The 115,343-nt window shown below is 72.4% G+C and carries 92 protein-coding genes (1 of these 92 running past the window's edge); 51 read left to right on the top strand and 41 right to left on the bottom strand.

The features are described 5' to 3' along the window. Positions 1-1,791 (bottom strand): DUF6541 family protein (locus CC117_RS02360; RefSeq protein ID WP_116287673.1); only part of this gene is annotated, 1,791 nt, incomplete at its 3' end. Between the two features lie 481 nt (positions 1,792-2,272). Here CC117_RS02360 and CC117_RS02365 point away from each other — a divergent pair. After that, positions 2,273-2,749, top strand: a complete 477-nt coding sequence (locus CC117_RS02365; protein ID WP_071082084.1) for an HIT family protein — start codon at positions 2,273-2,275, stop codon at positions 2,747-2,749. Between the two features lie 12 nt (positions 2,750-2,761). On the opposite strand, the gene CC117_RS02370 is transcribed toward CC117_RS02365, so the two are convergent. The 7 genes from CC117_RS02370 to CC117_RS02400 form a co-directional block, all read right to left on the bottom strand. After that, a complete protein-coding gene (locus CC117_RS02370; protein ID WP_071082260.1) occupies positions 2,762-3,130 on the bottom strand; it encodes an RNA-binding S4 domain-containing protein in 369 nt (122 codons plus the stop codon). Between the two features lie 60 nt (positions 3,131-3,190). Next, entirely contained in the window at positions 3,191-4,918 is a 1,728-nt protein-coding gene (locus tag CC117_RS02375; RefSeq protein WP_241829758.1) for a DHA2 family efflux MFS transporter permease subunit, read from the bottom strand. Between the two features lie 158 nt (positions 4,919-5,076). Further along, positions 5,077-5,898: an SDR family oxidoreductase gene (locus CC117_RS02380; RefSeq protein WP_071082085.1), complete on the bottom strand. Its 822-nt coding sequence runs from the start codon at positions 5,896-5,898 to the stop codon at positions 5,077-5,079. Positions 5,899-6,022: 124 nt separating this feature from the next. Continuing rightward, entirely contained in the window at positions 6,023-7,537 is a 1,515-nt protein-coding gene (lysS, locus tag CC117_RS02385) for a lysine--tRNA ligase (RefSeq protein WP_071082086.1), read from the bottom strand. A 150-nt stretch (positions 7,538-7,687) separates the two neighbouring features. Beyond that, complete coding sequence (locus tag CC117_RS02390; RefSeq protein ID WP_071082087.1) at positions 7,688-9,637, bottom strand: ABC transporter ATP-binding protein; 1,950 nt, start codon at positions 9,635-9,637, stop codon at positions 7,688-7,690. Next, positions 9,634-11,370 (bottom strand): ABC transporter ATP-binding protein, encoded by a 1,737-nt coding sequence (locus tag CC117_RS02395; protein ID WP_071082262.1) that lies wholly within the window; start codon positions 11,368-11,370, stop codon positions 9,634-9,636. The genes CC117_RS02390 and CC117_RS02395 overlap by 4 nt, the downstream gene beginning before the upstream one ends. 280 nt (positions 11,371-11,650) lie before the next feature. Then, positions 11,651-12,118, bottom strand: coding sequence for a hypothetical protein (locus CC117_RS02400; RefSeq protein WP_018639243.1), 468 nt, complete (start codon positions 12,116-12,118; stop codon positions 11,651-11,653). Between the two features lie 404 nt (positions 12,119-12,522). Here CC117_RS02400 and CC117_RS37810 point away from each other — a divergent pair, with 404 nt between their 5' ends. The 4 genes from CC117_RS37810 to CC117_RS02415 all read left to right on the top strand — a co-directional run bounded on the left by CC117_RS37810 (position 12,523) and on the right by CC117_RS02415 (position 17,381). Then, complete coding sequence (locus tag CC117_RS37810) at positions 12,523-12,669, top strand: hypothetical protein (RefSeq protein WP_018639240.1); 147 nt, start codon at positions 12,523-12,525, stop codon at positions 12,667-12,669. A 171-nt stretch (positions 12,670-12,840) separates the two neighbouring features. After that, complete coding sequence (locus tag CC117_RS02405; RefSeq protein ID WP_071082263.1) at positions 12,841-13,986, top strand: acyl-CoA dehydrogenase family protein; 1,146 nt, start codon at positions 12,841-12,843, stop codon at positions 13,984-13,986. Between the two features lie 244 nt (positions 13,987-14,230). Next, positions 14,231-15,421 carry a serine hydrolase domain-containing protein gene (locus tag CC117_RS02410; protein ID WP_071082088.1) on the top strand — a complete coding sequence of 397 codons (1,191 nt, stop codon included), beginning with the start codon at positions 14,231-14,233 and terminating at the stop codon, positions 15,419-15,421. 946 nt (positions 15,422-16,367) lie between these two features. Further along, positions 16,368-17,381 (top strand): hypothetical protein, encoded by a 1,014-nt coding sequence (locus CC117_RS02415; protein ID WP_241829759.1) that lies wholly within the window; start codon positions 16,368-16,370, stop codon positions 17,379-17,381. A 38-nt stretch (positions 17,382-17,419) separates the two neighbouring features. Here the strand turns inward: CC117_RS02415 and CC117_RS02420 are convergent, their stop codons facing one another. The 3 genes from CC117_RS02420 to CC117_RS02430 all read right to left on the bottom strand — a co-directional run bounded on the left by CC117_RS02420 (position 17,420) and on the right by CC117_RS02430 (position 21,718). Further along, positions 17,420-17,917, bottom strand: a complete 498-nt coding sequence (locus tag CC117_RS02420) for a methylated-DNA--[protein]-cysteine S-methyltransferase (RefSeq protein ID WP_071082090.1) — start codon at positions 17,915-17,917, stop codon at positions 17,420-17,422. Then, on the bottom strand, positions 17,914-19,443 hold the full coding sequence (locus tag CC117_RS02425; protein ID WP_407673460.1) for an AlkA N-terminal domain-containing protein: 1,530 nt from the start codon (positions 19,441-19,443) through the stop codon (positions 17,914-17,916). The genes CC117_RS02420 and CC117_RS02425 overlap by 4 nt, the downstream gene beginning before the upstream one ends. A gap of 142 nt (positions 19,444-19,585) precedes the next feature. Continuing rightward, positions 19,586-21,718 (bottom strand): putative bifunctional diguanylate cyclase/phosphodiesterase, encoded by a 2,133-nt coding sequence (locus CC117_RS02430; RefSeq protein WP_071082092.1) that lies wholly within the window; start codon positions 21,716-21,718, stop codon positions 19,586-19,588. Between the two features lie 641 nt (positions 21,719-22,359). On the opposite strand from CC117_RS02430, the gene CC117_RS02435 reads away from it, so the two are divergent. The 5 genes from CC117_RS02435 (at position 22,360) to CC117_RS02455 (ending at position 29,809) form a co-directional block, all read left to right on the top strand. Further along, a complete protein-coding gene (locus CC117_RS02435) occupies positions 22,360-22,740 on the top strand; it encodes a YccF domain-containing protein (protein ID WP_071082093.1) in 381 nt (126 codons plus the stop codon). 301 nt (positions 22,741-23,041) lie between these two features. Continuing rightward, a complete protein-coding gene (locus CC117_RS02440) occupies positions 23,042-25,612 on the top strand; it encodes a substrate-binding domain-containing protein (protein ID WP_241829760.1) in 2,571 nt (856 codons plus the stop codon). Between the two features lie 190 nt (positions 25,613-25,802). Then, the gene (locus CC117_RS02445) at positions 25,803-27,194 is read left to right on the top strand and encodes a cystathionine beta-synthase (protein ID WP_071082095.1); all 1,392 of its coding nucleotides are present in this window, start codon (positions 25,803-25,805) and stop codon (positions 27,192-27,194) included. Positions 27,195-27,276: 82 nt separating this feature from the next. Next, complete coding sequence (locus tag CC117_RS02450) at positions 27,277-28,434, top strand: cystathionine gamma-synthase (protein ID WP_071082096.1); 1,158 nt, start codon at positions 27,277-27,279, stop codon at positions 28,432-28,434. Positions 28,435-28,813: 379 nt separating this feature from the next. Then, positions 28,814-29,809 carry a hypothetical protein gene (locus CC117_RS02455; protein ID WP_071082097.1) on the top strand — a complete coding sequence of 332 codons (996 nt, stop codon included), beginning with the start codon at positions 28,814-28,816 and terminating at the stop codon, positions 29,807-29,809. Between the two features lie 701 nt (positions 29,810-30,510). Here CC117_RS02455 and CC117_RS38510 read toward each other — a convergent pair. Then, complete coding sequence (locus CC117_RS38510; protein WP_241829761.1) at positions 30,511-31,341, bottom strand: LuxR C-terminal-related transcriptional regulator; 831 nt, start codon at positions 31,339-31,341, stop codon at positions 30,511-30,513. Between CC117_RS38510 and CC117_RS02465 the strand changes: the two genes are divergently transcribed. Then, positions 31,312-31,605 carry a hypothetical protein gene (locus tag CC117_RS02465; protein ID WP_071082098.1) on the top strand — a complete coding sequence of 98 codons (294 nt, stop codon included), beginning with the start codon at positions 31,312-31,314 and terminating at the stop codon, positions 31,603-31,605. The genes CC117_RS38510 and CC117_RS02465 overlap by 30 nt on opposite strands. A 608-nt stretch (positions 31,606-32,213) precedes the next feature. Beyond that, positions 32,214-33,884, top strand: coding sequence for an MMPL family transporter (locus CC117_RS40855; protein WP_198541698.1), 1,671 nt, complete (start codon positions 32,214-32,216; stop codon positions 33,882-33,884). 380 nt (positions 33,885-34,264) lie between these two features. On the opposite strand, the gene CC117_RS02485 is transcribed toward CC117_RS40855, so the two are convergent. The 3 genes from CC117_RS02485 to CC117_RS02495 are packed head-to-tail and all read right to left on the bottom strand — an operon-like array spanning position 34,265 to position 37,282. Next, positions 34,265-34,816 carry a serine O-acetyltransferase gene (locus CC117_RS02485; protein ID WP_116287676.1) on the bottom strand — a complete coding sequence of 184 codons (552 nt, stop codon included), beginning with the start codon at positions 34,814-34,816 and terminating at the stop codon, positions 34,265-34,267. Next, positions 34,806-35,042 (bottom strand): acyl carrier protein, encoded by a 237-nt coding sequence (locus CC117_RS02490; protein ID WP_071082105.1) that lies wholly within the window; start codon positions 35,040-35,042, stop codon positions 34,806-34,808. The genes CC117_RS02485 and CC117_RS02490 overlap by 11 nt, the downstream gene beginning before the upstream one ends. Next, complete coding sequence (locus CC117_RS02495; protein WP_071082107.1) at positions 35,042-37,282, bottom strand: HAD-IIIC family phosphatase; 2,241 nt, start codon at positions 37,280-37,282, stop codon at positions 35,042-35,044. Before CC117_RS02495 ends, CC117_RS02490 begins: the two co-directional genes overlap by 1 nt. A gap of 617 nt (positions 37,283-37,899) precedes the next feature. Between CC117_RS02495 and CC117_RS02500 the strand changes: the two genes are divergently transcribed. Together CC117_RS02500 and CC117_RS02505 are read left to right on the top strand one after the other, a co-directional pair. Next, positions 37,900-38,457 carry a flavin reductase family protein gene (locus CC117_RS02500; RefSeq protein ID WP_084131356.1) on the top strand — a complete coding sequence of 186 codons (558 nt, stop codon included), beginning with the start codon at positions 37,900-37,902 and terminating at the stop codon, positions 38,455-38,457. A gap of 46 nt (positions 38,458-38,503) precedes the next feature. After that, a complete protein-coding gene (locus tag CC117_RS02505; protein ID WP_071082108.1) occupies positions 38,504-39,052 on the top strand; it encodes an NADPH-dependent FMN reductase in 549 nt (182 codons plus the stop codon). A gap of 62 nt (positions 39,053-39,114) precedes the next feature. Here the strand turns inward: CC117_RS02505 and CC117_RS02510 are convergent, their stop codons facing one another. Beyond that, on the bottom strand, positions 39,115-40,026 hold the full coding sequence (locus CC117_RS02510; protein WP_071082109.1) for a hypothetical protein: 912 nt from the start codon (positions 40,024-40,026) through the stop codon (positions 39,115-39,117). A 372-nt stretch (positions 40,027-40,398) separates the two neighbouring features. On the opposite strand from CC117_RS02510, the gene CC117_RS40030 reads away from it, so the two are divergent. Continuing rightward, complete coding sequence (locus CC117_RS40030) at positions 40,399-41,307, top strand: hypothetical protein (RefSeq protein WP_198541699.1); 909 nt, start codon at positions 40,399-40,401, stop codon at positions 41,305-41,307. Between the two features lie 772 nt (positions 41,308-42,079). Here CC117_RS40030 and CC117_RS02520 read toward each other — a convergent pair. Both CC117_RS02520 and CC117_RS33995 read right to left on the bottom strand, forming a co-directional pair. After that, positions 42,080-43,759 (bottom strand): acyl-CoA dehydrogenase family protein, encoded by a 1,680-nt coding sequence (locus CC117_RS02520; protein ID WP_071082111.1) that lies wholly within the window; start codon positions 43,757-43,759, stop codon positions 42,080-42,082. A 163-nt stretch (positions 43,760-43,922) separates the two neighbouring features. Continuing rightward, the gene (locus tag CC117_RS33995; RefSeq protein WP_256385341.1) at positions 43,923-44,813 is read right to left on the bottom strand and encodes a TetR family transcriptional regulator; all 891 of its coding nucleotides are present in this window, start codon (positions 44,811-44,813) and stop codon (positions 43,923-43,925) included. 1,256 nt (positions 44,814-46,069) lie between these two features. Between CC117_RS33995 and CC117_RS02535 the strand changes: the two genes are divergently transcribed. The 3 genes from CC117_RS02535 to CC117_RS02545 all read left to right on the top strand — a co-directional run bounded on the left by CC117_RS02535 (position 46,070) and on the right by CC117_RS02545 (position 51,741). After that, on the top strand, positions 46,070-50,383 hold the full coding sequence (locus CC117_RS02535; RefSeq protein WP_241829764.1) for a diguanylate cyclase domain-containing protein: 4,314 nt from the start codon (positions 46,070-46,072) through the stop codon (positions 50,381-50,383). A gap of 183 nt (positions 50,384-50,566) precedes the next feature. Further along, positions 50,567-50,947 (top strand): response regulator, encoded by a 381-nt coding sequence (locus tag CC117_RS02540; protein ID WP_018639195.1) that lies wholly within the window; start codon positions 50,567-50,569, stop codon positions 50,945-50,947. Then, a complete protein-coding gene (locus CC117_RS02545; protein ID WP_071082112.1) occupies positions 50,944-51,741 on the top strand; it encodes a sensor histidine kinase in 798 nt (265 codons plus the stop codon). The genes CC117_RS02540 and CC117_RS02545 overlap by 4 nt, the downstream gene beginning before the upstream one ends. Positions 51,742-51,801: 60 nt before the next feature. Here CC117_RS02545 and CC117_RS02550 read toward each other — a convergent pair whose 3' ends face one another. After that, positions 51,802-53,826 (bottom strand): hybrid sensor histidine kinase/response regulator, encoded by a 2,025-nt coding sequence (locus CC117_RS02550; protein ID WP_071082267.1) that lies wholly within the window; start codon positions 53,824-53,826, stop codon positions 51,802-51,804. Between the two features lie 136 nt (positions 53,827-53,962). Continuing rightward, complete coding sequence (locus tag CC117_RS02555; RefSeq protein ID WP_241829765.1) at positions 53,963-55,123, bottom strand: phosphatase PAP2 family protein; 1,161 nt, start codon at positions 55,121-55,123, stop codon at positions 53,963-53,965. Positions 55,124-55,718: 595 nt separating this feature from the next. Between CC117_RS02555 and CC117_RS02560 the strand changes: the two genes are divergently transcribed. Both CC117_RS02560 and CC117_RS02565 read left to right on the top strand, forming a co-directional pair. Continuing rightward, the gene (locus tag CC117_RS02560; RefSeq protein ID WP_241829766.1) at positions 55,719-57,287 is read left to right on the top strand and encodes a response regulator; all 1,569 of its coding nucleotides are present in this window, start codon (positions 55,719-55,721) and stop codon (positions 57,285-57,287) included. 174 nt (positions 57,288-57,461) lie between these two features. Further along, positions 57,462-58,277: an SDR family oxidoreductase gene (locus tag CC117_RS02565; RefSeq protein ID WP_071082115.1), complete on the top strand. Its 816-nt coding sequence runs from the start codon at positions 57,462-57,464 to the stop codon at positions 58,275-58,277. A gap of 71 nt (positions 58,278-58,348) precedes the next feature. On the opposite strand, the gene CC117_RS02570 is transcribed toward CC117_RS02565, so the two are convergent. Then, positions 58,349-58,768, bottom strand: a complete 420-nt coding sequence (locus tag CC117_RS02570; protein ID WP_241829768.1) for a hypothetical protein — start codon at positions 58,766-58,768, stop codon at positions 58,349-58,351. Positions 58,769-59,165: 397 nt separating this feature from the next. Between CC117_RS02570 and CC117_RS02575 the strand changes: the two genes are divergently transcribed. Further along, the gene (locus CC117_RS02575; protein ID WP_071082118.1) at positions 59,166-59,927 is read left to right on the top strand and encodes an SDR family NAD(P)-dependent oxidoreductase; all 762 of its coding nucleotides are present in this window, start codon (positions 59,166-59,168) and stop codon (positions 59,925-59,927) included. A gap of 26 nt (positions 59,928-59,953) precedes the next feature. Here CC117_RS02575 and CC117_RS02580 read toward each other — a convergent pair whose 3' ends face one another. Further along, entirely contained in the window at positions 59,954-60,835 is an 882-nt protein-coding gene (locus CC117_RS02580) for a TIGR03854 family LLM class F420-dependent oxidoreductase (protein ID WP_071082120.1), read from the bottom strand. 155 nt (positions 60,836-60,990) lie between these two features. On the opposite strand from CC117_RS02580, the gene CC117_RS02585 reads away from it, so the two are divergent. The 15 genes from CC117_RS02585 (at position 60,991) to CC117_RS02650 (ending at position 74,796) form a co-directional block, all read left to right on the top strand. Then, the gene (locus tag CC117_RS02585; protein WP_071082121.1) at positions 60,991-61,179 is read left to right on the top strand and encodes a hypothetical protein; all 189 of its coding nucleotides are present in this window, start codon (positions 60,991-60,993) and stop codon (positions 61,177-61,179) included. Continuing rightward, the gene (locus tag CC117_RS02590; RefSeq protein ID WP_071082122.1) at positions 61,176-61,655 is read left to right on the top strand and encodes a hypothetical protein; all 480 of its coding nucleotides are present in this window, start codon (positions 61,176-61,178) and stop codon (positions 61,653-61,655) included. The genes CC117_RS02585 and CC117_RS02590 overlap by 4 nt, the downstream gene beginning before the upstream one ends. A gap of 157 nt (positions 61,656-61,812) precedes the next feature. Beyond that, positions 61,813-63,699, top strand: coding sequence for a hypothetical protein (locus CC117_RS02595; protein ID WP_071082123.1), 1,887 nt, complete (start codon positions 61,813-61,815; stop codon positions 63,697-63,699). An 87-nt stretch (positions 63,700-63,786) separates the two neighbouring features. Next, positions 63,787-65,937, top strand: a complete 2,151-nt coding sequence (locus CC117_RS02600; protein WP_071082124.1) for a serine/threonine-protein kinase — start codon at positions 63,787-63,789, stop codon at positions 65,935-65,937. Between the two features lie 249 nt (positions 65,938-66,186). Further along, positions 66,187-66,825, top strand: a complete 639-nt coding sequence (gene sigK, locus CC117_RS02605) for an ECF RNA polymerase sigma factor SigK (RefSeq protein ID WP_071082125.1) — start codon at positions 66,187-66,189, stop codon at positions 66,823-66,825. After that, positions 66,822-67,544: an anti-sigma factor gene (locus tag CC117_RS02610; RefSeq protein ID WP_071082126.1), complete on the top strand. Its 723-nt coding sequence runs from the start codon at positions 66,822-66,824 to the stop codon at positions 67,542-67,544. The genes sigK and CC117_RS02610 overlap by 4 nt, the downstream gene beginning before the upstream one ends. 83 nt (positions 67,545-67,627) lie before the next feature. Next, on the top strand, positions 67,628-68,446 hold the full coding sequence (locus tag CC117_RS02615) for a class I SAM-dependent methyltransferase (protein WP_071082127.1): 819 nt from the start codon (positions 67,628-67,630) through the stop codon (positions 68,444-68,446). A 132-nt stretch (positions 68,447-68,578) separates the two neighbouring features. Continuing rightward, positions 68,579-69,562 carry a DnaJ domain-containing protein gene (locus CC117_RS02620; RefSeq protein ID WP_241829769.1) on the top strand — a complete coding sequence of 328 codons (984 nt, stop codon included), beginning with the start codon at positions 68,579-68,581 and terminating at the stop codon, positions 69,560-69,562. A gap of 184 nt (positions 69,563-69,746) precedes the next feature. Continuing rightward, a complete protein-coding gene (locus CC117_RS37820; protein WP_198541700.1) occupies positions 69,747-69,893 on the top strand; it encodes a hypothetical protein in 147 nt (48 codons plus the stop codon). Between the two features lie 317 nt (positions 69,894-70,210). Then, positions 70,211-70,705 carry an OmpA family protein gene (locus CC117_RS02625; RefSeq protein WP_241829770.1) on the top strand — a complete coding sequence of 165 codons (495 nt, stop codon included), beginning with the start codon at positions 70,211-70,213 and terminating at the stop codon, positions 70,703-70,705. Positions 70,706-70,710: 5 nt separating this feature from the next. Then, complete coding sequence (locus tag CC117_RS02630; protein ID WP_071082270.1) at positions 70,711-71,574, top strand: hypothetical protein; 864 nt, start codon at positions 70,711-70,713, stop codon at positions 71,572-71,574. Between the two features lie 313 nt (positions 71,575-71,887). Next, the gene (locus CC117_RS02635; RefSeq protein WP_071082130.1) at positions 71,888-72,373 is read left to right on the top strand and encodes a hypothetical protein; all 486 of its coding nucleotides are present in this window, start codon (positions 71,888-71,890) and stop codon (positions 72,371-72,373) included. Between the two features lie 84 nt (positions 72,374-72,457). Next, on the top strand, positions 72,458-73,537 hold the full coding sequence (locus tag CC117_RS02640; RefSeq protein WP_071082132.1) for a hypothetical protein: 1,080 nt from the start codon (positions 72,458-72,460) through the stop codon (positions 73,535-73,537). Between the two features lie 128 nt (positions 73,538-73,665). Next, complete coding sequence (locus CC117_RS02645) at positions 73,666-74,040, top strand: DUF2203 domain-containing protein (protein ID WP_018639156.1); 375 nt, start codon at positions 73,666-73,668, stop codon at positions 74,038-74,040. A 69-nt stretch (positions 74,041-74,109) separates the two neighbouring features. After that, positions 74,110-74,796, top strand: coding sequence for a hypothetical protein (locus tag CC117_RS02650; RefSeq protein WP_071082134.1), 687 nt, complete (start codon positions 74,110-74,112; stop codon positions 74,794-74,796). Here CC117_RS02650 and CC117_RS02655 read toward each other — a convergent pair. The 7 genes from CC117_RS02655 to CC117_RS02685 form a co-directional block, all read right to left on the bottom strand. Then, positions 74,762-76,681: an acetate--CoA ligase gene (locus CC117_RS02655; protein WP_071082135.1), complete on the bottom strand. Its 1,920-nt coding sequence runs from the start codon at positions 76,679-76,681 to the stop codon at positions 74,762-74,764. The genes CC117_RS02650 and CC117_RS02655 overlap by 35 nt on opposite strands. An 87-nt stretch (positions 76,682-76,768) precedes the next feature. Continuing rightward, complete coding sequence (locus CC117_RS02660; protein ID WP_241829771.1) at positions 76,769-77,560, bottom strand: SDR family NAD(P)-dependent oxidoreductase; 792 nt, start codon at positions 77,558-77,560, stop codon at positions 76,769-76,771. A gap of 318 nt (positions 77,561-77,878) precedes the next feature. Then, the gene (locus CC117_RS02665; RefSeq protein ID WP_071082136.1) at positions 77,879-78,550 is read right to left on the bottom strand and encodes an esterase/lipase family protein; all 672 of its coding nucleotides are present in this window, start codon (positions 78,548-78,550) and stop codon (positions 77,879-77,881) included. Positions 78,551-78,667: 117 nt separating this feature from the next. Beyond that, complete coding sequence (locus tag CC117_RS02670; RefSeq protein WP_071082137.1) at positions 78,668-79,432, bottom strand: SDR family oxidoreductase; 765 nt, start codon at positions 79,430-79,432, stop codon at positions 78,668-78,670. 108 nt (positions 79,433-79,540) lie between these two features. Continuing rightward, positions 79,541-80,734, bottom strand: coding sequence for a branched-chain amino acid ABC transporter substrate-binding protein (locus tag CC117_RS02675; RefSeq protein ID WP_071082138.1), 1,194 nt, complete (start codon positions 80,732-80,734; stop codon positions 79,541-79,543). Between the two features lie 135 nt (positions 80,735-80,869). Then, positions 80,870-82,279: a CoA transferase gene (locus CC117_RS02680; RefSeq protein WP_071082139.1), complete on the bottom strand. Its 1,410-nt coding sequence runs from the start codon at positions 82,277-82,279 to the stop codon at positions 80,870-80,872. Positions 82,280-82,452: 173 nt separating this feature from the next. Then, complete coding sequence (locus CC117_RS02685; protein WP_071082141.1) at positions 82,453-83,568, bottom strand: asparaginase; 1,116 nt, start codon at positions 83,566-83,568, stop codon at positions 82,453-82,455. A gap of 243 nt (positions 83,569-83,811) precedes the next feature. Here CC117_RS02685 and CC117_RS02690 point away from each other — a divergent pair, with 243 nt between their 5' ends. Beyond that, the gene (locus CC117_RS02690) at positions 83,812-85,005 is read left to right on the top strand and encodes a thiolase family protein (protein ID WP_071082143.1); all 1,194 of its coding nucleotides are present in this window, start codon (positions 83,812-83,814) and stop codon (positions 85,003-85,005) included. A gap of 91 nt (positions 85,006-85,096) precedes the next feature. Beyond that, positions 85,097-85,324 carry an FmdB family zinc ribbon protein gene (locus tag CC117_RS02695; RefSeq protein WP_084131392.1) on the top strand — a complete coding sequence of 76 codons (228 nt, stop codon included), beginning with the start codon at positions 85,097-85,099 and terminating at the stop codon, positions 85,322-85,324. 57 nt (positions 85,325-85,381) lie between these two features. Here CC117_RS02695 and CC117_RS34000 read toward each other — a convergent pair whose 3' ends face one another. The 6 genes from CC117_RS34000 to CC117_RS02725 form a co-directional block, all read right to left on the bottom strand. After that, the gene (locus tag CC117_RS34000) at positions 85,382-85,675 is read right to left on the bottom strand and encodes a hypothetical protein (RefSeq protein ID WP_198541701.1); all 294 of its coding nucleotides are present in this window, start codon (positions 85,673-85,675) and stop codon (positions 85,382-85,384) included. A gap of 19 nt (positions 85,676-85,694) precedes the next feature. After that, a complete protein-coding gene (locus tag CC117_RS02705; protein WP_198541702.1) occupies positions 85,695-86,381 on the bottom strand; it encodes a hypothetical protein in 687 nt (228 codons plus the stop codon). 154 nt (positions 86,382-86,535) lie between these two features. After that, entirely contained in the window at positions 86,536-86,961 is a 426-nt protein-coding gene (locus tag CC117_RS02710) for a DUF2795 domain-containing protein (protein ID WP_071082273.1), read from the bottom strand. 282 nt (positions 86,962-87,243) lie between these two features. Then, positions 87,244-87,798 (bottom strand): hemerythrin domain-containing protein, encoded by a 555-nt coding sequence (locus tag CC117_RS02715; protein ID WP_071082147.1) that lies wholly within the window; start codon positions 87,796-87,798, stop codon positions 87,244-87,246. 99 nt (positions 87,799-87,897) lie between these two features. Beyond that, positions 87,898-88,629: a metallophosphoesterase family protein gene (locus tag CC117_RS02720; RefSeq protein WP_071082149.1), complete on the bottom strand. Its 732-nt coding sequence runs from the start codon at positions 88,627-88,629 to the stop codon at positions 87,898-87,900. Continuing rightward, positions 88,626-89,654: a nucleotidyltransferase family protein gene (locus CC117_RS02725; protein ID WP_071082151.1), complete on the bottom strand. Its 1,029-nt coding sequence runs from the start codon at positions 89,652-89,654 to the stop codon at positions 88,626-88,628. The genes CC117_RS02720 and CC117_RS02725 overlap by 4 nt, the downstream gene beginning before the upstream one ends. Positions 89,655-90,529: 875 nt before the next feature. Between CC117_RS02725 and CC117_RS02730 the strand changes: the two genes are divergently transcribed. The 3 genes from CC117_RS02730 (at position 90,530) to CC117_RS02740 (ending at position 93,331) form a co-directional block, all read left to right on the top strand. Beyond that, positions 90,530-91,075 carry a MarR family winged helix-turn-helix transcriptional regulator gene (locus CC117_RS02730; protein ID WP_018639131.1) on the top strand — a complete coding sequence of 182 codons (546 nt, stop codon included), beginning with the start codon at positions 90,530-90,532 and terminating at the stop codon, positions 91,073-91,075. 336 nt (positions 91,076-91,411) lie between these two features. Further along, complete coding sequence (locus CC117_RS02735) at positions 91,412-92,644, top strand: CapA family protein (protein ID WP_241829772.1); 1,233 nt, start codon at positions 91,412-91,414, stop codon at positions 92,642-92,644. 174 nt (positions 92,645-92,818) lie between these two features. Further along, positions 92,819-93,331 carry a DoxX family protein gene (locus CC117_RS02740; RefSeq protein ID WP_071082154.1) on the top strand — a complete coding sequence of 171 codons (513 nt, stop codon included), beginning with the start codon at positions 92,819-92,821 and terminating at the stop codon, positions 93,329-93,331. 199 nt (positions 93,332-93,530) lie between these two features. Here CC117_RS02740 and CC117_RS02745 read toward each other — a convergent pair whose 3' ends face one another. Further along, the gene (locus CC117_RS02745) at positions 93,531-93,782 is read right to left on the bottom strand and encodes a DUF6158 family protein (RefSeq protein WP_071082156.1); all 252 of its coding nucleotides are present in this window, start codon (positions 93,780-93,782) and stop codon (positions 93,531-93,533) included. A gap of 630 nt (positions 93,783-94,412) precedes the next feature. On the opposite strand from CC117_RS02745, the gene CC117_RS02750 reads away from it, so the two are divergent. Then, entirely contained in the window at positions 94,413-96,761 is a 2,349-nt protein-coding gene (locus tag CC117_RS02750) for an Hsp70 family protein (RefSeq protein ID WP_071082274.1), read from the top strand. 187 nt (positions 96,762-96,948) lie between these two features. Further along, positions 96,949-97,443: a large conductance mechanosensitive channel protein MscL gene (mscL, locus tag CC117_RS02755; RefSeq protein WP_198541703.1), complete on the top strand. Its 495-nt coding sequence runs from the start codon at positions 96,949-96,951 to the stop codon at positions 97,441-97,443. Positions 97,444-97,486: 43 nt separating this feature from the next. On the opposite strand, the gene CC117_RS38525 is transcribed toward mscL, so the two are convergent. Beyond that, positions 97,487-97,834, bottom strand: coding sequence for a hypothetical protein (locus tag CC117_RS38525; RefSeq protein WP_241829773.1), 348 nt, complete (start codon positions 97,832-97,834; stop codon positions 97,487-97,489). Here CC117_RS38525 and CC117_RS38530 point away from each other — a divergent pair. The 4 genes from CC117_RS38530 to CC117_RS02775 all read left to right on the top strand — a co-directional run bounded on the left by CC117_RS38530 (position 97,833) and on the right by CC117_RS02775 (position 103,373). Next, on the top strand, positions 97,833-98,018 hold the full coding sequence (locus CC117_RS38530) for a hypothetical protein (protein WP_241829774.1): 186 nt from the start codon (positions 97,833-97,835) through the stop codon (positions 98,016-98,018). The two genes, CC117_RS38525 and CC117_RS38530, sit on opposite strands and share 2 nt — an antisense overlap. A gap of 392 nt (positions 98,019-98,410) precedes the next feature. Next, positions 98,411-99,145 carry an ABC transporter ATP-binding protein gene (locus CC117_RS02765; protein ID WP_407673456.1) on the top strand — a complete coding sequence of 245 codons (735 nt, stop codon included), beginning with the start codon at positions 98,411-98,413 and terminating at the stop codon, positions 99,143-99,145. Next, the gene (locus CC117_RS02770; protein WP_071082159.1) at positions 99,142-100,788 is read left to right on the top strand and encodes a sensor histidine kinase; all 1,647 of its coding nucleotides are present in this window, start codon (positions 99,142-99,144) and stop codon (positions 100,786-100,788) included. The genes CC117_RS02765 and CC117_RS02770 overlap by 4 nt, the downstream gene beginning before the upstream one ends. Continuing rightward, on the top strand, positions 100,785-103,373 hold the full coding sequence (locus CC117_RS02775; protein WP_241829775.1) for an ABC transporter permease: 2,589 nt from the start codon (positions 100,785-100,787) through the stop codon (positions 103,371-103,373). The genes CC117_RS02770 and CC117_RS02775 overlap by 4 nt, the downstream gene beginning before the upstream one ends. Before the next feature lie 67 nt (positions 103,374-103,440). Here the strand turns inward: CC117_RS02775 and CC117_RS02780 are convergent, their stop codons facing one another. From CC117_RS02780 to CC117_RS02790, 3 genes are all read right to left on the bottom strand, one after another. Then, complete coding sequence (locus CC117_RS02780) at positions 103,441-103,842, bottom strand: response regulator (protein ID WP_071082160.1); 402 nt, start codon at positions 103,840-103,842, stop codon at positions 103,441-103,443. A gap of 51 nt (positions 103,843-103,893) precedes the next feature. Then, a complete protein-coding gene (locus tag CC117_RS02785) occupies positions 103,894-104,601 on the bottom strand; it encodes a response regulator transcription factor (RefSeq protein ID WP_071082161.1) in 708 nt (235 codons plus the stop codon). Between the two features lie 71 nt (positions 104,602-104,672). After that, on the bottom strand, positions 104,673-105,785 hold the full coding sequence (locus CC117_RS02790) for a hypothetical protein (protein ID WP_131802997.1): 1,113 nt from the start codon (positions 105,783-105,785) through the stop codon (positions 104,673-104,675). 216 nt (positions 105,786-106,001) lie between these two features. On the opposite strand from CC117_RS02790, the gene CC117_RS02795 reads away from it, so the two are divergent. The 4 genes from CC117_RS02795 (at position 106,002) to CC117_RS02810 (ending at position 112,792) form a co-directional block, all read left to right on the top strand. Next, entirely contained in the window at positions 106,002-106,697 is a 696-nt protein-coding gene (locus CC117_RS02795; RefSeq protein ID WP_071082163.1) for a response regulator transcription factor, read from the top strand. 188 nt (positions 106,698-106,885) lie between these two features. Then, positions 106,886-108,625 (top strand): sensor histidine kinase, encoded by a 1,740-nt coding sequence (locus tag CC117_RS02800; protein WP_456320342.1) that lies wholly within the window; start codon positions 106,886-106,888, stop codon positions 108,623-108,625. 52 nt (positions 108,626-108,677) lie between these two features. Beyond that, positions 108,678-111,020, top strand: a complete 2,343-nt coding sequence (locus tag CC117_RS02805) for an ArnT family glycosyltransferase (RefSeq protein ID WP_071082277.1) — start codon at positions 108,678-108,680, stop codon at positions 111,018-111,020. 446 nt (positions 111,021-111,466) lie between these two features. Beyond that, a complete protein-coding gene (locus tag CC117_RS02810) occupies positions 111,467-112,792 on the top strand; it encodes a bifunctional glycosyltransferase family 2/GtrA family protein (RefSeq protein WP_071082278.1) in 1,326 nt (441 codons plus the stop codon). Between the two features lie 63 nt (positions 112,793-112,855). Here the strand turns inward: CC117_RS02810 and CC117_RS02815 are convergent, their stop codons facing one another. Then, positions 112,856-115,343, bottom strand: the 3' portion of a protein-coding gene (locus tag CC117_RS02815) for a pyruvate carboxylase (RefSeq protein ID WP_071082164.1). Its footprint extends 902 nt past the window's final position; 2,488 of the gene's 3,390 nt are visible here — the last part of the coding sequence; the start codon falls outside the window, past its right edge; its stop codon occupies positions 112,856-112,858.

Genomic DNA, 115,343 nt, shown 5'->3' on the forward strand with positions numbered 1-115,343 from the left:
CGGCGGCGGCGGCGGCGGCGGCGGCGGCGGCTGGAGGGTTACCTGGATCTCGATGCGGGTGCCGATGACCTGCCGCAGCGGCTCGAACGTACCGCGGAAGCTTCCGGGGGCGGCAGGGTCCCACACCTCGCCCGGACGCAGCCGGTAGATCGTGYGGCCGGGCATGCGATCGGGCAGCTCGGCGGTGCGGGGGCCGATGTCCGCCGCGTACACGACCGGCCCGTCAAGATCAGGGGAGTTTCGCAGCGTGTGGTAAGGGATCTGCGCGTAGTGGCTCGGTACCGGCGGCGACACGACGATCACGGCGGGCCCGTCCAGCTGGTCGGGGATCATCGATTCCAGGAACGCATTGCCCGCGTTGACCCCCTGCTGGACGTCGATCCGGGCGGGCAGGGTGGGCAGGGTGATCGCGACGAGCCCGACCCCGGCCGCGACGGCGAGGCCCGGTCGGGCGATCCGCGTCGGCACGCGCGCCAGGACGCTCCAGAGCCATCGCGCACCGTCGGCGGCGAGGATGACGACCGGAGTGAACGCCGCCAGGTGGTAGTGCGGGCCGAGCCCGTTACGCAGGCCCGGCATCGCGAAGGCCGACCCCCACCAGAAGGCGTAGCCCAGCAGTACCACGCCGGTCGTGGCCAACAACATGATCCGTTCGGGCCGGCGCCGAGGCGCGAACAGGCCGACGGCAGCGAGCACGATCAGGCCCAGACCGCCGAAGAACCAGCTCGGGGCGGCTGCGAGGGTGTCGCCGAGGGCATCGAGGGCCAACCGCCGAGTGAACATGAAGCTCGCTTCGGACGGCAGGATGCGACGCGGTCCGAAACCGAAACGGTCCAGCGGATCCGACGCGGACAACGGCATGCGCAGCGGCGACCCCGTGACGTGCCAGCAGTACGCCAGGAAGACCGCGACCATCGGCAGCGCGCCGAGCACCGCCCAGAGCGCCCGGCGCGGCAGGATCCGCAGCTCCCGCCGGGCCCGCACCACCGCCAGGACCGCTACGGGAAGGACCACGAGCACGGCGTCGAACGGACGGATCAGCAGCGCGAACCCCGCCGCGGCCCCGCCCAGGAACAGGGCGGACCGCGCGCCCGTGCGGAGACCGCGCAGCAGTTCGGCACTGGCGAACACGAGTGTCGCGGCGCACGCCGCGTACGCGAGAGGCAGCGCGGTGTGCAGGATCACCAGCGGTGACAGTGCGACCCCCGCAGCCGCGGTGAGTGCGGTACGCACCTCGCCGAACAGCTCCCGGGCCAGCCGGTACGTCCCGGCGACCCACGCCGCCGCCATCGCAGCGGGCGCGACCACCATGGTCCCGAACAGCGCCTGGGAGAGCGCGAGCGCCGCGGGCCAGCCAGGCAGGTACTTGGTGAACACCCGGCCGTCGTGCACGCCGGTGAGCCAGGGCCGGAAGAACGGCTCGACCGAGGAGGCGTCCAGGGTCAGCCGGCCCTGGAGCAGCATCCGCGCCTGCAGCACGTACGCGGCCTCGTCCGCGTCCCCCGTTCCGTCCCGCAACAGCGTCTTCTGCAGCGCCAGGCTCACCGCGAAGGAGCACAGCGCAAACAGCGTGACCACGACGGCCGGTGAGCGCACTGCTCCCGCGATGAGCAGGATGCGCGACTCCCGCGGCCTCCGAAGCGCCTCCGACACCCGCGGCACGGCCGGGATGGGCGGCATCCGCGGCCTACCGGTGCGCCCGACCGCGGGGTCGGTGACCGCGCCGTCGGTGGCGAGGGGGCCGGTGGCCTGCTCGTCGACCGTCGTGTCGACGGACCCGTCGACGGTCATCGGCCGCCGTCTGCGCTGACGGTCCTCGTCATGAACGCGTCATGAACAGGCGTCGAACATCTTCGATCAGGTTCATGCTCAGCCCCATCCCACGCCGGCGCGCGGATTCGTCCACGACGATTGATCGTGTACCGAATGCTCCGTATGCAGCACCTGGAATGATAGAAACCCATTGACCGGTTCCGGCGGGCGGGGCCGGGAAGACCCACTTCAGCGCTGTGAGCTGGGCACATACCGGTGACAGGAGCCACCCGGCGTGATAACGGCCAGACGGCGCACCGCGGACATGAGCACAATCTCCGGGAGGGACCGCCGCAGCCGCTCCTCCGGTCCGGGGCGGCCCGCCACCGCTGCGGCGCAGGCGGCGGTGCTTCCGGCCGCAGCGCATGCCTTCGGCTCCGCTTCCACCAGCGACGGAAATCCCGGCTTCTCCGTCATGGATTCATCCCGGCGGCCATCCCCGCGGTTCTATCGTTGTCGCATGGTCACCCGTGACGAGAACGGCTCGGACGGCTGCTATTCCTGCGAGCAGAATGCCGCCCTCGCCGGCCTGCCGACCCGCGAGCGGATTCACGTCAGTGGCGGCTGGCGGGTGGCACACGCGATCCGCTGCGCGATGCCCGGCTGGCTGGTTCTCGTCGCCCGCCGGCACATCACCACGATTGCCGAGCTCGACGATGCGGAGGCCGCCGAACTCGGCCCCCTGTGCCAGCGGCTGAGCCGGACGCTCGTCGAGGTCACCGGGTGTGCCCGGACCTATGTCGCGGCGTTCTCCGAGGCGGCGGGATTCACACATCTTCATGTGCACGTCATCCCCCGGGCCGGCGACCTGCCCGCCGACCAGCTGGGGCCGGCCGTCTTCAGCTGTCTGCGCCGCCCGCCGGCGGAATGGGTTTCCCCGGAGGTGATGGACAGCCTGTCCCGTTCCCTGGCGAGCAGGCTCGCGCCCGCGCTGTAGACCGGCGGCGCCTCAGCGTTCGCGCAGGCGTTCGATCGCCCGGCGGTCCCGCTTGGTCGGACGCCCGGTACCGCGGTCGCGAACCGCGATCATCGGCGGGCGCTCCGGACGCGGCGGACTGTTGTCGAGGTAGCACTCGGCTGCCAGCTCGGCACCCACCCGCTTGGTGATCACTTTGGTCACCACGACGACACGCTCGTAGCCGTCCTGGCRGATGCGGACCTCGTCCCCGGGCCRCACCCCGCGCGCCGGTTTCACCCGCTCGCCGTTCAACCGGACATGGCCGCCGCGGCAGGCGTCGCCGGCCTGCGTCCGTGTCTTGACGAGACGGACCGACCAGATCCAGATGTCGACCCGTGTGGTGCCCTCCAGTGACGGCATGCCCACGATGCTACGAAGCCCGCGGCCCACGCCCACGCCCACGGGCGCGCCCGCGTTCGGTCACCGGTCCGGCGCCGTGGCCGGTTCGGCCGGGCCGACCTCGACATCCACCTGTCCGCCGGCCGGCCGGATGTGGGCTCGCCCGCCGCCGCGGGGCAGCGATGTCAGGGCGACGACCAGCGCAGCCGCCATCAGACCGACCGGCACGCCCAGAGTGTTCCGGAACGCTTCGGCGAGCTGTGCCGCGGTGTCCGCAGCACCGGCACCCGCCGTGCCGCCACCAGCCTGGCCGGGGTCCCCCACGTCGAGCGGCCCGGCGGCCTCACCGCCGCCGATCAGGGAACCGAGGCCCCGTGTCGCGAGGCCCGAGGCGAGCACCACCGACGTCAGTGCGGTGCCGATCGAGACACTCACCTGGTTGGTGATGGTCAGCAGGGTGCTCCCGGACGGCGCGTCCCGGTCGTCCAGGTGGCGCAGCGCCGTCGTGATGGTCGGCATGATCGTCGAACCCGCGCCGATGCCCATGACGGACAGGGCGACGACGAGCTGCCAGTACGGGGTGTCCGCGTCGAGCAGGAGCAGCACGGTGAACAGTCCGCAGGTCGCCAGTGCGATACCGAAGCCGACGATGCGCGCCGGCGGGACCCGGTCGACCAGCCGGCTCGCCACCTGCAGGGAGATGCCGGTCGCCAGTGCCTGCGGGATGCCGAGCATGCCGGTCGCCGCCGGGCTCAGCCCGCGCGCGGCCTGCAGGTAGAGGGGCAGTACCAGCATCGAACCGAAGTAGGCCGCCGCGAACAGCGCCAGTGTCAGAGCGCTCGACCCGACGGCTTGCCGGCGCAGCAGCGTGATCCGGACCAGCGGGGCCGGCACGCGCGCCGCGCGAACGGCGAACCCGGCCACCAGCGCGATGCCGGCGAGGGCGGGAACGAGGACCACCGCGGAGGCCACCGTTCCCTGTCGCCCGCTCTCGGCCAGCCCGTAGACGAACAGCGCCAGCCCAGGCGCGATGAGCCCCAGCCCGAACAGATCAAGCCGCTCGCGTGGGCTGCCGGTATCCGCGGATCCGGCGGCACTCGCAGAAGTGGCGGCACTCGCGGGCGCGGCGGTGAACGGGCGCAGTGCGCGGGCCGCGAGCAGGAGGGCGAGGATGCCGACAGGCAGGTTCACCAGGAAGATCCACCGCCAGGAGAACTCGACGAGCGAGCCCCCGAGCGTCGGCCCGATCACGGGGCCGACCAGGACCGGCAGGCCCAGCAGGCCCATCGCGCGGCCGCGGCGCTCGGGCGGGGTCGCCCGCAGGACGATCATCATCGCGACCGGCTGGACCAGCCCGCCGCCGATCCCCTGCAGGACCCGGAACGCAATGAGCGACCCGACGTCCCAGGCCAGGCCGCACAGCGCCGAGCCCAGTACGAAGGCGGCCAGCGCAGCGGTGTAGATCCGGCGGGCGCCGAACCGCCCCACCAGCCAGGCGCTGGTCGGGACGGTGACGGCCAGGGCCAGTGTGTAAGCGGTCGACACCCACTGGATCACCGGGAGTGTTGCGTCAAGGTCCTCCGCCAACGTCCGGATCGCGACGTTGATGATCGTGATGTCCAGGACGACGAGCAGCCCGCCGAGCACCAGCACCGTGAACACGAGGCCGGTCGGGACCGCGCCGGCACCGGACGTCACCGGCGGGGTCGGTGACGTCGCCGAGGCCCGCGGGGCTGACGGGGCTGACGGGGCTGACGCGGCTGGTCGTCTGTCGTCGGTGTCCGGTTCCTCGCCTGATCGCAGGGCCACGTCTCGATCCCCTCCCGCGGGGCCCTCGGCCATGGGAGCCCGAGCCCGGTTCGACATCCACCGCGACTCAGGCTGCTCCCTCAACTGCGGTTCAGGTCAACGGCGACGTCGGTGGCGGTCGGCGCGCGGGTTCGGCCGGGGACCGGGGCCGCGGTGCCTCAGCCGGTCGGCAGCAGGCGACGGACGGCGGCGACGGTCCCGCCGTCGACGAGGATGTCGGTGCCACTCACATAACTGGCATCCTGGCCGAGCAGGAACGCCGCGGCGGCGGCGATGTCGTCCGGGGTGCCGAGGCGCTTCGCCGCGGACATCGCCACCATCGCCCGCATCTGCTCCCCCGACTCTCCGGACAGCTCGCCCTGGCCCATCGGGGTGGAGATGACCCCCGGGCTGATCGAGTTGATCCGCGCACCGCGCTCGCCCCAGACGGCCGCCGCGGCCTGCACCCGCACGATGTTGGCCCGCTTCGCCCGGGCGTAGGCGACGCCCGGTGAGCCGAGGGCGTCGGGGGCGAGGAACGGCAGGTCCAGCAACTCGTCCGTGGGTGCCGTGGCGGCGGCGGACTCCTGCTCCGGGGTCAGGCCCGCCAGGTACCCCGACATACTGGCGATGACGACTCCCGCCCCGCCGGGTGCGATCACCCGGGCGAACTCGTCGAGTACCAGTGCGACGCCGAGCAGGTCCACCCGCAGGATCGCCTCGGTCGAGGCCTGCGTGGGTGAGAGCCCCGCAGTGTGTGCGACCTGGGTGACCCGGCCGAGGCCGGCTGCGGTGTCAGCGAGAGCGGCCACCGACTCGCGGCTGGAGACGTCGACCACCTGGGTGGCGACGTCCTGCCCCTCCCCGCGCAGGACGTCGGCGACACCGAGCGCGGCGTCGCTGACATCGGCCAGCAGGAGCTTGCGGCCACTGCCGATCCGCCGGGCGATCGCCCGCCCCATACCGCCCACGCCGATGACGACGACAACGTCCTTATCCACCTGAGACCTCACTCTTCAACCGCTGCTCGCGGAGGTGTATCGAGACGGCTACTCGCCGCGCGATCGTCGGCCGGATGTCAGCCGAATGATCCGCGGGCGAACTGCGTCTGCCGACAGTCGGTTCTCAGACCGCCCCGAGTTCATCGCCGCCGCCGATGTCGCGCGCGCCGGTTTCGCCCGCGGCCGCGTCGCCGGCAGCGGTGTCGCCGGCAGCGGTGTCGGCCTGCTGCCCGCGACGCGAGTCGCGCATCAGCGGGAACAGGACGACCTCGCGCAGGGTCGGCGCGTCGGTGAGCAGCGCGATGAGCCGGTCAATGCCGATACCGAGGCCGGACATCGGCGGCATGCCGTACTCCATCGCCTCGATGAAGTCCTCCTCGAGCATCATCGTCTCGTCGTCGCCGGCAGCCCGCAGCTCGGCCTGCTCCTCCAGCCGCCGGCGCTGCTCGACCGGGTCGACCAGCTCGGAGTAGGCCTTCACCAGCTCCCAGCCGTTCACCACGACCTGGAACATGTCGAGGCGGGACGGGTCGGCGTCGCTGCGCCGCGCCAGCGGCACCAGCTCCGCCGGGTGGTGCACCAGGAAGCACGGCTGGACGAGGTGCGGGCGCACGGTCTTCTTGTAGAGCAGATCCACGAGTCCCGCGTAGGAGGCGGCGTCATCGACCTCCAGCCCGAGCTCGGCGATCCGGGCCCGCAGCGTCGGCAGGTCACGGACGACCGTCAGGTCGATGCCGCTGTGCCGGGCGACCTCGGCGCGGTAGTCGAGCTCCGGCCAGTCGGCGCCGAAGTCGAGCTTCACCCCGTCGTAGGTGACGGTGCGGCTGCCGAACACGTCGTCGAGGACGGCCAGCACCATCTCCCGGACGAACCGCATGTTGTCGCGGTAGTCCCAGTAGGCCGCGTACCACTCGAGCATCGTGAACTCCTGCAGGTGCGAGGGATCCATTCCCTCGTTGCGGAAGTTCCGGCCGAGCTCGTAGACGCGGTCCAGCGAGCCCACGACGACTCGCTTGAGGAACGTCTCCGGCGAGATGCGCAGGTAGAAGTCCTCACCGAGGGCGTTGTGGTGGGTGACGAACGGGCGGGCGGCCGCGCCGGACGCGGCTTCCTGCAGCATCGGTGTCTCGACTTCGAGGAAGTCGTTGTCGTCGAGGAAGCGGCGGATGCGGGAGATGGCGCGGGCGCGGGTGCGGAAGCGCTCGCGGGAGTCGTTGTTGACCAGCAGGTCGAGGTAGCGCCGGCGCAGCCGGGACTCGACGTTGGACAGCCCCTGCCACTTGTCGGGCAGGGCCCGCACCGTGCGGTTGAGCACGACGAGCTCGGAGGCGCCGACGGTCTTCTCCCCGCGGCGGGTGGTGTAGACCCTGCCGGTGACACCGACGAAGTCACCGATCTTGACCGCGCGGGCCCACTCCTGGAACGTCTCGACACCCAGCTCGTCGCGGGACAGCGAGACCTGCACCCGACCGGCGCGATCCTGGATGTGGCCGAAGACCAGCCCACCCATCCGCCGCCACAGCACGACGCGGCCGGCGAGGCGGACGACCACCCCGTCCTCGGCGGCGCCGGCGGCGGTGGTCACCGAGTCGGTGTCATACCCGGAGCGGGGACCCGCCGTGGACTCGTCCGTCGCCATGCACAACACCCTTTTGCGAGAGGTTCCCCGCCCGGCGACACCCGGGCGTCTTCACGGCCCGGCGCGCGCGGGAGCGCCGACGGCTCGCACACCCAAGCCTACTGGCCGCCCTGGTCCGCCCGATCTCCCGCGCCGGCCGGCCGAGCGGTGTCAGCCGGCTTCTGCCACGGCCTGTGCGAACTGGGCGCGGTAGAGGCGGGCGTAGGCACCGTCCGCGGCAAGCAGGCTGACGTGGTCGCCCTGCTCGACGATGGCCCCGTCCTCCATGACGAGGATGGTGTCGGCGTCGCGGATGGTGGACAGCCGGTGCGCGATCACGAAGGCGGTTCGGCCGTGCCGCAGGCCGGACATCGCCCGCTGGATCAGCACCTCTGTCCGGGTGTCGACGGAACTCGTCGCCTCGTCCAGGACGAGGATGAGCGGCTCGGCGAGGAACGCGCGCGCAATGGTGATGAGCTGCTTCTCACCGCCGCTGACGCCGACGCCCTCGTCGTCGAGCACGGTGTCGTAGCCGTCGGGCAGGGTGCGCACGAACCGGTCGACGTGCGCGGCGCGGGCCGCGTCGACGATCTGCTCGCGGGTGGCCCCCTCCGCGCCGTAGGCGATGTTCTCCGCGATCGTCCCGCCGAACAGCCAGGTGTCCTGGAGGACCATGCCGATGGAGGAGCGCAGCTCCGCCCGGGACATCTCGGCGATGTCGGCGCCGTCCAGCGTGATCCGCCCGCCGGTGATGTCGTAGAAGCGCATCAGCAGGTTGATCAGTGTGGTCTTGCCGGCGCCGGTGGGCCCGACGATCGCGACGGTGTGGCCCGGTTCGGCGACCAGCGACAGGTCGTCGATGAGCGGCGTGTCCGGTTCGTAGCGGAAGGCCACGTGCTCGAAGGCGACCCGGCCGCGGGCCTCCCCGGGCCGGGCGGGCACCAGCGGGTCGGGATCCTGCTCGGCGGCGTCCAGCAGCTCGAAGACCCGTTCCGCCGACGCGACCCCCGACTGCAGCATGTTCGCCATGCTGGCCAGTTGCGTCAGCGGCTGGCTGAACTGCCGCGAGTACTGGATGAAGGCCTGGACGTCGCCGATGGACAGCGATCCGGAGGCCACCCGCAGACCACCTACGACGGCCACCAGCACGTAGTTCAGGTTCCCGATGAACATCATCGCCGGCTGCATGAGGCCCGAGATGGACTGCGCCCGCCAGCTCGCCTCGTAGAGGCGCTCGTTGTACTCCCGGAACGTCTCGGCGGCTTCCTCCTGCCGGCCGAAGGCACGCACCAGCGCGTGCCCGGTGTACATCTCCTCGATGTGACCGTTCAGTGCCCCGGTCGTCTTCCACTGGCCGACGAACTGCGGCTGGGCGATCCGGCCGATCCGGGTGGTGACGACGAGCGACACCGGCACCGTCACGACGGCGATCAACGCCAGCAGCGGGGAGATCCAGACCATCATCGCCAGCACGCCGATGATGGTCAGGACGGAGACGACGATCTGCGAGAGGCTCTGCTGCAGGCACTGCCCCAGGTTGTCGATGTCGTTGGTGACCCGGCTGAGCACCTCCCCCCGCTGGCCGCGGTCGAAGTACCGCAGCGGCAGCCGGGTGATCTTCGCCTGGACGTCGTCACGCAGGTCGTTGAGCATGCGCTGCAGCGCCCGGTTCGTCAGCCGGGCCTGCAACACCCCGAACACCCCGGCCACCAGGTAGACGATCAGCACGAGGAGCAGCACCCGGCCGATCGCGTCGAAGTCCATCCCCGTGCCGGGGGTGACATCCGCGGAGGCCAGCAGGTCGGCCTGGGTGTCGTGACCCTCCGCCCGCAGCCGCGCGATCGCCTCCGCCTTGGACGTCCCCGCGGGCAGGCGCGAGCCGATCAGACCGGCGACCACCAGGTCGGTGGCGTGCCCGAGCAGCCGCGGGCCGGTGACGGTGAGGGCGATGCTGATGACGGCGAGCGCGATGGCGGGCAGCAGCAACACGCGCTGCCTGYTCAGCAGCCCGAGCAGGCGCCGGATCGAGACCTGGAAGTCGCTGGCCTTCTCCCCGCCGGCGCTGAAGAAGCGGCCGGGGCCGGGCATCGGGCGTGCGCCGCCCGCCGGTGGGCGCGTCATGCCGCTGCCTCCTCCTCGGTGAGCTGTGAGAAGACGATCTCACGATAGGTCGCGTTCTCCGCCAGGAGCTCGTGATGGGTGCCAGCACCGACGATCCGGCCCTCGTCCAGGACGATGATCTGGTCGGCGTCGCGGATCGTCGCCACCCGCTGGGCGACGATGACCTTGGTCGCCGCCGCGGTGTCGCGGGCCAGCGCGGCCCGCAGCCGGGCGTCGGTGGCGTAGTCCAGCGCCGAGAAGGAGTCGTCGAACAGGTAGATCTCCGGGCGCCGGACCAGCGCCCGCGCGATCGCGAGACGCTGGCGCTGCCCGCCGGAGACATTCGTGCCGCCCTGGGAGACCGGGGTGTCCAGGCCGTCCGGCATGGCCGCCACGAACTCCCGGGCCTGCGCGATGTCGAGCGCCCACCAGAGTTCGTCGTCGGTCGCCTCCGGGTTGCCGTAGCGCAGGTTCGACGCGATCGTCCCGGTGAACAGGTACGGCTTCTGTGGCACGAGAGCGACTGTCTCGGCGAGCAGCTTCGGGTCGAGGTCGCGGACGTCCACGCCGTCGATCAGCACCGAGCCCTCGGAGACGTCCGACAGCCTGGGGACGAGGCCGAGCAGGGTCGACTTGCCGCTGCCGGTGCTGCCGATGACCGCCACGGTCTGCCCCGGCGCGACCCGCAGGCCGATCTCGCGCAGCACCGGCTCCTCCGCGCCCGGATAGCGGAAGCCGACGTCGCGCAGCTCCAGCTCACCGCGCCGGGCCAACGTCAGCACCGGCTCGGCCGGCGGGCGCAGCGTCGACTCCGTGGACAGCACCTCCTGGATGCGCTCCGCGCACACCTCGGCCCGCGGGATCACCGCGAACATGAAGGTGGCCATCATCAGCGACATCAGGATCTGCATCAGGTAGCTGAGGAAGGCGGTCAGCGCCCCGATCTCCATGCCACCGCTGTCGATGCGGTAGGCGCCGAACCAGATGACGGCGATGCTGGAGATGTTCACCACCGTCAGCACCAGCGGGAACAGCAGCGCCATCAGACGCCCCATCCGCAGCGAGATGTCGGTGAGGTCGGCGTTCGCCGTGACGAACCGGCGCTTCTCGTGGCTGTCCCGCACAAAGGCCCGGATCACGCGCAGTCCACTGATCTGCTCACGCAGGATGCGGTTGACCTCGTCGAGGCGCTCCTGCATACCGCGGCCCAACGGCTGCATCCRCCGGATGATCAATACGATCATCCCGGCCAGGATCGGGACGATCCCGACCAGGAGGAGGGAGAGCGTCGCATCCTGGTGCACCGCCAGCGCGATGCCACCCAGGCACATGATCGGCGCCGAGATCATCATCGTGAACGACATCAGCAGCATCATCTGGACCTGCTGGACGTCGTTCGTGGCCCGGGTGATGAGCGACGGCGAGCCGAACCGGCCGATCTCCCGGGCGGAGAAGGACTGCACCCGCGCGAACACGGAGGCACGGATGTCGCGCCCGACCCCCATCGCGGTGCGCGCGCCGAAGAACACCGCGCCGGCCGAGCAGACGGCCTGCAGGAGCGTGACCGCGAGCATCACCCCGCCGAGGCGGACGATGTAGCCCGTGTCGCCGGGCACGACCCCCTTGTCGATGATGTCGGCGTTCAGCGTCGGCAGGTAGAGCATGCCCAGCGTGGCGGTGAACTGCAGCACCACCAGCAGGGAGACCGCCCTGGTATAGGGCGCGAGATGGCTCCTCAGTAGTCTGACAAGCATGTGATCTCCGTCGGCGGGTCGGCCGGTCATCGGTCATCGGGTCGCCGGGTCGTCCCGGGCTGCGGCAGGCCGATACGGAGAGTACGACTGAATCCGCCGCTCGGGTGCGCCTGGTGGATTGGCGGATACGAGCAGAACGCGGATACGCGCAGAACACAGACCGGCCCCGGTGCCCGCGCCCAGGCCTCCGAGGAGACACGGGCACCGGGAACACGGGGCCGGAATGCGTCAACGCACCATGCTCGCCGACGCGGTCGCGTCGCGGCCACAGCCGCGACGCTCAGCGGCGCTCGAGCACCCAGGAAACCGCCACGGCCACGGCCAGCACCACACCGACGATCAGCAGGCCGCCGATGATGTAGAAGCCCACCGTCTTCACCAGCGCGACGAAGACCGGTAGCGCGGCGGCGAGCAGAAAGATCCCGCGGCTGCGCACCGGGGCGTTGAGCATCGTGCTGAACTTGCGCGGCCAGCTTTCCCGCCGCACGTTGAGATCGTCGAGCATCGCCGGGATCACCCGGATCGTGGACCACGTCAGCACGACGAACGCGATCGCCAGACCCCACCCGTACAGGAAGCCGAACCCGCGCCCGAACGCGTCGAACGAGGCACCGGCCCCGACCACGGTGATCACCAGCGGGATGTACCAACCGGTCGTACGGTCCTGCCTCGCCTGGCCGGCGAACCGGCGGGCCTGGGCGAACCGCTCTCCCTGCCAACCACGGTCACCCGGGTTCATGTTGACCATCGACCTTCCTCCCTCGACGGCCCCCAGTCCGTCCTGCCCCGCCTGATCCCCCCACGACCCGCGACCCCAGGTCATCGCGGACCGTGCGCCCCCGGTTGCAGGGACGCACCCCCGCATCGTCCTTCAGGACGGCCCGCGACCGAGGCCGGTTCCGCCACCTTCGGACGAACCCGCGAGCACCTGGCTCGATTGTCCGGCTTCCGGCGACCTACCCGCATCTCAGTATCTCGGATACACACCAACAACCGGAGAACATCGGCAGACCATCACAATCCCGCGCGAGGCAGCGGCCCAGGGTRCACGGACACAAGAGGACACAACGTGGCATCGCGCGCCCGCTCGGCTTCCGCGTCCGGGAGACGGTAGGGAAGACCGGATCGGGGATGGTCTGAAGGGACACTGCCATGAACCGTTCCACCCGCCCGGTCCGCCGCATCGCGGTGACGATCGTCGCCACCGCGACTCTGGGCCTGCTCACCACCGCTGCCGGCTGTCAGCCCGGCGAACCGTGCCCCTACCCACCCAGCAACACCCACCGCAAGGACTGCTGATCCACCGATCGGCCCACGCGTCCTGGCTCCGTTCCGGCGGGCCCGTCACGGGCCGCCGAATCGCGGTACAAAACTACTGCGGTCTCACGTTCCGACATGGACACCGGATCGCCGCGGACTCCGGTACGCCCGGAGGCCGCGGCGGTCGCCGCCGACGCACCGGAGGTCACGATGCCCGCCGAACGCCAGCTCCCGTCATCGGAGGCGAAGGAGCTGGTCGAGCTCGCCGCGACGATCTGCGACCGCGAGCTGGCGCCCATCGTCGCCGAGTACGAGGCCGAGAGCCGGTTCCCGCGCAAGGAGTTCACGGTGCTCGGCCAGGCCGGCCTGCTGAGCCTGCCCTACCCGGAGCGCTTCGGCGGCGGTGAGCAGCCCTACGAGGTGTACCTCCAGGTCCTGGAGGAGATCTCGTACCGGTGGTCGGCCGTGGCGGTCGGCGTCAGCGTCCACGCGCTGTCCTGCTACCCGCTGGCGACCTTCGGCACCCCGGCGCAGCAGGAGGAGCTGCTGCCCCGGCTGCTGTCCGGCGACCTRCTGGGTGCCTACTGCCTCTCCGAGGCGCACGCGGGCTCGGACCCGGCGGCGATGCGGGTGACGGCGACCCCCACCGACAACGGCTACGTGCTCAACGGCACGAAGGCCTGGGTCACCCATGGCGGGGCCGCCGACTTCTACACCGTGTTCGCGCGGACGTCCCAGGACACCCGTGGTGGTATCTCCTGTTTCCTCGTCGACGCGGACAACCCCGCCATCCGGTTCCACCCGCCGGAGAAGAAGATGGGGCTGACCGCCTCCCCCACCACCCAGATCAGCTTTGACGACACGCCGGTGCCGGCGTCGCGGCTGGTCGGCGAGCGCGGGCAGGGGCTGTCGATCGCGCTCTCGGCGCTCGACTCCGGGCGGCTCGGCATCGCCGCCACCGCTGTCGGGCTCGCCCAGCGGGCCCTCGACGACGCGGTCGCCTACGCGAAGGAACGGCAGGCGTTCGGCAAGTCGATCATCGATCACCAGGGCCTCGGGTTCCTGCTCGCCGACATGGCCGCGGCCGTCGAGTCGGCGCGCGCCACCACCCTCGCCGCCGCCCGGCGCCGCGACGCCGGCCTGCCCTACGGGCGCGCCGCGTCGATCGCCAAGCTCGTCGCGACGGACGCGGCGATGAAGGTGACCGAGGATGCCGTCCAGGTCCTCGGCGGCGCCGGCTACACGAAGGACTTCCCGGTCGAGCGGTACATGCGCGAAGCCAAGGTCATGCAGATCTTCGAGGGCACCAACCAGATCCAGCGCCTCGTCATCAGCCGCCACCTCGCCAGGTCCTGACCACCGCGCGGCCGGGGTTGCGCGGCGTGTCCGCGCAGTCGGGAACCCGCGCAGCCGGGGGCCCGCGCAGCCGGAGTCCGCGCCACCGGGGGCCGCCCGGCCAGGGCCCGCGACCGCGGAGCACAACCCCGGAGGACAACCAGGGCACCCAGGGCCCGCCTTGCGGCTTTTGGTTTTCCGGGCCGGATGAGTAGGGATACGGTCACACCTCGTTTCCGTAGCTCCGGCCCGAACGAGGTTCCCGATGCGACGACCGTCCCGGCTCGCCTGCTGTCTCACGCTGACAGCAACCGCCTTACTTGTTGCCGCCGGTTGTTCCGGCGGCGGGGGCACGTCCGGCGAGAACGCCGCCACGCCCCCGACGGGCGCGACGCCGTCCCAGGCCGCCACGGCGCAGTCCTCCGTACCCGGTGATACCTGGGAGACGGTGGACCCGCGGTCGGTCGGCTTCGACCCGGCCGAGCTGGAGAAGATCGCCACCACCGCGGAGCAGGGCAAGTCGACGTGCCTCCTGGTCTCCCGCGACGGGAAGATCGCCGGCGAGTGGTACTTCCGCGGGGCCACCGCCGAGACCCCAGCGGCGGTCTACTCGGTGACCAAGTCGCTGATGTCCACCCTGGTGGGAATCGCCCAGGACGACGGTGACCTGAGCCTGGACGACTCCGCGTCCACCTGGGTCGCCCCGTGGAAGGGCACCCCGGCCGAGGCTGTGACCGTTCGCGACCTGGTCAGCAATGACTCGGGGCGGCGGTGGAGCGTCGGGATCGACTACGACGAGCTGATCAGGGCCCAGGACAAGACCGCCTTCGCTGTCGGGCTCCCCCAGGACAGGAGGCCCGGAGAGGTCTGGGCCTACAACAACTCGGCCGTGCAGACGCTGGAAGAGGTCCTGCGCGGCTCCACCGGTCAGGAAGTCATCGACTTCGCCCGCGAGCGGGTCTTCGCGCCGATCGGCATGAACGACAGCACGATGACGACCGACGCCGCCGGCAACACCCTCGCCTTCATGGGTCTGCAGTCGACCTGCCGGGACCTCGCCCGGTTCGGCTACCTGATGCTGCGTGACGGCGACTGGGCCRGCGACCAGATCGTCTCGAGCGACTGGGTCACCGCGGCGACCGGACCGTCGTCCACGGAAATGAACGCGGCCTACGGATATCTGTGGTGGCTTAACCACGAGGGTGTCCTGGCGCAGCCGCTGGCCGCCTCCGACATTTCCGCGGCGGCCGATCCGGCGACCCGACAGGGCCGCCTGGTGCCCGGTGCGCCGGATGACATGTTCTGGGCGATCGGGCTCGGAAACCAGATCGTGCAGATCGATCCCGGCTCGGGAACCGTCGTCGTCCGCCTGGGTACCCCGGAGAGCCGGCCGCAGCCGCCGACATTCGGCGCGGCGGAGGCAAGCCGGGTCGTTATCGACGCGCTCGTCGACTGATACCCCACAGCCCGCCGCCCCCTGCCCGGAGAAGGGCGCTCCCGGGTTCAAGAGCAGTGTATCCAAAAACCAGAATTTGATTACTGATCCAGCGAAATCAGATCATGCCATCCGACGGAACGGCGTGTCGATCAACTGCCGACCCGGATCAGGAACCCTCCAGGACGGGCCGGGAAGCCGTCCGGGAACCAGCCGTGGACGTTCGGACGCCGGCCCGGGAACCCGCCCGCAACTAGTTCACGCCTGGTCTCCGGGCGCCCCTGGCAGGGACAGGACATGCCCGGGGCGGCCCAAAGCTTGTTGCGACAGAACGGGCTCCGTTCGCCCCCGCTTCGGACACCCGGCAACGCCCCAGGTGACCCTTGAAGCCCCTCGAACCAGCCCGAAGTCCCAGCTGTCGCGTCAGCACGCGATTGAGACGAAATTGCGACTACACTGCCTCGTCGGAGCCGCGAAGATCGGCGCGAAGATGTCCGATTGATCCGGTTGTGCGTGCTTGCCGCGCATCCCGGCACCCAGTTTTCTGAGCCTGCGGCACCCACCCGGTACCCACTCGCCGCTCGCACCCAGGGAAAGGGGAATGCAGATGCGAGAACGCGTACGGCGCGACACGGCCAGGAGCCGTTCGTCACGGCGCGCGAACGAGATCGACCCGGCGGCGGCTAACCAGTCCGACCGGAACCAGAAGGGACCACACTTCACCCGCCACGATCGTTCACCCGACAACGAATCTGCCGGCCAGATTCGGCGCGTCGACCCATCACGGGCACACGCCACGTATCATGCGCAACAATCAGAAGGGGCAGCCGGCGATCGCACTGGCGCCACCGTCCCGCCGTCCGGCGCCCCGAGGGCACGCGGACGATCGAAGCAGAGAGAGGATCCACGCCGTGCCGCGAACGCGTCCTTCGGCCAGGCTGGCAGTGCACGCCCGGACGGTGTGTGGGTGACCCTCGCGGGAGCCCGCCCCAAAGGGCCGCGCGCCGATCTCGGTGATGGCCCGCAGAAAGTCCTGCTCACTCGCTTAAACGAGCTGAACAACCCCTACCGGGTCAGTTACGAAATGGTGGCTCGGGAGCTGTGGAGCAAGAGCGAGCCCACAAAGGTCCAACGCTCGCGGACGCGTGATCTGAGCCGGCAGTTCCGCGGCGAGAAGGCGATCGAATGGCGCGTCATCGAGGTCTACCTCCAGCTGCTTTTCGCCGCCGCCGACCCGGAGCTGCCCCAGCAGCTGGAACAGTTGCGCCTGATGCATGTCGAGGCCTTCGGTGCCACGGTCGACCCGGACGGGCAGCCGGCCCCCGAGACCGATGAACCGACGATCGACGCGGCTTACGTCGCCGAGCTGTCACGGCAGTTGGACGAGGCTCGGACAAGGGCCGCCTTCGCGACCGCGCTGCTGGTCATCGTCCAGGCGGAGAACACAGCTCTCCGCGGCCGGAGCAGGTCCTTCGACTGGTTCGGGCCCGCGGGCGAGCAACAGACTCCGAACCGGTCGCGCCGCCGCGGGACCGCCGGGGCCGCCGGGACCGCGGACGCCACCAGGGCTGCCGGAGCCCAGGAGGCTGCCAGAGCCGCCGGCGGCCACCAGCCCGGCACCGGCGGTTCGGCCAGCCCTTCGGAGCCGTCGGCGAACTCGCCGATCGACCCGATCACCGCTCCCATAGCGCGCCGCCAGGCGTACCGCGCGGCCCAGCGTCGACGATCGGGCTTCCCCGCCGGCGGCGGCGGCGAGCCGTTGCCGGCGCCGGTGCGGCTGCCGACGCACACCACGGCACCGGCGGTCCCGGCGCAGGTGCCGGGCCCGGCCGCGGGGTACTCACTCGCGGCGCTCACCCGCTACCGCGCCGTCCCGGCGGCACCGCGCCGGGCGCCCGGCGCCGAGGCGGCACCGTCCGACGACCTCGGGCTCGACATTCTGGTCGGGAGGGAGAAGCGCCGCCGTGGCGGGCCGCGCTGAGCCCACCCGCGGGGCCCCCGGCCGCGGGTGGCCCCGGCTCACAGCAGCGAGACGCCCGCTGCCCGTTGTTCGAGCGCCAGCAGCCGGCTCTTGCGGTGCAGACCGCCGCCGTAGCCGGTGAGGCTGCCGTTCGCGCCGATCACGCGGTGGCAGGGGACGACGATCCCGATCGGGTTCCGGCCGTTGGCCAGCCCGACGGCGCGCGACGCACTCGGCTGGCCGATCCGCCGCGCCAGTTCCCCATACGAGATTGTCACCGCGTAGGGGATCTCGCGCAGCGCCGCCCAGACCCGCCGCTGGAAGTCCGTGCCGGCCGGCCGCAGCGGCAGGTCGAAGGCCGTCCGACCCCCGCCGAAGTACTCGTCGAGCTGGCGGGCCGCCTCACCGAAGGCCGTGTCGTCGCGGTCGCCGAACCAGGCCGGGTCGGGCAGGTGACGTCCGCCGGCCATGAACAGGCCGACGATCTCGCCGTCCCTCGCCACCAGGGTGAGCGGGTCGACCGGACTGTCGATGACGGTGTGCGTGTGACGGGTCACTGCTCTTCCTCTCCTCGCACGTTGCCCTGCAGTGCCCACAGGTGCTGGACGGCGTACGCCCGCCAGGGCCGCCAGGCCTCGGCACGGGCGAGCAGCGCGCCGCGGCCGATGGGCAGCCCGAGGCGTGCCGCACCCCGCCGGACACCCAGATCCTCGACGGGAAAGGCGTCCGGGTCGCCGAGGGCCCGCATGGCGATGGTCTCGATCGTCCACGGGCCGATTCCGGGCAGGTCCGCCAGGGCTGCCCTGCTTCGCGCCCAGTCACCGCCTGCGCCGAGCTCGATCTCACCGGCGGTGAGGGTCACGACCAGCGCGGTCAAGGTCCGTCGCCGCGCCGCCGGTATGGCGGGGACCTGGGCGTCCGCGGTGAGCCGGGCGAGATCGATGGTCCTCGGCCACAGGTGGGTGAGTCCCCCGTCCGGGTCATGGATCGGCTGGCCGGCGGCCTGGACCAGTCGGGCGGCGAGCCGGCGGGCCGCGGCGATCGACACCTGCTGCCCGAGCACCGCGCGCATCGCGAACTCGGCCGCGTCGACGGTGCGCGGCACCCGCCGGCCCGGGGCACGGACGATCAGCGGAGCCAGCGCGGCGTCGCCGGCGAGCTGGCTGTCGATCGCCTCGGGGTCGGCGTCCAGGTCGAGGAGGCGACGGCAGCGGGCGATGACCGGGCCGAGATCCCGCATGTCGGTGAGGGAGAGTCGACAGGCGATCTGGTCCGGCAGCGGCCGCAGCGCGACGATCGCGTACCCGTGCGGCGTACGCAGTGATCGGCGGTAGGCGCCGTCGCGCCATTCCTCCACACCCGGGACGGCCGTCGCGACGAGATGCCCGAACAGTTCGGCGGGATGCAGTGGCCCGCGGAACGGCAGGCGCACCGTCAGCGAGGACATCGCCGGAGCGGACGACCTCGCCGCGGTGGTGGGCGCCACCGCCATGGTGGGCGCGGTGGCCGAGGTGGCCATGGCGGACGACCGCAGGTCACCGGGAGCGGTCGCGAAGACCTCGCGCACCGTCCCGTTGAAGGCTCTGATGCTGCCGAAGCCGGCGGCTGTCGCGACGTCACCCATGCTCATGGTCGTGGTTTCGAGCAGGAGCCGGGCGGTCTGCGCGCGTTGCGCACGGGCGAGCGCGAGCGGGCCGGCGCCGAGTTCGGCCAGCAGCTGGCGCTCGACCTGCCGGATGCTGTACCCGAGCTGGACGGCCAGCCCGGGGACGCCGTCGCGGTCGACGACGCCGTCCGCGATGAGCCGAACGGCCCGGGCGACGACGTCCGCCCGGTGGTTCCAGGCTGGCGACCCGGGGCTGGCATCGGGACGGCAGCGCTTACAGGCCCGGAAGCCGGCGCGCTGCGCCGACGCGGCGGTCGGATGGAAGCGCATGTTCTCGGCGCGCGGCGGTCTCGCCGGGCAGCTGGGCCGGCAGTAGATGCCGGTCGAGGTGACCGCGACGAAGAACCACCCGTCGAAGCGGGCATCGCGGGACCGCACGGCGCGCGCGCACAGCTCGGGGTCCGGCAGCGGCGCCACGGGACCCGTGGCGCCGGCCGCCCGCAGCTGCTCGTCGGGGGTGGGCACCTGTCCAGGATTCGCGCGCGGAGCCGGCCAGGTCCAGCAGGAATCCGACATCGCGGCCCGGCGGACGCGCCTGGGTGAGGTGGCGGGGTGGGCGTCAGGTGGCGGCGAAGGCCTGGCGCAGCAACGTCGCGGTGAACTCGTCGGCCCGGGCCGGTTCGCCGAACAGGTGGCCCTGACCCAGATCGGCGCCGAACGCGCGCAGCGCCGCGGCCTGCCCAGGTGTCTCCACGCCCTCGGCGGTGACCGACAGCCGCAGTTTGCGGGCGAACTCCACGATCGCCTCGACCAGGTGGTCGTCCCGGCTCGGCTCGGTGCCCTGGCCGAGTTTGGCGACGAACAGGCCGGCGAGCTTCAGCCCGCGCACCGGCATGGTCGACAGGTAGGCGAAGTTCGACCAGCCGGTGCCGAAGTCGTCGATGACGATGCGCACGCCGAGCGCGCTCAGCCCGTGCAGCGCGGTGAGCTGCTCACCGCCGGAGTCCATGAGCACGGTCTCGGTGAGCTCGAGCTGGAGCCGCTCCGGCGGCAGACCGGTGCGGGCCAGGATGCTCTCGACCACGTCGACCAGGCCCGGCTCACGCAGCTGGCGAGCGGAGAGGTTGACACTGATGAACATGTGCGCCGGCCAGTCCCTCGCCGTCTCGCACGCCCGCTCGAGCACCCACTCCCCGAGCTGGACGATGAAGCCGGTGTCCTCGGCCAGGTCGATGAACTCACCGGGACGGGTCGGCCCGAGCCGGGGATGGTCCCAGCGCAGCAGCGCTTCGGCACCGGCCATCGCACCGCCGCCGAGGTCGACGATCGGCTGGTAGACGAGCGAGAACTCGCCTCGGGCCAGACCGGGGCCCATCGAGCGGGACAGCAGGCCCCGGGTCGCCTCCCGGGTGCCCCGGTCGGCGTCGAACGCCGTCCATCGGTTCTTCCCGCCGCTTTTCGCCCAGGTCAGTGAGGCGTCGGCGGCGGCGATGAGGTCGGYGGGCCGGGTCTCGGCGACGGCCATCTCGACCACGCCGATGCTGCAGGTGACCGGCAGGTCCCGGCCGTCGACGCGGACGGGGTCACGCAGGGCGGCCAGGGTCTGTCGGGCGATGCCGGTGACCGCGTCGATTCCGGCGCTGTCCGGCACCAGGATCATGAACTCGTCACCGCCCATCCGGGCCACGGTGCCCGCGGGCGGTGTCGCGGTGACGACCCGGTCGAGCCGGCGGGCCACCTCGATGAGCAGCTGGTCGCCCGCCTCGTACCCGAACCCCTCGTTGATCATCTTGAACCGGTCGAGGTCGAGGAAGCACAGGCCGATCCGCGTCATGGGCCCGGCGGTGCGGAATGCTGCCTGCAGGCTGTCGAGGAACGCGGTCCGGTTCGCCAGCCCGGTCAGCGCGTCGCGCCGGGCGTGCAGCCGGATTTCCTCCTGCAGCCGGCGGCGCTCGGTGATGTCCTCGAGCATCGCGACGCCGAACCAGTCGCCGGCACCGCCCCGGGTGGTCGACAGGGTCATCGCCACCCACATCGGCGTCCCGTCCGGTCGCAGAATGCGGCACTCGGCGCGAGAACGCCCGCGACGGGCCTCCCGCCACAGCCTTCCGACGACCTCCCGGTCCGCCGGATGGACGATCTCCTGCAGCGGCCAGGCCATCGGCGGGCGGTGCGCGGCCAGGCCGAGCAGGTCCAGGGCGGAGTCGCTGGCCTCGACGATCCGCCCGGTGCGGTCTGCGACGAGCATGCCCAGCGCGGCACCGCTCAGGACGGCGTCCAGCCTGCGCTGCCAGACCCGCTGTACCCGCTCGGCGTGGACGCGGGCACCGAGATCGGCCCGCCGGAGGGCGGCGTGGCCGTCACGGGTGCGCTCCCGGAGGGCTTCCGTGTGGCCTTGTACGAGCTCGCCCAGCAGGTCCGCGATCCGCCCGGCGAGAACCACCGGGCCGGCTGCCGACGCCGGCCGGGCCGGGTCGGTCCGATGGGCCAGGGTGGCCAGTTGGCGGCCGAGCAGCCGCACGGTCCGTCCCAGYGCCTCACCGGAGATCACCTGCCCGTGCACGAGCCGGGCACCGGTCTCGTAGCCGATCTCGGGCCGGAAGGGCTCGGCGCGCACCGCCCGGAGGAGCTCCGCCGCCAGGCGTGTCAGCCAGGCGCGGGCGTCCGCGGCGGTGAGCGGCAGGAGATCGACCGCGGTGATCTCGGCGAACCACTGGTCCACCAGGTCCGCCGTCTCGGTCTCGATCGTCACCGGATACCTCAGTCCCGCCCGTGGAGTACCGCTTTCGCGTTGCCACTCATTCACCGGCACCGCTTGCTCACGTCGTGTTGTCAAACGGACAAAACGGTCTATTTCATCAACTGCCGCAAACCGTACTCCAGTCTGCGCGCCCCGGGTGGTCCCCAGCCCATACGCGCCACCGGCACGATTGCCGTCCCGCCATCGTTTGGCGGCCCGAGAACGGGGCATGCAGGCACCGCGACCATGCCCGGAAAGCACTATGAGGCCGGCAGCGCCACACACGAGCTGTGAGGAGCACCACGCTGCGCGGACGCCTGCGATCGTGTCTGCCCACGGAAAAGACAACAGGGAGGCGGAAAGGGGCCGTGGCTTGGGCGCCTGCACACGGTCACCGCCACCCGGCGGGCCCACCCGCACCGCGGGTGACCGTGGTAAGGCAGGTCGAACGGCTCTCGACCCGTCCGGGGAGGTCCATCCGGGGCAGGAGTTCCGGGCCGGTCAATGCCGTGATCGCGTGTCCCAGGACCGACCTGAACCCGGCTACGGAGGGCGGCTCCCGCACCGGAGAACGGCGCGGGCGGCACCTGCCCCGCCTCCACGGAGTTCCATGAGCACACCTGAGCGCACGACCCAGGGAGGCGGCGACATCGATGCGCATCCTACTCAACGTGATCTGGCTGGTGCTGTGCGGAGTGTGGCTGGCGATCGGTTACGCCCTTGCCGCGCTGATCTGCTTCATCCTCATCATCACAATTCCGTTCGGCATCGCTTCGCTGCGTATGGCCAACTACGCCTTGTGGCCGTTCGGACGCAAAGTGGTGGACAAGCCGACCGCCGGGAGCGCGTCACTGATCGGCAACATCCTGTGGATCCTGCTCGCCGGCTGGTGGCTGGCACTCGGGCATCTGACCACCGRCATCGCGCTCTGCCTGACGATCATCGGGATACCGCTCGGCCTGGCCAACTTCAAACTCATTCCGGTTTCGCTGCTGCCCCTCGGAAAGGACATCGTCCCGGTCGAGGAGCCATAGCCGCACCCGCAACCCGTCAGCTCTGCTGTGACAGCGTGCTACCGACGCACGATGCGCCGGTAGCGACACCCGCCACGGTGCAACCCCCACTCTCCGCCCCGACCCCACCGCCCACGCAAATCCCGTGCGGGTGCGGTATCGCACCACAATCCCTCTGGGTACCATCTTCGCGCTGTGATGGGACACCAGGGGGGAAAGCATGGGGTATCAGCTCGGAATCGATCTGGGAGTATCCGAAACAACTGTCGCGGTCGCCGAGGCAGGATGGCCGAGCCTCGTTCCGATCGGAACATCGGCGACGGTGCCCACGATTCTTCACCTGGGCCCTGATGGCACCGCACGCGGCGGCCTGGCCGCCGCCGGACTGGCCCGGTCAGACCGGCGCCACATCGCGGAACGATTCGTCGAACGGCTCGGCGATCCCACTCCCATTCTCGTCGGCGGCGTCGGCTACAGCGCCTCGGCCCTGGTGGCGCGCTACCTGTCGTGGCTGGTGGAGACGGTCACCACGGCCCGCGGCACAGCACCGGACCTGGTGCTGGTAGTCGTCCCCGGCAGCTGGCCGCATCGTCGGCGCGAAGGACTGGCGGACGCGCTGGCCCGGGTCGAGGCCGACGTCGCGCTCGCCGTGCGCACCGCGGCCGAAGCGTCCGCGGCCCTGTTCAACCGGGCTGGCAGGGCCACCCCGGGCAGCTATGTAGGCACGTTCGACCTGGGCACCGGCTGGTTCGAGGCAGCCGTGCACGCGGCCATGCCAGCCGGGTTCGTGGTCGCGGGTGGCCCGGTCGGTCTCTCCGACGCGACCACCTCGATGCTGGACGAGCTGCTGCGGACCCACGTACTTGCCGCCGCTGCCCGGCTGGCCGCGGCTGCGCCCCCTCCCGACGCGGCTGTCCCCTCCTCCGTCGCAGGCCCCGACACCGAGGACGGCACCACGGACGGCACCGCGGCGGAAACCGCATCGCCAGCGGCTCCGGTGTCGACACCGCCCCTGGCATCGACGACACCACCGGTGTCGGCATCGGCATCCGGCCCCCTGCTGACCGCGTGCGCGGCGGCGCGGGAGGAGCTGGTCATCCAGGAGAGCACCCGGATCGAGGTGAGCGCCGCCGATTCCGGTACCGGCGACGCGATCAGCGTGCCGGTCACCCGGGACGAGTACGAGGCCCTCGTCCGGCCGATGATCGAAGACGCCGTGCGCGCCCTCGCCCGGGCCATCCGCTCGGTTCCGGCCACACCGGAGGACCTGTCGCTCCTGGTCATGCGCGGCCCGGGAGCGCGCCTCCCCCTCGTCGGCAGGCTGCTCGACGAGTCGCTCGGCGGCATCGGCCGCCGCGGGATCGAGGCCGACTCCGACCTGGCGCTGGGCGCCGCGCTGCTCGCCGCGACGGAGAGCCCGGCCGAACCGGCCGGCTCCCAGACCGTGGTACTCGGGCCGGCGGCCTACGTGACCACCCCGCCGCCCAGCATTCCGCCGGTGAGCCGGCCGCCGGCAGTGAGCTCGCCGGTCGACGTCCCGCCCGGTGCCGTCGCGGGTGGCCTCGCTGACCCGGGTGGCGAGCCCGTGGCGCCGGTCACCGCACTCACCGCGCTGACGGAGCGCGCGACAGCTGCCGGTCACCAGCCCCCGGCAGGCGCCACCGGGCCCGCGGCAGGCGGGCCCGTGGCAGGCGGGCCCGTGGCAGGCGGGCCCGTGGCAGGCGGGCCCGTGGCAGGCGGGCCCGTGGCAGGAAGGTCGGGTAGCAGACCACGGCCAGGGACTCGGCCGGTCGGGCCGTTCGGGTCGATGCGCCGGCTCCTCGCCGCCGCCGCGGCTCTCGTCGTCTTCGTCACCGGCAGCGTGACTCTGGGCCTCGTGCTCACGGATGACGGGAGCGACCCCGCCGCCATCACGGCCGCCGACACCGGACCGCTGCCGCCGTCGACCATCGACCAGCACCCCCAGTTCCCGGCGGACTCGATGCGCTCCGCCGAGCAGGCCGCCGGGATCGGCGCCGACGACGCCACCGCGACCCGGACCACGGTGCCGGCCGGCCCCAACACGGTGATCGCGACCGGCTCCGCCGAGGTCGCCCCCATCACGGGGACCGCGTACGCGATGTTCCGCGAGGCGCAGAAGGGCGTCACCGTCCAGGTGAGCGCGACCGACACCGACGACGGCCTCACCAAGCTCTGCGCCGGCCAGGCCGACATCGCCGGGGCGTCGTTCGCGCTGACCGACCCGGCCTGCAAGGACAAGGTGGTCGGATTCGAGATCGCGCACCACCTGCTGCCGATCGTGGTGTCGAAGGCGAACACCTGGGCGCAGTGCCTCACCACGGCGCAGATCGGCTCGCTGTGGAAGCGGGACTCCACCGTGACCAGCTGGAACCAGATCGATCCCTCCTTCCCGGCCGAGCCGGTGCGGCTCGTCGGCCCCGCGCCGAGCACCGTCCACGCCAAGGTCTTCCTCGCCAGCATGACCGGCGCCTCCGACAACACCCGTCAGTACCAGGAGGTCGAGCTGGACGAGGTGCCGGCGGAAATCGAGTACGCCCGCGGCGCCATCGGGTTCATGGACTACTCGAACTTCCAGGCGGCCGCGGACGAGGTGCGCGCCGTCCAGATCGACGCCGGCCGCGGCTGCGTGGAACCGAACGCGGTCACCGCGGGCACCGGGATGTACATGCCACTGTGCAAGCCGCTGTACATCTATGCGAGCAAGGAGGCGCTGCGCCGACCGGCCGTCGCGGCGTTCATGAAGTACTACATGGAGAACCAGCGGGACGTGACGAACCGGGCCCATTTCGTCGCCCGGGACGACGCCACGATCCGGGACAACACCACGATCGTGAACGCCATGACGGCCGGGGTGGGACCCGTCCAGACCTGAGCCGACCGGTCCCCGGCCTGGTCAGGCATGGTCTGTGGGCCTGCTCTGACCAGGCCTCGGAAGGCTCGCTCGGTGTCTCCCCGTGTCCGGACCGTGGCCGAACGGCGGAGCGGGAGGACCGCCGGTAGCGTCTGTCCCGGCGGCTGCGCCAGCAGTCGGCGCAGGGTCCTCGGCGAGGGGGCGGCGGGCTATGAACGTCTACGACCATGTCACCGATCTGGTCGGTGACACGCCACTGGTACGGCTGACGCCGACGATCGCCGACACCAGGACGCCGGTGCTCGGCAAGCTCGAGTACCTGAACCCGGGCGGTTCGGTGAAGGACCGGATCGCCCTGTCGATGATCGCCGCTGCCGAGGCGGACGGCCGGCTCGGCCCCGGCGGCACCATCGTCGAGCCGACCAGCGGCAACACCGGCGTCGGTCTCGCCATGATGGCCGCACGGCGCGGCTACCGCTGTGTGTTCACCATGCCCGACAAGATCAGCGAGGAGAAGCGCGCGGTCCTGCGGGCCTACGGCGCGGAGGTGATCATCTGCCCGACAGCCGTCGCGCCGGACGATCCCCGCTCGTACTACTCGGTCGCGCGGCGGGTCCAGCGCGAGACGCCCGGTGCCTGGAGTCCCGACCAGTACTCCAACCCCGACAACCCGGCCGCGCACCAGGCCACCACCGGCCCCGAGATCTGGCGCGCGACCGACGGCCGGGTCACCCACTTCGTGGCCGGCATCGGCACCGGCGGCACGATCAGCGGAACCGGCCGCTATCTCAAGGATGTCAGCGGCGGGGCCGTCCAGGTCGTCGGCGCCGACCCGGAGGGCTCGGTCTACTCCGGCGGCAGCGGCCGGCCCTACCTCGTCGAGGGGGTGGGCGAGGACATCTGGCCGTCGACCTACGACAAGTCCGTGGTCGACCGGGTGGAGGCCGTGAGCGACCGCGACTCCTTCCTGATGACCCGGGAGATCGCTCGCCGCGCCGGCATCCTCGTCGGCGGCTCCTGCGGGCTGGCGGTCGTCGCCGCGCTGCGGGTAGCCCGCGAGCTGGACGCCGCCGGCACGGCCGACGGCTGCGTCGTGGTGCTGCTGCCCGACTCCGGCCGCGGCTACCTCTCCAAGATCTTCAACGACGAGTGGATGTACGACAACGGCTTCCTCGAGCCGCCGTCGGACGAGCCGACCGTCGCCTCGGTACTCGCGCACAAGACCAGCCAGACTGCCGGGCCGCCCGACCTCGTCCACGTGCATCCCGACGAGACCGTCGGGGCGGCCATCTCCTACCTGCGTGAGTTCGGCGTCTCGCAGATGCCTGTGGTGCGGCACGAACCGCCGGTGCGGGCCGCCGAGGTGGCCGGCGCGGTGGCCGAGCGGGACCTGCTCGACGCCGTCTTCGCCGACCGCACCACGGTGGACGCCCCGGTCGTCGACCACATGTCCGCGCCGCTGCCGACGATCGGTGCCGGCGAACCGCTGTCGGTGCTCGTGACCGCGCTGGGGGAGAACCCCGCCGTGCTCGTCCTCGACGAGGGCAACCCCACCGGCATCCTGACCAGGGCCGACCTGCTGACGTTCCTCGCCGTTCACTGACGTCCCCGGCTGGAGCCGGCCACCGGTGGTCGCCGCCCGGCACCGGCCCGCGGCCGCTCCCTCACACGCGAAGGTTGGCTCCATGGCTGATCGGAATGCGGGCTTCGAGACCGTGGCGGTGCACGCCGGGCAGGAGCCCGACGCGGCGACCGGTGCCGTGGTCGTGCCCATCCATCCCGCGTCCACGTTCGCGCAGGACGGAGTGGGCGGGCTCCGGGCCGGCTTCGAGTACGCCCGCTCCGGCAACCCGACCCGAGCGGCGCTGGAGACGAGCCTCACCGCGCTGGAGGGCGGCGCCGCCGGCCTCGCCTTCGCCTCCGGCCTGGCCGCGTCGGACGCGCTGCTCCGCGCGGTGTGCCGACCCGGAAGCCATGTCGTCATCCCCGCCGACGCCTACGGCGGCACCTACCGCCTGTTCGCCCGGGTGCTGGCCGAATGGGGCGTCGAGCACACCGCCGCCGACCTCAGCGACCCGGCGGCGGCCAGYGCGGCGATCCGGCCCGGGGCCACGGCGCTCGTCTGGTGTGAAACGCCGACCAACCCCCTGCTGGCCATCGCGGACATCGCCGCTCTCGCCAGTGCCGCCCACCAGGCGGGCGCCCTGCTGGTCGTCGACAACACCTTCGCGTCGCCGTACCTGTGCCAACCGCTGGCCCTCGGCGCGGACGCCGTCGTCCACTCGACCACGAAGTACCTCGGCGGGCACAGCGACGTGGTCGGTGGGGCGGTGGTGACCGCGTCGGCCGAGCTCGCCGAGCGGGTGCGTTTCCTGCAGAACGCGGCCGGCGCGGTTCCCGGGCCGTTCGACGCCTGGCTCGTGTTGAGGGGAATCAAGACGTTGCCCGTGCGCATGGACCGGCACTGCGCGAACGCCCGGGAGGTCGCCGCGCTTCTCGCCGGCCACTCCGCCGTCTCCTCGGTCCACTACCCGGGCCTCGCCGGCCATCCGGGCCACGAAATCGCCGCGAAGCAGATGCGCGACTTCGGTGGCATGGTCTCCTTTCAGCTCGCGGCAGGCGCGGACGCGGCGCTGGCGGTGTGCGCGGCCACTCGGCTGTTCACCCTTGCCGAGTCGCTGGGCGGAGTCGAGTCGCTGATCGAGCATCCAGCCCGGATGACCCACGCATCGGTCGTCGGCTCCCCACTGGCGGTACCTGATGATCTCGTCCGGCTCTCGGTCGGCATCGAGGCGGYCGACGACCTGCTCGCCGACCTCGACCAGGCCCTCGACACCGTCTGAGGCAGCGCATCACCGGGGCAGCCGCCGACACACCTGGCCACCCGGCTGTTCATGCCCCACGCCCCGGCGCCCCCACGTCCCACGTGCGGGTGGTCGGTTCGCGACCAGGGCAGCCCGCCAATGCACACATAACCCAACAGAAGGCCAGCCAGTGCACGTCAAATACAAAACGGCACACCTGGGCTGCCTGGCGCGTAGAAACACCCAGCCATATGACGAAAGTCCCGAGATTCCAGCGGGATGACGACAGAACGCGGCGGTCTCGCTACCGTCAGAGTAGCTTCGCGATCATCTCTTTCCGGAGACTAATCATGAGATTACGTCCGGATCATCCGGGCTTCTGCCGCCGTGACCGGACAACGACGCCCAGGAGTACGGGATGGACGAAGCCGCGGACAGGCGGCTGGTCGTTGCCGCAGGTGCGACCGCAGCCGCGCTCGCACTCGGGGGATCACGTCTCATGACTGCGGCGGATGACCCGGGCCGGGACGCCCTCGACCGGATCGAGACCGGTCTGGCGACCATGGCGCGCCGCTGGGAGACGATGGCCCCCTCGGACCTCGTCGAACGGCTCGACGTCATCGCCCGCCACACCGAGACGATGGCGGGCCGGCGCCAGCCCGCAGCCATCCGTCGGGACTGGCGCCGTACCCACAGCAGGGTTCTGGTCATGGCGGCCGTGGCGCAGGGCGACAGCGGCATGTCCGGGCGGGCGGTCGTGTCGGCCCGGACGGCGCTGGTACTGGCCCGTCACGTCGGCGACGCGCCGACCGCCGCCCACGCGGGCGTCGTCCTGGCCGAGCTGGCCGCCTACACCTTCAACAGCGTCGACGACGGGCTCTCCCTCGCGCTCGCGGCCCGTTCCACAGCCCCCCGCTCGCATACGGCGATCCTCGCGATGACCACCGAGGCCAACATCCGCGCCGGTCGGGGCGAGCCCGTCGATCGGGTGATGGAGGTGGTGCTGGACGCCGAGAAACTGGCCCGCGACGTACCCACCGCCGCGCAGGGCTACGCCCTTGACGGCCTACATCCGGGCTACCTGCCGACCTTCGGGGGCGCCGCGCTGGTGGGCGCGGGCGCGCTGACCGAGGGGCGCCGCCGGCTCACGACCGCCGCGACGTCATTCGACCGGTCGCGTGCGCCCGGGGCGCTGGCCGCGGTGCGGCTGTACCAGGCGTCCGCCGCGATGCACGCCGACGCGCTCGACGAGGCTCAGACGCTGGCCACCCGAGCGCTGGCGACCTCCGCAGTGCGCCCCACCGCCTGGCTGACCAACGGGATCATGTCGCTTGCGAACCGGGCCCGGAGCCGGGGAGCCGACTGGACGGGCCTCGTCACCCAGGCCCAGGAATGGGCCCCGGCCGCCGTGTAGCCGCGCCGGCCGGCTGATCTCGATCGCGCAGCCGCCAGGCCGGCGGACACCGCACCGGCGGACACTCTCGAGGTGGACCCGACTCCGACCGAACCAGGGCGGGCGGGCGTCAGACGGGCCGGGCGCAGGGGCGCGGAGCGCAGGGAGGCGCGGGCGGCTCCGGGCGTGTGGGCAGGATGCGGTGCGGYGGTGCCGCGGGGGCCGGGGCCCGGCTTCGCCTCGGCGCAGCGGACGCGCAGGGCGCCACCGACGGCGACGGCCACCAGTGCACTCACCAGCGCCGCCGCGAGCAGCACGGCAAGTACCGCGAATGCCGACGAGCCGGTCAGCAGATCAGCCGGCCAGGATCCATCCGGTGCGGCCCCTCCGGGCACGGACTGTCCATTCATGCGAATAGGTGGGGGCGTCGGCAGCGCGGCGGGAGCCGCGGGCGGGCCGACGGACATCTGGGATAGCGAACTCAAAGACACGGCGGCACGGTAGCGGATGCCCGGACAGGGTAACCAAGTGACCTGATCACTTGCAGAGAAGTGCAGCGGAGATCACTCAGCTTCTTTTCCGCCAACCGAGTCCCAACACCTTGATTATTGAGATATCTCCCCTTCGAGACCGCTCTCCGGCACGATTCAACGGCACTGATCCGCTGGCCGACAATGGGGCGCAAACGCCATGACGGCTGTTGGCGAATGCACACCATACGCTCAGGTGCTCAGGTTCCRCACGCCCCGCGGCCCGGATCCGTCCGGTCCACCGGCGCGAAAGCCGACATCATGCGCCAGTACGATCGCGCCGGCCCGGTCACGCACCTCCAGCTTTCCGAAGATGCTGCCGACGTGGGCCTTCACCGTGCGCTCAGCCACCCGCAGCTCCGCCGCTATCTCACGATTCGTGGCACCGCGCGCCATCGCCTGCAGGACCTGCAGCTCGCGGTCGGAAAGACGCTCGAACCTCCGCCGCACCCCGAGATCGGCGACGGCCTTGTGGGGATCGAGGCGGCCACCTCCCGGCCGTCGTCCCGGGGGCCGGCCGTGATCGAACCGCCGAGCGCGTGGACCCGTTCGATCATCCCGGGGAGCCCCATCCCCGGCGGACGCGGCCCTGCCAGTCCCGCGACGACCCTGCCGACAGAGCCGGGCCCGCCGCCGGCGAGCTGGCCGCCGCTCGGCGCGAGCCGCCGCTCGGCGCGAGCCGCCGCTCGGCGCGAGCCGCCGCTCGGGAGCGCCGGCACCGTTGCCGGACGCCGGGCCCCGGACGCCCCACGGGGGCGCATCGTTGCGGATCACCACGTGGACCGCGGCGGCGACCACCTCGATGCTGATCGCCGTCGCCGCGCCGCCGGCGTGGTGCAGGACGTTGGCCAGCGCCTCACGCACCGTCCGGAACAGGACCGAACCGGCGGCCTGGTCGAGCCCGTCGAGGCTGTCCTCGCCGCGGTCACCCACGACCGAGAAGGCGACCTCCATCCCGCTGCGCCGGTAGCCCTCGACCAGGGCGCCGATGTCGTGCGCCGCCGGCAGCGGCCCAGCGCCCATGCCGCCGCCGACGCCGCCGACGGCGACGCCCACTCCACTGCCGCCGCCACCACCCCGGCTGTCGCCGCCGAGCAGGCCGACGACCCGGCGGATCCCCTGCAGGCTCTCCCGCCCGACGTCCTCGGCCCGGGCCAGCGCCTCGTCGGCGCGCGGGCTCGCTGCGGATCAGCCGGCGGGCCCGGTGATGTTGAGCAGTGCCACCGCCAGCGAATGCGCGACCAGGTCGCGGCGGCACCCCAGACGATCGAGCCCGAGGCCAGGTAGCCGTCGTGCTCCCCGACTGGCTGGCAGCTGAAGTCCACGTACGACAGGACGACGACCGCCGCCACCATCGACGTGTTGAGCGGCACCGACGGCGACCGCAGTGCGACCCAGGCAGCGACGGCCACCAGCACCAGCAGCGCGGACTTCGGCGCGTCCAGCAGGATCAGCCCCGTCACCGACGCGACGCTGACCGGTGCGGCCAGGGCCGGCGGGACCCGCCGGCCGCCGATCTCGGCGGCCGGCGCCGCCACCGCGAGCAGGATCAGCGCCAGCGCCACCGGTTCCGGCCCGACGAGCAGCGCGCTGATGAGCGCGGCAGGACAGGTGCGGCCGTACACGGCTCCGTACACGGCTCCGTCCGCGAGCCGCACCATGCCGGCCAGCGGGTCGGCGGTGCTGTCTCGTGCGGGCCGGCCGAGCGGCGCACCACCGGACCCCCGAGGTTCATGCCCACGCATCTCACCGTACGAGGCGGTCCGGTGCGCCGCCTCGTACTCAGGACGGCCCGGGCACCTGGACCGCGGTACAGCCCCCAGCCGGCCCGCGTCCCGGATGCTGATGGCCGCGGGCCGGATGTGCCCGGCCGGCGCCGGTGGCCTGCTCGGGCCATGCTTTCAAGACCTTCGTCCACCTTCTCCGAGCGGCTCGTGGCTGCCCGGGGGCGCGTGCTCCTCTGCGTCCTGCTGGGCCTGGCCGTGCTGACGGGACTGCGCGTCGTCGCGGGCGGCACACTCGCCGAAGGCGGTGTCTCGCCGCCGGACAGCGAGTCCGCCCGAGCGGCCGACCTGCTGGCGGATCATTTCGACCGCACCCCCACAGGTCTGATCGCCGTGATCGCCGCCACCGGTGCACCGAGCCCGGAAGCGATGCGACCGGTGGATGCGCCGGCGCTCGCCGCCGAACCCGCGGTCACGTCGGTCGTCTCCTGCTGGGATTCCGCGAGCTCGGCGGGCGGGGCGCTGTGCTCCGCCGACGGCCAGTACGCGCTCGTGGTGGCAAGCCTGCACGGCGACGACGGCGCACGGGCCTCCCTGGCAGGCGACCTCGCCGAGCGGCTGCGCCGTTCCACCCCGGCGGCCACGGTCAGCGTGACCGGTCCCGACGTCGTCGCGGCCGAGGTGGGTGACCGGACCGCGGCGGACCTGCTGCGCGCCGAGCTGATCGCCCTTCCGTTGATCATGGTGCTGCTGGTGCTGTTCCTGCGCGGTGTGCGGGTCGCGCTCGTCCCGGTCGCCGTCGGCATGCTGACCGTGCTCGGTGGCATCGCGCTGATGGGCCTGCTCGCCGGCGTCATCCAGGTGACGACGTTCAGCACCAACATCGTCGTCGGCCTCGGGCTCGGGCTGTCCATCGACTACGTGCTGCTGCTGCTCCTCCCGGTACCGGGAGGAGCTGGCCAGGACGCCGGRCCGGGACGCCGCGACAGGCCGCGCCACGGCGGCGGACCGGACCACCGCGGCGGACCGGGACGCCGCGATGGCCACCGCAGTCCGGGTGTCCGGTCGGACAATCATGTTCTCGGCGGCGACGGTGGCTGTCTCACTGCTGGCTCTGGCGATGTTCCCGGTGCCGTTCCTGCGCACGATGGCCGTTGCCGGCGTCATCGCCACGGTGCTGGCGGCCCTGTTCACCGTGCTGGTCGTCCCGGCCGCCGTGGCCCTGGTCGGCGATCGGATGATTCCGCGCCGGCGCCGCGCGGCCTCCGAGATCTGCGCCCGCCCTTCATGACGCTGGTCGGCGGCCCGACGGCCGCGCAGGTCGACACCACCGACGCGCTGGTCTCCCGGCTCCCGCTCGTCAGTGGCTTCATCGCGACCGTCACGCTGCTGGCGCTGGTCGCAATGCTCGGCTCGGTGCTCGTGCCGCTGCAGGCACTGCTGCTCAACGTGCTGGGGCTCGGCGCGACGATCGTCAGCGGGATGCGCCACACCGGTTGCATCATCGCCTTCGCCGCGCTGCTGCTGCTGGCCACGGTGTTCGCCGGGTTCATCACCTCGTCGGTCACCAGCATCAAGCTGCTCGGGACGGGTCTCGCCCTCGCGGTCCTGCTGGACGCCTGCGTGCTGCGGACGTTGCTCGCGCCGGCCCTGCTGCGGATCACCGGCCACGCGAGCTGGTGGGCACCGGCTCCGGTACACCGGCTCGGCGCCCGGTTCGGGCTGTCCGAGCACGGAACGCCGCCTGTATACGACGCCCGCCCGCAGGCCCCGGTCGCCCCCGCGACCGTGGCTGCGCAGCCGTCGGCTGTCCACCCGCAGCAGTCGGCGGGCGGCCGGTGAGGCACCGGCGGCCTGGCCTGTCACAGCCCGACCATCGCCTGCCAGTAAGGGTCGCAATCGGCGTCGCAATCACCGCCGTCCTCGTCGTGTCCTGCGCGGCGGCAGGACTCGTGCGCTCACCCGCCAGCCTGACAGCGTGCCGGCGGCGCTCGCGGTCACGGCAGGAGGGCACTGGGCCCGGGTTCCTGCCGTGCGTGCCGGGCGAGCCGTGCGGGACCACCTGGCGGGCACCGTCGCGCAGCCTGGCGCAGGTGCCGGTCAGGTGCTCGTGCGCGGTCCCGACGGCATCCACTTCTGCCCGGTGGACACTCCCCCGATGCGACCATGCCCGACCTGGTCTGTCGGTGCGAAGCGGTACGGCGTCGCGATGGCCGCGTCGCTCACGAGGGAGGCGGCGCGGCCGCGGCCGCGGGACGCATGATCCGCGCCGGTGCGGCAAAGACGGTCGACCCGGCCGGGACGTCCACGGTCACGATCGAGCCGGGCCCGATCCGGACGTCGTCGCCGATGGTGATCGGCCCGATCAGGTGGGCACCCGGCGCGATGTCCACCCGGGAGCCGATCTTCGGGACGGCCTCGGGGGGCGCCTGCGTGTTCGCGTAGCCGATGGTCACTCCGTGGCGGATGATCGTGTCGTCGCCGATCACGCAGTGGCGCGGGATCATGAGCGCCTGGTGGTGACCGATGAGCACCCGACGCCCGATCGCCGCGTCGACGGAGATCTCGGTGCCGTGCAGGTTGCGGATGACGATGTTGTTCACGGTCCTGAAGGCAAGCGTGCCGATCCGCCCGACGACCCCGCCGCGCTCCCGGCACCACCGGCCGAACCGGTGGACGGCCAGCGCCTGGTAGCCGGGGTGCAGCCAGGAGCCGTAGTGGACGGCCCTGTCCTCGCGTAGCTGCTCTCGCAGCGAAAGCCGCTCACCCGACACTGCTGAGTTCCTCGATGCAGGTCCGCAGCTCACCGACGTTCGTGAACGAGCCCAGCCGCTCGTCGGGAATCTGGACGCCGAACTCGCTCTCCACCGCGTAGATCAGGTTGATGTGTGCCAGGGAATCCCAGCCGGGAACCTGGTCCGACGTGGTGGTGTCGGAGACGACCAGTTCGTCGTCACTGAAGATCTCCCGGAAGACCTGGGTGAGGCGCTCGTGCACCATCAGCCGGCCACCTCCTCCATCGTTCGTTCCATGATTGGCGCCGAGGCGCTCGACTCCGCGGTCCCGACCGTGCGCGGCCGGGGTTCGGGCAGTCCACGCAGCCGCGGCGGCTGGGGACCGGATTCCTGCGGGCCAGGCAGGCGCCGGGTGTCACCGGCCGGGCGGCCGTCGACGATCCGGATGAGGCCGGGACTCCGCTGCGCGTCCGTCACGGGCAGCAGCCAGTCGGTGCGCTCACCCGGAGCGCCGTCCGCGCCCTCGCGGCTGCCGCGGCTGCCGATCGGGTCGAAGCCCAGCCGGGGATAGAGATCCGCCACCAGGGCGTTCTTCGCCGTCGGCAGGTAGTGGCCCCGCACCACGGCGCACCCGAGGCGCCGGGCCTCCGCGACGATCAGCCCGGCGATCTCGTCCTCGAGTGTGCGGCCGATGACGCGGCAGCTCATCAGCCAGGTGTCCACGTCCAGCACCGTCAGATCAGTCTCGGCGCTGCTGCCGGCTCCGGCGCCGGCGTCGGCCTCAGCTCCGACGCCGGTCTCCCGCTGCCGGCGGGCGATGACCACTGCCACCAGCCCGTGGTCGGCGAAGCGGTCGGCCAGCCGCAGGCAGAGGACGACCGACGAGGGATCAGCCGCCAGCTCGGCGACCTCCGCCGCACCCCGGCGCCGGGTCGTCAGGTTGAACTGGTTCGTCTTCCCGATGAGCTGCACGACCCGTGGCAGCGTCAGCTCGTCGAGCGGCACCACGGTCGCGGTCATCTCCAGCCCGCGGTGGAACTCCTCCAGGGAGGATGCCGACGCCGCGAGCTCGGCTGCCTGGGCGCGGGCCCGGTACTGCTCGGTACGGGAGGCGTCCTCCGACGTGAGGACGCCCGGTTCGAAGAACGGGTAGTCGGCGAGTGCGCGCACGTACTCGTGGGGGTCCCGTGGCAGCGCGATCACGTCGACCTCGGGCAGCAGCTGCCTGACCACCTCGCGTTCGGCCGGGTTGTCGTCGACGAACACCAGCGCGTCAAGCCCGATGCCGAGCGTGTGCGCGATACGGCGGATCTGGGTCGGCTTGTCGTCCCAGGACGCGCTGAACATCGCGATGTCGTCGAGCCGCAGCCGCATGGCGGGGTGCCGTTCGAAGGCCTCGCGGGCGTCCGCGTCGTTGTTCTTCGAGCACACGGCGAGGATCACGCCGCGGTCGCGGAGCAGGGCGATGTACTCCTGGAACGCGCTGAAGGCCTCCCCAGCCGGGCCGTCGCCCAGCGCGATGCCGGCGAGGCCGTCCTCTCCGAGCACCCCGCCCCACAGAGTGTTGTCAAGATCGAGGACGAGGCATTTGCGGCTGGCACCGAGTTGGGCGCCGAGCACGGCGGCGGTGTGCCGGGCCAGTGCGGGAACGTGACCGAGGGCGACCGCCTGCTTGGCGCGGTGCCAGTAGCGGGGGTCGAACCAGTCACGCTTGCCGACCGTCGCGGCGAGGCGCTCGCAGTCGACGAAGGACACACCGGCGAACCCGCGTTCCACCGGCCCGCCCTCCACCGACGCGTCCGGGGTCGACGTGCCCGAAGTCGACGTTCCGGCCGCGGCCTCGCCGAGCGCGGCATTGAGCGCGGCGAGCAGCGAGGAACGCGCCGCGGGCGTGCGCCGGGCCAGGTGGCCGAACGAGTCGACCTCCGGCACGACGAAGGTGTGCTGGATGACGCGGGCGCCCAGCCGGGAGACGATGATCTCCCACAGCGACGTCCAACGGGYGGCTTCGGCGCGGACTGCCTGGTCGGGGTCCTCGGCGAACGCCGGCAGCGCGGTGTCGCCGGCATGCACGGCAAGGACCACGGCGTCCGGGCCGAAGCCGTGCAGGCCGCTGGAGGGGTCGAGCACCTCCTGGCGGTACTGGCCGTAGCCGCACTCRTACACCTCGACGGCGACGCCGGCGCGGGCCGCGGCCAGCGGCAGCAGCGCGGCGAACTGYGCGGTGGTGTAGCTGCCGAGCACAGCGACCTTCGCCGGCCGCAGCCGCAGGTCGGCCGCCGGGAGTGCGCGGCGCAGCACACCGGCGGCTGCCGTCCAGCCGGCGAGGTCCCCTCCCGCGTCGGTCAGCGCCAGTGCCCAGCGCACGGCGGCGCTGTGATCACCTGCCCGCTCGTGGGCCAGCGCGAGATCGCGGCACAGCCAGGCTGTCGGGACCTCGACCGAAGTGGCGACCGCCACCAGTTCCGCGATGCTCCGCCCACTGCGGCTCTCGGGATCAGCCATAGATCGAATTCCTCCCCCGGACGCCTGTCGCAAAGCGCCCTGCTACACGGAGACGCTGGCCAACTCTACCCTTACGTAAGGGTCTCCGGACAACGACGGAGGATCTCCCTGGTCCATCCGAGAAGCCACTGGACGACCACGCCACAACGAGTAACCACCGGTCGGCGGGCGACCGCTTCCCGGACAGACAGCCGTTTACGAACCGCCCCCGGACGGCCCCGCGCCAGAGCCGGCGCCGGTTCCCCACCTACACCCGTCCAGCCTGGCTCGACCTGGCTCGACCTGGTCTGGTCCAGCCCGGCACGACCCCCGCACCGGCGGACGTCCTGACCCGCACGGCCCGCCGGACGCCATCGCCGGGCCAGCGGAATTCGGGAGATTCCCCCCGCCGCCGCCGACAAACCAGGCGGCCTTGGCCGCAGCAGGCAGCGCAACGGGCGTACCACGGTGGCGTAACAGCCGTGACACCTCCGGGCGTGAGCGTACGAGTGTGGCCCGCGGGAACCCGGCCGGTACGGACGACGGACGGAGCTCGCGGGATCTCGTGGCACTGTTCGCCGGCGCGCGTCCGGTCCTCACTGATCGGCGCCGGCCCGGCCCAACCCGCGGAGGCACCGATGCCCCAGGCAGCGCGTGGCGTGATCACGCAGCGCCAGCCCCCGGCGGGGACGATCCCATCGCCGAGGGTCTTCACCGCTACCGAGGCGGCGGACTTCCGCACCGTTCTCGGTCACTTCTGCTCGGGGATCGTGATTGTCACCGCCACCATTGGCGCCGAACCCGTCGGAATGACCTGCCAGTCATTCAGCAGCGCCTCCCTGGACCCGCCACTGATCATGTTCCTGCCGGCTCGGACGTCCACGAGCTACCCGCGGATCCGGTCGAACGGCCGCTTCTGTGTGAATGTGCTCGACGACTCTCAGGAGTCGATATCCCAGCAGTTCGCGATGAGCGGCACCGACAAGTGGCGCGGGATAGGCTGGACGCCGGGTGAAAACGGGGCACCCGTCCTCGACGGGGCCCTCGCATGGATGGAGTGCTCCCTGCACCGTGAGTACGATGCCCGCGATCATGTGATCACTCTTGGCATGGTCGAGCGTCTGGGCGCCGCGGACGCCGGCGAACCACTGTTGTACTTCCGGGGCACCTACGGTCAGTTCTCGGCACGTCGCTGAAACCGAGTCGCGCGAACCACAGAGCGAACCACAGAAGGGTCGTCCCATGCCGCAGCGCCGCATTCTGAGTGTCGTTGGCAACCCCAAGCCGAAGTCGCGCACCCGGTCGGTGGCGGAGGCGGTGGCGGATCAGGTCGCGGCCGCGTTCCCCGCCGACGTCGAAGCAGTGAGCGAGGTACTCGAGGTCAGCGAGCTCGGCCCGGGTCTGCTCGGCTGGGGCGACCCCGCGGTGAAGGCCGCTGTCGCGTCCATGAAGGCGGCGGACGTCCTGATCGTGGCGACCCCCACCTACAAGGCCACCTACACCGGCCTGCTCAAGCTGCTGCTCGACCAGATCGGCCAGGGCGAGCTGGCCGGGGTGCCGACAGTTCCCATACTGGTCGCGGGCGCCCCCGAGCACGCGCTGGCGCTCGAGGTCCACCTGCGGCCGCTGCTGGTCGAAATCGGCGCGTCCTGCCCGACACGCGGCGTGTTCGTGCTGGACTCGGCRCTCGCCGAGCTACCCACCCAGCTCGACGCCTGGGCCGCCGGCAACATCGCCTCGATCACCGCGCTCGTCGCGGCGCGGGCCGCCGTGCCGCAGCCCCTCGCCTGAGCCGCCCACCGCCAGGCGCGGCCTCGGACGCTGCCGTCAAGGCGCGGTGTCAGCCGCAGCCGTCAGCCACACCGGCCGGCCAGCTCCGGAAGGACCTCCCCGACCCGGACATCCGGGAGTCCCACGTCGATCCCGCCGAGCCCGTCGTCACCACACCAGGGCGCCGGGTGCGGAACTGAACCGGGGATGAGACCGGGGCTCGCCGGGGGTGGCGGCTCCGTCCCCGCACCCACGCCCCGCTCACCGGTACCACCCGTCCCGCCGTTTCCCGGCGCGGAACCGCTGCCAGGCGCCGCGTCACCCACCCCCGGCGATCCCGGTCCTCCGTCCGGGCCGGGTGCCGTTCCGCTGCCGCGGGAGCCCGGGTAGCCGGGCGACGCCTGCCCAGGCACGGCCGGCCGACCCGACTCGCCGTCGGACGGAGCGGGAGTGGGTGTCGGTCCGCCGATGCCCGGGGTCTGTCCGGGTGCGGAGGTCCCGGGCGCCGGTACACCGCCAGACCCCGCCTGGCCGCTCTGGCCGCTCTGGGTGCTCTGGGTGCTCTGGCCGGTTGCAGTCCCGCCCGGCGGGGTGGTCCCACCCGGCGCAGTGGTCACGTCCGGCGGCGGGGTCCGCCCGGTGGGATTGCCGTCCGCAGCACCACCAGACCCGTCGGGGACCTGCCGAGCGGCCGCGTGCGGCAACCCGGTCGCCAGATCGGCGCGGCTCCGCCCGAACGGCTCCGGAGCAGGCTGGCCGGTGGCGACAGTGCCCAGCGGAGGCGCGGCGACCGTCGCGTCGCTTCGTTCCTCGTCCGGCGCCAGCGCACCGAACGCCGCGACGGCGATCGTGAAGCCGACCGCGGTGACCAGGCCCGCGACCGGCCGGTCGTCGATGCTGAGGCTTGCCACCTGGCCGCGCACCAGACCGATGACGCCCACCACGAGCGCGACCATGGCGAAGGTCGCGGCCGTGCCGACGAGTACGGCGATCACAGTTGTCCCCGCAACGTCGCGGCCTCCCGCATTGGTCCCCCCGCGCACCGATCCGATGTCCGCGGGACCCTATCTCACCAGGAGTAGCTACACGATCACTCGATGCGGTGTGTCGGAACGGTGTCTACCGGGCGACCAGGGACCGAGATTCCAGGGTCCTGAGCCAGGAGCCCCGAAGCTCAGGACTCCCGGACGAGGATTCGGGGCTTACGGCTTACGGCTTACGGCTTACGGGGAGGCTTCCGCGCGGCCGGCTTGGCCGCCCCGGGCTTCCCGGCCGCAGGCTTCTGCGCCACAGGCTTCCCCGCCGACGCGCGGCCAGCCACGGCCGGCTTCTGCGCGGCCGGCTTGCCGGCCGTGGTCCGGCCGGCTGTGGCCGGTTTGCCGGTCGAGGGCTTCCCGACCGGCTTCGCGGCCGCGGGCTTCCCGGCCGGCCTGGCGGGCGCGGGTCTCGCGGACGGCTTCGCAGGCGCAGGCTTCACAGCCGGCCTCGCTGCCGCCGGCTTCGCGGACGGCTTCGCAGGCGCAGGCTTCACAGCCGGCCTCGCAGGCGCAGGCCTCGCCGCCGCCGGCTTCGCGGACGGCTTCTGCGCAGCAGGCCTCGCCGCTGCCCCGGGCCGGCCGGACGCCAGAGTGCCATGGGCTGGCTTCTGCGCCGCTCCGGGGCGGCCGTGCGCGGGGGCCGCGGGACGGACCGCGGTCGACGAGCCGCCCTGGGCCGAGGACAACGCCGAGGCAAGGCCGGTGCGCGCCGCCGCCTCGATCGACCTCCGCGCATCCGCCGGCAGCGGGAACGCGCGCGCGACTGCGGCCCGGCCAGACGTGACGTGTCGAGACACCGACGCGGCTGTCGGCCACCAGAAGGTGGGAGGTGACGTCGGCGAGTACTGCGGCGGCGACGGCGTGGCAGACCGCGATGTCGTCGGCCCGGCCGTCGCCGGCCGAGGCGACGTCGGCCCGGCCGAGGACGGCACGGCCGAGGTGCGGGTGGGGCCGGACGGTCTGGCGGTCCGGGTCGAGGTGGGCGCCGGTCGCGTGCTTGTCCGGCCGCTGGCGGTGGCCGCCGGTCGCGGCGTCGGCGAGGTTCCCGGCCGCGGACGGCTGCTCGCGGACGTCGTCGGGCGCGGACTGGTGCTCGCACTCGGCGTCGGCCTGGATCCCGCGCCRCTCGGAGTGCGCGTCGAGGGCGTCGAGGGCCGGGGCGAGCGGGTCGTCGTCCCGCCGCTGCCTGCCGGCGGGTCGACGCGGGTGGTGGTGGGCGCCGGCAGGTTCGGGATGTAGTTCTGGTCCGGGACGGACGCGGCCGGGGGACGCGGCTGCCACGGTGCCCGGGGTGCGCCGGCGGTCGACGGGCTCCCGCCGCTGGATCCGCTCCCGGACGTCCCTCTCCCGGCGGGCGGTGTTCCCCGCCCGGACGTGGCGACGCTCCCGCCGCCGGACGACGCGACGTCCAGATCCTGACCACTGCCCGGATCCGGGCCGGTCGAGGAGGGCTGCGATCCGCTCGCGGACGGCGCGGGCGGCGCGGCCGACCGGGGGGATGCCGACACCCCGGGATCGACCCCCTTGGGCCGCGGGACGTCCGGTTCGACCGGCCGGGCCGTGGCGACGGGCTCGCTCGAGCCGCCGAAGCGGATGGCGAGCGCGCTCAGCGCCAGGACCAGGGCAAGGCCGGCCCCGGTGACCATCCCGGCGGTCCGGCGGTCACGGATCCACGCCCATTCGGCAACGCCTCGCACCAGGCCGAGCAACCCGGCGAGGACCACCAGGCAGGCCACAGCGAGAAAGAAGACGATCATCACACCCCCGGAGGCAGGCGACGCGGCTCAGCCTAGGAGGCGGCCCATCACCTCGCGTTACGCGAAAACTACATTGCGTTTCCAGCAGTGCGAGACTTGGATCGCAACAAACTGTCCAGAGTGAGGATAGGACCGGACGTACCGACCAAAGTCACATCAAGCGACTGTCACACCCATGAGTGCAACTCTCCGTGCTCGGTCGATCGCCGGGTCGACCGGCGCCAACGGATCACCGAAGGCGGCAAAGGGGCCGCTCAGGCGACGGCGGCCGGGATCCGCCCGAGGACGCCGTCGAGGTCGAGGCCGGGCGGAAGAGTGCCGAAGGCGAGTCCGGCGTCACCGCCCACCCGGGCTACGCAGAACGCATCCGCGATCGCGGGCGGCGCGTACCGCACCAGAAGTGCGCCCTGCAGGACAAGCGCCAGCCGTTCGACGAGACGGCGTGCGATCAGCTCGACGTCGAGCTCGGCCCGCTCGCCGGCCGCACCGCCCAGGAGGGCGTCGAGCTCGGCACGCAGCTGGCGCCAGGCCTCGTCGAGGCGTCGGTCCGCGCCGGCCGCCGCGTCGACCTCGCGTGCGTAGGCGGCCAGGCTCGCCGGCTCGCGGACCAGTGCAYGCAGCACATCCAGAGCGTTGACGTTGCCCGAGCCCTCCCAGATGCCGTTCAGCGGTGCCTCACGGTAGAGCCGGGGCATGCCGGAATCCTCCACGTAGCCGTTGCCGCCAAGGCATTCGAGCGCCTCGGCGACCATCACCGGCTGCCGCTTGCACAGCCAGTACTTGGCGAGCCCGGTTGCCAGACGTCGGAAGGCCCGCTCCTCGTCATCGCCCTTCTCGGCCCGGTCCACCGCGCCGGCCACCCGCATCACCAACGTGATCGCCGCCTCGGATTCCAGCGTGAGATCCGCCAGGACGTTGCGCATCAGTGGCTTGTCAATGAGCAAAGCCCCGAAGGCTCGCCGGTGCCGCACGTGATGCGCAGCCGCCACCAGCGCCGCGCGCATCCCGGCCGCCGTGCCGACCGCGGAGTCCAGCCGGGTCAGCGCGACCATGTCGATGATCGCGCGGACGCCTCGCCCCTCCTCGCCGACGAGGTGGGCGAGCGTGCCGTCGAACTCCGGTTCGGCGCTGGCGTTGCTGCGGTTGCCGAGCTTGTCCTTGAGCCGCTGGATCAGGAACGGGTTACGACTGCCGTCCGGCAGCACCCGCGGGACCAGCAGGCACGACAGGCCCCCTGGTGCCTGCGCGAGCACCAGGAACAGGTCGCTCATCGGCGCGCTGGTGAACCACTTGTGCCCGCGCAGCAGGTAGGCCCCGTCACCGACCGGGGTGGCCCTGGTCTCGTTCGTGCGGACGTCCGAACCGCCCTGCTTCTCGGTCATTCCCATGCCGGCGAGCAGGCCCTGCTTGGACCGGGGCGTGCGCAGCCCGGGATCGTAGACCGAGCTGGTCAGGCCCGGGAGGTAGCTTGCGGCCGATCCGGCGCTGGCGCGTAGGACCGGCACGGCGGCATAGGTCATCGAGACGGGGCAGAGGTGGCCGTGCTCGACCTGCCCCCACACCAGCAGCCCGGCCGCCCGCGCGACATGGGCGCCCGCCTCGTCCGCTGCCCACGCCGACCCGGCCAGCCCGGCGCCCACGGCGACCCCGAGCAGCTCGTGCCAGGCCGGGTGGAAGTCCACCTCGTCGATCCGGTTGCCGTACCGGTCATGCGTCCGCAGCACCGGCTCGTACCGGTTCGCCTCATCCCCCCACCGCTGCGCCTCGGCACCGCCCGCGAGCCGGCCGAGCCGATGCAGCTCGGCGGCGTGGCCACCGGCGCCCTCGCGCTCCAGCGCCTCCAGCAGCGGCAGGTCAGCGGCGACATCGTGGCCGACCAGCGGCGGAGGCTGGTTGGTCACCCGGTGGGTCGGACCTGCACCGAACGTCGTCATCCCAGCCTCCCGACCCGCTCCTGCGGCTGGCGGCGGGCAGCGCCCTGCCCGCCGCCAGCCGCAGGGAAATCCTCGCCCACCTGCTCCATGGCTGCAGTGGTACCGAGCCCTGCAGTGATCCAATCGTGCGCGGCTGCATGGGCTGCATGGGCTGCCGCGGGGCCTACCCGTGCGCGGCCTCGACACTCCCCCAGCCGCGCACCATGGGGCCGGCACCGACGCATCTCAGCGCCATCGCCACCACCGCCCGGACGATCCACTCGACGTCCCGCCCATCCCGCGGCAGCTCCTCAGCCATCGAGAGCGGGCCGACGACCACCTCGCCGATCGCTCCGGTCAACGCGGTCGCCGACATCATCGGATCCTGCACCGGCAGGATGCCCGCCTCCACGCCCTCACCGACCAGAACGGCGAACACGTCCCGGTACCGGCGGCGGAAGATCAGCCGTTCCACTTCCGCCGCCGGATCGGACGGCCCCACCAGCAACGCATGCGTGAGCCCACGCCGGGCCAGCGCACGGCGGGCGAACAGGGCCACCGCAAGCACCAGACGGTCCACCGGGTCGCCCACCGCTCTGGCCGTCTCCCGAGCATCACCTGCCACAGCTGCGAGCCGTTTCCCCGGCTCACCGCCATACACGACGGACAGCGTCATCCCCGGCCCATCCGCGCCGCCCTCGTCCGGCGAACCATCACCGCCGACGGTGCCGGCCGCCTCCAGGACGTCCATGAGGTCGGCCGGCACCGATACGGCGGCGACCGCCGACAGCAGGACCACCTCCTGCGCCGCGGCCCGCCGGAAGACCTCGCACACGAGCGCGGACTTCGACGGGAAGTGCTGGTAGACCGAGCCAACCGACATCTCCGCCGCCGCAGCAACGGCCGTCACGGAGGCGCCGCTCCAACCGGCCCGGGCGACGAGCYCGGTGGCCGCCACAAGAAGTCGCTCACGAGCTGCAGCCAACCGGTCATCCACAGTGGCAGTACGGCGGTAGGGCACACAAGGAGTGAAGCATTGTTCGCGTCTTCGGACAGCAACGCGCGCGCGATTCACCTCCAACGGACCAGCCCGATCAGGCGACCGTCATCCCGCCGCATCCAGTGGCGGYCGATGCACCGCGTGGGCTCCRCACCGCGTGGGCAGCAGAAATCGCTGGGCGACGCACAGATAGCCGGCACCCATCACGACGCGTTCCATGCGACCCAGTTGACGCGAATGACAATCCAGCAAACCACCATCAGCCGGACGTTCACCGGCCGACATGACGAAGAGCGGGCCGCGAGAAGTCCACGCGCCCACCATCACTGAATGCGGCACCTGTCTCTTCGCCGACACAGGACGGAGAGAGTTTACCGATATGCGACCGCGCCCGGGGCAACCATCGGTCTGTGTTGGACGCCGATGTGGGGCGCGCGAGCTATATGAGGCCGCGGGACCCGGCGGCTTTCGACTGGGTAGTTTCTACCACATGGGAGCTTACGAACATCGGGCGCAATCCAGCGGGCCGACCGCTCCGCAGGCGTTTCCCGCTTGACTGCCCGGCACCAGTCGCACAGCGTCACACCGACAGAACCGCTCCGCCCACCGTTCCGCGCCTGCTCCCCGATGGCCGTGAACAGGTCTTTCTGCGTCCCGCGGCCCGCCTCGAGCCCGCCCCCGCCGCGCCGCCGCCCACAACACACCTGATGATCAAGATTACGGATAGCTTCTATCCGGGGCGTGAAAGGAGACACGAGGAGCACCAGGCGCCGCTGCGACATCGTCTGATCGCGGGGAGCTTCACATCTCCAGCCTCCGGCGGCGGCCGAGCGGTTCGACGCTCGACCCGGCCACCGGGCCACGTGCACCCGGAGTGGACGTCCCAGGACCCCGCGAGGCAACCGCTACCCGGCCACGAACACCAGCCGCGCGGAACCGGTCATTCAGGGCACGGGTCGGCCCGCCCGGTATCCGAACCGTCCTCCGAGCTGGCCAGTCGACGCATGCCGACGGCTCGGCCCATTTGTAGATGTGACCTCGATGTGACCGCTGGATCCCCGTAGTCGATTGTCCGTCAGCCCATCCGGCCACCGCGAATGGATCCTGCGGCGCCCCCGACCTGGCGGATTCCCGCCGCCACCGATATGGCCTGCCAGCGTCGGAGTCACCGACAAACCGCGCCGACCTGCCCGCGGGTGAAACTCTGGGCAAGGACGCTCGTATGCTCTTCCTCTACCGGGATTCGGCGGGCAAAACCAATACCGTCACAGGGATCACTCCCGGCAGGGGGCCGACGCTACAGCGGCGGAGATGTGAACGGATTCTGGCGGATGAGGATGGTCTACCGGCGGCGCCGAGCTGCGGCTGGCGTACACGCGCGGCCGCGGGCCCGACGTGCCCGGCACGCGAGCCGGCGGTCACCGGCATCGAGGTTCCTGGTCAGCTGGCCGCTCGCGAGCGGGCTCACGGCCGTTCTCGTCCTCAGCTGCGTGGCGCTGGTCGGAGGCAACCACTGGCTCGACGGAGCCGAGGAGAACCGGCTGGCGGCCCGCACGAGCCTGATAAGGAACATCGCCAGCTGGGAGTCCGACGTCAACGACCCGGCGCGCCTGCGGACGGCCGTCGACCGGACCGACTTCGACCGCGACAACCCGGCACTCAACGACCAGCTCATGGCACGTTTCCAGCTCACCGCCGCCAGCGACGCCACCCAGGTCGTCGCCCTGATCGACCGGTCCGAGAAGCCTCTCGCGGTCCGTCCCACCCAGGAGAGGCTCCGGATCGGGGATCTCGGGCCGGCCTGGGAAACCGCCTGGAACGGCGACGACGCCGTCTCACCGGCGTTCCGGCTCGGCGACAGGGTCGTGCGCGCAACCGTCGTCCCGGTCGGCGGCCAGGCACCCTGGGCAGTACTGGTGAGTGTCTCCACCGAGCAGTCGAACCAGCAGCTCGGCACCGCGATCGGTGCGCTGGTGCGGCTGCGCGACGGYGGCTCGCTCTCGACCGTCGACCCGAACGGGGTCGTGGTGATCTCGACCGACGGCACAGCCGTCGGTAAGCAGATCATCGATCGTTCCGAGCTGCATCGGACGGTCCGGGCCGCCGGGCAGCCCCGGGCCTGGTCCACCGGTGGCGACGACGGCCTGACCCACATCGCCGCGACCCAGCCGACAACCGGCTACACCACCTATCTGGTGCAGCCGACCGACCAGTTGTACGGGGCGCTGCGGGCACAGCGGTCCCACCGCAACCTCACCCTGCTCGCAGTGACGATGGTGGCGGTCCTCTCCATCGCCGTCGTCGGCCTGCGCGACGAGAACCGCACCCGCCGGCGGCGTGACGATCTACGCTCGATCCTGGCGGCGACCCGCGACATCGTGATGACCGTGTCGGTCGGGGGCCGCCTGGAGTACATCAGCCCGGCGGTGCAGTCCCTGCTTGGCCGCCAGCCCGCCGCGCTGCGCGGGCGACCACTCGCCGGGCTGGTGCACCCCGCGGACATCCTCCGCGTCACAGCGCTGCTGACCGAGCAGTCTCCCGCACCTGTCATGAACGTCCGGCTGCTCTCCGGCGGCGGCGAGCGGTGGTTCGACATCTCCGCCTGGCGGCTCAGCGGCCGCGCCGACCCGTGCCAGGTGATCCTGACCTGTCATCCGATCGAGCGGCGCAAGGAACTTCTGGACGAACTCGGCTTCCAGGCCGGGCATGATCCGCTGACCGGTCTGGCGAACCGGGCGACGTTCGACGAACGTCTGGCGGCCGCGCTCGAGGAAGGGTCACCCGACGACACCGTCTCCCTGCTGTTCATCGATCTTGATCATTTCAAACCGATCAACGACATCTACGGGCACGCCGCCGGCGACCAGGTGCTCGCCGTCGTCGCGGAACGACTGGCCGCGGTTCTGCCTGCCACCCAGTCGGTCACGGCGTTCCCCGGCAGGGCGACAGCCAGYCGCTTCGGCGGCGACGAGTTCGGAGTCCTCCTCCCGGGCGCCGACGGGGAGACCGCGGGCCGCGTCGCCGAGCGTCTCGGCCGGACACTGCGGGAACCGATCGGCCTCGGTTCCGYGCAGGTCGTCGTCGGGGCCAGCATCGGTGTCGCGGTCGCCCGGACGCCGTGYCGCCCCACGCACCTGCTGCGGGCCGCGGACGAGGCGATGTACCAGGCGAAGGCGGGCGGGCGGGGCCGCTACGCGATCAGCATCGTCGATGCCGCGGACCCCGCACCGGACGATCCGGGCGCTCCGATCGACCCGTCCGTGCCAGCCCCCGGGGCGACGCCGGGGGCCACGCTCGGGCCGGCGGCGGACGACCCAGGTGCCGGCGTACCGCCGGGTCGCCCACTCGCGCGCGGCGGCCTGGCCGGGAACACGCCGCGCCCGCCGGACGGGTGGCGACGGCTCACGGAGGTGATCCCGTCCGCCACCGCGGTCGTCGTGCTCGTCGGCATCCTGGTCAGCAGCCTGGTGCTGGAGGCCGCGGCCCGTGACAGGACGCAGAAGGAGCGGCTGGAGGCCGGCTCAGACCTGGTGGGGCATCTGACGGAGTACGCCCACGACCTCAGCGACCCCAGCCGGCTGACCGGCGCCGTCTCGGATTTTCCCTGGGAGATCGACGATCGCGCTTCGCTGACCGCATCCCTGCAGGCCATGACGTCGGCGCCGATCGGCGGCCCCAGCTCGCTCCTCGCGATCGTCAACCCGATCGGCGAGCCGCTGGCGGTGGAACCACCCGGCGCGCAGGTGCCGATCGTGCCGCTGGACCCGTTCTGGAGCATCTCCAGCCATGGCGGGGCACTGACACCACTGGTGCACGTCGGCGATCGCCACCAGATCTGCACTGTCGTCCCGATCCTGCGTGGCGGTGTGACCCGGGCCCAGCTGATGATGTGTCCCACCAGCGTGCTGCCCGCCGCCCAGATGCTGCGCACGACGGACGGTCTGTCCAGCGATGTCGGGGAGGGCGGCGTCTCCGTCCTCGACCGGAACGGGCAGGCGATCCTCTCCTGGGACGAGTCGCTGCTCGGGCAGGTTCTGGTCGACCCGGCCGAGCTTCGGCGTATCGGCCCCGGCAGTCCCATGCGGATACGCTCCCGCGGCGGGCCGGGCACGATCGCCGTCGCGGCCAGCATTCCGAACGGCGGGTACGTGCTGCTCGACCAGACCGCCGACCTGGTCGAGGTGAGCACGCTCGAGCACCGCCCGACGAGAGACGGGCTCCTCTTCGGCATCATCGGCGTCACCGTGCTCGGGCTGGCCGTCGCCAACCGGCGCAGGGAACGCGCCATCCGGCAGGACTTCGAGCAGCTCGAGATCCTGTTGCACGGCGCCCACGACATCGTCATCCTCCTCAGCCGGGACAGGCGGCTGACCTTCGTGAGCTCCGCGGTCGACCGCCTGCTGGGCCGGGACAGGCGGGCGATGATCGGCCATGATCTCCTGCGGTACGTGCACCCCGAGGACCAGCGGGCCGTCGCTGCCTTCCTTACCGGGCCCGGCAGCGGCCTCCAGACACAGCCGTTCACGGGCAGCGCCGCGGGCGGTGACTCCGGGGCCATGGCCGCGCCGCCGGACGCATCGCTGATCCAGGACGTCCGGCTCAAGGCCCATGACGGCAGCTATCGATGGTTCGACATCGAGGCCGCGATCTGGGAGGCGACGGCCGCTGCCGGCCGGCCGCGTGTGCCCGTCCTGACCTGCCGGGAGATCGGGGAACGGCGCGGCCTCACCGAACAGGCCCGCCGCAGGGCGCGGCACGACCCGCTCACCGGCCTGCCCAACCGGGCCGCGCTCGCCGAGTACCTCGAGATGATCGCACGTGACCAGGACGCCTTCGCGATCCTCCTCATCGACCTCGACGCGTTCAAACCCGTCAACGACCGGTTCGGGCACGCGGCTGGTGACCACGTACTGCGGGTGACGGCCGGCAGGATCCAGCAGGTCATCGCCGCCGACCAGGACAGTGCCCTCGCCGGTGCGGCCGGAGGCCTCTCCCTCGGGGCGGCGCCCGGCGGTGGACCGGGCGGTGCGCCCGGCGACGGGCGGGCGGGCGTGGACGCCGCCACCGACGCAGACGCCACCACCCTCGCGGACGCCGCCACCGACGGGTGGAGCGGGGAGGAGCGCCGGCGGCTGCACCGGCCGTCGTCCTGGCTGCGCCGGAACGCGAGCGGGTCCTGGTACCGGCCCGAGCGCGGCGCGGTCTTCCGGATCGGCGGCGACGAGTTCGTCGCCGTGCTGACCGGACCCAGCACCGCCCTCACCGGCGGGCTGGACGTGGAGACCGTTGCCTGGCACGCCGCGGACCAGATCGCCGCCGTGGTCCGCGAGCCGATCATCGCGGACGGGCATCAGGTCTCGATCGGCGCGACGGTGGGCGTGGCCCTGTCCCGCGGGCTGGCGGACCCGCAGGCCGTCATCGGGCTCGCCGACGCCGCCATGTACGAATCGAAGCGGGCCAGCGGCGGCGGACGACCGACGACCGGCCCGCCTGCGCCGCCGCCGCGAGCCCCGGACCAGGCCTGGCCCTCGGCCGTCCCGGCCCCGACGCCGACCCCGACCCCGTTGCCGGCCACGGCGCGCCAGCGACCGGCGACGGATTCCGACACACGGTCGCCGCACACCGGCACCGAGCACGTATGGTGACCAATGCTGGCACATCGCGATACGTGGTTGCACGGCTGCGTCATCCAGTGGCGGGGCTGTGCCGTATCGTGTCGCCGTCCGGCCGGCAGGCGATGGTGATGACCTGGTTGAAGGCGACCGAGGTGGCGCGTGCGGAACCCATGCAGTGGCGAGGCACCTGCGCCTGCCCGTCCACGGGCTCTGGTGGTCGACGACCAGGAGATGATCAGGGTGCTGGCAGCCCGGGTGCTCTCCGACGGTGGGTGGTCGGTCGCCACCGCCGGCGACATCGCCGGGGCCCTAGCGCTGCGGCCGCTGGAGTTCGACGCCGTCATCATCGACACCCGTCTCGGTCCGGAACGCGGCACCGAGCTGTTTGACCAGCTGCGTGCGCAGGACCCGCTGGTGTCCCGGCGCTGCCTGGTTCTCACCGGTGCCGTCGCGGATCCCAGGCCTGACGACGTGGCCGTTCTCCTCAAGCCGTTCCGGGCGGACGACCTGCTCGATGCGGTGAACGGCCTGGCCGGGCGCCGTCCCACCGAGAACGGCCCGCGGGACGGTGTGCGCCCCGGGCGGGCCGGGTGAGCCGGCCCGGAACGGTCGGGCCGCCGCAGGCCGCCGCCGAGCGCCTGCTCTTCCTCATGATCGCACTGCAGGAACGCGAGAACCGGGCGCTGACCGACGCGCTCCATGACGGGCCGATGCAGGACATCACCGGGATCCTGCTGTCCCTCGCGAGTCTGCGCCGCGGCCTGCCCGAGGACACGGCGGAGCGGATCGCGCAGATCGAGACCCGGCTGCGCGACACCACCGCCACCCTGCACCGGCCGCCACCACCGTTCCGGCCGGGCAACAGCCCCCGGCAGATGCTGGAGCTGGGCCTGACCCAGCGGGTGGAAGGCGTGCTCGTGGAGCGGCTGTACATCAGCCTGGACATCGACTCCTCCCCGCCCGTCCTCGGGGAGGTCGCCGTCCTGCTCGCCACCGTCCAGCTCCTGCTCCAGGAAAGCGACCCCATCCACCAGGCCGCGCGTGCCCTGGTGGCGATCCGGTCCAGCCCGGAAGGCGTCAACCTGGCGCTGCGCGTCGCGTACGCGGCGACCGCGACGCAGCCCTACGCCCCTGATCTCACGGCCAGGGCGAGCCCCACCAGCGGAACACCGGCACCCGCCGGGGCGGACGGCCCCGGCCCGGCCAACGATGCCGCAGCGGACGAGGGCACGCCAGAGGACATCATCCCGAGGGACAGCGCGGCGAGCTGGCTGGAGCGGCTGCGGCCGGTGGCCGAGCTGCTCGGCGCGCAGCTTCGGGCCGACTCCGCGACGGGCGCGTGGTCGGCCATGGTACGGCTGCCCCGCCGCAGTGCTCGGCCCCGCTAGCCGGCGAGCCGCGAGGCGGGAGGCGGGAGCAGGGGCCAGACAAGGCAAAGGCCGACCAGCTCAGCCGCTGTCCGTCGGCCTCACGTGCCCGCCGGACGCCGGCTTGCCGTAGGCGGGCCTGACCGTCGGGGGTGCGTCGAGGACCTCCCGCACCTTCGACAGCAGCACCCGCTCGGAGAAGGGCTTGGTGAGCAGGGCCAGCCCGGGCTCGAGCGTTCCGTTCTGCGCGAGGATGGGGTAGGCGTAGCCGGACATGTAGAGGACCCGCAGCTGCGGGCGCCGCCGGCTGATCCGCTCCGCGACCTCCCGACCGAGTACCTGGGGCATGACGACATCGGTCAGCAGCAGGTGGATCTCGTCTCTGGTGGTCGAGGCCAACGAGATCGCCTCGGGCCCACTACGGGCGATGACCACCTGATAACCGTTGCGGGCGAGGATGCGCCGGGTGAGCTCCCGCATCGCCGGCTCGTCCTCGACAACCATGATTGTTTCGCCGCCGAACAGTTCCCCGCTGGCCGGAAGCTCCTCGGCCAGCGGCACCTCGCCCTCGATGGCCGGCAGCATGGCACTCACCGTGGTGCCGACGTTCACCGTCGAAATGATCTCCACGTGCCCACCCGCCTGCGTGATGATGCCGTAGACGGTCGCCAGCCCGAGCCCGGAGCCCTCGCCCTTCGCCTTCGTCGTGAAGAACGGCTCGAAGGCCCGCGCGATCACCTCCGGGTACATCCCGGTGCCGCTGTCGCTGACCCGCAGATGCACGAAGCGTCCCGGGCGCAGCCCTGGCTTCAGCGCGGCCGTGTCCTTGTCGACCCGCACGTTGGACGTGTCGATGGTCAGCGTGCCGCCGCCGGTCATCGCGTCCCGGGCGTTGACCGCGAGGTTGACCAGCACCTGCTCGATCTGTCCGACGTCGGCCAGCGCCGGCCACAGCTCGGGGTCGGCGTGGGTGTGCAGCTCGACATGCTCGCCGAGGGTGCGGCGCAGGAGCTGCTCCATGTCGTGCACGATCTCGTTGAGGTCGAGCGGGCGGGGTTGCACCACCTCCCGGCGCCCGAAGGCGAGCAACTGGTGGGTCAGCTGCGCGGCCCGGTCTGCGGCCCGCTGGACCTGCTCGATGTCGCGGCGGGCGGACTCCCAACGGCCGCCCTGCAGCTTGGCGGCGTCACCGACGACCTCGCCGACGAACGCCGTGTAGTTGATGATGACGGCGAGCAGGTTGTTGAAGTCGTGGGCGACGCCGCCCGCGAGCTGGCCGAGGCTTTCCAGCCGCTGCGACTGGTGGAGCTGTACCTCCAGCCGCTCCCGCTCGGCCTGGGCTCGCAGCCGTTCCCGCTCGGCCTGGGCCTCCAGCCGGTCGGTCACGTCCCGGATGGCCGCGGAGACGAGCAGCCCGTCCTCGGTCTCCAGGGCGGAAAGGGAGATCTCGGCCGGGAACTCCGAACCGTCCCGACGCCGGGCGGCCAGCTGCATGCCTGCGCCCATCGGCCGTGGCCGCGGATCCTCGAAGTAGCGGTCACGGTGTCGCGGATGCAGGGAGCGGGTCCCCTCCGGGACGAGGATCTCCACCGAGTTGCCGACCAGCTCGTCGCGGTCGTACCCGAACAGGCGCTCGGCCTGCGCGTTCACCAGCGCGATCCGGCCGTCGGGACGGACCCCGACAATCGCGTCCGGCGCCGCCTCCAGCAGGCCCCRGAACATCGCCTCGGCACGTTTGCGGCTGGTGACGTCTCGGATCGCTGCCGTGACGAACGTCCCCTCAGCCGTTTCGACAGCCGACAGCGAGATCTCGGCGGGGAACCGGGTCCCGTCGCGGCGCAACGCGGCGAGCTCCATGCCGGCGCCCATCGGCCGCGGCCGCGGATCAGTCAGGTAGACCGCCCGCCTGGCCGGGTGGGAGGCCCGGTACACCTCCGGGACGAGGATCTCGACGGACTGGCCGACCAGCTCGTCCCGCCGGTACCCGAACAGGCGCTCGGCCTGCGCGTTCACCAGCGCGATCCGGCCGTCGGGATGAACCCCGACAATCGCGTCCGGCGCGGCGTCGAGCAGACTGCCAGGCGGGACGTCGGCATATCCTGCCAACGACAACCCCCAGACGGTGAACGATGTGTCACACAATGACACATGGTAGCCCGGGTATCCGCAGGTCCTCGACCTCGTACGGCCGGACGGGCGAGTCTGTGCAGCGAACGCGCTGATCCTCGCCGGCAGGCCACGACTATGCCGGTGGCACTCCCCCGGAGCACGGCTCCACCACGCCCCGGGGCTCGCGCGAACCGTCCGCGGGCAGCGGAACGAGCCGGGCCGCAGCTCGTTGCGCCGTGGGGGCGCGGAAGCCACGACTCACCACGGCGGGAGCCTCCGTGCCCGGACCGCGACGGCCGACCAGGATCACCGCGCCCGCGACGAGCAGGGCACCCACGATGCCGTCCAGCCAGTAGTGGTTCGCCGTGACAACCACGACGGCCACGGTGGCCAGCGGCTGGATCAGCGCGAGCCAGCGTGCCCGGTGCCGCAGGATCGTCACCACCGCCCAGGCTTCGAGCACTGCCCAGCCGACGTGCAGGCTCGGCATCGCCGCGTACTGGTTGGCCACCCCGTCTGTCGCGTCGCTGTACGGGGRCGGCCCCAGGACCGCGCCGGTGTCGACCAGCCGCAGTGCGGGAACCATCTCGGGCAGGAAACGCGGCGGCGCCAGCGGGAACAGCAGATGGATCACCAGCCCGACCCCGGTAGCCAGGATGATCACGTTGCGGACCCGGCGCCAGTGCTCGCGGTGCCGCGCGAACACCCACACCAGGAGAAGGATCGCCGCGGGAAAGTGGATGCCGACGTAGTACCAGTTCGCCCCGCGTGGAATCCATTCGTGGGCGAGCACGGCTCCCTGCAGCACCGCCTCGTCCGGCAGGTGGAGGAACCGCTCGAGGTGCCAGACATCCAGCGCGTTGCCGAGCGCCTCGGGCTCCCGCCCGGTGGCCAGGTGCCGGCTGAGCCCGTAGCCGACATACAGCATCGCCAACAGCGCGACCTGCCCCACCGTGTAGAGGATCAGCCCTATCCGGGGGTCGACGCGCACCAGGCGCAGCCGGGCCCGGCCGGACCACCGCCCGAGTTCCGCTCCAGCGGCGACCGGCCCGGCGACGGCTGCCCCGGCGGCAGCCGGCCCGACCATGACCGGCCCGACCGGCCCGACCGAGGCCTGATCGGCTGGCGGGGCAGGCGCCGGGACCACCGCGGCCGGAACGACGGGAACGACCGGCGAGGGCCCTGACGAGACGGCCCGGCCCGGCGGCAGAGCGACCGGGACGAGCCCCGGCATCGCCTGCGCCCCGAACACACACCACCGCCGCGGCGGCGCGGCCGAAGAAGCACCGGCCATGTTTCCCTCCTCCGTCCACGGCTCACCCCGAACACGGCGTCACTCCGGGCACCGCCAAACGGAACAAACCACGCTGCCACAGAAGCGACAACCAGAGTGTTACCGAAGGGTCCGACAGTTCCGCGTCTCGCTGCCGTCCCGATCGGAACCCTCCGGACCGTCATAGTGGTCGCCTGAGCCGAGTCTCGCCCGAGCAACGATCAGATGCAGTAGTGCCAGCCCCCCGATCGGCCCTGGAGCCACCGCCCCCGGCGCCCGGCCGCGACACGGTCCGGCCCACCGTCAGGAGCCAGCGCGCGCAGCCGACGCCCGCGCCACGCCTCGACACCACCTGCACCACCAGCGCAGTCGGCACCGCCGCCGCCGGTGGCCCGGGCCGTGCCCGGCCTCGGTGGCACGGCCGGTCCGGGTGCCGCGGCCGCATCGACTGTCGCCTTCCAGACAGGACGGTGCCAGCCCGAGGGACAACCGTCCGGGCACCGCCGATCGGGGTGTCCACGCAGGCCGCCGGCATCTCCGGGGAGGCAGTCCGCCCCGCGGAGGTGGTGCCAGCACCCCCTGCCGCGGTGGCCCTGGCCTGCTGGCACCGAGGGTGGTGAACCGGCTGAATGGTGCCATGGCGCGCAACGGCACGGCGGGCGACGGACCAACGGGCGACACACTCACCGACGCATCGAGCGGGGCACGGACGGGACACATCACCGTGCTGCTCGCCGACGACAACCTCATCGTGCGGGAGGGCGTCCGGGCACTGCTGTCCCAGGTCGCCGGCATTTCGGTCGTCGGGGTGGCCGCCGACCACGACGACCTGGTGCGCTCCGCGGGCCGGCTGCGCCCGGACGTCGTCCTGACCGACATCCGCATGCCACCCGACTTCACCGACGAAGGCGTCCGGGCAGCACAGCGCATCCGCGCGGCGAGCCCGGCGACGGGCATCGTGCTCCTCTCCCAGTACGACGAGCCCGACTACGCGATCGCACTACTCCGTGACGGCGTGTCAGGCTATGCCTATCTCCTCAAGGAACGGGTCGCCGACCCGGACCTGCTCGCGCGGGCCATCCGTGAGGTCGCCGCCGGGGGTTCGCTGCTGGACCCCGCCATCGTCGCCGCCGTGATGACGCCTGTCCGCGAATCCGGAACGCTGACCCCGGACCAGGAGGAGCTGCTGCGCGACGTCGCCCACGGGAGGCCCGTCGCCGACATCGCGGCCCGACACGGCGACACGCCCGCCGCCGTGAACGCGGCGATCGACACGCTGCTGCTCCGACTCGCCCAGGATGCGAGCTCGGGCCAGGCCGGAGCGCTGCGCCGGCTGCGCATGCTGCACGAGGCCCTGATGAAGCGCGAGGAGCAGGACGCCGCGCTCGCCCGCCTGCTGCCGAGCGGCCTGGCGGAGAAGCTGCGCGACGACGCCGCGGCGGCCGGCCGGGCCGAACGGCTCGTCGTCACCGTGCTCATGTCGGACGTCCGCGGCTACTCGGGCATTGCGCAGCGGACCGATCCGATGGTGCTGGCCCACCAGCTGGACGAGCACCGGCGCGAGATGAACGCGGCGATCCTGGCCGAGGGCGGCACCGTCCTGCAGTACGCCGGGGACGCGGTCATCGCCGTCTTCGGCGCACCGAACCCGAGCACCGACCACCGCGAGCGCGCGGTGCGGGCCGCCGACGCCATCCACCACCGGCAGAACAGCCTGAACGAGCGGTGGACCGCACGGGGGCTGGCACCGTTCGGACTGGGTGTCGGGGTCTCCACCGGGGAGGTCGCCGCGGCCCTGCTGGGCTGTGACGCCCGTCAGGAGTACACCCTGGTCGGCGACACCATGAACCTGGCTGCGCGGCTGCAGACGATGGCCGAGGCGGGCGAGACGATCCTCAGCGCGGCGACCGCGACGGCAGTGCCGAGCGACGCTGTGGTTCCGCTGCGGCCGCAGCCGGTGAAGGGCCGCGTGGGCGAGGTGCATGCCTTCCGTCTCGCCGCGCTGCCCGCCTCGATGCCCGCCTCCGTGACCGTCTCGATGCCTGTGCCGGCCTCGCGGCCCGTCCCTGCCGCGCGCGCCGTACCCGCGGAGGCGCAGCGGGACGGCTCGGGTCCAGGACGGAGACGGGCCGGCGGTGGCAAGGGTCCGCGGCGCCGCCGGCTGCACCTGCGCTCCGCCGCCTGATTCATCCGGTGCCCCGGCCAGTTCGGCGGGGTCCGGAGCAGCCGGTCGGGGAGGATGGTGCCCGTCGGGCGACCGAGCCAGCCGGAACCGGAGGTGCCGGAGGTGCCGGAGGTGCCGGAAAGGCCGGCCGGTTCGGCCGCTGCGGGCGCAGCGGAACCTGATCGGAGGACCGGAATGGCGAATGCACAACCATCGGCGGCGGGAACGGGCCGAGGCGTCGCCGTGGTCACCGGTGGAAGCCGTGGCATCGGCGCGGCCTGCGCCCGGCTGCTCGCACGGGCCGGGTGGACGATCTGCCTCACCTACCGGGCCGAGCAGGAGGCCGCCGCGGCGGTCGCCCGGGACTGTGACGCGGCGGCCCGGCAGTTCCGCGCCGAGCACGGCATCACGGATGAGCCGACCCCGGCCGTCGCCGTCGGCGCGGACATCGCCGATCCAGCGTCCATCCCGGGGGTGTTCGCCACGGCGGACCGGCTGGGACCACTCACCGTGCTGATCAACAACGCGGGTGTCACCGACCGGCAGGCCCGGGTGGACGAGATGACGGCCGACCGGCTCAGCCGCATGTTCACCATCAACGCGATCGCGTCGATTCTGTGCGCCGGTGAGGCTGTGCGCCGGATGTCCACCCGGCACGGCGGGGCAGGCGGATCGATCGTCAACATCTCGTCCGCGGCGGCCCGGCTCGGCAGCCCGGGGCTGTACGTCGACTACGCGGCGAGCAAGGGGGCCGTCGACACCTTCACCCTGGGTCTGGCCCGTGAGGTCGCGGGCGAGGCCGTGCGGGTGAACGCGGTGCGCCCGGGCATCATCGCCACCGACATCCACGCGACGACCGGCGACGCGGACCGCCCCGCGCGCATGGCGAGCAGCATCCCGGTGGGCCGCCCCGGCAGCGCCGACGAGGTCGCCGAGGCGGTCGCGTGGCTGTGCTCGCCGGCCGCCTCGTACACGACCGGCGCCATCCTGGACGTCACCGGCGGTCGCTGAACCCTCCCGCCAGGGCCCGCAGGGCCGTAGGGCCCGGTGGGCCCTGGCGGGCGGGAGGGCGCCGGTGCCACCTACCGGGCCGACGGCGGGCGGAACATGATCAGCGCGGTCGGGTTGCGGCGGGCGTAGCGCAGGGCTGCCCGCTCGCAGGATCCGCTGACCCATTCCAGCGTCCACTCGACGTCCACCAGGCTCACGACGTCCGCGACCCGCTGCTGGAACTCGTCGTCGACCTCCTGCTCGGCGCTGCGGRACGCATAGGCGACCCCCTCCATCCCGAACGCGCCGTACATCCCGGTGGACCATCTCGCCCACCGTGACCAACGGTCACGTACAGCCACGACGACCAGTCGCGAACCCATCCGCGCCGCGAGCTCCGCCGCCAGCAGGACGTCGGCGAGATCTCCGGCGTCTCCGGCGCGTAGGCCCACGATCACATGACTGCCCGACGTCGTCCGCGTGGCGAGTCGACGCCCCTCCGCCTGCTCCACGGCTCCTCCTCCGCCCGCGCCATCCCGGCCGAATCCGGCCAGGAAGGATGGCCACGATTGTGATGTGTGTCGCCTCAAAGGGGAAGTGCCGTGGCGGACCGATTTTTGACGGAGTCATCTGCTACGCGCACTGAGACCATCGCCCTTCACCCTCGTCTCCGCCCGTCCCTCCGGCCGGCCCACTCGCACCATGCGGCCTGGTTTCCGTCTCCTGGTTCTGCCCAGATCCGCTGGTGCGTACGCGGATCTGTCGCGGCCGAGGCCCATCAGGGCCGACAATCATGGGCTCCGGGAACATCGGGCCAGCTACCGGCCCGCGGCGGAACGTAGCCATCTGCACACCGTCCGATCACGTCGGGCGGGACCGCCGAGGACTACCCGGAGGCGAGGAGCTGACATGTCGGTGCTGGACAGATTCCGCCTGGACGGCAAGGTCGCCGTCCTCACCGGTGCGTCGTCCGGCCTAGGTGTCGGCTTCGCGCGGGGGCTGGCCGAGGCCGGCGCGGACCTCGCGCTGGGCGCGCGGCGCACGGACCGCCTGGCCGCCACGGCGGCGCTGGTCGAGAAGGAGGGCCGCCGCGCCATCAGCGTCGGCACCGACGTCGCCGACCCGCAGGCCTGCCAACGACTCGTGGACGAGGCCATGACCGCCTTCGGGCGCGTCGACATCCTGGTCAACAACGCCGGGGTCGGCTGGGCCTACCCGGCGGTCAGGGAGTCCCCGGAGCAGTTCCGGTCCGTCATCGACGTCAACCTCAACGGCTGCTACTGGATGGCGCAGGCGGCCGCACGGGTCATGCAGCCGGGCAGCAGCATCATCAACATCTCGAGCGTGCTCGGCATCAAGACCGGCGGGCTGCCGCAGGCCGCCTATTCGGCGAGCAAGGCCGGGCTGCTCGGGCTCACCCGCGACCTCGCCCAGCAGTGGACGGGCCGGCGCGGCATCCGGGTGAACGCGCTGGCGCCGGGCTTCTTCGAGACCGAGATGACCGACCAGTACCAGCCCTCCTACCTCGCGTCCCGGACGGAGAGGATCCTGGCGGGACGGTTCGGGAACGTCGAGGAGCTCACGGCGGCGCTGATCTTCCTCGCCTCGGACGCGGGCGGCTACGTCACCGGCCAGACCCTCGTCGTCGACGGCGGCTCCACCATCACCTGACCCGGCTGGCCCCGACCGCCGCGCGGTCAGGTCTGCAGCGGCATCAGCTCGCGGACGAAGCCGTCCAGGAACTCCGGCCATTCCGCCTCACCGATGGCCGGATACACGACGAACTTGCTGACACCGGCAGCCGTGTAGCGGGCGATGAGGTCGCGGGCCGCCGCCCAGCCGAGCGGGACGAGATCCGCCGGATCGGTGTCCGGCTGCCGGGCCCGCAGTGCCGCGACCGTCGCCGGGGGCAGCTCACCGAAGGTGATCCGCAGGCTCAGCCCGAAATGATCGGGGTCGATCTGTCGGCCGGCGGACGCGGCGGCCTCGTTGATCGCGGTGATGCCGGCGGCGGCCTGGACGGGATCGACGAGGCTGGCCAGCCAGCCGTCACCGAACCGGCCGATGCGGCGGAGGGCGGCCGGTGCGGCGCCACCGAGCCAGACGTCGAGCGGACGGGCCGGGCGGTCCCCGATCCCGATGTCGGTGACGTCGAAGAACTCGCCGTGGAAGGTCACGGAGTCCTCGGCGAGCAGTCGACGCAGCAGCAGGAGTGCCTCGTCGAACACCGCCCCCCGCTTCCCGGCGGGCACCGGGAAGGCTCCCCGGTCGCCGCTTCGCGCCGGCGCGAGCCCGAACACGGGGAGCACGCGCCGCGGAGCCACCGCGGCCAGGGTCGCGAGGTGCTTGGCGAGCAGGACGGGGTTACGGCCGGGGAGCACCGCGACGCTCGTACCCACCTTGAGGGTGCTCGTACGACCGAGCGCAAAGGCCATTCCGGCGAGCGGGTCGACGGCCTCGGTCGAAAGCTGTTCGGACAGCCACAACGAGTCCACACCCAGCTTTTCGAGCACGTCGACACGTTCCGCGAACACCCCGCCGGGCACCGAGGCGAAACCGACTCCGATGCGAATCTTCACGGCTCAAGCCTAGGACGGCCCGGCGCCAGGCGCGGCTGACGCGAAGCACCGCCATGGGGCTCACAACCACCCCGGTGGACTATCCGTGATGGCGTCGACAACTGGGCAAATCGGGGCATTGACCCCAGCCCGGGGGTCGGAGGAGCGTGGCGGGAATGGGCGACGTCGGCAAGCCTGAACGCATCGTCGAGGACGAACCGATCGGATTTCCCGACGAGGAGCCGCTGACGGCTCCCGGGCCGGTCCCGACCCTGCCAGCACCGGTCGAACCCGCAGGGCCCGCGGAACCGGCGCGACCGCTCGAGCCCGCCGAGCCGGTGACGGCGCCCGCGGCGCCGGTGTGAGCCTGCTCGGCTGGCGCCAGTGGGCGGTGGATGGTGACGGGCTGCTGCGCCCGGCCTGGACCCCCTGGTCGCCCTTCCCGTCCGGGATGCTGCTCTGGCGCCCGGACGGTCTGACCGAGGCACACTGCCTGCGCGCCACGGCGTCCGGGCAGGACCCGCCGCACGACCGACTACCGGCCGAGGACTGCCTGTGCGGCCTCTACGCCTGGCGCGACACCGCTCTCCTGGCGGCAGCGCGGCTGCCCCGGTGGACGAGGCTGCCCTGCGTCATCGGCGCCGTCCGGCTGGGCGGGCGCGTGATCATCGCCGAGCGCGGCTACCGGGCCCAGCGCGGCTACCCGGTCGCTGTGTTCGACCCGCGCGGCCTGGTGTCGCCCCGTTACTCGGTCGCGCGCTACCGCACCTGGTCGGCACTCGTCGCCGAATGGGACGACCAGCACCCCCTCACCCGAGGCCCGAACCTGCACCAGGGCTAGGGTCTTGTCCGCACACAAACGGACCATTTTGCCCCAAGTGCGCCTATATGCGGCTCCAGCCCTTTCTCGGCGGGGTCGCACTGCGCACCGGCCAGGTCCGTGATGATCGGGACGGGGTCGCGGCCACCGGGCATGTCCCGTGGCGAGGGGGAGCGGCATGACAGCCGGCACGGACGAATCCGGTCCGATGGGCGCCGGGCACCACCCGGCACCTRCCAGCTGGACGGCTCGCGCGCGGGCGGCGCGGGTGCCGCTCGCCGTCCTCGCCGGGTACCTCGTTCTTGCGTTCATGCTCTTCCGCGCCGCGTGGGCGGATCCCGGCGGTGTGGTCTACGGCTACAGCGACTCGATCCTCTTCGCCTGGTACCTCGGCTGGATCCCGCACGCCCTGGCCGAGGGACTCGACCCGTTCGTCACCTCGCACCTGAACGCCCCGGCCGGCACCAACATCCTGTGGAGCACGCCCGTCCCGCTGCTCGGTCTGCTCGCCGCGCCGGTGACGGCGATGTTCGGCCCGGTCGTCAGCCTGAACCTGCTGATCACCCTGGCACCGGCCCTGTCCGGCTTCATGCTGTTCCTGGTCCTGCTGCGGTGGGTGTCGGCGCCGCCCGCCGCCGTCGCCGGCCTCCTCTACGGCTTCGGGCCGTACATGATCGGCGAGTCGTACGGCCACCTGCACCTCACGTTCGCCGTCTTCCCGCCGCTCCTGCTCCTGCTGCTCGACGACCTGCTGGTGCGCGGGCGGAAGCCGGTGCGGACCGGAGCACTGCTCGGGGTCGCCGTCGCGGCGCAGGCGATGATCGCCGAGGAGGTCCTGGCGACGTCCGCGCTCGTCGGCGGGCTCGGTCTGCTCATCGGCGGGCTGACCCATCGCCAGCTCGCCCGGGCCCGGGCCGCCGCACTCGGGCGCGGGCTGCTGACCTGTGCGATCGTCGCCGGCACGCTGCTCGCCTGGCCGCTGGCCGTCCAGTTCCTCGGCGCCCAGCGGGTGCACGGGAACATCCAGCCGCACAACGTGGCCGTCTCCGACCTGTTCACCTTTGTCACGCCGACCCCGGCCCAGCGGCTCGCACCGGACACCGCGCTGCGTCACAGCAGCCGCTTCACCGGCAACGCGGTGGAGGTGACCGGCTATCTCGGCATCCCGCTGATCATCGCCGCGGCGGGTGTCGCCGTCGTGCTGCGGCGCGATCCGCTGGTCGCGCTGTTCTCCCGGCTGGCCGTGGTGACGGCGCTGTTGTCGCTGGGCGGGCATCTGCACGTCGACGGGCGGACGACCCGGGTCCGGCTGCCCTGGCTGCCCCTGGAGAGCCTGCCCGTCATCAACAGCGCGCTGCCGTCCCGACTGGCCCTGTACGTGATGATGTTCGTGGGCATCGTCGTCGCGGTCGGCCTGCACCGCGCCGCCGGGGTGGCGCCCCGTCCCTGGGTCGATCCCCCGCAGACTGTCGATCCCCCGCAGACCGCCGGCTCGCCTCCGGAGACAGGACACCCGCCGGGCGGACGTCCGCGGGCCGCCCGTCACCGGACGCCGCAACGTCGCTCCCGCGCGGCGCTGGTGCTGGTCACGGTGGTGATGCTGGTTCCACTGGTGCCTCGCGACCATGTCACTACGCCGGCGACCACCCCCGCCTTCTTCACCGGTGACGCCGTGCGCGCCGTTCCCGAAGGGGCGACGGCCCTGGTGCTGCCCTACCCGTATCCGGCGCGCACCGAGGCGATGCTGTGGCAGGCCGAGGCCGGGTACCGGTTCCGCATCGCCGGCTGCTACTGCACCATTCCCGGCCCGGACGGCCGCGCTGCCTTCAACGCCTGGACGGATCCGCTGAACAGCGTCCTCGTGGCCATCGAGCAGGGCCGGGCGGACGCCGCGGCCGTCCTCGCCGACCCCACCGTCCGCGTCGCCTTCGACGCGCTCGCCCCGGACGCGGTGATCCTCGGCCCCACTCCCGGGCACGACGAACTCGCCAGCCTGGTGACCGGCCTCGTCGGCTTCGGACCGACCGTCGTCGACGGCGTCAGGCTGTGGGTTCCGCGGCGCTGACCCGATGTCCGCGATCCGTCCTGCTGCCCCGTCGCCAACCGCCGCCTGAGATGCTGGCCTGGTACAGATATGGGCCGAGGGGGTCAGGTGGCAGTCGGTCCGGGTGGTGCACGGTTCGTGGCGGGCCGTTACCGGCTCGTGGCCCGGCTTGGAGCCGGCGCGATGGGAACCGTCTGGCGTGCCTTCGACCAGGTTCTGGAGACCGAGGTCGCRCTCAAGGAGATCGAGTTCGCCGGCGGGGTGCCGAGCGCCGAGCGGGCCGAACGCGTGGAGCGGGCGATGCRCGAGGCCCGGCATGCCGCCAAACTGCGCGCCCACCCGCATGTGGTGACCATCCTGGACGTCGTCCTCGAGAACGACCTGCCGTGGATCGTCATGGAGCTGGTGCCGTCCCGGTCGCTGTTCGAGGTGGTCCGCGACACCGGCCCACTGCCGGTGTCGGACGTCGCCCAGATCGGCATAGCCGTGATCGACGCCCTGGTCGCCGCCCGCGACCGGGGCATCGTCCATCGCGATGTGAAGCCGTCGAACATCCTTCTCGGCACGGACGGCCGCGTGGTGCTCACCGACTTCGGCATCGCGACCGGCGACGGTGACCCGACACTGACCGTGACCGGAGTACTCGGCACCCCGCTTTACATGGCACCCGAACGGCTGAACAACGCTCCGGCCAACTTCGAAGCCGATCTGTTCAGCCTGGGCGGCACGCTGTACTTCGCGGTCGAGGGACATCCCCCGTTCGAGCGGGAGAGCTTCGGCGCCATGCTCACCTCGGTGCTGCTCCATCCACCGACGCCGATGCGGCTCGCCGGCCCGCTGACGGGCATCCTCACCGGTCTGCTGGAGAAGGAGCCGCAGCGGCGGCTGCCCGCCGGTGCCGCGCGGTCGATGCTCGCCGACCTGACCGGAACGGACCGGCCGGTCGGGACGTCCGAGCGGGCCGGGTTGAGCGAGACCGGCTCCCGGACCGGGACGACCGTGCTCGGCGCGCCGTCCGGGGCCGACGGTCCCCTCGGCGCCTCTGGTCCGTCCGGGGCTGTCGTCCGCGCGGACGGCCTGGGCTGGCGTGCACGCGCTGGCGGCGGCGGTCCGGAACCCGGGCAGCAGACACCCACCCTCCCCGATCCCGACGCACCGACGACGTTCGCGGTGCCCGTTCCGGCGCGGTCCCGGCAGGCGGGATCCGCCGCGGCCGCAGGGACGTCGGTGGAGCCCCCGAGCCCGCCCGCCCCGCCCACCCCGCCCGCGCAGRCCACCGCCCAGCCTCCGCAGGCCACCGCCCAGTCTGCGGAGCCCCCCGTCCAGCACGCGGGCTCGCCCGGTCGGTCCGGGGGGGATGCCGCCCCACCGCCGCCGACGGAGGTCACCGTCGCCGAGCAGGACGGAGCGTTGCTGGTCTCCTGGGCACCCGCACCGGGCGCCGAGACTTACCGCGTGGTCCGGGTGACCGCGGACCCGACATCGGCGGCCGGGCGGCGGGAACGCAGCCTCGGGAGCACCGCCGCGACCCAGCTGTTCGACGCCGGGGTACCCAAGGGGGTCCGCGTGTGGCACGAGATCGTCGCCGTCGGGCCCCGGTCCACCGGAGCGGCCAGGTCGGCGCCGGCACCCGGCCCGGCGCGGACAGTGCTGCCTCCCGTGACCGCCCTGCGCGCGGACATGGCTGACGATGCCGTCGTCCTGTCCTGGCGTCCGCTGCCCAGCCACGACGAGGTCGTCATCGAGCGGACCCACGACGAGACGTCGTCCGTCCGCGGAGCGATGCGGCGGTACCGCGGGTTCAGGGGTGGTTTCGTCGACAGCGACGTGCAGGCCGGCGCTGTCTACCGCTACCGCGTGTGGGTGGCCGCCGGAGAGGAGTCGGACGGGCTGCGGCCCGACAGCTACGCCGAGGTGACCGCGAAGGTCATCGCCAGGCCCCGCGCCGTGGTGGATCTCGAGGTCCGCGACACCCTCGGCGGGACGGTGCTGCGGTGGACGACCGTGCCCGGCTCGGTCGTCCGCGTGTACGCGACCGAGGCTCCCCAGCAGGCGGGCCTCGCGGGCACCGGCCCGTTCGGACCGGCGGACCGGGAGGTCAGCCTGGACTCCCTCCAGGGCCGGGCCCGGATCGTCGGGGAGAGCCGCCGCGGGCGGCTCGTCGACCGCGGCGTCGGCGGCACGGTTGTCTACACCCCGGTGAGCATTGTGGAGAACCGCGCGGTGATCGGCGAGGCGATCACCCACACCTCGGTGTAGCTCGGGGCAGCCCGGGGCAGCTCCGGCCGTCAGCTCGGGTCGCGGGCAGGTGCAAGATCGGTGCGGGTGCGGCCGGCGCAGAATTTCCCGGCCCGCGGGCAATCCGTCGGCCGGTTGGCGCCGAAGTACAAGTGAGCACCGCCGGCCGCGGAGCCGCCGGTGATCGACCCACTGGTGACGCGGCGCGGGTGGCGGTGCCACCGGCCCGGCCCGGCCGGCTCTGCTCCCACGATCCGGAGGACCCGCCCGATGCAACGACAAGCCGACGACGACGGGCGCGTCCTGCGCGCTGTCGCTGGTCATGACCCCGGTGGTGGCGCCACCAACGAGGGGGCGCCGGACGTGGAGCAGTTGCTGCTACGCGCCGGGCGCGGCGACACCCATGCTTTCGCAGCTGTCTACGACCAGCTCTCGGCACGGGTGTTCGGGCTGGTCAGGCGGGTCGTTCGGGACCCGTCCCAGGCCGAGGAGGTCACCCAGGAGGTCTTCGTCGAGGTCTGGCGGCAGGCGAACCGGTTCGACCCGGCGCGGGGAAGCGCCGCGGGTTGGGTCTGCACCCTCGCGCATCGACGGGCCGTGGACAGGGTGCGGTCCGTGCAGGCCGCGACCGAACGGGAGTGGCGGGTCGCCGCGGCGGCACCGCGGGATGGCGGGACCGGCTACGACGAGGTCGTCGAGCAGGTCGARCTGCGCCTGGAGTACGAGCGGCTGGGCCGGTGCCTGGAGGGCCTCACCAACCTGCAACGCGAGTCGATCTCACTCGCCTACTACAGCGGATACACCTACCGGGAGGTCGCGGAGCTGCTCGCGACACCGGTGCCGACCGTGAAGACCCGCATGCGCGACGGGCTGATCCGGCTGCGCGACTGCCTGGGGGTGGGGGCATGACATCGCCGGAGGCACACACCCTGATCGGCGCCTATGCGCTGGACGCGGTGGACGWCACCGACCGCGCCGAGATCGAGGCGCATCTCGCCGCCTGCCCGGAGTGCGCGGCGGAGCTGGCCGAGCTGCGCGCCGTCGCCGGGGTCCTCGGYGGGGCGGTGCCGCGGACGCCGCCGGCCCCACTACGCGCGGCGGTCCTGCGGGAGATCGCGGGAACCCGCCAGCTCCCCCCGCCCCTGTCAGGCCAGCGTCGCCGCGGCCAGCGCCGCCCGCTGGCGGTGGCGATCGCCGCGAGCGCCGCCGCCGTCATCGCTCTCGTGGCGCTCGGCGTCGTCACCGGGGTGACGATCGACCAACGTCGCCAGCTCACCGAGGTGCGGGCCGAGGCAGCGGACCTCAACGCGGTCACGTCGGAGCTGGCGGCCCGGACGGCGCAGCCGATGACCGGCGGCGGGAACCTCGCGGTGGTCGCCGCGGCGGACAAGGTGTTCGTCGACATCCGTGACCTGCCCCCGCTCCCCGCCGGGCGGGTGTACCAGCTCTGGGCCGCGGATGCGAAGGGTGTCCAGTCAGCCGGCATCGTCGCGGGCAACGCCGGGCGAAGCACCCGGTTCATGACAGTCAGGAAGGAGGTGACCTCGATCAAGGTCACCGTCGAGCCGTCCGGTGGTTCCACGCAGCCGACAGGCACGGTTCTCGCCTCCGCTCCGCTGCCCCGCTGACGCGTACGGAGCTCCTCTTCCCGCTGAACCGGCGTGAACCAGCGTGAACCGGCGGGCCCGGCCCTGGCGGGCGTGATGCGAGCATGTCGGCCGTGAACATCTCCACCGGCCCCGCTTACGGGTACACCGACATCGACTCCGACGGCGCCAGGGCCGCCAACCGGCACTACTGGGACAACGAGGCCGCCGCCTACTACGCCGAGCACGGAGACTTCCTCGGCGACGTCGACTTCTGCTGGAGTCCGGAGGGACTGCGCGAATCCGACGTCCACCTGCTCGGTGACGTGGCCGGACGAACCGTGCTGGAGGTCGGCTGCGGCGGAGCCCAGTGCGCGCGGTGGCTGGCCGGCCAGGGCGCCACGGTCATCGCCACCGACCTTTCCACCGGCCAGCTCGCCCAGGCGCGCGCGCTCAACGAACGCACCGGGGTGCCGGTTCCGCTCGTCCAGGCGGATGCGATCACTCTCCCGGTGCGGTCGGGGAGCATCGACATCGCCTGTTCGGCGTTCGGAGCGGTCCCGTTCGTCGCCGACAGTGCCGCGCTGATGAGCGAGGTGGCCCGCGTCCTGCGTCCGGGAGGCCGGTGGGTCTTCTCGACCACCCACCCCTTCGTGTGGTGCCTGCCGGATGCCCCCGACGCCAACGGGCTAGTCGTCTTCCACAGTTACTTCGACCGACGGGCGTACACAGAGCATTCCGAGGGCGGCGAGCCCGTCTATGTAGAGGCACACCGGACGATGGGTGACCGCATCCGGGAGATCGTCGCCGCTGGCCTGCTGCTCATCGACGTCATCGAGCCGGAATGGCCTGAGGGGCACGACCAGGAGTGGGGCCAGTGGGGCCCCCTTCGCGGGCAGTTCGTTCCGTCGACGTCGATCTTCGTCACGGCCAGACCGCACTGACGGCGACCGACCTTCGGGCTATCCGTGGCGCCGCTCACCGCGACGGGGACAGGCCGATCCGCGAGATCCGGCCTACGGTGGGGACCAGGTCGACGCGACGCCCCACTGCACGGGCGCCGGGAGGTGATCGCCATGCGTGATACGCCAAAAAGCCAGTCGGCCCAGTACTTGCGGGCCTCGATGTACGAGGTGCTCGGGATCGCACCCACGGCTTCGGACGAGGAAGTCCACGCTGCCTATCGCCGCGTGGTGAAGCGCGCGCATCCGGATGCCGGTGGTTCGCAACGCGCGTTCCTCCGGGTGAACGCGGCATACCGGGTCCTCAGTGATCCCGGGATGCGGCGTGCCCACGATCTGTGGCTCGCCCATCTGCTCGACGGCTACGACCAGCCGGGTCGTTCCGGTGGAATCCGGCCGTCGGACGGGCGGGGCGCGCCCGACGGTCGCCACGCCGCGGACGGCCGGCACCCGGCGACCGGCCGGCCAGGCTCGAACGGCCGGCCAGCCCCGGGCGCGAGCGGCTCAGGTACGAGCGGCTCGGCTGCTGACAGCCCGGCCGCGGGCGGACCGAGCACGGGCGGCTGGACCCCTGCGGCGGACGGCACCGGGCCGGGCACCCGGTCGCCGGCCGGCGACCGGGCCGGCTCTGGCGCGGGAGCGGGAGTCAGCAACGACTACGCCTCCGGCCGGGATTTCCCGGGCGAGGCGGACGAGTCCGGGCGTCGCAGGTTTCCGGGCGGCCGGCGGCGCTCACGTCGTCGCTCCGAACCCACGGACGCCTTCGGCTGGACCGGCGACCCGGCCCAGACCGGGCCACCCGGCCAGCCGGACCATGCCGGCTACCCTGACCACCCCGGCTGGACGGCGGGCGGCGGGCTGGGGCAGCCGGATTCGTGGAGTGCCTGGTCGGACGACGATGCGCTGCCCTCGTGGGGTGCGGACCGGCCGGCACGGCGCAGGTACCTGATCTCCATGACGCTGTGCCTGGCGCTGTTCGTGCTCTCCGGCGCGGTCATCCGGCTCTACTCGGTTCCGGTGGCGCTCGGCATGATGGCGGTCGCGATGTTCATCCCGCCACTGGCGGTCTTCGCGGTCAACGCGTCCCGACGTCGCTGAGCCTCGGAGCCGGCACGGCCCTCGCTCCTCGGCTCCGGCTCCCGGGCCGACTCCGTCGTGACGCTGTGGGGCGTCCTCGACCTTCGGCGGGGTCTCCGGATCCGGGCTGACGCCGGTTCGTCGGTCCAGCCAGCCAGCCGGCTGCTGGGCCGACGGACCGACGGGTCCGTCTTCGACGGATGGTGTGGAGCACGCGAGCGCCGGCCACTCCCGCTCCACCCGCTTCGACACCACCCGCTTCGACACCGGCTGCTCCAGAGCTGACCGCCCCACGGCCGGCACCCTCGCGACGGGCGCCGAGTTCGCCCGCGAAATTCGGCATGAAATATGACAGAACGCCCCGGAACTGCGAGGTACACGTTTTCCGCATCCATGGTGCACGCCCCGGAGCACAGCGCGTGAACCGGATTCTCCGGTAGCACCCACGAGGCGCCCCCGACCGCCGGCAGCCATCACCACAGCCCTCGCGACGTCAACACAGAACGCCCCCATCCCACTGTTGACACAACACCCAAGCCTGGGTGAAGCGGGCCTATTCGGCACGGTTATGGTTGGTGCCGCACTCGCTGTTGGGGGCCGACCGTGTATCACGCGTTTCGCACCGCCGGACGTGCCGTGTCCAGAGGACGCCGGCTACCCGGAACTTCGGTGTGCACACCGCTCGCGCTTGCCGTTTTCCTGGGACTAACAGCAGCTTGCTCCAAGGACGCCGCCGCGTCCACCTTCACCCCTGCGCCGCATGCCACCAGAGTGCCACCGGCCGTGGTCGCGGACCCGCTCCCACCGCTGGGCAACTTCATCACCCAGGCCGACGGCAGCCGGGTCTCCACGGTCAGTGCGGACTACCTGTTCGACGCCGACAGCGACGTCCTGCGGCCCGAGGCCGCCACCGCGCTCGCCGGCATCGTCCCCCAGATCCGTGAGCACGACGGGCGCGTCCAGGTTGTCGGGTACAGCGACGGGCTCGGGGCCACGGAGCACAATCTCGAGCTCTCCCGGCGGCGCGCGAGCGCCGTCCAGGCGTATCTGGCCGGGCAGGCCATCCCGGCCTCGCTGCTCGAGGTCCTCGCCAGAGGCGAGCAGGGCGCCGCCGACAACGTCGCGGACGCCAGCCGGCGCCGGGTAGAGATCGTGCTGAGGTGACCGGGATGCGCAACGGACGCAGTCGCCGCCGCCCCAGCCGCCCCCGTCCCCGCAGCCCTCGGCTCGGCCGCGCCGCCGGTGTGCTGGCGGGAGCCGCGCTGCTGCTTGCCGTGCCGACGCTCGCCGGCTGCAGCGCCATGGACACGATGCTCGGACGGGAGACCGGCGGCGCCATCGACTGCAGCCGGTACCAGGACGATCCACCCGAGGGCGGCCAGAGCGCCCCGCTCCTGATGCTCTACCTCGACATCTCGGACAACTCCGCGGCGAGTGCGGCCCGGATCTCGCAGGCGGTTCGGCCGTACTTCGACACCGCGCTGCGGGAGGGCCAGTACATCCGCCTCGTCGCCGGCAGCGGCGGGACCACTGGACTGACCCACTCCGACTGCCTCGACGGCAGCAAGCTGTTCAGGATCGACCGGAACAACGGGACCCGCGAGGAGAAGGACCGCGTCGCAGCCGTCGACGCGCTCACCGAGGAGGTCGACCACCTCGTCCAGAGCGAGCGCGTCAGTCCGACCGGAAGCGTCACTCCCCTGCTCGCCGGGGTGAACGACGAGATCGCGACCCTGCGGGGCGGCCCCGGGGTCAGCATCGGCGCGGTGACCGTCGTGGTCTGGAGTGATCTCCTGGGGTCCGGCGAGGCGTCCGACTGCCTGAACGTCGACGGGAAGAAGGCGTCCATCCAGATCGCCGAGGCGATGGTGCGGCGCTGTTTCTCCCCCGACACGCAGCAGCTCACCCCGATCGCGGACAGCAGGGTCCGCTTCATCGGTGTGAACGCAGGGGCGGTCACCAAGCCCCAGCAGGACATCGCCCGCTACCTTCGGGGCGAGCTGTGCCGACGGATCAGCAGTGACTGCGGCTGAGATCGCTCCCGGCACCTGGACGGATCATCCGGGACAGGAACCGGGGCCGGGGTTCGGGCCAGGGCCGAAACCGATGCCGGAGGCAGAGCCGGGAATGCTGCCGCGCGCCGGCGGAACGGCGTCCACCGGCGCGTTCACCGCCAGTGCCTTCAGGCCCGGCCCCTTCACAGCCAACGCGTTCACAGCCGGCCCACCTGGCACGGCTGGCCCGGCTGGCACCGGGACCCCCACCGCAGGAACTCTCACCGCAGGACCGCCCACCGCCGGGGCACYCCCGCCGCGGACGGCCGGCGCAACCGCAAGGAGACGGCCGATGGGCGCCCTGTTCGAACCCGAGGAGCAGCACTTCAGCCCCGCACTGATGCGGTCGACGGTGGTCATCGCGACCTGCCTGGTCCTGCTCGCGCTACTGGAAGCCTGGGTCTGGCTGACCCTGTCATCCCCGTTCGCCCGGGTCTCGGTGACCGGATCGATGATTGTCACGGCGGTGAGCTTCTTCATCGCCGGAAACACCTTCCGGCTGCGCGACATCCGCCGCCGGGTCGGCAACCGGGCGCGTGCCGGCCGGATCGCGCCGATCGACGCCCTTTCCATTCTGCCGCCCCGGGAGACGATCGCCCGCCGCTTCATGCTCGGCGCGATCGGCGCCATCGTCGGGGTCGGAACTCTCGTCCTGACCATGTTCTTCGCCGGCGACGAAACGGAAGGCGCCCGCGAGGCGATGGTCGCCTCGGTGCTCGGAATCGTCACCGCCATGCTCTGCTTCGTGGGCGGGACCTTTGCCCGTCCGATCGACTGACTGCCCGATACACCGCACGTCGTCGGACGCCCGAATCCGGACCCCGTTTCCGTGTGACCCGAACCCGGAAAGAGAGACTGTCAGGTGCTGCGCAGAGGAAATCGGCCAGGACGCCTCGCCAAGCAGCTCATCCGTCAGGTCGGTGACGCTGATATCGCGCTGGCCGGAGCCGAGACGCGCCCGAAGGTCCTCAAAAGTCTGGAAGAGGCCGAGGTCCAGGAGGTGCGGGCTGCCGTCCGCGCGGACGCCCGGACACTCGAGGAGCTGATCGCCGGGCTCCGCATGGAGATCGACTCCCGGGCGGAACGTCGCGAGCGCCGGACCGAACTCGTCAAGCACAAGGTGGAACAGGGCCGGCTGTGGCGCAGTGTCGGCATCCAGGAGCGTATTCCTCAGCTGCACGCCGCCCCGGCGGTCCGGTCCCTGGTGATGGTCGTGCTGGCCGCTCTCGACTTCACCGTCTTCGCCGAGGCCTACAGCGTCATCACCGACGCCGAGGAGTACAGCATCAGCTGGTTTCTCGGCGGCATCCTGGGGATCGCGGTGTTCATCGCCGGCATGGTRCTCGCCCATGCCATCAAGGGTGCGATCCTGGCGCGGGCCCAGTCCCAGCTCCTGCGAGCAGCGGACGCCGGGACGGTGCGGGTGGACGGTGAGGTCCGCGAGCAGCTCGTCACCTCACGCACCTCCGTGGCCGCACTCGCCATCACCGCGCTCGTCTTTCTGCTGCTGTCGGTCGCGGGCATCCTGGTCCGTATCCAGGGCGCGTCGAGCGACACCGGCGAAGGCCCGGCTTTCCTGCTCACCGCTCTCATCCCACTGGTGGCCGTGGTCGTCGAGCTGTACCTGCACGACCCGACCGAGCGCGACGAGCCGATGCCGAACCTCGTCGACCGCCGCCTTGAACGGCGCCTCGCGAAAGCGGAGCGGCGGCTGCRCATCGTCGCCGCGCAGGTGGAGGCCAAAGTCGCGAAGATCGAGAAACTTTACCGCGTCGAGGAGGCGATCCTGGACGTCGAGCAGCGCGACATGGGCATGCGCCACACCACCGATCTCGTGCTCGGCGGTGGGCACCAGATTCCCGCGGCGGCCACGAACGGGCGTTCGACCGAAGCCGACCGGGAACATCTGGAGAAGACCCTCAAGATGGCGCGCCGCGCCTGATCCCGCCCGTGCCCGCGGACGTGGCCGCGGGTGGCGTCCAGGAGGGCCGTCCTCGGTCCACGAACGTATGTGCCGTTCGGTGCCAGCAAATCCGGCGGCTTCCCGCCGGGACATGATGGACTTGCTCCGTGGACCAGATCTTCTCCGTCGACGAGGCCCGTGCTCTGATGCCCGAGATCCACGAACGTGCCGCCGAGTTCGTTGCGCGCCGGGCGGATCTCACCGAACTGAGCGCAGCGCTCGCAGACGGCGCTTCGTCGCCGAAGGGCGGCCTCGCCGAGATGAAGGCTCTTCAGGCCTGGCTCTCCGAGGCGCTCGCCTGGTTTCCCGAACACGGTATCCAGGTCAAGGGTGCCGCGCCGCTCCTGATCGATTTTCCCGCCGTCCTCGACGGTGAGAGCGTCCTCCTCTGCTGGATCGAGGGCGAGCCCGATCTGGCCTGGTATCACCGGGCCGACCTCGGTTTCGCCGCTCGGCGCCGCCTTCCTCGGCAGCCCGTGTAGCCGGCGCGCCCCAGCTGCCCGCGGCGGGCAACACCGCCCGTGTGAGGAGCCGCGGGCAGGCAGGGAACAATGGTTGACGTGCTCACCGAGGAAGACGTCGAAGAAATCGTTTTCATCGCCGCGGGTGACGGTCGCCATGAGGATGCCGCGGCCCGGTTCGAGGACCTCGCCGGTCAGCCCGAGCTTCATGGCCAGATCACCGCCGCGGGCCTCCTGGTGCACGCCTGTGGTCAGTACGGTCTCGCCGACCGGTGGGACGACGCTGTGCGCTGCTGCCGCGAGGCCATGGCCGCCGCCGCGGCCGCTACGGCCAGYGGCGGCGCGGCAGAGGACATCGATCCCCGGGTGTGGCTGCACGAGGCTCTGATGGCCAGGGACAGGGCGCGCCGGGAGGCCCGCGCGCTCGCCGGCGCCCCCCCGGCCGGGGACGCGGGCGGGGACGCGCACTCCGGAGAGCCCGGCGACGAGGCCGCCRCCACCCGCGCCGAGATCCGGGCGCTCCGGTCGAGGAACCCGGACGTGTACGCGGTGGTGGCGGAGACCCTCGCCGAGCATGACCTGCTCCAGGAGGCGCACACCTGGTTCACGATGGGTTACCAGCGGTGCCAGGGCGCCGACGTCCCGATCTACATGCTTCACCTGCTGCTCGTCGGGCGCCGCTCCGTCCGCCGGGAACTCGGTTACCCTCCCGACGGGCTCGACCTGGTCGCCGACGACTACGTCAACCACCGGGACTCAGCGGACCACGATCACTGACCGGCGAGTCGGGTACGAGCACGGGCCGGATCGCCTCGAGCACCGAGGCGTCCTCGATCGTGGACGGGATCGCCGGCGAACGGCCGTCGGCCAGCTCCCGCATGACCCGCCGCAGGATCTTGCCGGATCTGGTCTTCGGCAGCGCGGCGACCACATCGACCCGACGCAGCGAGGCCACCGGGCCGATCTCGGCGCGGACGCGTGCGACCAGGTCGGCTTCGAGTGCCTGCGGCGCGATCTCGGCACCGCTTTTGATCACGACGAGGCCGCGGGGCACCTGCCCCTTGAAGGGATCCGCCACCCCGACGACAGCGCACTCCGCCACGGCCGGATGGGCGGCCAGCACCGCTTCCATCGAGCCCGCCGAGAGCCGGTGACCGGCCACGTTGATGACGTCGTCGGTACGGCCCAGGACGAAGACGTAGCGGTCCTCGTCCAGGAAGCCGCCGTCGCCGGTCAGGTAGTAGCCGTCGAACGCCGACAGGTACGACGCCACGTAACGGTCGTCGTCCTCCCAGAGGGTGGGCAGCGCACCGGGTGGCAGGGGCAGCCGCAGGCAGAGGGCGCCCTCGGTTCCGCGGGGAACCTCGGCGCCCTCCGCGTCCAGCACCCGGATGTCGTACCCGGGCATCGGCACGGACGCGCTGCCGGCCTTGAGCGGGATGCGTTCGAGCCCGAACGGCGAGCTGGCGACAGGCCACCCCGTCTCGGTCTGCCACCAGTTGTCGATGACCGGCAGGCCGAGCGCATCCGTGGCCCAGTCGAAGGTGGCCGGGTCGAGACGCTCGCCGGCGAGGAACAGCGCCCGCAGTGACGAGAGGTCGTAGCGGCCGACCAGCTCCGCACCCGGATCCTCCTTCTTGATCGCCCGGATCGCGGTCGGCGCGGTGAACAGGACGTTCACCCCGTGATCGGCGATCACCCGCCAGAACGCCCCCGCATCGGGTGTGCCGACCGGCTTCCCCTCGTAGAGGATGGTCGTGGCTCCGGCGAGCAGGGGCGCGTAGACGGTGTACGAATGGCCGACCGCCCAGCCGATGTCGGAAGCGGCCCACATGACGTCGCCGGGCCCGATGCCGTACACGTTGCGCATCGACCAGGCCATCGCGACGGCGTGGCCCCCGTTGTCACGAACGATCCCCTTCGGGCGGCCGGTGGTTCCGGACGTGTACAGGATGTACAGCGGGTCCGTCGCCGCGACGGGCACCGGCGGGTGCGGCGGAGCCGCCGTGACCAGGTGCTCCCAGTCGTGGTCCCGGCCGGCGACGAGCACACAGCGCTGCTGCTCGCGCTGGACGACGAGGCACGCCACCGGCTTGTGGGTCGCGAGGTCGATGGCCTCGTCCAGCATCGGCTTGTACGGCACCAGACGCGTCGGCTCGATGCCGCAGGACGCGGCTACGACGGCCTTCGGGCGGGCGTCGTCGATGCGGGCGGCGAGCTCGGGTGCCGCGAAACCACCGAAGACCACCGAGTGGACGGCGCCGAGGCGCGCGCACGCCAGCATCGCGACCACTGCCTCCGGGATCATGGGCATGTAGACGATCACCCGGTCACCGCGGCCGACTCCGAGCGAGGCGAGCGCGCTGGCGGCCCGGGCGACCTCCTCGGTGAGCTGCGTGAAGGTGTAGCGGCGGGCCGTCCCGGTGACCGGCGAGTCGTAGACGAGGGCGGTCTGCTCACCGCGGCCGGCCTCCACATGCCGGTCGAGGGCGTTGACGCTGGTGTTCAGTTCCGCGTCGGGGAACCAGCGGTAGAAAGGGGGCCGGTCGCGGTCCAGGATCCGACGCGGCGGGCGGGTCCAGGTGACGGACCGCGCCGCGGCACCCCAGAACGCCTCCGGATCGGTCAGCCAGTCCTCATACGCTCGCTGGTATGCGTCCATGGTCGATATCGTCGCGCCCCACGACGGCTTGTCCAGGGCAGGGAGACTCCTGCGCGTGCCGGCCCGGTCGGCAGCCTCGCCACCGGGTCAGCCACGGCCGTTCGCCCCGAGGACCCGCGCGGTGATCCCTGCGACGAGCCCGCGGCCCAGCAGCCGTGACGCGTTCGAGGTCAGATAGTTCAACCGGCCGTCGATCACATACGGCTGGCCGTTGTCGAGGGCCCTGAACGCACTGGTGACGACCTCGTCCGTGGTGCGCAGCCGCCCGCCGGCGTTCATCCGCGAGCCGAGGGCGTCGAAGAAGTTCGTGTCGGTCGGGCCGGGGCAGAGCGCCAGCACCCTGATGCCCCGCGACCGGTACTCGGCCCACAGCGCGATCGAGAAGGAGAGCACGAACGCCTTCGACGCACCGTAGACGGCCATGTAGGGGACGGCCTGGAACCCCGAGGTCGAGGAAACATTGATCACTGTGCCACGGCCGCGCTCGACCATCGCGGGAAGGAACAGGTGGGCCAGCCGCTCGACGGCGACGACGTTGACCATCACCTCGTGGTGGTCCCGCTCCGCGGCGAGCTCGTCGTAACGGCCGCGGGTTCCGAAACCGGCGCAGTTCACGAGGATGTCGATCTCGTGYCCGGCGGCGAGGACCTTCTCCGCCAGCCGGTCCGGACTGTCCTCGTAGGCCAGGTCGACCGCGATCGTCTCGACGGCGACGCCGTGCAGGGCTCGCAGCCGGTCGGCCACCAGCACGAGCCGCTCCTCGTCCGGGGCGGTGAGAACGAGATCGGCTCCACGTGCGGCGAGCGCCTCGGCCAGCGCAGCTCCAATGCCCGAGGACGCACCCGTCACCAGCGCTGTCCGGCGCCGGAAATCGCTCACGATCACCCAGCTCCTCATGTTCGTGACGGAGCGCCCGATGGTGGCTTCGCACGGCAAGAACCGCGCGACTGGCATGAACCAGCGAGATCGGAACGCTTCCGGCAGAGCACAAGGTACCGGAGTCTTAGGGGGGTATGTCAGCCGGCCACGACCATCAGCACCGAGACCGACACAGTTCTACCCGTTCAGGCAAACCCGCTGGTCACGGCCCTGTAAACGGGTGCCCGGGTGGCCTCGTCGCCACCCGGGCACCCGGGTCTCACGCCTCCGGCGGTCCTGCCGGGGCCGGCCCGAGCAGGCCCGAGCAGGCCCGAGCGCTCAGGCGATGAACGCCCGCACCGCCGCGGCGACGGTGTCGTCGTCATGCAGCGCGGAATGACCCAGGCAGCCGGCGGCATTGTTCGTGGCGCCCACGAGCGGAACACTCGAATCGGGATTGATGACGTCGTCGCAGGACGACCACCAGGTTCCGTAGCTGACCGCTCCGGGCGTCTCGTCACCGGCGTTCAGCGTGGTGAGGAAGGAGGAACCAGGGCTCATCTGGGAGCAGGCGGTGTAAAGCCAGGAGCAAAGAGACGCGGTGCTGGTCCCGTGGTTCGGCCCGCCCAGCGAGACCCAGTCGTCGACGACCGACGTGCCGCCCAGGGACTTCAGGAAGTAGCGGGAGGACAGTGCGCCCATGGAATGGGTGACCAGGTCGACCTTTGCCGCGCCGGTCGCGGCCCGCACGGCGGACACCCTGGTGGCCAGCTGGTTCGCGGTGGTCACGTTCGACTGGTGCGAGTCGTAGACGAAGACGACCACCTCGGACGAGGAATAGCCGTGGGCCTGGAAGTCGGCGACCATGTCGGTCCAGGTGGAGGCCGAACCGTTGAAACCGTGGACGAAAACGACCGGGTCATGTGCGGCGGCGGACGCGGAGGTGCTGACGGTCAGCACAGTCGCGCCGGCGAGGACAAGGGCGGCGAGGATTCGGGCCACTCCGAACACAGGTACTCCTGGTGCTCCGGGCGTCGGGGTCAGAACATGATTCTCGGGCCCGTCCGGGGAGACATCGCGGCATCCGTGTGGTGTTCACCATCCATTGCGCGCGCCGAAATCCGGCGGTCAGGACACCTTTCGCGCGGGYCGCATCACGATGTCGGTCACTTCGACCCGGCGGGGCAGCTCCACGACGGAAAGCACCATCGTCGCGACGTCCTCCGGCTGCATGAGGYCTTCGGGATCCCAGTCCCGCCCCTCGCTCTCGAAGATCTTCTTCTGCATGGCCGTCGCCGTTCGGCCGGGCAGGATCGTGCAGACCCGCGGGCCCTTGGGCCCGAGTTCGGCGCGCAGGCTGTCGGCGATGGCCCGCAGGGCGTGTTTGGTGGCGGCGTACTGACCGACCGCCGGGCCGGCGGCGAGGCCCTGCGTGGAGTTCACGAAGATGATGTCGCCGAACGACCGTGTGAGGTCCGGCAGGAGAAGCTGGGTCAACGCGTACGGTGCCCGCAGGTTCACGGCGTACTGATCGTCGAGGTCGGCCAGGCTCGCGATGCTCATGGGGCTGCTGTGGTAGACGCCGGCCGAATGGACCAGCACGGAGACCTCGCCGAGAGTCTCCCGTGCCGTCTCCGCCAGCTTCTCCCGGCCGCGCGCGTCGGTGATCTCGGTGGCGAAGACTCGTACATCGAGCCCGCGCCGGTCGGCGGCGTGGGCGAGCCGGGACAGGGCCGCGTCATCGCGCCCCGTTGCCAGGACGGCCGCACCCGCCGCCGCGAGATCAAGTGCCACGGCGTAGCCGATGCCGCTGGAGGCACCGGTCACCACCGCCGCCCGGTCCGCGAGGCGGCCCGGGGGCGGGTCATCACCATCGATCAGCGACCGCACCATGAGAGACAGACAACCCTAACGTTAGTGGAAGGTTTGACTGCCCCAACCCTACGACGAAACCCGCAGAGCCGAACGGACTGGTCGACCGTGCCGTGYCATGTCCCGCGGTCAGGAGTCGATCAGGRCCGAGATCTGCCCCAGACTCACGATCTCTCCATCCTCYACCTTGTAGAGATAGACCGTCGGCACCCGGAGCTCGCCGGTGTCCTCGAACGCGACGTCCCTGGTCACGCCCTTCCAGTCGACGTCCGCGAAGGCCCGGGCGACCGCGGCGCGGTCCGGGCTGTCACCGATGGTCCGGAGCACCCGCACCACGGCGTTGGTGGCGTCATAGGCCTCGGCGGAGAAGACCCCCGGCGGCATTCCACCGTTGAGCCGCCCGTAGGACGCGACGAACTCGTCCGCCCCCGGCCGATCCCCGCCACCGCCGCCGTCGTCGCCGATGTCGGCACAGGCGCAGGAGAAGTAGGTGCCCTCGGCGACGTCCGCGCCGGCCCGGGTGACGAACCGAGGGTCCCGCGAACCGTCGCCGGCCATCAGGGTGCCGGCGAAGCCCTTGTCGCGCAGTGCCGCGGCCAGTCGGGCGAAGTCGGCGTAGTACCCGGCGTAGTAGACGACGTCCGGTGCCTCGGTGGTGATCCGCGCGGCCTGGGCGGTGTAGTCACGGGTCGGGTCGATGCCGTCATGGATGACGTCCACCCCGTCGGAGTTCAGCTCCGCCTCGAGCGCGGTCGACAGGCCGATGCCGTACTCGCCGCGGTCGTCGATCGAGTAGACCTTCGTCGCCTCGAGCACGGTCGAGATGTAGTCGGCGACGGCCCGGCCCTGCACCGAGTCGGGGGCGATCGCGCGGAAGAAGGTGGTGAAGCCCAGATCCGTCAGGGCCGGGCCGGTGGCGGACGGAGTCACCGAGAGCAGGCCGGCCTCGCTGTAGAACGGCTCGCTGACCTCGGTGGTGTCGGTACTCAGCGGCCCGATGACCGCCAGGACGTCGGAGTTCCCGGTGAGGCTGCGGGCCGCGCCCGGTGCCCGGTCGGTCGAGCCGGCGTCGTCGACCTGGACGAGCCTGAGCCGGAACGGCACGCTGGCGTCCGCGTTGACTTCCTCGACGGCCGTCCGCACGCCGGCGAGAGCATTGAGGCCGAGCTTGCGGTCGTCGCCGGACAGCATGCCCTGGAAGCCGATGGTGATCGTCCGCCGGCCGTCGCCGGGGGTGTCGTTCCGGCCGAGCCCGCAGGCCGTGAGGCCCGCCACCAGCACGGCGGCGAGGGCGATCGCGCCCCTGGCCGGTCGCCTGATCATGTTGTGCGCCCCCCTTGCGTCCACGCGCCGCGGCGATGCCGCAGGACCCAGTCCTACGCGACGACGACGCGGTGGACGCGGGCGCCCGGCCCGTTCGGGCCGGGCGCGCCGCGGGACGCCGGACCAGGGCCGGGGCTACCCGCCGGATTCCCAGCCGGGAGGGCTGGTGCCGAGGGACGCCGGTGCCATGGTCCACGCGGGGGCGCGGCCGTCCACCGCTCCCGGAGGTGCCACGTAGGAGAGCTCACCGAACTCGCTCCGCAGCCGCCGGCAGAACTCCTCGACGTCCGTCCTGGTCAGGTCGGGCGCGGCGAGGGTGTCGTGGTGGCCCAGCTCCTGCAGCCAGCGGCCGGTCCGGGCCAGCGAGGCCCGTACGTGCCAGCTCCCGCCCTCGGTGGCGCGCCGGGCGAGCGCCGACAGGACGCCGGAGGCGAGCAGGTAGGCGGTCGCGTGGTCCAGGACGGGTGCGGGCAGCGGGTGCGGGCGGTCGCATCCGCTGGCCCGCGCCGCGGTCACCGAGATACCCGACGCCGTCTGGACCAGGCTGTCGAAGCCGCGCAGGCCACTCCACGGACCGGACCGGCCGTAGGCGCTGATCGTGGCGACGACGATCCCCGGCCGCATGCGGGCCAGTGCCTCCGGGCCGAACCCCAGCCGGTCGAGCGCACGCGGCCGGTAGGACTGGATCACCACGTCCGCTGTCGAGACCAGCTCGGCCAGCCGGCGCGCGTCCGCCGCGACCCGCAGGTTGAGGAAGGTGTTGCGCTTGCCGAACCCGGTGTCGATCAGCAGCGATCGGACCTCCGGCAGGTGCGCGGCGCCCACCCGCAGCACCTCGGCGCCGTAGCCGGCCAGTATCCGGGCGCAGACCGGGCCGGCGATGACGCGGGTCATGTCCAGCACGCGGATGCCCTCGGCGGGCAGGTCGGCCGGCGGCAGCGGGACGGCGTCACCCGGCCCGACCCGCTCGGTCTCCAGCAACGGAAGCTCGGCGACCGCCCGCGCCTGGCGGTGGACACGCCATTCCTCCTCGTCGCGGRCCATCGTGGCGCACATGCCCATCGCCTGGAGCTCGAGCTCGAGAGACTCGGCCTCGAAGCGCCCGACGGCCCGCTCGACCGCGGCGCGGTCGTTCGGCACGCCCAGCAGGTCCAGGATCCCGTTGCGGTGGTGCGGGAAGTTGCAGTGCAGCTGGATCCACCGGTCGTCCGCCGTCCGGTAGTAGCCCGAGATCGGGTCCCAGGGGCTCGGCAGGGGACGCCCGTCGAGCCGCAGATAGCGCTCGCTCCGGAACGCCGCGCAGGCGTGTCGGGTGTCCACCACGATCGCCGGCTGGTCACCAGCGGACAGGCTCCCGGTGTTGCGCACGCCGAGTAACCGCCCCGCCCCGACAGCTGCGGCGGCCACGCTGGAGGTCGCCACGGTCGTCACCCGGTACAGACTCGGCAGGACGTCGGGAGGACCGGTCACCGTGAGCCGGTCCGTGATCCCCGGGTCGCCCACGAGCATCGCGACCTGATCGGCGATCATCGCGTTGTCGGCCATCTCCCCATCCCGTGAAGCGGATCAAGCACGCCGCCTGATGAGTGATCGGCCGGACCGCGCGCGTTACCACCTGCCCCAGACCATGTCCCAGAGTGAGGCTTATGTGACGGACAGCATTGCACACACCCGCTGTGCCGCGCACGCAACACCGCTTCCGGGCACGTCGCCGACTCTCAGGGCGCCAGAAAAGCCCGCAGCCTGCCCACCTCGACGCCGCCCCCGAGCACCTTCGGGACGCTGATCGCCGCGAGCCGCGCCCCGTCCACCTCCACTGCGACACCCGGCACGTCCGCTACAGCTGCTACATCTGCCAGGTCTGCCACGTCCGGGACATTGGCCGCATCAGGGGCATGGAAGGCGCCGAGGCGGCGCAGCGCGGCGACCAGCACCGGCATGGCCGCCCGCTGAGAACCGTCCTCGATCTTCACCGCGGCCGCGTGGCCGCTCGCCGTCGCGGCCACCGAGACACCCTCGGCGCCGTCCTTGGCGATGATCCACGGCACCGCGAGCATCAGCTCCGTGTCCGTCCGGCCCGGGCCGCCGACGCGGTCGGGGAAGGCGCGCATCGCCGCCGCGACCCGCTGCCGGGGCGACGGCGGCCCCGAAGCGGCCAGGGCGATCCTCCGCATCCCGCGGGCAAGGCCAACCAGCGGTATCCCGAACAGGGGCGCGCCGCACCCGTCGACCGCAGTGCCCGCCACCGGCCCGCCGACCAGCTCCTCGATCGATGCCCGGATCCGGCGCTGCAGCGGATGGTCCGGCTCCCGGTAGCCGTCCACCGGCCAGCCGGAGGCCACACAGCAGGCGATCATCCCGGCGTGTTTGCCGGAACAGTTCATCAACAGCGGCTCGGGCCCGCCACCGGCGGCGAGATGCCGCTCGCAGGCGAGCCGCCCGAGCGGGAGGTCCGGCGGGCACGCCAGGTCGGCCGGAGTCCGCCCGACCGCCGCGAGCACCGCCCGGACGGCCGCCAGCTGCGCGGGCTCGCCGCTGTGCGACGAGCACACGATCGCGAGCAGCTCGGGTGGAATGCCTCGCCCGCCCGGGCCGAACGCGCGGTCGAGCCCGGCCGTCAGCATGCCGACGGCCTGCATCGGCTTGACGGTGGACCGCGGCGAGATCACGGCGCCCGGATCCCCGACGGACAGCTCCACGGTGCCGTCCGGGCCGAGCCCCACGACGGTGCCCCGGATCCGGCTTTCGACCAGGACGTCCGCCTCGGACGCCCGACCGCGCAGCACCTCGGCGACGACCGGCGGTACCCCCGCCGCGTACCCGGTCCCGTTCATGATCGCGGAGCCGTCATGTCCTCAGGCTACGTGGGCTTCGGCCGCCGGTCGCCTCGACAGACCGCCTCCCACGGGGACGGAAAGCGTGACAACGCTCGACGCAGAGTGACGTCCTGCGGRCCGCGTCGCACCACCCCTGCAGCGAGGCCCACACAGTGGGTTGCCTTTTCCAACTTAGTGGTCCACACTGAAGAAGCATGGTGAGTCTGGTTTTCGGACTTACTTGGGACGAAGGAGCATCCGATGCGTGACGCCGTCGTCGTCGAAGCGGTACGGACCCCGATCGGGCGCGGGCGGGCCAGCGGGAGCCTCGCCCCGGTCCACCCCGTCGACCTGCTCGCCCACAGCCTTTCCTCGGTCGTCGAGCGGTCCGGGGTCGACCCCGCCCTGATCGACGACGTGATCGCCGGCTGTGTCACCCAGGCCGGGGAGCAGTCCGCGAACATCGCCCGCTGGGCCGGGCTCGCGGCCGGGCTGCCCGAGTCCGTGCCGGCGACCACCATCGACCGGCAGTGCGGCTCGTCCCAACAGGCTGTGCACTTCGCCGCCCAGGGGGTGATCTCCGGCGCGTACGACATGGTGCTCGCCGCCGGCGTCGAGTCGATGGGCCGCGTGCCGATGGGCTCCGCGGCGCTCCCCGGTGACAGCCGCGGGATCCGCCTCAACGAGCGGTACCCGGCCGGCCTCGTCCCGCAGGGGATCAGTGCCGAGCTGATCGGCGCCCGCCGGGGCATCAGTCGCGCCGAGATGGACGAGTTCGCACTCGCCAGCCATCTGCGCGCTGCCGCGGCCGCGCAGGACGGCCTGTTCGCCCCCGAGATCGCACCGGTGAAGGTCACCCGCCCGGACGGGTCCGTGGTCGAGGTGGCCGCGGACGAGGGCATCCGCCCGACGTCGAGCCTGGCGGCGCTCGCCGGCCTGCGTCCCGCGTTCTACGACGAGGCGAGCGCGGCCCGCTTCCCGGAGATCGGCTGGAGCGTGACCGCGGGCAACGCCTCGCAGATCAGCGACGGGTCTGCCGCCCTGCTGATCACAACCTCCGAGCGTGCCCGGGAGCTGGGTCTGCGCCCACGGGCGCGGCTGCACAGCTTCGCAGTCGTCGGCGACGACCCGTTCCTGATGCTGCGCGGCGTGATCCCCGCGACCCGCCGTGTCCTGGAGCGCTCCGGACTACGGCTCGACGACATCGACCTGTTCGAGGTGAACGAGGCGTTTGCCGCGGTGGTCCTCGACTGGCGCGCCGAGATCGGGGCCCCGGCGGAGAAGGTGAACGCCCGGGGCGGAGCGATCGCTCTCGGCCACCCGCTCGGAGCCAGCGGTGCGCGGATCATGACGACCCTGGTGCACGCGCTGGAACAGACCGGTGGACGGTTCGGGCTGCAGACGATGTGCGAGGCCGGTGGCCTTGCCAACGCGACGATCATCGAGCGGCTCTGACACATCCGGGCGGTGACGCGACCTCCGGATGCTGACACCCGGCCGGGCGATAGGCCGGCATCGTGCCGCGATGCCGGCCTATCCTGGGCTCGTGCCCGCCTACGAGTACCGATGCCGTGTGTGCGACGCGTCCTTTGAGGTGCGTCGCGGTATCCACAGTGACACGACCACCGCGGCCCCGTGCCCCGCAGGTCACCTGGAGACCTCGCGGGTCTTCTCCGCGGTGGCGGTGAGCCGTGGCGCGTCGGCGCCCGCGATGGCCGCCGCGCCCGCCGTCGGCGGTGGCGGGGCCTGCTGCGGGGGCGGCTGCTGYGGCTGACGTCGCCCAGGCGGGCGCTTCAGGTTCAGGGCTCCCTCAGGTTCGGCGCTTCAGCGTTCAGGTTCGGCGCTTCAGCGCCTGACTGTTTCCGCTGTCCGGGCGCCCGTTGTCGCTGTCACGAGAACGGGTCGCCGCAGGCGCGACGGAGCGCCGCCCTCGCGACGCCCTGCTGCGGGTGCCGACGTCCACCTGCCGCTCACGCTGGCCGCCGGCCGCAGCGGCACGCTCGGCGATCAGCCGGCGCGTGATGATCCGCATGGTCTCGACTCGCTCCTGCTCGTCGAGACCACCGGCGAGCGTCACCAGCAGGTCGGAGGATCCTGCTCCACCCACACCCAAGGTCCCAGCCATGGCTGTCCCCTACCCAGGTTCAGCGGTTGGCACGCTCCGCTGGCCCGTCTGAAGGGGCGGGTGTGGGCGCGGTCGCGGTCGTCGGCGCGGACCGGCTCCCCCGCGGCAGCGAGGCGCCGCCGGTGCGCGCCAGTCGGCGCAGCGCCCCGCTCGCCTCACGCCGGTAGTCGGCAAACGCCTGCCGCGCGGCGCGCCGGAGCTCGTCGGTCGGCACCGCCCAGTCGATGCCGGGACGCCCCAGCACCAGGCCGGTAGCGACGATCAGGGTCCAGAAACCCAGCACGGCGCCTACCGCGAACAGGTCCAGGGCGCCCACCAGCGCTGATCCGACGAGCAGCATCGCCGCCCCGATCAGTGCGAAGGCGATCGGGTGCGCGGACACCCACCGGGACACCCGATGGTCTCCGCTGACCGGCCGCCGCTGACCGGCCGCCGCGCGCCGCGGCCGAGCGGCGGGCCGCTGCTGCCCGGCCGCCGGGCCTCCGCGCCCGGTGGCCGGACCACGCTGCCCGGCCGGCTGCCCGCTCGCCGCAGGGCGTGCCCTGCCGTCCGGCTTTCCCCGCCCGGATCCCTCCGGGCCGGTGGCGGTGGGGTCGGCGGCCCCGTCCAGAGGTTCGGGCCGCACCGCGAGCGGGCTGGGAACCTCTGCTCGCGCGGTGGGCCGGGTGCGTCGGTTCGTGCGTCGTTCCAGGACAGGACCATCCATGCCAGGCTTCTGCCCGGCGTTCGCTCCTCGTACCGGTCCGTCCGCCATCGACATCCTTATTCACCCACGACGTTTCTCACCCAGGTCAGCAGGTTTACGGGTCGGGAGCCGCCCACCACTCGCACCGGACCGCGCCCAGGAGTCGTACGGAGGTTCAGTAACGCCGGGACTCGACATGGGCGTCGGAACGCAACGCCCGCCAGAGCTGGCCCAGCGAGGTGAACTGGACGCCTTCCGGCGCCCCACGGACCTCGTCCACCACCCGGTCGGGCGCATGGTGGTGGCGCAGGTGATCGACGACCTCGTCCCGCTCGGCGGGGAAGACCGCCCGGCCCAGCCAGCGGCCCAGCTCCGAGCGCTCCTCGACATCCGCCGGGCTCATTCCCAGCGGCGTGCTGCCGAGCAGTCCCGCACCGTCCGGACGGGCGGCCAGCGCCGACGCCTCCTCGGCCGGTGGCTCGGGGGATCTCCATTCCTCGGCGCGGGTGTCCCGGCGTGCACGGACCATGCCCCGGACCTCGTGAGCCATCACCTCGTCGCGCACAGGTCCGTGTTTGGCACTGCCCCGATCCATCGACATGTGACGTCCTCTTTCGTCTGTGTCGTTAGATGCCTTCGCCGTGCTGTCCGTTCCGTCCCCCGGTCGCTCCTTCTCCTTCTCCTTCTCCTTCTCCGTACGGGTCCGTCCGACGCCGTCCGGATGCCCCGCGACCCGGTGGCGTCGCCGGTTCGTGACCGGCGACGCCACCGGCGTGTCCTGGGCCCTACCCGCAGCAGGCGGTCATGCCCACCTCGGACCAGACGTTTCCCGACCCGTTGGCACATTCGGGCGGCCTCCGGGCAGCCCGAAGCAGGTGCCCGGCTAGCGCTGGCGGCGGCCGGAGAGAAGGTCGCGGGCCCGGTCGGCCACGCCCGTTCCCACCCCGACGAGGACGTTGAGCGGCGGCCGGTTGGGGGCGCCCGGGTGCGGCCGGGTCGGCGCGACCACCTTGGCGCCCTCCACCAGTTCGGCGAGGCGGCGGCGGTCCTGGAGCGGCATGAGCCGCCGCAGCACCGGGAACCAGCCCTTCTCCTCCTCGCGCACATGCCCGCGCACCACGCGCATCAGCTCACGGGCCAGCGGATCGAAACCGGCGTCCATCGGCTTCATCCGGTCCAGCCGGCTCATGATCCGCTCGGCTTCGGCGTGTTCGGCGATCTCCCGGTCGACGATGGTGTGGCCGTTCGGGAGCACGAGGCGCGCCCGCGGGTAGACGTACATCTCCTCGGCCTCGGCGTGCCGCACGAGCTCGATGATGATGTTGGTGATCAGGCGCCGGCGCTCGACCGCGGACGGGGTCCGCTCGTAGTCGCGGAACCACCGCTCGATCCTGGTGTGGTCGGCGGTCAGCACATCGACGACGTCTGGCTCGCGCATGTCAGGCCTCTTCCGTCCAGGGGCGGTGGGCCATCCGCCGCCCTCGCGGGCGAGGCCTTCCCCGACCGCGACAACAGAACCCTCTCCGTGGCGGAGATGTCACGAACAGCAAGCATCGTGGGTTCCGACCTCGTACAGGGCGAAGGCCCGGCCGATCACCGGACGGGCGACGTTGCGCACCGGCACCCCGCCGGCGGTGCGACCCTTCTCCGATCCGCCATGGGCGTGCCCGTGCAGCGCGAGCTGGGCGCGGCCACCGTCGACGGCCTCCGCGAGGTGGTAGCTGCCGAGGAACGGGAAGATCTCCGGGCGTTCACCGGCGAGCGTGTCCGGGACGGGCGAGTAGTGCGTGAGCGCGACCCGGATGTCGCATTCCAGGGCGTCGAGGGCGTTGCGCAGCGCGGCACTCACCTCCTTGGAGTGGCGGACGAACGCCTTCATCAGCGGTTCGCCGAAGTCGCTGCCGCTGGCCCCCGCGAACCCGCCGCCGAAACCCTTCGCACCGGCGACCCCGAGGCAGATGTCTCCGACCCGCAGCACCATCCCCTCGCCCTCCAGCGTGCGGACGCCCGCCTGGGCCAGCACCTTGACCACCTGGTCGGACTGGTCCCCGTGATGGTCGTGGTTGCCGAGCACGGCGATCACCGGGATCTCGGCCCCGGCGAGCTCGCCGGCCACCACCTCGGCCTCCGCCACGCTGCCGTGCTGGGTGAGATCACCGGCGATCAGAAGCACGTCGGCGAGGTCACCGATCCCGGCCAGACAGGGCGCGAACGACCCCGGCGAGTCGGTACCCAGGTGGATGTCACCGACGGCGGCAATCCTGATCACGACACGCTCTCCACCGTCGGCGGGAACTCCTGCTGCGACACGGTGACCTGGTTACGGATCGGCCGGTCGGGAACGATCTCGGCGAGCACGATGTCGACGGCGGTCCGGCGGGTCTCCAGGGCCACCTCGCCCCGCACGATCACGGCGTCCGACGCCACGGCGACCTCCAGGCCGAGCTCGGCGACCCGTGGGTCCTCCGCCAGGCGTTCACGCAGCTCACCGGCGAGGTACTCGGCCGGTTCGGTGACGTCCAGCTGCCCGGCCGTGGCCAGGCCGGAGTCCGAGCCGAAGGCTGAGTCTGAGGCGCTCTCGGGCGCGCCGGTCACCGCCCCGCTACCGGCCGGCGGGGTGGTCACCGCCTCGCCCGCAGACCCCCGGCCGGAGGACGGCAGGCCGACGGACGACGGACCGGCGGACGGTGGACCAGCGGACGGTGGACCAGCGAACGGCGGACCAGCGGGAGACAGGCCGGCAGGCGCGGGAATGAGCTGCAGCCGGGTCGCCACGAGCAGGGCGGCCTCGGCGAACGGCGACTCGGCGGTGGCCCGGCGCACCTGCGTCCAGTCCACCTGTTCCCGCATCGCGCGGATCATCGGGATCACCCGGCCGAGATCGCAGTAGCGCTCGTCCAGAGCCAGCAGGGTCATCTCGAACCAGTCGGTGGCATCCAGCACGGGCATCCGGACGGAGTCGACCGACATGTCCCGTGACCGCGCCAGCATCTCGTCGGTCACCGCCCGCCCGACCGGGTGGTGGATCAGGTCCACCAGGACGTCGCCGTCGTAGACCTTGGTCAGCCAGTCCTCCGGAGGGTCCACCGGGCGCAGCCCGGCGTCGCACAGGACGTCCACCGCCCGCGGGACGTCCGTCTCGCGGAGCATGAAGTCGACGTCGTGCACCGGCTCGGGCCCGCCGCGTGCCCAGCAGGCGTAGCTGCCGCCGAGCGCGAAGGGGATCTGTGCCTCCTTGAGCGTGACGGCGACCCGTTTCAGGCTTTCCCGCAGACCGCGGGGTGCGTCATCCATGACGGTCGGGTACCCACGCCGATCGTTCTGACTCCCCGAACRCCACATCCGTGTCGGTCGGCCCCGCATCGGGCCGCGAGCGGGCACATCGCCGCCAATTCGGACACAACCTCGGTGCCGCACCACGGTGACACAGGCGACCCTATGGTCGGGTTCACGACACGTAAGCACACGGTCTTCCGCCGGCTGCATCCRCACGGGYATGGCATCGTTTCCCGCCGGCAGGTGTCCTCCCGGACACGGCAGGTAGGCCGTGCGGGTCGCGCCACCAAGGGGCCCGGCCGGGCCGGTACGAAGAAGTCCACCTTGTTGTTCCCGGGCGTGACGGACGTGACGTACGCATCCTGACCGTGGACGACTGTATGCGGCGCAGGAGGCTCTGCAGGCGATATTTCCTGACATAGGTCTCGCTGACATATCTGGTCCCAGGGTTGCAACCTGTTCCCGGGAGGTTGCCCGGGCCGATACGAAGTCCCAGGTCCTGCGGCCTGGCAAGGGCCCGCTCGGGCTACGCCAAACACGGCACGGCCACACCGACGAGCAGCCTGAATCGATCCCCCGGCACCGGTCTGCCCCCGGACGGCGCCATGTCAGGCACACTCACTGAGCACGATGAACATCATCGGAGATCGGCAGCGGAGGTCCGGCACCGCGCGATCCATATCTTTCAGTAACCAGTGATGTTTTTGGAACATGCCGGATGAGTTACCCGTTCCGGGGGGTCGCCCTCGTTCGATTCCTCCGGCTTGCCGGCAACGGGCGTACAGATGCGAGATGATGACCAACGCGAAGCCCTGCCGTCGGGCGCACGAACGTCCCCGCCCTACAGCCCGGAATGGAACGAAGCCCTGACCCCGCCCACACGATCCGAGTATGTGACCATCCAGACCCGTGAGGACGCCGTGAACCAGCGATACCCGGGACCGAGACGGCCGGCCGAGGAGACCGACCCCGGCCGTGCGCGGCCCGTCGCAGACCTGTCGACACACCCCGGACAGCTCGCCCGCCGTCTGCAGCAGGTCACATATCAACTCTGGACGGCAGTCGTCTCCACCGAGACGACTCCGCCGCAGTTCGTCGTTCTCAACAGCCTGCTCGCCGACCCCGACATCGACCAGCGCACGCTGGGCGAACGGGCGTCGCTCGACCGCTCCACCGTCGCAGACGTCGTGGCCCGCCTCGTGCAGCGCGGCCTGATCCGCCGTGTCCGCGATCCTCGCGACGGCCGCCGCAACGTCCTGCGGCTGACGCAGCGCGGCGAGGCGACCCACAGCCATGTCGCGAGCCGGGTGGAACGCATGAACGACCTGCTGCTTTCCCCCCTGTCCACCGACGAGCGCACAGCGCTGCGCTCCATGCTGACGCGGATCATCGAGTCCGTGCCGGCGATCTCAGCGGCCGAAGGGACCGCCGCGGTCTGACGCGGGATCGGCCTCACCTCTCAGAAAGATCGAACTACCAAGAGTAGTGAGGCCGACACCCGTCGCTTAGGTTGGAGGGGTCCACCCGTCCGACCAGCCCGAGCGATGGGGACGATGCCGCGCAGACGCTCCTGGCACCAGCTGCGTCCCTGGCGTCGCCGGCGCTTGCGGCACCGACCGCTTTCCTGGCACCGGCCGCTTTCCGCACATCGCCCACGCCCGTCRCACCGGCCCGAAATGACCAGCCCGCGCCCTGCAGTGCYGACGGACGGTCGGCACGACCCTCCGTCCGGGCGGCTTCTGGWCGCGGGAGCTCTGGTCCTGGCGGCCGCGGCCGTGGGTTTCGGGCTCTATCCAGACGTCCTGAGCAGACATCTGCTGACTGTCAACAGTGATCCCGGTGGCGTCCGCATCCACCCGGACACCACCGCCCGGTCGGCCTGGCCGCCGTCGACGGGAGGCCCGTCAGGCGGCCGCGACCCGGACCGGGACGCCACGGAACTGACGCTGATCTTCAGCGGCGGGCTGCTCCTGACCGCTGCCGCGGCCGGAGCCACACTGGCGCCGCTCGGCAGTCTGCTCTCCTCCGCCGATCTCGCGGTCTGTCAGGGCCCCGCCCTCACCGGAGCGCCCGAGCCAGCCGCCGAGGCACTGCACCGGGCCGGTTTCGACGCCTGTGCCACCGCGACCAGCCACACCGCCCAGCTGGGGGATGCGGACAGACGCAGCCTGCTGGAGGCGCTCGACGGTGCCTCGATCAACCACAGCGGGGCGGCGCGTGACCGCGCCGAGGCCGAGACACTCACCCTGCTGCCAGTCCACGGTGCCCAGATCGCGCTGCTTTCGGCCACCGACGCGGACCAGTCCGCGGCCCCCTCCGCCACGACAGGCGGTGACACCGACGGCGGAGTCGATCGCCTCGACCCCGCGCGGATCCTGCAGGACGCGGCCCGCGCCCGGGACGCCGGAGCCGACCTGGTCATCGCCTCGCTGGACTGGGGTGACCCCCGCTCCCCGGCACCGACCACACCGACCACACCGACCGAACGGCAGCGTTTCGCCGCCCGCGAGCTGCTGGGCTCACCGTTGATTGACCTGGTGGTGGGTTCGGGCAGCGGCGCGGTGCAGCCGTTCGAGGTAGTCAACGGAAAATATGTCGCCTACGGCATGAGCGCCGCCACGGCCTCCGGCGCAGGTACCCGAGGCAACACCCCGGGGAGTGCCCCCGACAGCGCCCGGAGTCGGGACGGCCTGCTGCTGCATGTGCTGGTGCGCAACACCGGGCTCGGCTGGGTGATCGCCGGCCTCACCTACAGCCCCACCTGGACCAGGGATGACGGCGCCGTTCTTCCCGTTGCCGACGCCCTCGACGACCCGGGCACCGCTCTCGCCGTCCGGTCGGAGCTGACCGCCTCCTGGCTGCGAACCGTCGCCGCCGTGACCGGGCTCGGACCTGTGGACGGAGCCCGCCCCGACCGCGCGCCCCGCCACTTCGACACCGGCCCGGCGCCTGCTGCGCCCTCTGGGGACGGGACCACGAACGGGACCACGAACCGGACCACCGRCTGAACGGAAAGGCACCGGACCGGCTTTCGCAGCGCAAGCTGTCGAATCTGCGACGAAGTACCGCTAGCGTCTGCGGTGCAGCAGCCCCTCTGACCCGGTGAACAACCTCGCGCCACTCATGCCCAATGGATCCCAACCGTCCGTACCGGCCGGTCCCCTCCCCGGGAGRCAGTACCCGTGACCTCGCCCGACACCGCGGCGCTCGTGCTCAGAATCGTCGTGGGCCTGACCATCGTCGCCCACGGCTACAACCACATTTTCGGGCCCGGCGGCGTGCAGGGCACCGCGGGCTGGTTCTCGAGCATGGGCCTGCGGCCCGGCATCGTGCATGCCTGGATGTCCGGCCTGACGGAACTCGCGGCCGGCTTCGGGCTCGCCTTCGGGTTCCTGACCCCGTTCAGCGCGGGCGCGATCATCGGGACCATGGTGGTGGCCGGAATCACCGCCCACCGCAAGAACGGCTTCTTCATCTTCAAGCCGGGCCAGGGATACGAGTACGTGCTCATGATCGCGGTCGTCGCGGCCGGCATCGCGATCCTCGGGCCGGGCAAGGCGTCCCTGGACCACGCGATCGGGATCGACCTCGATGGGTGGGCCGGCGGCCTCATCGCCCTCGGGCTGGGAGTCGTCGGCTCGGCCGGCCTGCTCGGCGGCGCCTGGCGGCCGGAGAAGCCGGCACCCACCACCTGATTCTCGGGCGCCTCGGGACCGCGGCGATCTCGCGATCACCCGGGGCCTCACCGAGGCCGGCCGCCATCTCCTGACCGCCCGGCGGTCACGAGGTGGCGGCCGCTGTCTTTTCTGACCCGACCCGGCCCGATCAGGCCAGAGCAGGCCGTCCGGACCTGATCGGCGACGTCAGCGGGGCGGCGGTCCCGCCCCGCCGGCCTCAGCCAGGCAGAATGCCAGCCGCGCGGCGGCGGCCGGCCCTGGTCCGGCGCGGGTCGGGGCTGGCCGAGTCCGGGAAGCGGCGCAGGTACTCGCGCTCGAGTTCGAGCATGCGCTGGGTGTGCGTCTCGAATGCATCCTCGCTCCCGGTGAGGAACGTGTCATGCCTGGTCAGGTGCAGATGGCGTACCTCCCGCACGAGGTCGGCATCGGACAGTTCAGGGGCGGGGATTCCCTCGGGGCGATGGCTCATGTCAGACAACTACCCGTAACCCGACTACCCGGAACCGCCACGGGCGCCGCGCCGGCGACTCCGGGAAGCAGATCGGGGCCGGGCGGCGGGGGAACCGGGTCCGGCAGCGGACTCGGGGGTACCGGGTCCGGGCCAGGGCCCGGCGGCACCGGATCGGGCCCCGGCCCAGGTGGTACCGGGTCCGGACCAGGGCCCGGCGGCACCGGATCGGGCCCCGGCCCAGGCGGGACGGGGTCGGGCCAGGGGCCCGGAGGCGTGACGGCGTGCTGCGGATCCGCTCGTCGCGGGATGGCGATGCGCATAACCGGAACCTCCAGCTGTGAGCCGGTCGCAGGGGCCCGCCCGGGCCAGGCCCGAGCGGTGTTGCTCACCCCGCCGCGGGTGACCGCGCGGCCCGCGCCGGGTGATCTCTACTGGTCGCCTACCCCTCCCACCCCGTCGCACACCCGGCCCGCCGAACCACGGTGCGTGGGCCGCCGCTACGATGCCCGGACAACGTCGGCCATCTCCGGACAACGCCGTGACCTGCGGTCGAACGTCCGGCCGAGGTCCAGCGGCGGGATGTCCAGACGGTGGGATGCCACCACCGGCCGAAGGGTCCAGGCCGCGACGGTCAACGGAGGGGTGCCGGTGGGGGAGCCGATCCTCGCGATCGACTACGGCACCTACCAGGCATCCGCGGCGCTGGTCGTCGACGGTCAGGTCGCGTTGGTCCGGGAGCCGGCGAGCGGCGCTGTGGCCTGGCCCTCCTCGGTTCTGGTGGACGGCGACCTGCTGGTCGTCGGCACCCTCGCCGAGCGCCGCAAGCGAATCTGGCCGGCTGCCTACCACGGTGGGGTGAAGCGGGCGCTGACCCGCAACGCCGGCATCGTGCTGGACGGCCGCAGCCATCCCCCGGCCGGGCTGGTGACCGCGGTTCTCGCGGCGCTGCGCACCGAGGCGGAGGCACAGTTGGACGGGGTAGCGCTGCGCCGGGCCGTGGTCACCGTCCCGGCGAGCTATGACCCGGCCGGGCCCCTGCGCCGCACGATGATCAACGCCGCCGAGGAGGCCGGGTTCGTCGACGTCGATCTGCTCGCCGAGCCGGTCGCGGTCGCCTGGGCACCGCCGGGACCCGCCAGCCCCCGACCGGGCGATCTCGTGCTGGTCTACGACCTCGGCGGCGGCACCTTCGAGGCGTCCCTGGTCATGTTCGGGGAGGGCGGGCGGCACGAGCTGCTCGGTCACAGCACGCTGCACGACYGCGGCGGGCGGGATTTCGACCAGCTCCTCTACGACGAGATCCTCGGGCACTACGGGCCCGGGCTGGAGCCGCTGCTCAACCCGTCCGGAGTCGGGGAGGTGTTCCAGACCGCCGCCAGCCGCACCCGCCACGAGCTGCTCGACTTCGCCCGCGCGGTGAAACACCAGCTCACCGACGTCGCCTTCGTCGAGGATGTGTTCAGCCCCGCCGGTCTGCTCGTCAGCCTGGACCGGGACCGGTTCACCAAGCTGGCCTCACCCACCCTGGCCCRGACGATGGCCTGCTGCCAGCACCTGCTGGAGACCACCGGGATCACGCCGGAGAAGCTCGCCGGGGCACTGCCCGTCGGCGGTGCGTCCCGGATGCCGGTCGTCACCGAGATTCTCGCCGGGCGGCTGGGGGTGGGCACCGACTGGCCTGCGCAGCACGTGTTCGCCCTCCCCGATCCGGACCAGGCCGTCGTGCTCGGCGCGGCCTTCTGGGCGGCGACGGTGTCGACGCGGCGGATCGTCGCCGCCCGGCCCAATCCGGTGGTGCAGCCAGCCCGCTGGGACATTCCGGGTGGGTGGGCAACGATGGTGCGCTGGCTCGTCGAGCCCGGCGCGCGCTTCGACGCCGGATCGGTGCTCGCCCGGGTCCGGCTCAGCGACGGCGCCCTGTTCGATCTGGCCGCGGAGGCCCCCGGCAGCCTCGTCGAGACCCACGCCGAGCCGGGGGCGTCCGTACGGGACGTCGACTGGCTGGCCACCACGCTGCCCTCCGGCCCGGCCCCGGCCGGCGGCACCGCCCTGCCCGCCGACCTGCGCGGCTTCGAACGCACCAGCCGTCCGTCCCGCAACGTCGAGGTGACGGCGCGGCGCACGCTGAGCGGCCACGAGCGGGACGTCACCTGCGCGGCCTTCTCCCCCGACGGCACCATGCTGGCCACCACCAGCCGGGACGGCGCCCGGCTGTGGGACGTCGCCACCGGCCGCGCCGCCGGCCGGTTGGCCGGGCGACGGATCGCCGGCCTGCACGGCTGCGCGTTCTCCCCCGACGGGCGGCTGCTTGCCACGACCGGCGCCGACAAGACCGCGCGGATCTGGGAGATCGCGACCGAGCGGGCCGTGCTGAGCCTCACCGGCCACAAGGGTCCCGTCTACGGCTGCGCGTTCTCCCCCGACGGGACCATGCTGGCCACTGTCAGCACCGACCGCACCGTCCGGTTGTGGGGGGTGTCGACCGGTTCCTGTCTCGCGACGCTCGCCGGCCATCGCGGTGCTGTCTACGGCTGTGCGTTCTCCCCCGACGGCCACCTGCTTGTCACCGCCGGCGCCGACCAGACCCTGCTGTGGGACGCGGCACGCGGCGAGAAGATCCGTGACCTCGACGGCCACACCAACTTCGCGAACGGCTGCTCGTTCTCGCCCGACGGCCTGTTGCTGGCCACGACCAGCAACGACGGCACCCGGCTGACCGACGTTCCGACCGGGACGGCGACGCTGACCCTGCCGGGCTCCGCGCAGAGCTGCGCGTTCTCCCCCGACGGGCTGGTGCTGGCAACCGCGAGCACCGACGACACCGCCCGGCTGTGGGATGTCGCGACGGGCACGGCGGTGGCGACGCTGACCGGCCACACCAGCACGGTGATGGCGTGCGCGTTCGCCCCCTACGGCCTGCTGCTCGCGACGACGAGCACCGACATGACCGCCCGTCTCTGGGACATCACCTACGTCCCCGACAGCACCATCCGCTGACCACCCCGAAGCAACCCCCCATTACCCTGCCAACGGCAGACATACGGGGGAACCGGGCGGGTCCACTCGCACCCGGGCCCAGCGCTCCGTCCGCCGGCGGCGAACCGGCCGGTCACGTGCTCCCCGCGCGGGGCCGGCCACCGGGCCGCCGTCGTGGGTGGGACGTCCAGAGTGCGGAGGTGCGGGCATGTCCGGATGGGAGAGGGCCGCCGGCAGGGGGCGCGGGGTCGTCGAGACACCCACCCGCCTGATCGGGCCGGGGCTGCGGGGCTTCAAGCAGTTCCTGATGCGGGGCAACATCGTCGACCTGGCCATCGCGGTGGTCATCGGCACCGCGTTCACCGCCGTCGTCACCTCACTGGTGAAGAACCTGTTCACCCCGCTGATCGCCGCCATCGGCGGGGAGCCGAACTTCGACGGCCTGACGTTCAAGATCAACGGCAGCGTGTTCCGCTACGGCACCTTCATCAACGATGTGCTCGCCTTCCTGATCGTCGCCGCCACGATCTACTTCCTGGTCGTCCTCCCGATCGCGAAGGCGAACGAGCTGCGGCGGCGCGGCGAGCCGCAGCCGGTCGAGGAGGAGCCGGTGATCAGTGACGAGGCCCGACTGCTCATCGAGATCCGGGACCTGCTCGCCTCCGGCCGGCCCACCGGGATGGCTCCACCGCAGCAGCGCTGAGCGGAGGACGACCCCGACAATCGCCTGAGCCGGACGGGCTGACTCAGGCGTCGTACCGGGGCGTGTCGTCCGGGCACTCCAGGTCGAGATCAGTGGCGACGCTGTCGGGCACGAGGCCGCAGCCGACCTCGTAGCTGCCGAGCTGCACCAGCTCCCAGCCCGCCTCGCCGCGGTGCAGCACAGCCTCGGCGCGGTCGACGTCGTCGACCACGGGCACGAGCTCGACCCAGGCCCAGGTCTGGTCGGAGGCGGCCAGCACCGTCCCCGTCACCTGGTAGCTGCGCGATGGCACGGCGGAGGTGAGCGAGCTGCTCCGCACCGCCTCCGCGATCACCGCGGACTCGCTCGGTGAGGGCGGCACGGCGCCGGGGCGGTCGATCGAGGCGGTCATGACGTCAGCCCTCGGCACGGGAATCCGGCTCGCGGGCGCCGGCCCCGTGGATACGGCGAACGCCGTGCCGACGGTGACGGCGCCGGCCGCCACGACAGTGGCCGCCGCGGCGACCGCGGGACGCGCGACGCGGCCGCGGCTGCCCGGGCGTGAGGTCCGGCTGGGCGAGACGGGACGACGGTGACGGGCCATTGGCTGCACGTACCCAGTCTGCGCAGGTGAACCCCCCAAATCGAGCGAGTTTCGCGGTCAGGCTGGCGACAGACCACATCCGACCCACAGCACACGAACCACATCCATTGTGGCGCAACGACTTCCGTCCCACCCAGAAGCCACAGGAGGCCAGGTTCCGGTCTGCGCACGACCTGGGCCGGACGCCCGCCGCGTCGCGGGTGTTCCCCGACAGGCCGCGATCGGGTGAAATGAGCAGTCCGATCCGGCCGGCGGATGGGCCGCCGGAGAACAGACCGACGGAAGGCCGTCAGGCGGCGGGCCGACGGACAGACGGGGACGTGCCGCGCCCAGGGCGCGACACCAGGGGGGGCGGTCGCGGTGCCAGGGGATGCGGAGAGCCCCGTGGTCGTGCTGCGTTCGGTCTACCGGACGTTCGCCGCCGACACCGCGCCGGTGCACGCGCTGCGCGGCGCGGGCCTGACGGTCGCGCGCGGCGAGTTCGTCGCGGTCATGGGCCCGTCCGGGAGCGGGAAGTCGACCCTGCTGAACGTCGTCGCCGGCCTGGAGCGGGTTGACGAGGGGGCCGTGACGGTCGCCGGCATGTCACTGGTCGCCCGCTCGGAGGCCGACCTGGCGCGGATGCGCCGCCGCCACGTCGGCATGGTGTTCCAGTTCTTCCACCTGCTCGAGACGATGACGGTCGCGGACAACGTGGTCCTGGCGGCGCGGCTGTCCGGGGCCGGCCGGCGGGCCGCCGGCCGGCGCGGGCACGACCTGCTGGACCTGCTCGGTCTGCTGGAGCGGGCCGACGCGCTGCCCGGCACGCTCTCCGGCGGGCAGCGCCAGCGGCTGGCCATCGCGCGGGCGCTGGCCAACGAGCCGACGGTCCTGCTGGCGGACGAACCGACCGGTGCGCTGGACTCCGCCGGGGCCGCCGAGGTCCTCGACCTGTTCACCCGGCTGCACCGCCGCGGCCAGACCATCCTCATGGTCACCCACGACCGCCAGGTCGCCGCCGGCGCCGAGCGGATCGTGACCATGCGCGACGGCCGGGTCTCCGCCCCGCCCGAGGCGTCAGCAGCACCCGACCCGGCCCGGGCGTCCGAGCCGGCCGGGGCGTCCGAGGTGGTGGCATGACGCATCCGCGCCGCCAGCTGGCTTCGGCCGCGCTGCTGGCCGCCGTGGCGGTGACCGCGATGTGCGCGGCCCCCCGTCTGCTCGGTGGACACAGCCCCGGCTGGTCGGTCCCGCTGACGGTGGACGTCGTGCTGCTCGTGGTCGGGGTGGGCGCCGGCTGGGTTCCCTGGGCCCGGCTGCGGTCCGAGCAGGCCCTGATGATCGCGGCGGACCTGGCCTGCCTGGCCGGGGTCGCCGCACTGGGCCTGACGGCCGCGCTGGCAGTGCTGGGGCACCGCCCGCTCGACGGCGGTGAGGACTTCACCGGCCCGGTGCTGATCGCCACCGCACTCGCCGCGGCCACGGCGGCGGGCGCCCGGGCCCGCACCCTGAATGTGGTTCTCGGCGTGGTACGAGGTGCCCGGTACGCGCCGGATGACGTCCTGCGGACGTTCGGCGAGGACGCCAGCCGTGGCGTCGGCCTGGACGAAGCCCTCCGCGGGCTCGGCGAAGCGCTGCGGCGCGGCCTGACGCTGCAGCGGGTGGAGATCTGGACCGGAGCCGCCGGCCGCCTGACCGCCGCCGTCGTCCTTCCCGACGTCGAGGGCACCCCGCCCGCGGGCGTCGGTGTCGCCATCGGCGACGGCGACGGCGACGCCATGGGCGGTGGCGTGCAGGTGGGGTCGGCGATGAACCTCACCGTGGCCGATCTGGTCGCGCTCGCCCGGACCCGGGTGGCGGGGCCCGGCTGGCTCGCCCTGTGGGTGCCGAACCTCGCCCGCAGGCACGGTGACCTGCAGGTGCGGGTGATCCCCGCCCGCGCCGGCGGCGCGCTGCTCGGCATGCTCGTGGTGAGCCGCCCGCCGGAGGCGCCGCGCTTCTCCGAGCAGGAGGACCGCATGCTGGCCGAGCTCGGGACCCGGCTCGGCACCGTCCTGCACAACCGCCAGTTGGACGCCAACCTGCGGGACGCCCTCGCCGACCTGCGTCACGCCAACGACGAGCTGCGGGTCTCCCGGGCGCGCCTGGTGGCCACGGCCGACGCCGAGCGGCGGCGGATCGAACGGGACCTGCACGACGGGGCCCAGCAGCAGCTCGTCTCGCTCGCCGTCGGGCTGCGGCTGGTCCGTGACCTCGTCGCGGACAGCATGGGCGAAGATGCCGCCGCCGCTCGGAACGAGGACGCCGCGGCCGCCGACGAGCTGCTCGCCGCCATGGCCGAGCAGGTGACCGAGACGATCGCCGAGGTCCGTAACCTCGCCCACGGCATCTACCCGCCGCTGCTGCGCTCCTCCGGCCTGGCCGAGGCGCTTCGCGCCGCGGGGCAGCGGTCGGCTGTCGGCGTCACGGTCGGTGCCGACGGGATCGGCCGCTACCCGCCCGACATCGAGGCCGCCGTCTACTTCTGCTGCCTGGAGGCCCTCCAGAACGCGGCGAAGCATGCGGCCGGCTGCTCCGTGGACATCCTCCTCGTCGAGGAGGAAAGCGCACTTACGTTCACTGTGTGTGACAACGGGCCCGGCTTCGACCCGCAGCGATCCGAACGCGGCCACGGCATGACCAACATGGCGGACCGGATCGGCGCCATCGGCGGAACGCTGCGCTGGGAGTCCACGGTGGGAACGGGGACGCGGGTGCTCGGGATCGTCCCGGCGGCGCGATGAGAGGCGTCCTGGGCGCGGTCGGCATGATCGCGTGGGCCGAGCTGCGGCGCCGCTGGGTGGCCCTCACCGCGCTCGGCGTCCTGATCGGCGTGGTCGTCGGGGTCGTCGCCGGGACGGCCACGCTGATCCGGCGCACCGCCACCGCCCACGACCGTCTCGAACGCGCCTCCGCCGTACCCGACCTGCAGGTCAACTACCTCGGCCGGGATCCGGAGGTGGCCCGCCAGATCGCCACGGTGCCGGGCGTCGTCGGCTCCAGGACGGCAGTCGGCACGGTCGGGCGGATCGAGGACAGAGCGTCCGTCTCCTACATCGGCATCCTGGGGGATACCGGCGGCCCACGTGACCTTTACGCGCCCGTGGTCGTCAAGGGCCGCGGCTACGACCCGCGCTCGCCCGACGAGGTGCTGCTGGACGAGCGGGCCGCGGGCTGGTGGGGGTTCGACGTCGGTGACACCATCACGCTGCGCCTGCTCACGACCTCTGACTTCCTGAACTTCGACACCGGTTTCGGGACGCCAGGCGGTCCGGTCCTGAAGCTGGTGGTGACCGGCCTGACCCGGATGGCGGGCGAGAACGTCCGACAGATGCCCCTCGTGGTCTCCCCGGCGCTCGCCGCGCGGCTCGACGCCGTGACGACCCTGGTCATGCTGCGGCTGAGGCCGGGCCCGGAGGCCATGGCGACGGCCTCCTCGGCACTGCGGCGCATCGGGCTGGGCCTGCGCACCGACCCGCTCGCCAGCGAGTTCCCCGCGCTGCAGGTGGCCCGGCCGGCCACCGACGGCGACGCCCGCATCGCCGCGACGCAGCGGGTCCTGGTCACGGGGCTGATCGTCTTTGCCGCTGTCGTCGGGGTGGCGGGGATGGCCGCGGCGAGCCAGGCCTTCTTCCGCCACCACGCCGCCGGCGCGCGTACCCAGCAGATCGAGGCGGTGCTCGGCCTGCCCGCGCTGGGGCGGTCCGGTGCCCGGGTGCTCGCCGCCGCACCGGCCGCCGCGGCCGCCGCCGCTGTCGCCGCGGCCGGTCCCCTGCTCGCGGGCCGGTTCGAACCGCTCGGGCCGCTCGCCGGGATGGAGCCGTACCCCGGCTACGCCGGGAACACCGCTCTGACCTGCATCGCCGCCGGGGCCGGCCTGGTGGCGACAGCCCTGATCGCGGGCATCACCGCCATCCGGGCGGGCCAGCGCCCGGGCGAACTCGGCCGGGTGTTCACCGGGCGGCCCGGTGCGGCGGCGCCCGGATGGTCCGCGACGTCAGGTTGGTCCGCGGCGCCCGGTCAGCCCCGCCCGCCGCGCGGGTCCCTGCCAGGTGGGGCACCGGTGTCCCGCCGAGCCGGCAGTCCCGGTAACGCGGTGGCCAGACGGGGCCCCGTCTGGCTGTGGATCGGCGCCTCGTTCGCGCTCGACCGCGGGCGGGACCGGGCGGTGACGGCGCGCCGGCCCGCCATCACCGGGACGGCCATCGGGGTGACCGGGCTCATCGCCGCCGCGACGATCGCAGGCGGGATGAGCCGGCTCGCCGACGATCCGCACCGGTACGGCTGGAACGCCGACCTGGAGATCACCGACGCCCGCCCGGACATCGTCAGCCGGCTGGCGGCGGACCCGCGGGTCGCCGCGGTCAGCATGCTCGACGCCTCGACCGCGACCGTCGAGATCGACGAGGACGGGCATGCGCTGCCCGCTCCGGACACGCTGGTGGGCATCGGGCCCGGCGACGCCGGGCCGGGCGCGATCGGCCGCGGCGACGTCGACCCCGGGGTTGACGTCGCCGTCTACGCGCTCTCCCCCAAACCGGGGGCGGTCGGGCCCGACGTCGGCTGGACCCTCTTCGAAGGGTCGGCGCCGCGGCGCACGAACGAGGTGGCGATCGGCCCGCGGGCCGCCCGCCAGCTCGATCTGGACGTCGGCGACCATCTCAGCGTCTCCACGAACAACGGCGGCCACGCCCAGCTGAGGGTCACCGGCATCGGGATCGGCCCCGTCCTCAGCGGCGAGCGTCTCGGCGAGAGCATGCTGGTGGAGCCCGACATGCTCGCCCGCGTCCAGCGCACCCAGCCGCTGCGCAGCGCCCTCGTGCGGGCCATCCCGCAGGTCGACCCGGTCAACCTCGCCGCCGCCCTCGGCACCGAGTACGAGATCGACACCGGGTTCGTGCCGACCGAGGTCGCGAACCTCGGCGGAATGGGGCGACTGCCGACGATGCTGCAGACCGTCCTGGCGGCGCTCGCCATCGCCGCCGCCGGCCACGCCGTCGGGACCACCTGGCGCTCCGCGCAGGGCGAGCTCGCCATCCTGCGCACCCTGGGGTTCACGCCCGGGCAGACCGCGCGGATCCCTCTGGTGACGTCCTGTGTGACCGCCGTGCTGGCGGTCGGCGTCGGGATCCCGCTCGGGCTGCTGATCGGCCGGCTGGCCTGGTGGGAGATCGCCATGGCCACCGGTGTGTCCACCGACCTGGCGGTGCCGGTCGGCCTGCTGGTCGCCCTGCCCCCGGCCGCGCTGCTGACCGCCCTGGTCATCGCCGCACTGCCGGCCGCGCGGGCGGGGCGGCTGCTACCCGGCACTGTCCTGCGGGGCGAATAGCCCGCTCCGTCGGATCGGCGCCGTGAAGCCCGGCGAGACAGCGGGCGCCGGGCCGCCGGCGGGCCGTCTACAGATCCTGCGCGGAGCTGGGAGGCGGGGCGTGCCGGTGCCAGATGTCGCGCAGCACGTTCGGGGCCAGGTCCTCCTTGCACAGGTAGTCCAGCCCGCTGTCGGCGACGGCGGCCGGAAGGTCCGTCCGGCCGTAGGTGGAGCAGAGGACGACGACCGTGCCCGGGRCATCCTGTCGGATCCGGGATCCGGCGACGACCCCGTTGATGCCCGGCAGGTTCACGTCCATCAGCACCAGGTCAGGGCGCAGCTCGGCGGCGGCGGTCAGGGCGGCCTCGCCCGTCTCCGCCTCACCGGCGAGAACGAAGCCGGCGGCGCGGCGCAGCACGGCCCGCACGGCGAGCCGGAAGGGGCGCTGGTCATCGACGACCAGCACGGAGACCGCCGGGGAGGAGCTCATGACATCAGTCTGGCCGGACCCGGCCCGGCACCCAAGGGTGCAGCCATGTCATCAGCCCGGTGTGGCTACCTTCCCCGTCGGCCCGCTGGCCGGGCGATGCCCGGAGTGCAGATACAGCAGGACGGCCTTCACCCGCCGGTTCAGGTCCGGCTCGTCGGTGAGGCCGAGCTTCGCGAAGATCGAGTTGGAGTGCTTCTCCACCGCCCGTTCGGACAGGACGAGCGCCGCGGCGATCGCCGCGTTGCTCCAGCCCTGGGCCATGTGGCTCAGCACCTCGAGCTCCCGTGGGGTCAGCCTGTCCAGCTCGCTGTGCTGCCGGCGGGCGTTCGCGGCGACGAGGCCCTCCACCACGGCCGGGTCGATCACCGACTCCCCGGCCGCGACCGCGCGGATCGCACGGAGCAGATCGTCCACACCCGCCACCCGCTCCTTGAGGAGATAGGCACGGCCCGACGAGCCGCCTTCGAGCAGCGCCAGCGCGTACGTCGCCTCGGCGTGCTGGCTCAGCACGACCACTCCGACCCGAGGCCGCTCGCGGCGCAGCCACCCGGCGACCTTGATGCCCTCGTCGGAGCGGGACGGCGGCATCCGGATGTCGGTGACCACGACATCCGGGTCGTGATCGCGGACGGCCTGCTCCAGCGACGGCCGGTCGGTGGCCGTGCCGACCAGGTCGAGTCCGTCCGCCCGCTCGATGAGGGTCGCAAGACCATGYCGGAGCAGTGCATTGTCCTCAGCAAGGACGACACGAACGGCCATTCGTCCACTCTAGGCCCGTCTGAACGCCCCCAACCGGCGCAACGAACTCGTCTGATGTCCGGATCAGGACCTCAGGCGGACGCTGTCGCGGTGCCGGTCTCGGTACCACCCCGCCCGCGGTCCGGGAGGGCGGGCGGCGCCACCAGCGCGACCTGGCGCGTCAGTGGACCGGCCAGGCTCGGCGGAGGCGGCGGGGTACCGCCGCGGCGTGACACGGAGTCGGCCTGGCTCGAGCCGCCGCCGGTGGTGGAACTCTGGCCGGTGGCACCCCCCTGGCCCTGTCCCGGGAGGCCGCCGCCCGGTGCCACGCCCGGCTGGCCCTGCCCACCGAACTGGCCCAGTCCACCGAACTGGCCCGGCCCCTGACCGGCCTGTCCTCCGTTCTGGCCAGGCATGCCCTGCCCGCCGGACCCGTTCTGGCCATCGGGGGSGGTCTGCCCGCCCGGTGCGGTCTGCCCGCCGGCCGCGGCCTGGCCGTCGGCGCTGTCCTCCGTGATCGCGGTCGCGGTGGCGGTCGAGCCCGCGGAGGCGCCATCCGGCACGGTCGCCGTCACGTGGACGGTGTCGCCGACATCGATGTCGTCGATCCCGCCGGTCGCGGATCCGCGACCGGCTCCGGAACCGGAACCGGAACCGATGACGGTGTTCCCGGTAACGGTGTAGGTGGCGGTGAAGTCGTCGAGGCTGCGCACCGTCAGGGAGGCGTCGTCCACCGCGGAGACCTCGCCGGACTGGGTCCGGACGGTCCGGTAGCCGCCGGAACCGTCAGTGGTGATGAACTCTCCGTGCAGCGCGTCGGAGAGACCGGTGCCCACGCCCGTCCCGGTGCCAGCCGGGGAGCCGGCCTGGAACGGTCCCCCCATGCCGCGCAGGCCGCCCGGCCTGCCACCGCCCTGCCCGTCGCCGAGGCTGCTCGCGTTGACCGCGGCCGCCGCGCCGACAGCCAGGGCGAGCGCGGCGGCACCCACCACGGCTGTCCGGCCCAGACCCCAGTGCCGGGCCCCGCCGGCAGCGGTCGCCGGAGCGGCCACGGGCGGCATCGGGGTTGGCTCCGGGCCGGGCGGAGGTGTAGGGCCGGGCGGGGCTGCCAGGCCGGGCCAGGCCGACGACGACGACGGGCCGCCGGGGGCGGCACCGCTCGACGGTGGGGACGTGGGCGGGTCGGTGGGCCCGACGTGACTCATGTCCGTTCTCCTCGTCCCGGCCGGTCGGTCGCCGCGCCGTCGGGGAGGAGAGTTCACCGCGAAGCTGTGCGCAACCTGTGCTGGGGCTGGGCACGCGATGTGTGATCACCGCCGATGACGAAAAAGGTCCGTCATGCGGCCCGGCGGCGTCCAGGACACAGCGAGCGCACAGGAGATCTTCAGAGAACCCACAGGAAACGCTCTCATCCTGACTCCATGCAGCCGACGAGTCCCCGCATCCTTGTCGTCGATGACGAGAACACGCTGTCGGAGCTGCTGTCGATGGCCCTGCGCTACGAGGGCTGGGAGGTCCGCACCGCACCGGACGGGCGCGAAGCACTGCAGGTCGCCCGTGGGTTCCGCCCGGACGCGGTCGTTCTCGACATGATGCTGCCGGACATGGACGGCCTGGACGTCCTGCGCAGGCTGCGCGCGGAGCGCCCCGACGTCCCGGTGCTGTTCCTCACCGCCCGTGACGCCGTCGAGGACAGGGTGGCCGGCCTGACCGCCGGCGGCGACGACTACGTCACCAAGCCGTTCAGCCTGGAGGAGCTGGTCGCCCGGCTGCGTGGCCTCCTCCGCAGGCTGCATCGCGCCACGGCTCCGGATGAGGCGGTCCTCGTCGTCGGCGACCTCGTCATGAACGAGGACAGCCGGGAGGTCACCCGGGACGGGCACGAGGTGCGGCTGACGGCGACCGAGTTCGAGCTGCTGCGTTTCTTCATGCGCAACCCGCGGCGGGTACTGAGCAAGGCGCAGATCCTCGACCGCGTCTGGAACTACGACTTCGGCGGCCAGGTGAACGTCGTCGAGCTGTATGTCTCCTACCTGCGCCGGAAGATCGACGCCGGCCATCCTCCCATGATCCACACCATGCGCGGGGCCGGCTACGTGCTGCGCCCGGCGACCTGAGCCGTCCCGCGATGGCGGATCCGTCGGCCCCGTCGACGTCCGACGGCACAGCCCGTACACCCGACGACACAGTCCGTACGACGTCCGACGACGCAGCTCACGTGAAGAGCGGTGTGCGGCGGCGCGGCCCGGCCGGGTGGTCGCTGCGGACCAGGCTCCTCGCGCTGCTTCTCGCGCTGCTCGCCGTCATGTCCGCGGTGATCGTCCTCGTGACGGTGGTCGCGCTGCGCGGTGTGCTCGTCGAGCAGCTCGACGACCGGTTGAGGGGCGCGAGCGGGCGCCAGGTCGGGGTGCTGCTGCTGCCCCCGGCGGGAATGCGGCCCGGCTACGTCGGCGGCCCAGGGAGCAGCGCCGACGTGCTCAGGCCGGAACTCGATCCGTCCACGCTGACAGCGAGCCAGCGCCTCGACCTGGCCCTCGGCCGCGGCCAGTCGCCCGGGACCCTCGGCGCCATCCTGGAGCTGCGGCATCCCATACCCGTGCCGGCCGCCGGGCCCGAGGCCCCACCCGCCGCCGTCGATCAGGACGTCGCCGTCCTGATCAGCGGGGTCACCGCCGCGATCATCGGCGACGGATCGTCGCTGACCACGCTCTCCGGCGAGGTTCTCGCCACGGTGGCGCGGGTCCCGCTCGACGGTCAGCCGCACACCTACGCGATCGACGGTCACGGCGACTACCGCCTGATCGCCCGGCCCGAGCCGGACGGGCGGGCCATCCTCGTCACCGGCCTGCCGATGAACGAGCTCGGCTCGACCCTGACCAGGACGGCCGGGATCGGCGCCGGCGTCGCGGCGCTGGGTGTGCTCGCCGCGGCGGTCGCCGGCGCGGCGATCATCCGGGTGACGCTGCGTCCCCTGCGCCGGGTGGCGACCGCCGCGGCGCGGGTGGCGAGGCTCCCGCTCCACCGTGGGGCCGTCGACCTCCCCGCGCTCGAACCGGACGTCGACACCGACCCGCGTACCGAGGTCGGGCAGGTCGGCGCGGCCCTCGACCAGATGCTCGGCCACATCGGAGCGGCCTTCGCCGCGCGGCACGCCACCGAGACGAGGATGCGCCAGTTCCTCGCGGACGCCAGCCACGAGCTGCGGACGCCGCTCGCCGCGATCAGCGGGTACGCGCAGCTCACCCGCCGCACTCGCGACCCCGTCCCACCCGATGTCGTATACGCCATGGYACGTGTCGAGTCCGAGAGCGCACGGATGACGGCACTCGTCTCCGACCTGCTGCTGCTCGCCCGCCTCGACTCCGGCCGGCCGCTGGACCGTGAGGCCGCCGACCTGTCACGGCTCGTGGTGGACGCCGTCAGCGACGCCCATGTCGCCGCGCCCACCCATCGGTTCCAGYTCGACCTGCCCGACGAGCCGGTGACGACCGTCGGAGACCCGRCACGCCTGCACCAGGTGCTCGCGAACCTGCTGGCCAACGCCCGCGCCCACACCCCGTCGGGCACCGCGGTCACGGCCCGGCTGACAACCCGGGTGCTCCCGGCCGCCCCGGGTACGGCCGGCTCCCCGGGCATGCCCGCCCCGCTCGGCTGCTGCGCCGTGCTGCAGGTGATCGACGACGGCCCGGGCATCCCGCCCGACCTGCTCCCCCGGGTGTTCGAACGGTTCGCCCGGGGCGACAGCTCCCGCTCCCGGGCCGCCGGCAGCACCGGGCTGGGCCTGTCCATCGTGGCCGCGGTGGTGGAGGCGCACGGCGGTCGGGTGGACGTCGTCAGCAGGCCCGGTCAGACGGTGTTCACGGTGATCCTCCCGATGGYCGCGGCGGACGGCCCGCGCCACCGGGCGGAACCAGAGCCGGCGATCGCCCTCGGTGACGGGTCCACGGCGGCCGGCCATGCCGGAAGGACCGAGGCGGCCGGACTTACGGGAGATGCCGTCGGCAACGTCCCCGTTCCGCGCCGGGGCCCGCACTCTCACAGCTGAGGCACAGGCCGGGCACACGGCCGGGACAGCTCCGGATCCGACGCTGATCCGTATGCCGACCTCACCGACGCAGCCACCTCCGACCGGCCACCCCGGTCCGCCGGGCGCGGCGGGGCCCGGGCCCTGGCCCGCCGCCGCGCCCGCCCCTGCCAGGGACCGGTACACCGGGCCGGAGCAGCCCAGCTATCTGTGGGCCAGCCAGGCCACCATGCCGGATGTCCGTCAGCCCGACCCGCGTCGTCCCGCAGCCACCGGGGACCTCGGCCGCCCGGGGCCGGGGCCGGGGCGGCGGCACGGCGTGGCGGGTGCGCCGTCCCGCGGTGATCGGCGGGCGGAGCACGGGGGGCGGCTGGCCCGGCTGGTCCGGGGGCGGCCGGAGGACCCCCGCTGGGTACGGCCGGCGCTGGTCGGGCTGCTCATCGCGACGGCCGTGCTCTACCTGTGGGATCTCGGCGCCTCAGGCTGGGCGAACGCCTTCTACTCGGCATCGGCACAGGCCGGCTCGGTGAGCTGGAAGGCGATGTTCTACGCGTCGTCGGACGCGGGGAACTCCATCACCGTCGACAAGCCCCCGGCCGCGATGTGGGTGATGGCGCTGTCGGCGCGCATCTTCGGGGTGAGCTCCTGGAGCATCCTCGTCCCGGAGGCGCTGATGGGCGTGGCCTCGGTCGGGATGCTCTACCTGACCGTGCGCCGGGCGTTCCCCGCGGGCGCGGCGCTGCTCGCCGGCGCGGTCCTCGCGCTGACCCCGGTCGCCACCCTGATGTTCCGGTTCAACAATCCGGATGCGCTGCTCGTCCTGCTGCTGATCTGCGCCGCCTATGCGGTGTTGCGGGCCCTCGAGACCGCGAGCACCCGCTGGCTGGTGTGGGCCGGGGTGTTCGTCAGCTTCGGGTTCCTGACCAAGATGCTGCAGGCGCTGCTGATCGTTCCGGTACTGGCGCTGGTCTACCTGGCCGTCGCGCCCACCCGGTTCACCCGGCGGCTGTGGCAGGTCGGCGCCGGTGCGCTCGGCCTGGTCGTCCCGGCCGGGATCTTCGTCGCGATCGTCGAGCTCGCCCCGGAATCRTCCCGCCCGTACATCGGCGGGTCACAGGACAACAGTCTCCTCGAGCTCACGCTGGGCTACAACGGACTGGGGCGGCTGACCGGCAACGAGACCGGGAGCGTCGGCGGCGGAGGCGGYGGCATGTGGGGCTCCACCGGCTGGGGCCGGATGTTCGGGTCCGAGGCGGGCACGCAGGTCTCCTGGCTGATTCCGACCGCGCTGGTGCTACTGGTGGCCGGCCTGTGGGTGACGAGGCGGGCGCCGCGCACCGATCCGGGCCGGGCCGCGTTCGCGCTCTGGGGTGGCTGGCTGCTGGTCACCGGCATCGTGTTCAGCCAGATGAAGGGGATCTTCCACCCGTACTACACCGTGGCCCTCGCGCCGGCGATCGGCGCTCTCGTCGGGATGGGCAGCGCGGCGCTGTGGCGCCGGCGGGCGCACCCCGCCGCCACGGCCACCCTGGCCGGGGCCCTGGCCCTGACCGCGATCTGGTCCTTCATCCTGCTCAACCGGACGTCCGACTGGCACCCCTGGATCCGGTGGACGGTTCTGATCGCCGGCTTCGCCGCGGCACTGCTGTTCGTCGTGTTCTCCTGGCTGCCCCGGCCCGCGCGGATCGTCGTGACAACCGCGGCACTGGTCGCGGCCCTGCTTGGGCCACTGGGGTACTCGGTGGCGACGGCGGCCGTCCCCCACACCGGCTCCATCCCGTCGGCCGGACCGGGCGGCGGCGGTCTCGGCGGGCCGGGCGGCGGAGGCGGGCCCGGCGGCCGACTCATGATCTTTGGTGGCCCGGGTGCTGCCGGGACACAGACCGGCGGCGGGGCCGGCGCAGGCGGCCAGCAGGTCCCGGGCCAGACGGGTGGCACGACGGCTCCGGGTGGCACGACGGCTCCGGGTGGCACCGGGCCGGGCGGGATGGGCGGTGGGGGCGGGATGGGCGGTCTGCTCGGGGCCGGCGATCCCAGCGACGAGGTCGTCGCAATGCTCGAAGAGAACGCCTCGTCCTACACCTGGGTGGCTGCCTCGGTCGGGTCGAACAACGCGGCCGGATACCAGCTCGCCACCGGCGATCCGGTGATGGCGATCGGTGGCTTCAACGGCAGCGACCCGTCCCCGACCCTGGAACAGTTCCAGCAGTACGTGGCGGACGGCCGCATCCACTACTTCATCGGTGGCGGCGGTTTCGGCGGGCAGAACGGCGGAAGCTCCGCGTCCGGAGAGATCGCCGCCTGGGTCCAGGAGAACTTCACCGCGACCACCGTCGACAATGTCACCCTCTACGACCTGACCGCGTCGACGTCCACGACCTCGGCAGGGTCCTTGTCGGGCGCCTCGAACACCTGAGTCGACGCGCGCGCCGCACGCGGTATTCGCGCGGTGGCCGGGCGACCCACAAGGGCAGCCCGGCCACCGCGGCCGCGCATTCTCGCCCGGCAGTACGGAACCAGAAACGAAGCCGGAATCCGGTATATGCGAAAACCCGAGAATAACTCTCCCCTCCCCTTTCGTTTCTTCCTGCGTGAGGTGGCGGCGTGAAGCTCACAGCAGAGGCACAGCACCAGCACATTGCCGGCACAGCCCGGGGCCGAATGGTGAACGGCATGACCACGGATGCCTGGATCAGCGGCGCCGGAACGCCCGGCATGACCGCCACGACCACCCCGTCAGCACCGACCGGCAGGAGTGGCGGAAACGGCCAGACTCCCGTACGCACCACGCACCCGGTGAGGAGCATCGTGTCGACGACCACCACCGACCTGCTGTCCAGGCACCGGAACGAAAAGACCCTCATGGCTCACCCGGTGCTCGACGTCGTCATTCCGGTGTACAACGAGGAAAAAGACCTGGCGCCGTGCATCCGCAGACTGCACGCCCATCTGCGGACCACGTTTCCCTACCCTTTCCAGATCACCGTCGCCGACAACGCCAGCACCGACACGACACTGGCGATCGCCCAGGAGCTGGTGCTGGAGATCCCCGAGGTCTCGGTCATCCATCTCGACGCCAAGGGCCGCGGCCGGGCGCTGCGTGCGGCCTGGGGCGTCTCGACCGCACCCGTCCTGGCCTATATGGACGTCGACCTCTCGACCGACCTGGCCGCGTTGCTTCCCCTGGTCGCGCCGCTGATCTCCGGGCATTCGGATCTGGCGATCGGGACCCGGCTGTCCCGCTCCTCCCGGGTCGTGCGGGGCCCCCGGCGCGAGGTGATCTCCCGCTGTTACAACCTGCTGCTGCGCGGCACGCTGGCCGTCCGGTTCACCGACGCGCAGTGYGGCTTCAAGGCCATCCGGGCGGATGTCGCCGCCTGCCTGCTGCCACTCGTGCAGGACGGCGAATGGTTCTTCGACACCGAGATGCTGGTCATCGCCCAGCGCAGCGGCCTGCGCATCCACGAGGTGCCGGTGGACTGGATCGACGACCCCGACAGCAGGGTGGACGTCCTCGCGACCGCGATGGCCGATCTCAGGGGCGTCGCGCGCCTCGCCCGCGCGCTCGGCACGGGCGCGCTGCCCCTCGGCCAGCTGCGCCGCGAGTTCGGCCGCGCTCCCCTGCCCGGCACCAGCATGAGCGAGGGGACGGACAGTGGGGACGGGACTGTGAACGGGAACGGGAACGGGCACGGGCACGGGAACGGGGCGGCGGCGCCCGCGCCCGCGGTTCCCGGGGTGCCCGCGGGGCTGACCGGGCAGCTGCTGCGCTTCGCCGGGGTGGGTGTCGCCAGCACGCTGGCCTACCTGGTGCTGTTCGTCCTGCTCCGCGGGGTGGCCGGCGCGCAGGCGGCGAACCTCGTCGCACTGCTGGTGACCGCGGTGGCGAACACCGCCGCGAACCGGCGGCTCACGTTCGGGGTCAGCGGCCGCGACGACGCCGGCCGGCACCACCTGCAGGGCCTGTTCGTCTTCGCGATCGGCCTGGCGCTGACCAGCGGCTCGCTGGCCGCCCTGCACGCGGCGAGCGACGAGCCGGGTCGCCTGCTGGAGGTCAGCGTTCTCGTCCTGGCGAACCTCGCCTCGACCGTCGTCCGCTTCCTGCTGCTGCGCGCCTGGGTGTTCCACCCGTCCCGGCTGGGCCGGTACGGGCGAGAGGTCGGTGTCAGGCACACTGCCGGCCGCTGAGCCCGGGGGCGGCCGCCGGCCGGCTGACCGTCTGTCAGCCTGGCCGGCAGTCGCCGTCCACGGTCAGGGGCGCAGGACGAGGAGCAGGTCGCCGACCTCCACCGACTCGCCGTTCGCGCGCACGATCTCGGCGACCGTCCCGGCGGCGGGGCTGGTGACCGCCGCCTCCATCTTCATGGCCTCGATCACGGCCAGCTTCTGGCCCTTCTCGATGGTGTCGCCGACGGCGACCGCGAGGGTGACGATGCCGGGCAGCCCGGCGCCGACCTGCGCCGGGTCGGACGGGTCGGCCCGGCGGGCGGCGGTGGTCGTCGCCTTGATGGAGGTGTCGCGGACCCGCACCGGCCGCGGCTGGCCGTTGACGCGCAGGTAGAGGGTGCGCATGCCGGCGTCGTCGGCCTCGCCGATGGTCTCCAGGGTGACGATGATCTCGACGCCCGGTTCGAGGAAGACGCTGACGGGACGTCCGGGCTGCAGGCCGAACAGGAACGCCTCGGTGGGGATCACCGACGAGTTGCCGTAGGTGGCGACCGCCTGCTGGTAGTCCTTCCAGGGCCCGGGGAACAGCAACCGGGACAGGGCCGCGCGGCGGTCGGCGCCCGGTGCGGCGAGCGCCGCGGCGTCGTCGGGGGCGAGGGCGGCCGCCGGAGGCTCGGGGTGGCGCCCGGCCAGGGCCCGCTCCCGGAACGGCTCGGCGAAGCCGGCGGGCGGCGTGCCGAGCTCCCCGGCGAGGTAGCCCAGCACGCTGGCGGGCAGGTCGTACTCCTCGGGATGGTCGCGCAGCCGGTCGACGTCCACCGAGCCACCGGCGATGAACAGCGCGAGGTCGCCGACGACCTTGCTGGTCGGCGTGACCTTGATCGGCTTGCCGAGCAGGTCGTTGGCGACCGCGTAGCACTCGGTGACCTGGGTCCAGCGGTCGCCGAGACCGAGGGAGATGGCCTGCTGGCGCAGGTTGGTGAGCTGCCCGCCGGGGATCTCGTGCCGGTAGACGGCCCCGGTGGGGGCGCGCAGCCCGGCCTCGAACGGCGAGTAGAGGTCGCGGACTGCCTCCCAGTACGCCTCCATCGACGACAGGGCCGCCAGCGGGATGCCGGTGGCGCGCTCGGTGTGGTCGGTGGCCGCGACGAGGGCGGACAGGTTCGGCTGGCTGGTTCCGCCGGACATCGGCGCGGCGGCGGCGTCGACGGCGTCGACCCCGGCCTCGTTCGCGGCGATGAGGGTGGCGAGCTGGCCGCCGGCGGTGTCGTGGGTGTGCAGGTGGACGGGCAGGTCGAAGCGCTCCCGCAGCGCGGTGACCAGCCGGCTCGCGGCGGCCGGGCGCAGCAGGCCGGCCATGTCCTTGATGGCCAGCACGTGGACGCCGGCGTCGACGAGCTGTTCGGCGAGGCGCAGATAGTAGTCGAGGGTGTAGATCTGCTCGTCGGGGTTGGTGAGGTCGCCGGTGTAGCACAGGGTGCCCTCGGCGATCGCAGTCCCGGTCTCCAGGACGGCGTCGATCGCCGGGCGCATCTGCTCCATGTCGTTGAGCGCGTCGAAGATCCGGAAGATGTCCAGGCCGTTCGCCGCCGCCTCGGCGACGAACGCGCGCACGACGTCGTCCGGGTAGGGGGTGTAGCCGACGGCGTTGCGGCCGCGCAGCAGCATCTGCAGGCAGATGTTCGGCACGGCCGTGCGGACCGCRGCGAGGCGCTCCCACGGGTCCTCGGCGAGGAACCGCAGCGCCACGTCGTAGGTCGCGCCGCCCCAGCACTCGAGGCTCAGCAGGTTCGGGGTGAGCGCGGCGAACGCCGGTGCCGCGGCGAGGATGTCGAAGCTGCGCAGCCGGGTCGCCAGCAGCGACTGGTGCGCGTCACGCAGGGTGGTGTCGGTGACGGCGAGCGCGGTGCGCCCCCGCAGGTCGGCGGCCCAGCCGGCCGGGCCGAGCTCGGTGAGCAGCTGGCGCGAGCCGGCGGCCGGTGCGGTGCCGGCGAGGTTCAGCAGCGGGAGCATGGTGCGCGGCTCGGTCAGGGCGACCCCGGTGGGGCGGGTGTGCCCGTTGACGGTGCTCTCGGCGAGGCGGGCCAGCATGCGGCTGGTCGCGTCCCCGTCGTCGACGGCGCTCAGCAGGCCGGGGCGCTCGTCGATGAAGGAGGTCGTCACCCCGCCGGCGAGGAAGGCCGGGTCGGCCAGCAGCTTCGTCAGGAACTCGATGTTGGTGCGCACCCCGCGCACCCGGAACTCCTTGAGCGCGCGGCGGGCCCGCCGCGACGCCTTCTCCAGCGTGGCGCCGCGCGCGGTCAGCTTGACCAGCAGCGAGTCGAAGTAGGGGCTGACCTCCGCGCCGGGGTACGTCGCGCCGTCCAGACGCACGCCCGGCCCGCCGGGCGACTGGTAGAAGGTGATCGTCCCGGTGTCTGGGCGGAAGCCGTCCGACGGGTCCTCGGTCGTCACCCGGCACTGGATCGCGGTGCCCCGCAGGGAGACGCAGTCCTGGGTGAGGTTCAGGTCGTCAAGGCTCTCGCCGGCGGCGATCCGCAGCTGCGCGCCGACGATGTCGACGCCGGTGACC

Source organism: Parafrankia colletiae (genome assembly GCF_001854655.1).
GTDB lineage: Bacteria > Actinomycetota > Actinomycetes > Frankiales > Frankiaceae > Parafrankia > Parafrankia colletiae.

Excerpts from the sequence above, each read along its gene's own strand:
- CC117_RS02365 (WP_071082084.1), top strand. The coding sequence starts at position 2,273 with ATGGTCACCCGTGACGAGAACGGCTCGGACGGCTGCTATTCCTGCGAG.
- lysS (WP_071082086.1), bottom strand. The coding sequence starts at position 7,537 with ATGGCGACGGACGAGTCCACGGCGGGTCCCCGCTCCGGGTATGACACC.
- CC117_RS02400 (WP_018639243.1), bottom strand. The coding sequence starts at position 12,118 with ATGGTCAACATGAACCCGGGTGACCGTGGTTGGCAGGGAGAGCGGTTC.
- CC117_RS37810 (WP_018639240.1), top strand. The coding sequence starts at position 12,523 with ATGAACCGTTCCACCCGCCCGGTCCGCCGCATCGCGGTGACGATCGTC.
- CC117_RS02445 (WP_071082095.1), top strand. The coding sequence starts at position 25,803 with ATGAACGTCTACGACCATGTCACCGATCTGGTCGGTGACACGCCACTG.
- CC117_RS02455 (WP_071082097.1), top strand. The coding sequence starts at position 28,814 with ATGGACGAAGCCGCGGACAGGCGGCTGGTCGTTGCCGCAGGTGCGACC.
- CC117_RS02490 (WP_071082105.1), bottom strand. The coding sequence starts at position 35,042 with ATGGTGCACGAGCGCCTCACCCAGGTCTTCCGGGAGATCTTCAGTGAC.
- CC117_RS02500 (WP_084131356.1), top strand. The coding sequence starts at position 37,900 with ATGCCCCAGGCAGCGCGTGGCGTGATCACGCAGCGCCAGCCCCCGGCG.
- CC117_RS02565 (WP_071082115.1), top strand. The coding sequence starts at position 57,462 with ATGGCGAATGCACAACCATCGGCGGCGGGAACGGGCCGAGGCGTCGCC.
- CC117_RS02575 (WP_071082118.1), top strand. The coding sequence starts at position 59,166 with ATGTCGGTGCTGGACAGATTCCGCCTGGACGGCAAGGTCGCCGTCCTC.
- CC117_RS02585 (WP_071082121.1), top strand. The coding sequence starts at position 60,991 with ATGGGCGACGTCGGCAAGCCTGAACGCATCGTCGAGGACGAACCGATC.
- CC117_RS02615 (WP_071082127.1), top strand. The coding sequence starts at position 67,628 with ATGTCGGCCGTGAACATCTCCACCGGCCCCGCTTACGGGTACACCGAC.
- CC117_RS02620 (WP_241829769.1), top strand. The coding sequence starts at position 68,579 with ATGCGTGATACGCCAAAAAGCCAGTCGGCCCAGTACTTGCGGGCCTCG.
- CC117_RS02630 (WP_071082270.1), top strand. The coding sequence starts at position 70,711 with ATGCGCAACGGACGCAGTCGCCGCCGCCCCAGCCGCCCCCGTCCCCGC.
- CC117_RS02635 (WP_071082130.1), top strand. The coding sequence starts at position 71,888 with ATGGGCGCCCTGTTCGAACCCGAGGAGCAGCACTTCAGCCCCGCACTG.
- CC117_RS02655 (WP_071082135.1), bottom strand. The coding sequence starts at position 76,681 with ATGGACGCATACCAGCGAGCGTATGAGGACTGGCTGACCGATCCGGAG.
- CC117_RS02685 (WP_071082141.1), bottom strand. The coding sequence starts at position 83,568 with ATGAACGGGACCGGGTACGCGGCGGGGGTACCGCCGGTCGTCGCCGAG.
- CC117_RS02690 (WP_071082143.1), top strand. The coding sequence starts at position 83,812 with ATGCGTGACGCCGTCGTCGTCGAAGCGGTACGGACCCCGATCGGGCGC.
- CC117_RS34000 (WP_198541701.1), bottom strand. The coding sequence starts at position 85,675 with ATGGCTGGGACCTTGGGTGTGGGTGGAGCAGGATCCTCCGACCTGCTG.
- CC117_RS02705 (WP_198541702.1), bottom strand. The coding sequence starts at position 86,381 with ATGGATGGTCCTGTCCTGGAACGACGCACGAACCGACGCACCCGGCCC.
- CC117_RS02710 (WP_071082273.1), bottom strand. The coding sequence starts at position 86,961 with ATGTCGATGGATCGGGGCAGTGCCAAACACGGACCTGTGCGCGACGAG.
- CC117_RS02715 (WP_071082147.1), bottom strand. The coding sequence starts at position 87,798 with ATGCGCGAGCCAGACGTCGTCGATGTGCTGACCGCCGACCACACCAGG.
- CC117_RS02725 (WP_071082151.1), bottom strand. The coding sequence starts at position 89,654 with ATGGATGACGCACCCCGCGGTCTGCGGGAAAGCCTGAAACGGGTCGCC.
- CC117_RS02745 (WP_071082156.1), bottom strand. The coding sequence starts at position 93,782 with ATGAGCCATCGCCCCGAGGGAATCCCCGCCCCTGAACTGTCCGATGCC.
- mscL (WP_198541703.1), top strand. The coding sequence starts at position 96,949 with ATGTCCGGATGGGAGAGGGCCGCCGGCAGGGGGCGCGGGGTCGTCGAG.
- CC117_RS38530 (WP_241829774.1), top strand. The coding sequence starts at position 97,833 with ATGACGTCAGCCCTCGGCACGGGAATCCGGCTCGCGGGCGCCGGCCCC.
- CC117_RS38525 (WP_241829773.1), bottom strand. The coding sequence starts at position 97,834 with ATGACCGCCTCGATCGACCGCCCCGGCGCCGTGCCGCCCTCACCGAGC.
- CC117_RS02770 (WP_071082159.1), top strand. The coding sequence starts at position 99,142 with ATGACGCATCCGCGCCGCCAGCTGGCTTCGGCCGCGCTGCTGGCCGCC.
- CC117_RS02775 (WP_241829775.1), top strand. The coding sequence starts at position 100,785 with ATGAGAGGCGTCCTGGGCGCGGTCGGCATGATCGCGTGGGCCGAGCTG.
- CC117_RS02795 (WP_071082163.1), top strand. The coding sequence starts at position 106,002 with ATGCAGCCGACGAGTCCCCGCATCCTTGTCGTCGATGACGAGAACACG.